Source organism: Streptomyces sp. I05A-00742, from assembly GCF_013055795.1.
GTDB lineage: Bacteria > Actinomycetota > Actinomycetes > Streptomycetales > Streptomycetaceae > Streptomyces.
Genome location: NZ_JABETO010000017.1, coordinates 55,983 through 137,559, shown reverse-complemented (window position 1 = coordinate 137,559; position 81,577 = coordinate 55,983). Strand labels below are relative to the sequence as shown.

General features: G+C 72.6%; 63 protein-coding genes and 3 pseudogenes (1 of these 66 running past the window's edge). 33 read left to right on the top strand and 33 right to left on the bottom strand.

Features of this window, described 5'->3' with window-relative positions; translation table 11 throughout:
- The 5 genes and pseudogenes from HN013_RS18270 to HN013_RS18250 all read right to left on the bottom strand — a co-directional run.
- Window positions 1-1,620: pseudogene (locus HN013_RS18270) on the bottom strand (hypothetical protein); the annotation flags it as partial.
- A gap of 83 nt (window positions 1,621-1,703) precedes the next feature.
- Window positions 1,704-2,597, bottom strand: a complete 894-nt coding sequence (locus HN013_RS18265; protein ID WP_398980142.1) for a hypothetical protein — start codon at window positions 2,595-2,597, stop codon at window positions 1,704-1,706.
- A gap of 255 nt (window positions 2,598-2,852) precedes the next feature.
- Window positions 2,853-4,385, bottom strand: coding sequence for a hypothetical protein (locus HN013_RS18260; RefSeq protein ID WP_171167444.1), 1,533 nt, complete (start codon window positions 4,383-4,385; stop codon window positions 2,853-2,855).
- 96 nt (window positions 4,386-4,481) lie between these two features.
- On the bottom strand, window positions 4,482-5,459 hold the full coding sequence (locus tag HN013_RS18255; protein WP_171167442.1) for a DUF979 domain-containing protein: 978 nt from the start codon (window positions 5,457-5,459) through the stop codon (window positions 4,482-4,484).
- A complete protein-coding gene (locus HN013_RS18250) occupies window positions 5,456-6,247 on the bottom strand; it encodes a DUF969 domain-containing protein (RefSeq protein WP_249375113.1) in 792 nt (263 codons plus the stop codon). The genes HN013_RS18255 and HN013_RS18250 overlap by 4 nt, the downstream gene beginning before the upstream one ends.
- A 197-nt stretch (window positions 6,248-6,444) precedes the next feature.
- Between HN013_RS18250 and HN013_RS18245 the strand changes: the two genes are divergently transcribed.
- Genes HN013_RS18245 through HN013_RS18230 form a run of 4 tightly spaced genes read left to right on the top strand, consistent with a single transcriptional unit; the run spans window position 6,445 to window position 9,360 of the window.
- Complete coding sequence (locus HN013_RS18245; protein ID WP_171167440.1) at window positions 6,445-7,089, top strand: GntR family transcriptional regulator; 645 nt, start codon at window positions 6,445-6,447, stop codon at window positions 7,087-7,089.
- Window positions 7,086-7,862, top strand: coding sequence for a LamB/YcsF family protein (locus tag HN013_RS18240; RefSeq protein ID WP_171167438.1), 777 nt, complete (start codon window positions 7,086-7,088; stop codon window positions 7,860-7,862). The genes HN013_RS18245 and HN013_RS18240 overlap by 4 nt, the downstream gene beginning before the upstream one ends.
- Entirely contained in the window at window positions 7,859-8,482 is a 624-nt protein-coding gene (locus HN013_RS18235; protein WP_171167436.1) for an allophanate hydrolase subunit 1, read from the top strand. Before HN013_RS18240 ends, HN013_RS18235 begins: the two co-directional genes overlap by 4 nt.
- The gene (locus HN013_RS18230) at window positions 8,479-9,360 is read left to right on the top strand and encodes a biotin-dependent carboxyltransferase family protein (RefSeq protein ID WP_171167433.1); all 882 of its coding nucleotides are present in this window, start codon (window positions 8,479-8,481) and stop codon (window positions 9,358-9,360) included. Before HN013_RS18235 ends, HN013_RS18230 begins: the two co-directional genes overlap by 4 nt.
- A gap of 169 nt (window positions 9,361-9,529) precedes the next feature.
- On the opposite strand, the gene HN013_RS18225 is transcribed toward HN013_RS18230, so the two are convergent.
- Window positions 9,530-10,669: a glycosyltransferase gene (locus HN013_RS18225; RefSeq protein WP_171167431.1), complete on the bottom strand. Its 1,140-nt coding sequence runs from the start codon at window positions 10,667-10,669 to the stop codon at window positions 9,530-9,532.
- A 130-nt stretch (window positions 10,670-10,799) separates the two neighbouring features.
- On the bottom strand, window positions 10,800-10,979 hold the full coding sequence (locus HN013_RS18220; RefSeq protein ID WP_171167429.1) for a hypothetical protein: 180 nt from the start codon (window positions 10,977-10,979) through the stop codon (window positions 10,800-10,802).
- A 209-nt stretch (window positions 10,980-11,188) separates the two neighbouring features.
- Here HN013_RS18220 and HN013_RS18215 point away from each other — a divergent pair, with 209 nt between their 5' ends.
- Complete coding sequence (locus tag HN013_RS18215; protein WP_312018638.1) at window positions 11,189-11,626, top strand: SPW repeat protein; 438 nt, start codon at window positions 11,189-11,191, stop codon at window positions 11,624-11,626.
- A 119-nt stretch (window positions 11,627-11,745) separates the two neighbouring features.
- On the opposite strand, the gene HN013_RS18210 is transcribed toward HN013_RS18215, so the two are convergent.
- Window positions 11,746-11,967, bottom strand: a complete 222-nt coding sequence (locus HN013_RS18210) for a hypothetical protein (RefSeq protein ID WP_171167427.1) — start codon at window positions 11,965-11,967, stop codon at window positions 11,746-11,748.
- Window positions 11,968-12,130: 163 nt separating this feature from the next.
- On the bottom strand, window positions 12,131-12,484 hold the full coding sequence (locus HN013_RS18205) for a hypothetical protein (protein ID WP_171167425.1): 354 nt from the start codon (window positions 12,482-12,484) through the stop codon (window positions 12,131-12,133).
- Window positions 12,485-12,785: 301 nt separating this feature from the next.
- Between HN013_RS18205 and HN013_RS18200 the strand changes: the two genes are divergently transcribed.
- The 4 genes from HN013_RS18200 to HN013_RS18185 all read left to right on the top strand — a co-directional run bounded on the left by HN013_RS18200 (window position 12,786) and on the right by HN013_RS18185 (window position 18,904).
- Window positions 12,786-14,198 (top strand): FtsW/RodA/SpoVE family cell cycle protein, encoded by a 1,413-nt coding sequence (locus HN013_RS18200; RefSeq protein WP_398980131.1) that lies wholly within the window; start codon window positions 12,786-12,788, stop codon window positions 14,196-14,198.
- Between the two features lie 310 nt (window positions 14,199-14,508).
- On the top strand, window positions 14,509-16,122 hold the full coding sequence (locus tag HN013_RS18195) for a carboxylesterase/lipase family protein (RefSeq protein WP_171167423.1): 1,614 nt from the start codon (window positions 14,509-14,511) through the stop codon (window positions 16,120-16,122).
- 42 nt (window positions 16,123-16,164) lie between these two features.
- On the top strand, window positions 16,165-17,721 hold the full coding sequence (locus tag HN013_RS18190; protein WP_171167421.1) for an ATP-dependent DNA ligase: 1,557 nt from the start codon (window positions 16,165-16,167) through the stop codon (window positions 17,719-17,721).
- A 316-nt stretch (window positions 17,722-18,037) separates the two neighbouring features.
- Window positions 18,038-18,904 carry an alpha/beta fold hydrolase gene (locus HN013_RS18185; RefSeq protein ID WP_171167420.1) on the top strand — a complete coding sequence of 289 codons (867 nt, stop codon included), beginning with the start codon at window positions 18,038-18,040 and terminating at the stop codon, window positions 18,902-18,904.
- Between the two features lie 40 nt (window positions 18,905-18,944).
- Here HN013_RS18185 and HN013_RS18180 read toward each other — a convergent pair whose 3' ends face one another.
- From HN013_RS18180 to HN013_RS18160, 5 genes are all read right to left on the bottom strand, one after another.
- Window positions 18,945-20,963 (bottom strand): glycoside hydrolase, encoded by a 2,019-nt coding sequence (locus HN013_RS18180; protein WP_171167418.1) that lies wholly within the window; start codon window positions 20,961-20,963, stop codon window positions 18,945-18,947.
- Between the two features lie 91 nt (window positions 20,964-21,054).
- Entirely contained in the window at window positions 21,055-21,267 is a 213-nt protein-coding gene (locus HN013_RS18175; protein WP_171167416.1) for a hypothetical protein, read from the bottom strand.
- Window positions 21,268-21,324: 57 nt separating this feature from the next.
- On the bottom strand, window positions 21,325-21,798 hold the full coding sequence (locus HN013_RS18170) for a hypothetical protein (protein WP_171167413.1): 474 nt from the start codon (window positions 21,796-21,798) through the stop codon (window positions 21,325-21,327).
- Window positions 21,799-21,967: 169 nt separating this feature from the next.
- Entirely contained in the window at window positions 21,968-23,593 is a 1,626-nt protein-coding gene (gene proP, locus HN013_RS18165; protein ID WP_171167467.1) for a glycine betaine/L-proline transporter ProP, read from the bottom strand.
- 166 nt (window positions 23,594-23,759) lie between these two features.
- Window positions 23,760-24,173 carry an ankyrin repeat domain-containing protein gene (locus HN013_RS18160; RefSeq protein WP_171167411.1) on the bottom strand — a complete coding sequence of 138 codons (414 nt, stop codon included), beginning with the start codon at window positions 24,171-24,173 and terminating at the stop codon, window positions 23,760-23,762.
- Window positions 24,174-24,427: 254 nt separating this feature from the next.
- Here HN013_RS18160 and HN013_RS18155 point away from each other — a divergent pair, with 254 nt between their 5' ends.
- Both HN013_RS18155 and HN013_RS18150 read left to right on the top strand, forming a co-directional pair.
- Window positions 24,428-24,622 (top strand): hypothetical protein, encoded by a 195-nt coding sequence (locus HN013_RS18155; RefSeq protein ID WP_004948848.1) that lies wholly within the window; start codon window positions 24,428-24,430, stop codon window positions 24,620-24,622.
- 55 nt (window positions 24,623-24,677) lie between these two features.
- Window positions 24,678-26,258: pseudogene (locus HN013_RS18150) on the top strand (hypothetical protein); the annotation flags it as partial.
- A 3-nt stretch (window positions 26,259-26,261) separates the two neighbouring features.
- Here HN013_RS18150 and HN013_RS18145 read toward each other — a convergent pair.
- Window positions 26,262-27,776, bottom strand: coding sequence for a PLP-dependent aminotransferase family protein (locus HN013_RS18145; protein ID WP_171167465.1), 1,515 nt, complete (start codon window positions 27,774-27,776; stop codon window positions 26,262-26,264).
- 129 nt (window positions 27,777-27,905) lie between these two features.
- Here HN013_RS18145 and HN013_RS18140 point away from each other — a divergent pair, with 129 nt between their 5' ends.
- Entirely contained in the window at window positions 27,906-28,586 is a 681-nt protein-coding gene (locus HN013_RS18140; protein WP_171167409.1) for a YitT family protein, read from the top strand.
- 250 nt (window positions 28,587-28,836) lie between these two features.
- A complete protein-coding gene (locus tag HN013_RS18135) occupies window positions 28,837-29,211 on the top strand; it encodes an RNA polymerase-binding protein RbpA (protein WP_004948858.1) in 375 nt (124 codons plus the stop codon).
- 72 nt (window positions 29,212-29,283) lie between these two features.
- Here the strand turns inward: HN013_RS18135 and fxsA are convergent, their stop codons facing one another.
- The 5 genes from fxsA to HN013_RS18110 all read right to left on the bottom strand — a co-directional run bounded on the left by fxsA (window position 29,284) and on the right by HN013_RS18110 (window position 35,192).
- Window positions 29,284-29,847, bottom strand: coding sequence for an FxsA family membrane protein (gene fxsA, locus HN013_RS18130; RefSeq protein ID WP_171167408.1), 564 nt, complete (start codon window positions 29,845-29,847; stop codon window positions 29,284-29,286).
- 218 nt (window positions 29,848-30,065) lie between these two features.
- A complete protein-coding gene (locus HN013_RS18125) occupies window positions 30,066-30,827 on the bottom strand; it encodes a polyprenol monophosphomannose synthase (RefSeq protein WP_171167406.1) in 762 nt (253 codons plus the stop codon).
- Window positions 30,824-32,497 (bottom strand): apolipoprotein N-acyltransferase, encoded by a 1,674-nt coding sequence (gene lnt, locus HN013_RS18120; protein ID WP_171167403.1) that lies wholly within the window; start codon window positions 32,495-32,497, stop codon window positions 30,824-30,826. The genes HN013_RS18125 and lnt overlap by 4 nt, the downstream gene beginning before the upstream one ends.
- 533 nt (window positions 32,498-33,030) lie before the next feature.
- On the bottom strand, window positions 33,031-34,674 hold the full coding sequence (locus HN013_RS18115) for an amidohydrolase (protein WP_171167401.1): 1,644 nt from the start codon (window positions 34,672-34,674) through the stop codon (window positions 33,031-33,033).
- A 74-nt stretch (window positions 34,675-34,748) separates the two neighbouring features.
- The gene (locus HN013_RS18110; protein WP_171167399.1) at window positions 34,749-35,192 is read right to left on the bottom strand and encodes an Lrp/AsnC family transcriptional regulator; all 444 of its coding nucleotides are present in this window, start codon (window positions 35,190-35,192) and stop codon (window positions 34,749-34,751) included.
- Window positions 35,193-35,390: 198 nt separating this feature from the next.
- Between HN013_RS18110 and HN013_RS18105 the strand changes: the two genes are divergently transcribed.
- Window positions 35,391-35,774, top strand: coding sequence for a hypothetical protein (locus HN013_RS18105; protein WP_171167397.1), 384 nt, complete (start codon window positions 35,391-35,393; stop codon window positions 35,772-35,774).
- Between the two features lie 58 nt (window positions 35,775-35,832).
- On the opposite strand, the gene HN013_RS18100 is transcribed toward HN013_RS18105, so the two are convergent.
- The 3 genes from HN013_RS18100 to HN013_RS18090 all read right to left on the bottom strand — a co-directional run bounded on the left by HN013_RS18100 (window position 35,833) and on the right by HN013_RS18090 (window position 38,740).
- Window positions 35,833-37,005, bottom strand: a complete 1,173-nt coding sequence (locus HN013_RS18100) for an acyl-CoA dehydrogenase family protein (protein WP_171167395.1) — start codon at window positions 37,003-37,005, stop codon at window positions 35,833-35,835.
- Between the two features lie 338 nt (window positions 37,006-37,343).
- Window positions 37,344-38,006 carry a flavin reductase family protein gene (locus tag HN013_RS18095; protein ID WP_171167393.1) on the bottom strand — a complete coding sequence of 221 codons (663 nt, stop codon included), beginning with the start codon at window positions 38,004-38,006 and terminating at the stop codon, window positions 37,344-37,346.
- Window positions 38,007-38,080: 74 nt separating this feature from the next.
- Window positions 38,081-38,740: a TetR/AcrR family transcriptional regulator gene (locus HN013_RS18090; protein ID WP_249375111.1), complete on the bottom strand. Its 660-nt coding sequence runs from the start codon at window positions 38,738-38,740 to the stop codon at window positions 38,081-38,083.
- An 89-nt stretch (window positions 38,741-38,829) separates the two neighbouring features.
- Between HN013_RS18090 and HN013_RS18085 the strand changes: the two genes are divergently transcribed.
- The 4 genes and pseudogenes from HN013_RS18085 (at window position 38,830) to HN013_RS33090 (ending at window position 42,362) form a co-directional block, all read left to right on the top strand.
- Window positions 38,830-39,444 (top strand): DUF6230 family protein, encoded by a 615-nt coding sequence (locus tag HN013_RS18085; RefSeq protein ID WP_171167388.1) that lies wholly within the window; start codon window positions 38,830-38,832, stop codon window positions 39,442-39,444.
- A complete protein-coding gene (locus HN013_RS18080; protein ID WP_171167387.1) occupies window positions 39,435-40,358 on the top strand; it encodes a DUF6114 domain-containing protein in 924 nt (307 codons plus the stop codon). Before HN013_RS18085 ends, HN013_RS18080 begins: the two co-directional genes overlap by 10 nt.
- Before the next feature lie 840 nt (window positions 40,359-41,198).
- Window positions 41,199-41,825 (top strand): annotated as a pseudogene (dhaL, locus tag HN013_RS33095) (dihydroxyacetone kinase subunit DhaL); the annotation flags it as partial.
- On the top strand, window positions 41,808-42,362 hold the full coding sequence (locus HN013_RS33090; protein ID WP_312018639.1) for a PTS fructose transporter subunit IIA: 555 nt from the start codon (window positions 41,808-41,810) through the stop codon (window positions 42,360-42,362). The pseudogene dhaL and the gene HN013_RS33090, both read left to right, overlap by 18 nt.
- Before the next feature lie 13 nt (window positions 42,363-42,375).
- On the opposite strand, the gene HN013_RS18065 is transcribed toward HN013_RS33090, so the two are convergent.
- Window positions 42,376-43,110, bottom strand: a complete 735-nt coding sequence (locus HN013_RS18065; RefSeq protein ID WP_171167385.1) for a PIG-L deacetylase family protein — start codon at window positions 43,108-43,110, stop codon at window positions 42,376-42,378.
- Between the two features lie 197 nt (window positions 43,111-43,307).
- Here HN013_RS18065 and HN013_RS18060 point away from each other — a divergent pair, with 197 nt between their 5' ends.
- From HN013_RS18060 to HN013_RS18050, 3 genes are read left to right on the top strand one after another with little or no spacing between them, the layout of a single operon-like run.
- Window positions 43,308-44,369 carry an ABC transporter substrate-binding protein gene (locus HN013_RS18060; RefSeq protein WP_171167383.1) on the top strand — a complete coding sequence of 354 codons (1,062 nt, stop codon included), beginning with the start codon at window positions 43,308-43,310 and terminating at the stop codon, window positions 44,367-44,369.
- A complete protein-coding gene (locus tag HN013_RS18055) occupies window positions 44,370-45,425 on the top strand; it encodes an iron ABC transporter permease (RefSeq protein ID WP_171167381.1) in 1,056 nt (351 codons plus the stop codon).
- A gap of 5 nt (window positions 45,426-45,430) precedes the next feature.
- Window positions 45,431-46,279, top strand: a complete 849-nt coding sequence (locus HN013_RS18050; RefSeq protein ID WP_171167379.1) for an ABC transporter ATP-binding protein — start codon at window positions 45,431-45,433, stop codon at window positions 46,277-46,279.
- A gap of 271 nt (window positions 46,280-46,550) precedes the next feature.
- Here HN013_RS18050 and HN013_RS18045 read toward each other — a convergent pair whose 3' ends face one another.
- Window positions 46,551-47,486: an L-tyrosine/L-tryptophan isonitrile synthase family protein gene (locus HN013_RS18045; RefSeq protein WP_171167377.1), complete on the bottom strand. Its 936-nt coding sequence runs from the start codon at window positions 47,484-47,486 to the stop codon at window positions 46,551-46,553.
- A 5-nt stretch (window positions 47,487-47,491) separates the two neighbouring features.
- The gene (locus tag HN013_RS18040; RefSeq protein ID WP_171167375.1) at window positions 47,492-48,754 is read right to left on the bottom strand and encodes a cytochrome P450; all 1,263 of its coding nucleotides are present in this window, start codon (window positions 48,752-48,754) and stop codon (window positions 47,492-47,494) included.
- A 217-nt stretch (window positions 48,755-48,971) separates the two neighbouring features.
- On the opposite strand from HN013_RS18040, the gene HN013_RS18035 reads away from it, so the two are divergent.
- Genes HN013_RS18035 through HN013_RS18025 form a run of 3 tightly spaced genes read left to right on the top strand, consistent with a single transcriptional unit; the run spans window position 48,972 to window position 51,963 of the window.
- A complete protein-coding gene (locus HN013_RS18035; protein ID WP_171167373.1) occupies window positions 48,972-49,181 on the top strand; it encodes a hypothetical protein in 210 nt (69 codons plus the stop codon).
- Window positions 49,181-51,472, top strand: a complete 2,292-nt coding sequence (locus tag HN013_RS18030; protein WP_171167371.1) for a cation-translocating P-type ATPase — start codon at window positions 49,181-49,183, stop codon at window positions 51,470-51,472. Before HN013_RS18035 ends, HN013_RS18030 begins: the two co-directional genes overlap by 1 nt.
- Entirely contained in the window at window positions 51,469-51,963 is a 495-nt protein-coding gene (locus HN013_RS18025; RefSeq protein WP_171167369.1) for a copper chaperone PCu(A)C, read from the top strand. Before HN013_RS18030 ends, HN013_RS18025 begins: the two co-directional genes overlap by 4 nt.
- A 13-nt stretch (window positions 51,964-51,976) precedes the next feature.
- Here HN013_RS18025 and HN013_RS18020 read toward each other — a convergent pair whose 3' ends face one another.
- Together HN013_RS18020 and HN013_RS18015 are read right to left on the bottom strand one after the other, a co-directional pair.
- The gene (locus tag HN013_RS18020) at window positions 51,977-52,708 is read right to left on the bottom strand and encodes an MBL fold metallo-hydrolase (protein ID WP_171167367.1); all 732 of its coding nucleotides are present in this window, start codon (window positions 52,706-52,708) and stop codon (window positions 51,977-51,979) included.
- Window positions 52,709-52,911: 203 nt separating this feature from the next.
- Complete coding sequence (locus HN013_RS18015) at window positions 52,912-53,508, bottom strand: sigma-70 family RNA polymerase sigma factor (protein ID WP_171167365.1); 597 nt, start codon at window positions 53,506-53,508, stop codon at window positions 52,912-52,914.
- Window positions 53,509-53,569: 61 nt separating this feature from the next.
- Between HN013_RS18015 and HN013_RS33085 the strand changes: the two genes are divergently transcribed.
- Entirely contained in the window at window positions 53,570-53,746 is a 177-nt protein-coding gene (locus tag HN013_RS33085; protein ID WP_171167363.1) for a zf-HC2 domain-containing protein, read from the top strand.
- Window positions 53,747-54,056: 310 nt separating this feature from the next.
- Here the strand turns inward: HN013_RS33085 and HN013_RS18005 are convergent, their stop codons facing one another.
- Window positions 54,057-54,869: a PE-PGRS family protein gene (locus tag HN013_RS18005; protein ID WP_249375110.1), complete on the bottom strand. Its 813-nt coding sequence runs from the start codon at window positions 54,867-54,869 to the stop codon at window positions 54,057-54,059.
- Between the two features lie 463 nt (window positions 54,870-55,332).
- On the opposite strand from HN013_RS18005, the gene aceE reads away from it, so the two are divergent.
- Entirely contained in the window at window positions 55,333-57,993 is a 2,661-nt protein-coding gene (gene aceE, locus HN013_RS18000) for a pyruvate dehydrogenase (acetyl-transferring), homodimeric type (protein WP_171167361.1), read from the top strand.
- 4 nt (window positions 57,994-57,997) lie between these two features.
- On the opposite strand, the gene HN013_RS17995 is transcribed toward aceE, so the two are convergent.
- Complete coding sequence (locus HN013_RS17995; RefSeq protein ID WP_171167359.1) at window positions 57,998-58,273, bottom strand: holin; 276 nt, start codon at window positions 58,271-58,273, stop codon at window positions 57,998-58,000.
- 183 nt (window positions 58,274-58,456) lie between these two features.
- On the opposite strand from HN013_RS17995, the gene HN013_RS17990 reads away from it, so the two are divergent.
- Window positions 58,457-59,980, top strand: coding sequence for an aldehyde dehydrogenase family protein (locus HN013_RS17990; RefSeq protein WP_171167357.1), 1,524 nt, complete (start codon window positions 58,457-58,459; stop codon window positions 59,978-59,980).
- A gap of 868 nt (window positions 59,981-60,848) precedes the next feature.
- Here the strand turns inward: HN013_RS17990 and HN013_RS17985 are convergent.
- Together HN013_RS17985 and HN013_RS32395 are read right to left on the bottom strand one after the other, a co-directional pair.
- Window positions 60,849-61,202 carry a hypothetical protein gene (locus HN013_RS17985; RefSeq protein ID WP_171167356.1) on the bottom strand — a complete coding sequence of 118 codons (354 nt, stop codon included), beginning with the start codon at window positions 61,200-61,202 and terminating at the stop codon, window positions 60,849-60,851.
- Window positions 61,192-65,220 carry a polymorphic toxin-type HINT domain-containing protein gene (locus tag HN013_RS32395; RefSeq protein ID WP_212764487.1) on the bottom strand — a complete coding sequence of 1,343 codons (4,029 nt, stop codon included), beginning with the start codon at window positions 65,218-65,220 and terminating at the stop codon, window positions 61,192-61,194. Before HN013_RS32395 ends, HN013_RS17985 begins: the two co-directional genes overlap by 11 nt.
- A gap of 384 nt (window positions 65,221-65,604) precedes the next feature.
- Between HN013_RS32395 and HN013_RS17945 the strand changes: the two genes are divergently transcribed.
- The 5 genes from HN013_RS17945 (at window position 65,605) to HN013_RS17925 (ending at window position 80,112) form a co-directional block, all read left to right on the top strand.
- Window positions 65,605-66,120 (top strand): hypothetical protein, encoded by a 516-nt coding sequence (locus tag HN013_RS17945; protein ID WP_312018637.1) that lies wholly within the window; start codon window positions 65,605-65,607, stop codon window positions 66,118-66,120.
- A gap of 140 nt (window positions 66,121-66,260) precedes the next feature.
- Window positions 66,261-68,216, top strand: a complete 1,956-nt coding sequence (locus HN013_RS17940; protein ID WP_312018636.1) for a trypsin-like serine protease — start codon at window positions 66,261-66,263, stop codon at window positions 68,214-68,216.
- 1,442 nt (window positions 68,217-69,658) lie between these two features.
- Complete coding sequence (locus HN013_RS17935; RefSeq protein ID WP_171167355.1) at window positions 69,659-70,063, top strand: hypothetical protein; 405 nt, start codon at window positions 69,659-69,661, stop codon at window positions 70,061-70,063.
- A 151-nt stretch (window positions 70,064-70,214) separates the two neighbouring features.
- Entirely contained in the window at window positions 70,215-77,639 is a 7,425-nt protein-coding gene (locus tag HN013_RS33950) for a polyketide synthase (RefSeq protein ID WP_312018635.1), read from the top strand.
- A gap of 1,288 nt (window positions 77,640-78,927) precedes the next feature.
- Window positions 78,928-80,112, top strand: a complete 1,185-nt coding sequence (locus HN013_RS17925) for a winged helix DNA-binding domain-containing protein (protein WP_171167353.1) — start codon at window positions 78,928-78,930, stop codon at window positions 80,110-80,112.
- 239 nt (window positions 80,113-80,351) lie between these two features.
- On the opposite strand, the gene HN013_RS17920 is transcribed toward HN013_RS17925, so the two are convergent.
- Window positions 80,352-81,296, bottom strand: coding sequence for a LysR family transcriptional regulator (locus HN013_RS17920; RefSeq protein ID WP_171167352.1), 945 nt, complete (start codon window positions 81,294-81,296; stop codon window positions 80,352-80,354).
- Window positions 81,297-81,429: 133 nt separating this feature from the next.
- On the opposite strand from HN013_RS17920, the gene HN013_RS17915 reads away from it, so the two are divergent.
- Window positions 81,430-81,577, top strand: the 5' portion of a protein-coding gene (locus HN013_RS17915) for an MFS transporter (protein WP_171167351.1). 1,373 nt of this gene lie beyond the right edge of the window; only the first 148 of its 1,521 coding nucleotides appear in the window; it begins with the start codon at window positions 81,430-81,432; its stop codon lies off the right edge, out of view.

Sequence of the window (81,577 nt, the reverse complement as noted above, 5' to 3'; positions counted from 1 at the left end):
GTCGCTGGCGGCGAGCGCCGCGCGGGCCGGGTCGGCGTCGGGCGCGGTGTCGTCGAGCCAGCCCGCGCGGACGGCGTCGGCGGTCTCCTGCTCGACCTCGGCCAGCCGCTGCCGCAGATGGCCGGCCTCGCTGCGGGCGCGCTGGGCCTCGGTGGCGGCGGCGGTCGCGTCGCGGTGGGCGGCCTCGCCGGTCTCCTGGAGGGCCGCCGAACGCTCCTCCTGCTCGTCGGCGAGCCGTTCGCCCTCCTCGGCCGCGGCGTTGAGGGCCCGGACCAGGGCGGCGGCGGCCCGCGTCCGGGCGGCGAGGGCGGGCGCGGCGTCGCGTTCGGCCTCGTGGATGGCGGCGGCGACGCGCGCGGAGCGGTCGGCGGCGGCCCGGTGCCGCAGCACGGTCTCGGCGGCCTGCCACGCGGAGTGCAGGGTCCTGGCGTCGTTGAGCTCGCGCCGCTGGGCGGCGGCGGCCTTCTCGGCGGCGGCGAGCGCCAGCGAGGCGTGCCGGTAGGCGAGTTCGGCGGAGATCCGGGAGCTGTGCTCGCGCCCGGTCTCGGCGTCGGTGACGCGGTGGGCGGCACCGGCCACCTGCTCGGCGAGCTCGGCGGCGCGGCCCCGCTCCTCGGCGGCGCGGCCGGAGAGCCGGCGGGCGAGGGCGCGGGTGCGGCGCTCGGCGCCGGCGTGCACGCCACGCGCCTGGTCCCGGCGGGCACCGGCCTCGACGATGCGGGAGAGCAGGTCGAGGGAGCCGGCGGTGAAGTCGCGTTCGGCCGTGAGCTCGGCGCGGCGGCCGAGCTTGTGCGCGAAGCCGTGGACGAGGTCGGCCAGGCCGTCGGTGTCGCGGGTGTCGGTGACCGCGCGCAGCAGCAGATCGGTGAAGTCGGAGTCGTTCTTCACCGCGAAGAGGCCGGCGGCCTCGCCCTCGTCGGCGTTCATCTCCCGCTGGTAGCGGAAGAGTTCGGGGTCGAGGCCGAGCTCGCCGAGGTGTTCGTTCCAGCGCTCGTGGATCTCCTCCCACACCACGTCCAGGTGCGGGTACGCCTTGCCGGCCTCGGTGAGGGCGTCGCGGAACCCCTTCATGGTGCGGCGGCGGCCGCGCGCGGTGGACGCGCCGTCGGCCCTCGGGCGCATGGCGGTGGACTCGGCGACCGGCAGCGCGTCCAGGCTCATCCCGGGGCCGGGCCGGAACGAGTACCACGCCTCGGCGAACTTCCGCGGGTCGTTGGAGACCTGACGGCCGCGCCACTCGCTGACCTTGCCGACGACGACCGTCTCGCCGGTGAGGACGTGCTGCCACTCCAGGGCGACATGGCCGCAGTCGTCGGCGAGCAGGAACTTGCGCAGCACGCCGGAGCTGGCGCCGCCGAGGGTGTTGCGGTGGCCCGGCAGCATCACCGAGAAGATCAGCTTGAGCAGGACGGACTTGCCGCCGCCGTTCTCCAGGAACAGCACGCCCGCGGGCGCGGGGCGGCGCGGCGGCCCGACGGGCTCCTCCTCGAAGAACTCCGCCTGCGCGGGCGCGGGCGACGGCACGGGCGCGCCCACCCCCCGCAGATCCAGCACGGTGTCGGCGTAGCGCGCACCGGCGGGCCCGATGGAGTAGAGGCGGACCCGGGACAGCTCGTACATGGCGGCGGACTCTCGTTTGTCGCGGTGTGGCGGTCGAAAGGTGTGGCGGTCGGAAACGGTCAGAAGCGGTCGTCGGGAAGCGGTCAGGCGTGGAACGGCAGGCCGGCGTCGGCGACCAGGTCGAGGTCGTCGGCGTCGTCGGGCGGCAGCAGGGTGGCGACGCCGTCGCCGACCGGGACGACGCCCAGCTCCAGCAGCTCGGCCATGGCGGCGCTGCCGGCCATGTCGCGGACCTGGAGCTGGTAGCGGGGCGTCGTGCGGTAGGCGCCGCCGGCGTCGTCCCCGGTGCGCTGGAGGAAGCCGGAGTCGACGAGGAAGGCCACGGCCTTGGCGATGATGCCGGTGGTGGAACCGGCCAGGCGGCGGGCGTCCTTGGTCGCCCCGGTGGCGCTGCGGCGCGCGTAGACCCGCCAGGCCGCCTCCAGGCCGGGGGCGTCCGTCACAGGGTCGGTGTTCTCGCCGCCCTCCGCGGCCCGCTCCTCCAGCCGGCGGCACGCCTGCCGGACGAAGGCGTCGACGCCGTTGACGGTGATCCGGCCGATGTACCCGTCGTCGGCCAGGTCCTCGGGGCGCGGGAAGGCCATCGCCGCGACCGCCAGGTGGGCGAGGCCGTGCAGGAAGCGGTCACCGGAGTCGACGGTGGCCCGGCGGGCGTAGTCGCCCATCCGGACCGCGAAGACGGAGTCCTCGGCGGCGGTGACGGCCATGCCGGCCCGGGTGGAGACCTCCAGCACGACGAGGCCGAGGCCGGCGGCGATGGCGTCGGCGAGCCGGGCGAAGGGGGGGTCGTCGCGGTGGCGGCGCAGGAGTTCGGCGTAGTCGGGGTCGCGGGCGGGCTGGAGTCTGGGCTGGAGGCCGAAGGATACGAGCCTGGCGGCGTCGGCTGCGTCGGCGGGGGTGAGCGGTGCGTTGCCGCTCGGGGCGGGGGTGGCGGCGTCCGGGTGTGCCGTCTCGTCGACGTCGTGGTCGTCAATCACCGTTGGTGCTCCTGTGCGTTGTGGCTGCTCTGGGGGGTGGGGTGCCCCGGTCCCGCCCTTTCACCGTTTCCTGCGGGGGCGAGCCCCCGCACCCCCGAAACCGCGCTCCGCGCGGTTGTCCTCAAACGCCGGACGGGCTGATTCAGCCCGTTGGGGGTGCCCCCTCTGGGGGAGTTTGAGGACAAGCACCGAAGGTGCTTTCACGGGGTCCGGGCCAGAGCCCCGGGAAACGGTGAAAGGGCGGGACCGGGGCACTCACGACGCCTCCGACCGATCCGCGGCCATCCCGGCCGCATCGAGCAGCGCCGTGCCCACAACAAGGTCGGCGCCGCCGAACTCCGGATCGTCCAGCACCGTGCCGTCGTCCACGGCGAACAACAGAGAGCGCTCACCCTGCCGATAGGCCGTGCCGACAGCGGGGCTGGCCGCGTGGACGGCCAGCAGGGCGACGAGATACGGCAGTTCGGGATCACGACGACGCGCCTCGGCCAGCAGGCCGGAGAGCCGGCGGGGCGCGTCCGGCGGCAGGGAGAGCAGCTCCATGGCGCTCGCGAGCTGCTCCTCGCTGAAGCGGCTGTCGTCGGGGGTCGCGATGAGGTCGGGCTCGGGCATCTCGGCGCCGAGGTGCTCGCGTTCGGCGGGCGGGGTCAGCAGGAGGTCGACGAGGTCGGTGACGCGGACGGAGGCGGGGGTGCGCGGGCCGGTGCCGCGGGCGAAGAAGGCGTCGGTGACGCGCCCGGCCTGTTCCAGGGGGAGCGGCAGGACGGGGGCGAGGAGCTGACCGTAGAGGTCGAGGCCGGCGCGGGCGGAGGTGGTGGTGAACGCCTGGCGGTCCTGCTCGGCGCGGAAGAGCGGGCCGGCCTCCAGCAGCCGGGACTGGAGCTGGGTGTGCCGGCGGATGCAGTCCTTGACGATGTCGACGAGCTCGGCGGCGCGGCGCTTGTGCTCGGGGTCGATGCCGGAGGCGGCCTCGTCGCGGACCTTGCGGATGTTGGTGAGAATCGCGTTCTCGTGCCGGTAGCGGTCGGCGACGTGCTCCAGCGCCTCGTCGATCATGTCGGGGACGGTCCGCAGCCAGTCGACCGCGCGGACGTTGCGCCGGGTGGCGTCGAGGGTCTTGCGGAGGGTCTCGGCGTACTGGACGGTGCGGTAGCGGGCCTGCTCGGCGGCGAGCTGGGCGTCGGCGAGGCGGCCCCGGCTGACCAGGACCTCCAGCTTGACCTCGGCGGCGATCTGCGCGCTGGTGACGTCCGTGTCGAGGGCGCCGACCAGGACGTTGACGGCCTCGTCGGTGGTGCGCAGGAAGACCGTGCCGCCGGGGCCCGGGACCTCCTCGATCAGCTTGAAGTCGTAGTCGCGGCGCACGTAGGCGCCGTCCGTGCCGAACGTGCCGTAGACGGCCCGGAAGCCTCGGTCGACGCTGCCGACGTTGATGAGGTTCTCCAGGACCCAGCGGGCGACGCGCTCGTGTTCGCCCGCGGGGCGCGCGGGGGCCTGGGCGGCGACGCGCGGCAGGAGCCTGGCCACTATCTGCTCGTGGTCGGCGCCGGTGTCGAAGTCCATGTTGAGCGTGACGAGGTCGATGGCGGCCAGGGCCACCTCCGCCATGGCGTAGACGCCGTACTCGCCCGCGAGGTTGGCCTTGCGGGTGTCGAGGTCGTGCAGCGGCGCCGTGCACGCGAGCGCGCGCAGCCGGCGGGCCAGGCCCTCGTCGGCGGCCGGGCCCGGGGCCGGGCGCGCGGGCCCGTTGAGCTGGGGCGGAACTGCCGCCGGGGCTGGAGAAGTCACGTCGCACAGCGTAGGCGGTCGGTCCGACATCGGACGAAACGGCACGGTCGGAACGGTCCGCCGCCGGGAACGCCCGCGACGGCGCCCCGGCACCCGTCACACGGCAAACACGTACATGATGACCATATTGCACCCTAGCAGGATGAAAGCCGTGGGCAGTTGGGCCTTGATGGGGCCGTACTGGTCCGTGAGTTCGAGCAGCGCGGCGGGCACGAGGTTGTAGTTGGCGGCCATCGGCGTCACGAGGGTGCCGCAGAAGCCGGCGAGCATGCCGACGGCGAGCACGGCCGGGGCGTTCCCGTGCGCCTGCTCGACGAGGACCGGCCAGCCGACGGCGGCGGTCATCACCGGGAAGGCGGCGAAGCCGTTGCCCATGACGACGGTGAACAGGAACATCCCGGCGCAGTAGACGACGACCCCGAGGAGGACCGACCCCTCGGGGAGCGCGGCGGTGGTGATCCTGCGGACCTGCTCGCCGACCCCGGCGATGGAGAAGATCGCGCCGAGCGTGGCGAGCAACTGGGGCAGCAGCAGCGCGAAGCCCATCGATTCGAGCATCGAACGCCCGGCGTGCACCGCCTCGGCGGGCCGCTTCTCGCGGAGCAGCACCATGCCGACGACGAGGGCGGTGACGGCGCCGATGCCGAGCCCGAGGACGGTCTCGCTGCCCTTCTGTAACAGTGGCTCGCCGTTCCAGTGCACTTTCTTGAGGCCGACGGCGCAGACGAGCGCGACGGCCGGAACGGTCAGGGCGGGGACGAACAGCCGCCCGCCGAACCGCTCGGCGCCCGCCTCGCGCCGGCGCGCCGCGGCCTCGGGGTCGCCGGCTCCCGTGCCGCGGCCGGTGAGGCCGAACCCCGCCAGACAGACCATGACGAGGACGGCGGCGCCGAGGGGTTCGGCGGGGGCGCTGCCGTCCGCCACCCAGGTGCCGTAGACGAAGCCCAGGCCGAGCAGGCCCCAGAAGGCGGCGCTGCCGCGGCGCCGCGGGTTGCCGCGGTCGGTGAGCATCTGGGCGGCCATCATCAGGAAGAGGGCGCCGACCAGCCAGTAGAACCACTCCGCCTTGATCATCGGGCCGTCTCCAGCCCGTCCCGGCCGGTGGTGTCCGGTCCGTCATCGGTCCGGGAGGCGGCCGTCCCGGCGGACGGGGTACCCGGGGGCGGGGTGCTCGCGGGCGGGGCATCTGCGGACGGGACGCCGGCGAGCAGCGTCCGGTCCAGCCGCAGCAGCCGCCAGCCGTGCACGGCCAGCGCGCAGAGGGCGGTGGGGATCGCCCAGAGCGCGAGCTCCAACGGCTCCAGCCGGGTGTGGTACGTCGTGTTGACGAACCCGGTGATGAGCAGGATGGAGCCGACGGCCAGGAAGACGTCCTCGCCGAAGAAGAATCCGACGTTGTCGGCGCTGGCGGCGAAGGACCGTATTCGTTCCCGCACCCTCGTCGGCAGCGGCCCGCCGTGGCGGCGCTCGGCCGCCCCCTCGGCCATCGGCGCGGCCAGCGGAAGCACGGTCTGCGCGTGGCCGAAGGCGCCGCCCAGCCCGACGGCGGCGGTCACCTGGCGGAGTAACAGGTAGAGCGCGAGGAAGCGGCCGGTGGTGAGCCGGCCGAAGCGGCCGACGAGACGGCGGGCCTGGACCTGGAGGCCGTGGCGCTCCAAGAGGCCGATGACCGGCAGGGTCACCGCGAAGATCGTCACGGCCCGACTGGAGGCGAAGCCGGTGCCGAAGGCCGCCAGCACCTCGCGCGGCGACAGTCCGCCCAGCAGGCCGGTGGCGATGCCGGCCACGCCGACCACCAGGAGGGGGTTGCGCCGGGTGGCGAACCCGGCCACGACCACGAGGACACCCAGGAGAACGAGCATGCGGCCCGCCTTTCGTGTGCCCGGGATCCCCGGAGTCCCCGGCAGTCCCGGAATTCCCGGTCCTCACTCGATGAGGTGAGGCTCCTTGCCGAGGAGGCTAAGATGTTGTTCAACAATCCTCAAGGGTCCGGGCTCGATCCCAACGGGCCCCGCCCTCCCATGAATCAGCGCAGGTCACCCTCTCCCCAGGAGAAGTCATGGCCCGTTCCACCGCGCAGCGCGTCACCGCCGTGCTCCGCGACCGCATCGAGGGCGGCGTGCTGCCGCCCGGCACCCAGCTCTCGGAAGAAGCGCTCGGCCAGGACCTCGGCGTCTCGCGCAACACGCTGCGCGAGGCGTTCCGCCTGCTGGTCCACGACAACCTGGTCGAACACCAGCTCAACCGCGGGGTCTTCGTCCGGACGCCAGGCCCCGCCGACGTCGGCGACATCTACTGCCTGCGCGCCGCCCTGGAGATCGCGGGGGTACGGGCGGCGGCCGGGGCACCGCAGCCCCTGCGCGAGGCGGTCACGGCCGCCGTCGCGGAGGCCGAATGGGCTGCCGACGACGGCGACTGGCCCCAGGTCGCCACCGCCGACCTGCGCTTCCACCGCGCGCTGGCCGCGCTCAGCGACAGCCCGCGCATCGACGCCGCCATGGACCGGCTGCTCGCCGAACTGCGCCTGGCCTTCCACGCGATGCCCTCGCCGCGCGGCTTCCACCAGCCCTTCCTGATCCGCAACCGCACCATCGAACGGTTCCTCGCGAACGGCGAACTCGGCCGTGCCGAGACCGAACTGACCGCCTATCTGGACGACGCCCGGCAACTGATCGTCGACACGATGCTGGAGAACCGCCCGTGACGCACCCGGAACCCGCTCCCGCCCTCGACCTCAACGCCGACCTCGGAGAGGGCTTCGGACGCTGGCACCTGACCGACGACGAGGCCCTGCTGGCGGTCGTCACCAGCGCCAACGTGGCCTGCGGCTTCCACGCCGGCGACCCCTCGACCATGCGCCGCGTCTGCGAACTCGCCGCCGCCCGCGGCGTCCGCATCGGCGCCCAGGTCTCCTACCGGGACCTGGCCGGCTTCGGGCGGCGCGCCATGGACGTGCCGCCGGACGAACTGGCGGACGAGATCACCTATCAGATCGGCGCGTTGCGGGTGTTCGCGCGGGCGGCCGGCTCCGATGTGGCGTACGTCAAACCCCACGGCGCGCTCTACAACCGCGCGGTCACCGACGCCGGCCAGGCGGCCGCCGTGGTGGACGGCGTGCTGCGCGCGGGAGGCCGGCTGCCCGTGCTGGGCCTGCCCGGCTCGCGGCTGCTCGCCGCTGCCGCGGAGGCCGGACTCCCGGTGGTCACCGAGGCGTTCGCCGACCGCGCGTACACCGCCGGCGCCACACTCGTCCCCCGCCGCCACGAAGGCGCGGTCATCACCGACGAGGAGGCCGTCGTGGCCCGGTCGGTCCGCCTGGCGCGGCACGCCGCCGTCACCGCCCTCACCGGCGAGGAGGTCACCGTCCGGGCCCGCTCGCTGTGCCTGCACGGCGACACCCCCGGCGCCGCCGCGCTGGCCCGGCGGGTGCGGGAGGCCCTGGAGGCGGCGGGCGTCCGGCTGGAGGCGTTCGTATGAGCGCCCCGCGCCCGCTGCGCGTCGGACGGCACGCGCTGCTCGTCGAGGTCGAGGACACCGCCGCGGCCCAGGCCCTGCACGCCGAACTCCTTTGCCGCCGGGAGGCGGGCACCCTGCCGCCCATGACCGAGATCGTCCCCGCCGCCCGCACCGTCCTCCTCGACGGCCTGGCCGACCCGCCCGCCCTCGCGGCCGAGATCCCCCGCTGGACCGTGCCGCCCCTGCCCCCGTCCGAGGGCGAGCCCGTCGTGATCCGGGTGCGGTACGACGGCGCCGACCTGCCCGAGGTCGCCGCGCTGTGGGGGGTCCCCGAGGCGGAGGTGGCGCGCGTCCACTCCGCGCTCGACTTCCGCGTCGCCTTCTGCGGCTTCGCCCCCGGCTTCGGCTATCTCACGGGCCTGCCACCGGAGTTGCACGTACCGCGCCGGGCCACCCCCCGCACCGCCGTCCCCGCCGGCTCGGTCGGCCTGGCCGGCCCGTACACCGGCGTCTACCCGCGCTCCTCCCCCGGCGGCTGGCTGCTCGTCGGCCGGACGGACGCGGTCATGTGGGACCCCGCGCGCGAACCGGCCGCACTGCTCGCGCCCGGCACCCGGGTGCGGTTCGAGGCGTGCGGATGAGCGCGCTGACGGTGATCCGGGCCGGAGCCCTGACCACCGTGCAGGACCTCGGCCGGCCCGGCCACGCCCACCTCGGCGTACCCCGCTCCGGTGCCCTGGACGGACCCGCGCACCGGCTGGCCAACCGGCTCGTCGGCAACCCCGTGACCCGCGCGACCCTGGAGACCACCCTCAACGGCTGTGCCGTGCGCGTCGACACGCCCGTCACCGTGGCCGTGACGGGCGCGCCCTGCGCGGTCCGCGCCGACGGCCGGCCGGTCGCCTGGGGCGCTCCGGTCCGGGTCCCGGCCGGGGCCGTCCTCGACGTGGGGCCCGCGGTGGCGGGCCTGCGCGGCTACATCGCGTTCGCCGGCGGCGTCGACGTCCCGCCCGTCCTCGGCAGCCGCTCCCGCGACCTGCTCTCCGGCCTCGGCCCCGAACCGCTGTCCGACGGCGCGATCCTGCCCCTCGGCCCCCCGTGCGGGCCCCCCGCCTCCGTGGACACGGCACCCTGCCCCGCCCCGCCCGCCGACGCGCTCGTCCTGCCCCTGCTGCCCGGCCCGCGCGCCGACTGGTTCACCCCGAAGGCCCTGACCGTCCTGGCCCGCGGCGACTTCCGGGTGTCCTCCGCGAGCAACCGCATCGGCCTCCGCACCGAGGGCCCCACCCTGGAGCGCTCCGTCCCCGGCGAACTGCCCTCCGAGGGCATGGTGTCGGGCGCGGTACAGGTCCCCCCGGACGGCCGCCCCGTCGTCTTCCTCGCCGACCACCCGACGACGGGCGGCTACCCGGTCGTCGGCGTCGTCCCCGAACCGGCCCTCGCGGCGGCGGCGCAGGCGGTGCCGGGGACGCGGGTGCGCTTCACGTGGTGCGTACAACTCAGCCCGTCCGGCGTTTGAGGACAACCGCGCGGAGCGCGGTCTCGGGGGGTGCGGGGGCGCGGCCCCCGCAGAAACGGTGAAATGGGGGTGCCCCCTCTGGGGGAGGGGCCGGGGCACCCCTCCCCGTGTGGGCACCTGCCGGAATGCCGCACGCCGCCACAACCGGAGCCATCCGACCGTCGCACCCTCACTCCCACCCCATCCCCACCCGCGCGGCCCGCCCGACCACCTCCCGGTAGTGGCCGACCAGTTCGCCCACCGCCACCTGCCACGTACGCCCGAGCACGGACGACCGCGCGGCCAGCCCGTACTCCACCCGCTGCCGGCGCCGCGCCTCCATCGTCTGCACCGCCTCGACGAGCGCGCTCGCGTCGTCGGGGCGGACGAGCAGGCCGGTACGGCCGTGGCCGACGAGGTCGAGCGGACCGCCGGCCGCCGGTGCGACGACGGGCACGCCGCTGGCCAGGGCCTCCTGGACGGTGTGGCAGAAGCCCTCCCGGCGGCCGGGGTGGACGAAGACGTCCAGGGAGGCGAGGATCCGGGCGAGGTCGTCGCCCCTGCGGCAGCCGAGGAAGCGGGCGCCGGGCAGCGCCGCCCGCAGGGCGGGGGCGGACGGGCCGTCACCCGCCAGCACCACCCGCACCCCGGGCAGGACGCACAGGGGAGCCAGGAGGTCCAGCCGCTTCGCGGGCACGAGCCGGCCGGCGTACCCGACGATCAACTCGCCGCCGGGCGCCAGCGCGCGCCGCAGTTCGAGGTCGCGGCGGCCGGGGTGGAAGCGCCCGGTGTCCACCCCGGGCGGCCACAGGAGGGCCCCCGGCACCCCGTGGTCCGCCAGCGCGCGGACGGCCTCCGTGGACGGCGCGAGGGTGCGGTCGACGGCGTGGTGCAGGGCGCGGGCCCGCCGCCAGGCGGCCTCCGCGGCACCGCGCCGGACCGTGCCGCGGCCGGGCGCGGGACCCAGGTGGACGGCCACCGCGGGGACGCCGAGCCGGGCGGCCGCAGCCAGGGCGCGCGCGCCGAGCACCGCCGGGGCCGTCAGGTGGACGATGTGGGGGCGGTGGGCGGCCAGCGCCCTCGTCAGCCGCCCACCCGGCAGCGGGTAACGGAGGGCGGGACGTCCCGGCAGCGGCAGTGTGGGGACGTGGACGACCGGGCGGCGCCCTTCGTCCGGCGTGCCGCCGTCGCACCGGACGGGCGGGGCGGAGGGCGCGACGACCAGTGGCTCGTGGCCGCCGAGCTCCAGGTGCCGGGCGGTCTGCCAGGCGTGGTGGGAGATGCCGTTGACGTCCGGGGGAAACGATTCGGTGACGATGGCGACACGCATACCGGTGTTGTGCGCGATCCGGGCGTGCCACGGGCCACGGGGATCTTTCCGGCCGGGAAACGTCCCGTGAGCGTTGCCTTCCCGGGGTCCGAGGGTGACGGGCCCCGGGCGGGCGGGACCGCCGGGCCGGTCAGTCCGTGCCGCGGATGATGTGCGGCTCCGGATCGTCCTCGTCGCCGAGTGCGTCGGGTTCGCCGCGCGGCGCGGCGCGCCGGGTGGGCGGGCCGGTGGACACGGGGCCCGTCGAGGTGTCTCCGAGGACCGGTATGCGGGGCTGAACCCGCTCTTCCTGCCCTGTGGGGTTCTCCATGGGTGGAACCTCCCCCTGAGGTGCCGTCTGTGGGCTCGCGGGGCGCGGGCCCCGGAAGGCATGCCTTCCCCGTACATCAGTCCGGTACGCCCCCGCCGCAGCAGATGTCATCAGAACGGACTATTCACCCTCTTTCAGGTGAACATGCGACCAATGTGGTTAAACTACTAGAAGGTCCGAATCCTCGTTTGGGAAGGAAGGTGGCTGACGTGACCGCCCCTACGTCACCCCGGATCGACCAGCACCCGGACATCATGGCGCTCCGCGCCCACTCCGAGGAGACGACGGCGATGCCCGCCGCCCAGGCTGTCGAGGCCCTCGCCCTGCTGTGCGGCGTCTACCTGGCCGCCTCACCCTGGATCGTCGGCTTCAACGGCTTCTCCACCCTGACCGCCAACAACCTGATCACTGGTGTCGCCTTCGCCGCCCTGGTCGGCGGCTTCGGATCGGCATACGAACGCACGCACGCCATGAGCTGGGCAGCCCTTGCCATCGGCGTCTGGACGATCATCTCGCCCTGGGTCGTGTCCGGTCAGCCCTTCACCACCGGCGCCAACGTCAGCAATGTCATCGTGGGTGCCGTCTGCTGCGTGGTCGCCCTCGCCCTCGCGGGCATGGGCATGAGCCGGGCCCGCGCCCGGCGCTGACGGTGCGGCACCTGCCCCGCGGATCCCGCGGGGCAGGGCCCGTACGGCCGCCCCGCGAGGCGGCCGTACGGATGTACCGGACACCGCACCGGACACCACGGGCACCGCACGCCCCGCGGTCACCGCGCGAGAGCCCCCGCGGAGCTCGACCCCTCACCGGCCGGAACCGGCGCCGCGTCCCCGGCCGCCGGGGGCGCTCCGGCGCCCGGCGAGGTCGCACCAGGCCCGGCGGCCCAGCCGCCCCGGTCCACCCCGTCGCCGAGCGCCCGGCGGGCTCGTTTGCGCAGTTGTGAGTCCATGTCACGGCGGATCCGTCCGATGATCTCATCCATGTCGGGCATGCGGGCGACAGTAGATCATCGGATCTCAACACCGCATGAGATCACGGGTATTCACCCGCCCGGATGAACGAAGCGGCTGAACGAGGCGGGGAACGACGCGGGAGAACGGGCCCCCCGACCCGCGCCCTGCCCCCGCACGGAGCCGGCCGCCCGGACCCGGGCGTCAGCCGCCCTGCGCGACGGCCAGCGCCCCGTCACCGGCCCGCGCGTACCAGCGGTCGCCGCGCAGCTCCGCCAGGCCCTGCCCGGCCAGCCCATTGACGTGTTTGAGGATGGTGCGGGGCTGGTAGCCCACCGCCGCGCACAGCTCGTCGACGGACGCGCCGCCCGCCCCGTAGGAGCGCAGCCGGTCCCAGGTCCTGGCCTCGTGCCGGCCCAGGCCGGGGACGGCGTCCGGGGCATCCGGAACACCTCCCGGGACGGCCACCGGCCGGGCGTGCGGGCGGCGCGGTCCGCCGACCGGCCGCGGTGTGCGGTTGACGCTGCGGTGTCTGCGGCCCTTCTGGCGCTTGCTCATGAACCACTCTCCGTCCTGCTGCGAGGGGCCCGTCGCACGGGCCCTGACTGGCGGCCGCGGGATAGCGCACCGCCGGGTGGTCGACCGGCACCGTCCCCGGCCCGCTTACGGCGCCGGGGACGACCATGGGCGACCCGATCATGACGCAGGGCTACCACGGAGCGCCGGAGACCAGTCCTCCTTGTCGGATATGTGACGCTGGTGGCGTGCACATAGCGAATGTCGAGGATGGGACGGGAGTCACCGGATTGCGAAGAATTCTTCGGGCCTCCCGGGTTTTCCCCGGCGGGGGCCGATCATCATGACGGGTGTGACTGTGGAACCCGTACGCGTCGAGGACGACGGCAGCGGGGCACCCGCCGAGCCACCGGCCGTGCGGGAACCGCGCCGCCTGTACGAGGCGGTGCTGCAATGCCTCGCCGTCGTGATCAGTGTCTTCGGCTACCTGTACGCCGGCCTGGCGACCACCGGCGAGATCCCCGAGGGCCTGCCGGGCTTCGCCGGCTCCATGGTCTGCCTGGCCCTGGTGCCGCACCTCGTGCTGCGCCGCTGGGCCCCCCACGCCGACCCGCTGATCCTGCCGCTCGCCACCCTGCTCTCGGGGCTCGGCCTGGTGCTGCTGTTCCGGCTGGACCACGCCTACGCGGCACGCTACAACTCCCCCGGCACCGCCTCCGGCCAGCTGCTGTGGACGGTCATCGGCGTCGGGGTGTGCGTCGGCGTCCTCGTGGTGCTGCGGGACCACCGGTGGCTCCAGCGGTACATCTACCTGACCATGGCCGTGGCCCTGATCCTGCTGATGGCCCCCGCGGCCTTCCCCGGCGACACCTACGGCGCCAAGCGGTGGATCTTCCTGGGGCCGCTGTCCTTCCAGCCCGGCGAGTTCGTCAAGACCATGATCGCGATCTTCTTCGCGGGCTACCTGGTCGCCCACCGCGACGCCCTCGCCCTCACCGGCCGCAAGGTCCTCGGCTTCCGCCTCCCGCCCGGCCGGCAGCTCGCCCCCATCCTCGCGGTGTGGGTACTGAGCCTGCTCGTCCTGGTGCTGGAACGGGACCTCGGCACCTCCCTGATCTTCTTCGGGCTGTTCGTGGTGATGCTCTACGCGGCCACCGAGCGCACCAGCTGGGTGCTCTGCGGGCTGCTGATGGCCGTGGTGGGAGCCGCTGCCGTCGGCTCGACGGAACAGCACGTCAAGGGCCGTATCGTCGCCTGGCTGCACCCCTTCGACATCTACCTGCCCAAGGACCAGCGGCCCCCCGGCCTGATCTCCGACCAGGCCGCGCAGGCCCTCTTCGGATTCGGCAGCGGAGGGCTCTCCGGCACCGGCCTGGGCCTGGGCCACCCGGAGCTGATCGGCTTCGCCGGCCGCAGCGACTTCATCCTCACCACGGTCGGCGAGGAGCTGGGGCTCGCCGGGGTGATGGCGGTGCTGCTGGTCTACGCGCTGCTGGTGCAGCGCGGGCTGAGCACGGCCCTGCGCTCGCGCGACCCGTTCGGCAAGCTGCTGGCCGTGGGGCTGGCGGCGGCGCTCGCGCTCCAGGTGTTCGTGGTGGCCGGGGGCGTCCTCGGGCTCATCCCGCTGACCGGCAAGGCCCTGCCCTTCCTCGCCAAGGGCGGCTCCTCGCTGGTCGCCAACTGGCTGATGATCGCGCTGTTGCTGAGGATCAGCGACGCGGCGGGGCGGGAACGGGTGACGGCCGCTCCGGGTTAGCGCCCTTCCGGGCCAGGGGCTCTCCGGGTCAGGGGCTCTCCGGGTCAGGGGCTCTCCGGGTCAGGGGCTCTCCGGGTCAGGGGCTCTCCGGGGGACGTCCGTTCCGGGCGGGTTCCTCCGGGAATCGCGATGCCGGGCCGTCACCCGCGGCCCATTGGCGCTCCCGTGAAGTGAGGGACGCGGTGTGCGGGGCATCCATGTCAGAGAAAACTGATCGGATGCCGATCGGACGATGTTCCGCCCGCGGCCGCTGAGGCACCGACAGAGACCGGACGAGCACGGTGCCCACTACCGCCCGAGGAGCGTCAGCATGCCGCATTCCCGACCCTTCGGCCGCCGGGGCGGAGCGCTGCGCGCTCCCGTCCTGGTGGCCCTGCTCGCCACTCTGCTCGCCCTCGTCCCGGCCCCGGCGGACGCCGCCCCCCGCCACTCGTCGCCGGTCGTCCACACCGACCGGGGCGCGGTCCGGGGGCGCGCGCACGGGGCGTACGAGACGTTCGAAGGCATCCCCTACGCCCAGCCGCCGACCGGTGCCCTGCGCTGGCACGCCCCCGTGCCGATGCGCCCGTGGCGCGGCGTTCGGGACGCCGGCGCGCCCGGGCCGCGCTGCGCGCAGGCGGATCTGGCGACCGGCGCGGCCGTCGGATCCGAGGACTGCCTCCACCTGAACGTCACCCGGCCCGCCGGGAGGGCGCCGGGCGGTGGCCGGCCCGTGATGGTCTGGCTGCACGGCGGCGCCTTCGTCGCCGGCACGGCCGGTGACTACAAAGCCGGGCGGCTGGCGACGCGCGGCGGCGCGGTGGTCGTGACCGTCAACTACCGGCTGGGGGTCTTCGGTCTCTTCGGCCACGCGGAGCTGGGCGGCGCCCCGGACTTCACCCTCGCCGACCAGCAGGCGGCCCTGCGCTGGGTGCGGGCCAACGCGCGGCGCTTCGGCGGCGACCCGCACCGGGTCACCCTCTTCGGGGAGTCGGCGGGCGCGCTGAGCACCTGTGCGCAGCTGGTCTCGCCCAAGGGCGCCGGACTCTTCCAGCGGGCCGTGCTGCAGAGCGGTTCGTGCATGACGAGCATGCCGAAGGGTGCCGTGGACCCGGCGGAGAAGGCCTGGTCCCCGTGGGCGAGGGAGCGCGACGTCCTGGCCGCCGGGGGCGAGGCCGCGCGCCGGCTGGGCTGCGGGCGCCGGGTCGAGGCGCTGCGCTGTCTGCGGGCCCTGCCGCTGCGGAAGCTGGCGACGCCGGAGCTGATGCGGGCGTTCTCGTTCGTCGCGTACGGCAACGGGCAGCTGCGCGAGGAGCCCGGTCGGGCCCTGGAGAAGGGCCGCTTCCACCGGATGCCGATGGTCCAGGGCACCAACCACGACGAGATGCGCTATTTCGTCGCCCAGGCGTTCGCCCGGTTCCCCGTCCGCGATGTGACGGACTACCGCGCGCGGCTGCGCGCCTCCTTCGGGGACGCGGCCGCCGCCGTCGAACGCCGCTACCCGGCCCGCGCGTACCGGACGCCCGCCGCCGCCTGGGCCGCGGTCCTCACCGACCGCTCGTGGACCTGCACCTCGCTGCGGGCGGACCGGGCGCTGGCCGCCCGGGTGCCGGTGTACGGGTACGAGTTCGCCGACCCGAAGGCGCCGAACGTCTTCGGCCTGCCCACCGTCCCCGAGCTGCCGTACGGGGCGGCGCACGCCTTCGAGCTGCCGTACCTCTTCGACGTCCCGGCGCCGTTCACGGCGGGCCAGCGGGCACTGTCGGAGCGGATGACGGACGCGTGGACGCGGTTCGCGCGCACCGACGTCCCGGGCCCGGAGTGGCCGCGGTTCGGCGGCCGGGCGCCCCGGGTGCTCTCCCTGGCCCCCGGCGCCGGAGGGACGCGGCCGCTGGACCTGGGCGCGGCGCACCACTGCGGCTTCTGGGCGCGGCACGGCGCCTGAGCCCGGACTGCGCGCCGGTCCGTCCCGGTGCACGATGGGGGCATGCTGCTGGCCGGACTCGCCCGGGTGTCCTCGGAGGTGGCGGCGGTGCGCTCGCGGTCGGCGAAGGTGGCGCTGCTGGCCGGGCTGTTCCGGGACGCGGAGCCGGACGAGGCGCCGGTCGTCGTCCCCTACCTGGCGGGGCGGCTGCCGCAGCGCCGGACCGGCATCGGCTGGAGCACGCTGCGGAACCCGCCCGCCCCGGCGGCCGTCCCGTCCCTGACGGTCGCCGAGGTGGACGCCGCGCTCACCGCGATCGCGGCGGTGTCCGGCAAGGGCGCGCAGGGCGAGCGCAAGCGGCGGGTGGACGAGCTGCTGGCCCGGGCCACCGCCGAGGAGCAGCACTTCCTGCTCCGGCTGATCGGCGGCGAGCTGCGGCAGGGCGCCCTGGACGCGCTGGCCGCCGAGGGCTTGGCGGCGGCGACCGGCGCGCCGCCCGACGCGGTACGGCGCGCGGTGATGCTCGGCGGCTCGCTGGGCGCGGTCGCCCGGGCCGTGCTGGCGGACGGCCCGGCGGCCCTGGCGGAGTTCCGGCTGCGGGTGGGGCGCCCGGTGCTGCCGATGCTCGCGCAGACGGCCAAGGACGTCGACGAGGCGCTGGACCGGCTCGGGCCGTGCGCGGTGGAGGAGAAGCTGGACGGCATCCGCGTCCAGGTGCACCGGGACGGCTCCGAGGTCCGGGTCTTCACCCGCACCCTGGACGAGATCACCGGACGACTGCCCGAACTGGCCTCCGCCGCCCTGGAGTTGCCAGTGGACTCGGCCGTGCTGGACGGCGAGGTGATCGCCCTGGACGCCGACGGCCGGCCGCACCCCTTCCAGGACGTCGCCGGCCGGGTGGGCACCCGGTCCGGTGCCGCGGGCCTGCCCCTGTCGCCGGTCTTCTTCGACGTCCTCTCCGTGGACGGCCGCGACCTGCTGGACCTCACCACGGCCGGGCGCCACGCGGAGCTGGCCCGGGTGGTTCCCGAACTCCTGCGCGTCCGGCGGCTGGTGGCCGGGGACCCGGCCGACGCGGCGGTCCGCGCGGCGGCCCGGGAGTTCGCCGCGGAGGTGCTGCGGCGCGGCCACGAGGGCGTGGTCGTCAAGGCCCTGGACGCGCCGTACAGCGCGGGCCGGCGGGGCGCCTCCTGGCTGAAGGTGAAGCCCGTCCACACCCTCGACCTGGTGGTCCTGGCCGTCGAACGGGGGCACGGCCGGCGCACCGGCAGGCTCTCCAACCTGCACCTCGGCGCGCGCCGGCCGGACGGCTCGTTCGCCATGCTGGGCAAGACGTTCAAGGGTCTGACGGACGCGATGCTGGAGTGGCAGACGGAGCGTCTGGGCGCGCTGGCCGTGCACGACGACGGATGGGTGGTGACGGTCCGTCCGGAGCTGGTCGTCGAGATCGCCTACGACGGGCTCCAGCGCTCCACCCGCTACCCGGCGGGGGTGGCGCTCCGCTTCGCGCGGGTGGTCCGGTACCGCGAGGACAAGCGGCCGGAGGAGGCGGACACGGTGGAGACGGTGCTGGCGTCCGGCGGGTCCGCCGGGGGCCGGGCAGGGTCCGATGGCTCTTGAGGGCGCCCTCTCCATGAGTGCGGGTGCTCCCTGCGAGACAGCCGGCGCCTCATGAGTGCTGCGCAGCGAGAGTAGTCCGCTCGGCGGCGGACCAGCGGACCAAGAGCCGTCGGACACGGCCCAGGCGTGCCCGACGGGCCGGCACGGGCCCCGGCCCCGCACGGCCTGGCACGGCACCTCGCCCGCGTTGCCGCGTCGCCCGAGTACGCCCACCTGACGGTCCGCGCCGGACTCGGCGGAAGTACCGTCTCCCCGTCCGCCGTTGGCGGAGAGGACCGCCCTTCCGGCGTCCCCGGCCCCGTGCATAATGGCGATCATGAAGACGATCGTGATGCCCCCGGCCCGCACCGGCGCGGAGCGGCTGCCGGACGGCAGACTTCTGGGCTGGGCGGAGTGGGGTCCTCCGGACGGTACGCCGGTGCTGTTCTCCCCCGGCGCGGCCACCAGCCGTCGGCTCGGCTTCGGCGCCGGAGCGGTGGCCGGCCTCGGGGTCCGGCTGATCGCCCTGGACCGGCCGGGCCTGGGCGCCTCCACCCCGGCGCCCGGACGGACGTTCGCGGACTTCGCCGCGGACGTCCGCGCTTTCGCCGACAGCGGGGGCCTCGGCCGGCCCGCGATGGTCGGCAACTCGCAAGGGGCGCCCTTCGCGCTCGCCTGCGCCGCCGCGGGAGTGACCGGCGCGCTGGCCGTGGTCGCGGGGGCGGACGAGGTCGCGGACCCCCGCTTCGCCGATGTGCTGCCGGCGGAGCTGCTCCGCCTGGTGAGCCTCTCCGGGGACGACCCCGAGGCGGCCGCGGGCGTCTTCGCCCGGCTGGGCCCCGAGGCCATGTGGGACATGGTCATGGCCGGCAGCCCGGACTGCGACCTGGCCGTGTACCAGCAGGAGGAGTTCGCGGCCGCCTACCGCGAGGCGCTGCGGGAGGGCTTCGCCCAGGGACCCGAGGGGTACGCCCGGGACACCGTCCTCGCCATGGGGCGGTGGGGGATCGACCTGGCGTCGATCACGGTCCCCGTGGACTTCTGGTACGGGGCGGAGGACACGAGCCACTCCCCCGACCTCGGGCAGGGACTGGCCGCGCGCGTCCCCGGCGCCGCACGGCACATCGTGCCCGGCATCGGCGGCGCCGTCCTGTGGACCGAGGCGGAGCCGGTCCTCCGGACCCTCCTGGAGCGTTCGTCCTGACCGATGTGCCGGGCGGTGGCCGCCCGGCACACACGCCCCGCTACCGGTTGACGTCGGCGGGGCACAGCCTGCGCGGTTTGCCGTCCCCCTTCAGCTCGGCGTCCACGCAGCCGCCCGGCAGGCCGTCGTGGGCGCGGGTGCCGAAGTTGGCGGTGACGGTGAGGAGTCCGTCGCCGAAGACCGTCCGCTGGACGGTGCGGTCGGTCGTGAGGGTGCGGAAGTCGGTCATCGGCTCCATGCCGGCCGCCTTGTGCAGGGGTGAGAAGTACTTCTGGAGCGCGGCCAGTTCGGCGCCCCGCTCCTTGAGCGACGGGCCGTCCAGGACGAAGTTCAGGGGCGTGTTGTAGAGCATGGCGAGCAGCGCCCGCGTCGTCTTCTGCCGCGGCAGCTTGTCGTAGGCCAGCTCCCAGCGCTCGGTGTTGACGAGCGAGTCGTGGAGGGCGGTCTCGTAGAGGGGGACGCGGTAGGCCGGGTCGTACATCGCCTTGGCGACGTCGGCCGGCAGTTCGGCCTGCTGGAAGAAGATGGCGGGTGCCTCGGCGGGGGCGTAGCCGCCCCACTTCTCCTTGTCGCGCTGGGCCTTCCACAGACCGTCGGCCACCGGGGTGCCGGAGCCGTGGTCGAAGGCGAGGACTCCATTGGCCCAGGCGCCGGCGGACTCGGAGCCGAGGACGAGCCGGTCGCGGCCGGCCAGGCGCCCCATCCGGGCGAGGCGGTTGGCGCGGTCCTTCGCCTTGGTCATGGGGTGGGCCGTGCTGTGGTCGCGGAACAGTTCGCCGGCCGCGTCCACGTCGAGGAAGTAACTGTCGGCGCCGTTGGCGGTCATGGCGCGGGTGCGCTCGGCGAGATACCGCTTGCTCCCCTCGGCGCGCTCGAACGCCTCGGAGCTGAGGTAGCAGCCGCGGTCGTGGAAGCCCGGTTCGGCGCTGCCGTCGGCGCGGCGTACGCAGAAGTCGGGGTGGACGGTGCCGGGCCAGACGGAGGTGGAGGCGTCGGATTTCGCGGGGTCCTGGCCGTTGGCGAACGAGTCGTACGGGCCGACGAGGTAGCCGGCCTTCCTGGCGGCGGTGACGGCGGCGGCGTCCATGGGCCCGCCGTCCGCGTCGTAGCCGAGCCACATGCGGTCCACGCCGAGGGCGCGCAGTTCGCGGACGCCCTCGGCGGTGCGGGCCCTGCCCCAGGTGTAGGCGTGGAAGGCACCGAGCAGCTTGCGGGTGGCGGGTACGGCGTCGGCCTTGCGCCGCAGGCTGCCGAGCTGCCCGTGCTCGGTGAGCCAGGCGCGGTAGTCGCGGGCGGGGGCGACGGGGGAGCCGTCCGTCAGGGCGAAGGCGACGGTGTAGTCGGTGGTGGCGTCGCCGCGCGAGAAGCGGTGGGCGGCGGTGGCGCGCAGCCGGCCCCCTTCGGAGGTGACGTGCAGGGTGGTGCCGATGTCGGTGGGCACGACGTAGCTCACGCCCAGGCCGCGGCCCAGGCCGTATCCCCACAGGGGCAGGGAGAGCTGGGATTCCATGGCCGTCCCGCTGCCGGCCAGGCCGGCACGCGAGGAGTTCCAGAAGGGGTCGGCGACGGGCAGCGACAGCCCCTCGCCGCGCGGGAACTGGAGGGTGGAGGCGGCCCGGTCGTGGCCGGTGACCGGCCAGGAGAGGGTGCTGTCCGCCTTTCCGCCGGCCCGCGCGGTGACGAGCAGCCGGCCGTGCTCGGCGCGGGCGGTGAAGGTCGGCCCGGTGCCGGAGTGGGTCCAGCGCGCCCCGTCGCGGGTCACGTCGATCCGGCCCGGGGTGCCGGGGGTGCCGGCCGCGGGGGCGGACAGTTCGGCCGTTCCGCCGGCCGCGGTGCGGGCGGTCACGCGGAGAGTGGCGGTGTCGACGGTGGCGGTGCCGCCGCGGACGGGGATGTCGACGAGGCCGCCGTGCACGCGGACTCCGGCCGGGGCCGTCCGGGCCGACGGGCCGGCGGACGGGGCCGCGGCGGCGGACGGGAGGAGCGTGACGCACGGGAGGGTGGCCGCGAGGGCCACCGCCGCGGCGCGGAGGGCGCGGCGTGAGGTGCTCTGAGTCATGGGGAGTTGATAACGAAGCGGTCTAAGAACAATGTGAAAAGCCGTGCGGCAGCGGGCCCGCACGGCTCTCATCGCACTCCCGGGTCACTCCTCAGTCACCGGGATCGTACGTCTCGATGTAGTTGCGGACGGCGGCCCGCAGTTCGTCGGGGCTCATCGGGGAACCGTCCGACGTCGCGCTGGAGAAGCCCTGTCCGGCCGGGCCGTTGGTCCAGTCGAAGTCGTAGACCCCGGGCTCGTCCGGGCGCGCCCGGACCGTGAACTCCTGGCCGTCCACGCTCAGCCGGACCGCTTCCCCACTCATCGGACCACCGTCCTCGTCCTCGTCCCACGCGCCGGACGGCTCCGTCCGGCCGCCGGGCTAGATTCCGCAGTACAGCGTCTGCGTCTTGGTCACCAGCTTCGACGCGCCGTCCGGGTAGCCGACGATGTCCACGTCGACCACCGACCGGAAGTCGTTCTTCGCCACGAAGTTGGTGCATCCCCAGTTCGCGACCGCCCGCTTGTTGCTTCCTCCCCCCGGCGGGACGGTCTTGACGCCCTTGTCGAGCGTCCTCCACCCGGAACCGCCCTGCAACCAGATGGTGACCTTGGCGCTCGTCGCCGGGCCGCTGTTCTTGGTCCACCAGCCGTGGGCGTTGATTCTGCCCTGAACGGTGCCCGAGAAGTGGACGTAGTCGCCCCTGGTCATGAACGTGTCGGCGGCGGCCGATCCGGTCCCCGTCCGCCGGTCGTCCCCCGCGTCGCCGTGCCCGTCGGCCTGCGCGGGCACGGCCGCGGCGGCGGCCAGCAGCGCGGCCAGCGCGGCCGATGCCGCACCGACTCGTATGCGCATGAGGAGCTCCCCTCGTTGGCGGCGTATGACTGCCGCCAGCAACCAAGCACACGCATGGGGACCCCTCAAGCGTTCTCTCCGTGATGGCCGGAACCGGCCTGGCAGGGGGTGCGGTGGCCGTGGCCCCTGTGACGCGCCGGATGTCCGCCCGGGCCGTGATGACGCCGGCTCAGGTGTCGTCGTCCCCCGGCCCCTCGCGGCCGGATTCCCCGTGCCGCTGCCCGGGGTGGCGCAGGTGCAGCCACACGTCGCGGGCGCGGCGCCCCGCCTCGGTCCTGCTGCGGGCGACCAGGCGCCGGGCCTGTTCGGGGCTCTCCACCATCGGGCCCGAACCGCGCAGCGGCTTGCCCGCCGTCTCGTGCAGGAAGAAGGCGGAGACGAAGCCGATCACTCCGGCCGCCATCAGGTAGTACGCGGGGATCATCTGGTTGTGCGTCTGCTCCAGCAGCGCCGAGACGACGAGCGGGGTGGTGCCGCCGAAGAGCGAGACGGAGATGTTGAACGAGACGGAGAGCGCTCCGTAGCGCATCCGGGTCGGGAAGAGCGCGGGCAGCGTGGAGGCGGCGGTGCCGGCGAAGACGACGAGCAGCAGCCCCAGCATGAGACAGCCGAGGGCCGGCAGGACCGCGCCGTCGGCCCGGACCAGGAGGATGGCCGGGATCGCCAGGGCGACCAGCGCGGCGCTGCCCGCCATGAACATCGGCCGGCGTCCCCACTGGTCGGAGGAGCGGCCCACGGTGGTGATGGTGAGCGCCACCACGATCATGGTGCCGAGGATCAGCAGCTGGGCCGTGGTGGGGTCCTTGCCCAGGGTCTCGGTCATATACGTCGGCAGGTAGGACGTGACCAGGTAGTTGGTGACGTTGTAGACGATCACCAGGCCCATGCAGATCAGCACCGCGTGCCAGTGCCGGGTGAAGATCTCCCGGAGCCGGCCGTGACCGGACTGGCGGGCCTCCTCGGTCCCTTCGGCCACTTGTTCCTCGTTGGGCCCGGCGGGTGCGACACCGGCCTCGGCCGCCGCACGGAACGCGGGTGTCTCCTCCAGCCGCAGCCGCATGTACAGGCCGATGAGACCGAGCGGACCGGCCAGCAGGAAGGGCAGCCGCCAGCCCCAGTCCGTCATGCCGTCGTCGCCCAGGACGGCGGTGAGCACGGTGACCAGGCCCGAGCCGAGCGCGTACCCGATGAAGGTGCCGAAGTCGAGCCAGCTGCCGAGGAAGCCGCGGCGTTTGTCGGGGGCGTACTCGGCGATGTAGGTGGTGGCGCCGGCGTACTCGCCGCCGGTCGAGAAGCCCTGCACCAGACGGCACAGGAGCAGCAGGACGGGCGCGGCGAACCCGATCGTCGCGTAGGTGGGCAACAGGCCGACGGCGAAGGTGCTGACGGCCATCAGGATCATCGTGGCGGCCAGGACGCGCTGCCGCCCGACGCGGTCGCCGAGCGGCCCGAAGACCAGCCCGCCGAGCGGGCGGACGAGGAAGGCGGCGGCGAAGGTGGCGAAGGCGGAGATGACCTGGGCGCCGGGCGAGCTGGAGGGGAAGAAGACCTTGCCCAGGGTGGCCGCGACATAGGCGTACACGCCGAAGTCGAACCACTCCATCATGTTGCCGAGCGCCGCGGCGGACACGGCACGGCGGACCTCCGGGCGGTCCGCGACCGTGACCTCCTCGATGCTCAGGGGGGTCTTGCTCCGGCGCAGGAGCGTACGGAGCAGCCGGTCCGTCGCCGAGGTGCCGCCCCGTGCGGGGGCACCCCGGACGGTCTTCGGGGTTCGTCTGCGGTCGGCGCCCATGATCACCTGTCGGAGAGTCTGCCGGGACCGGGAGTCCCGTGGATCCCTTCCGATACGGGTATGCACTTTGGCGCTGTTTATTCGCTTATGGCTCACGCGAAAGCGTCTTGCCCGGACATCACCCGCAAAACCTGGAGCACAGCGGCCACGCCGGGCCGCGGCGGCCTCACTCGCCCCGGAACAGCTCCAGCAGATCCTGACGGCCGAACATACCGGCCGTCTCGACGGCCGAGGGCGTACCCGCCGAGGGGTCAGCGCCGTGGGCCAGCAGCAGGCGGATCACCTCGTCCTCGGACTTGAACACGGCGCCGGCGAGCGGTGTCTGGCCGCGGTCGTTGGGCCGGTTGGGGTCGGCGTCCCGCTCCAGCAGGACGGCGACGGCCGCGGGGTGGCCGTGGTAGGCGGCGAGCATCACGAGGGTGTCGCCCCGGTCGTTGGTGAGATTCACCGGGACCCCGGCGTCCACATAGGCGGCGAGGGTGTCGGTGTCACCGTGGCGGGCCAGGTCGAAGACCTTGGCCGCGAGCTGGAGCACCTCGGGGTCGTGGGCGGGCTCGGTCTCGGGCATCGGCTCGGACATGATCGGCGGTCCTTGGGGTCGGGGCCCGCGGCGGGGCCTGCTGTCTCCGGGCCGGTCACGGGCGCGTTCCGGCCCGTTCCCGGCCCCCACCCTACGTACGGCCGGGCGGCGCGGAACCCCGGGCGCCCGTACGGCCGCCGAGCGGGTGAAACGGCGGCGCGTCACTCGTGTGCCTCTTCCCGGATGTCCGGATCGCCGCTTGCTGTGACGCTGGGAGGACTCGTGGTGACCGCCCCCACCCACAGGAGACCTCCATGATCCTCTCCATCTCCGGCGTCGTGCTGCTGGGCATCGTCGTGTTCCTGTTCTTCCGCAAGGACGGTCTCAAGGCCTCCCACGCCCTGGTCTGCGCCCTGTTCGGCTTCTACCTCGCCGGCACCGCCATCGCCCCCAGCATCAAGGCGGGCGGCGCCAGCCTCGCCGGACTGCTGGGCGGCCTCAGATTCTGACCGCGGTCCCCCGGTCCGTCCCCAAGTCCCCCCACACCGACGTCAGGAGGCCGCCATGGGCCGGCGAGGAGTCTCGCGCACCCTGACCGACAGAGCTCCGCTCTCCTCGGGGCGGGAGCTCGCGCACACCGTCACGGACAGCGCGCGGGACGTGCTGCACCCCGTGATCACCATCGGCCGGGGCCTGCGCTCGCTGGCGTCGGCAGGCCGGCGCGGCTGGGCCAGGACCCCCCGGGACCGCCGGGGCGCCGCCCTGCTGCTGGCCGCGTCCTGCATGCTCATCGTCGCCCTGATCCCCTACGGGCCGCCGCTGGCCGCGGCCCTGCTGCTGGCCGCCGGGGCGTGGCGCGGCCGGGACCGCGCGGCGGCGCCGACGACCCGTCAGGACCCGCTGGCCGGACGGCTCCAGGCGCTGTACGAGGCCCTGGTGCCGTACTTCTCGTCGCCGATGGACCCGACACCGCTCTACTCCCACGGCGGCAGCTGGCGGCAGGCGTTCGACGACCACGCCTTCGACGACGAGGGCCGGCTGGTCGCCCTGCGGCTGCGCTACCCGGCGTACTTCACCGACGGGGAGAGCGAGGCCCGGGCCCGGATCGAGCACCTGCTCCAGACCAAGGCGGGCCGCGGCCGGGAGTACCGGTTCGTCTGGGACGAGGAGGAGAGCGCCCTCGAACTGGCCGTGCTGCCCGCCCTCCCCACCGGCATCCGGGCGCAGCGCTTCGTGACCGCCCCGGGCGAGGTCCTGCTGGGCTTCACCGACCCGGAGGCCGTCCAGCGGACCCTGCCGGTGACCGACGGGCTGCTGACGCGCGATGTGCCGCCGGTCATCTGGCGCACCGGCCAGCGGTCGTCGGAACCCCACCTGCTGGCCCTCGGCCGGCCCGCCTGCGGCGTCACCACGCTGCTCCGCTCGGTGATCCTCCAGGCCCTGCACCACGGGGACGTGGTGATCGTGGACGGGGGCGGCGCCGGCGAGTACGCGTGCCTGGCCGGCCGGGAGGGCGTCCTGGCCGTCGAGTCCTCGCTCCCCGGCGCCGCGGCCGCCCTGGAGTGGGCCGCGCAGGAGACCCAGCGGCGGCTGGTGGCCACCAACTCCGCCCGGCAGCAGGGCCGCCCGACCCCGGAGGACGTGCGCCGCCCGCTGTGGATCGTCGTCGACCGGCCGGCCGCGCTGAGCGCGCCCGCCGCCGCCGAGGCCCTTCCCGACCCGCAGGAGCTGCTCCAGGTGCCGCTGCGCCACGGCCGGGCCGCCAATGTGACGGTCGTCCTCGGCGAACAGCTGGAGAGCGAGCGGCTGCTCACGGAGGCGGTGCTGACCCACACCCGGGCCCGGGTGGTGCTGGGCCCGGTCCCCGCCGGGCAGGTGCGCGGCACGCTCGGCGAGCTGCCGCAGACCACGCCCGTCAACGAGGTGCCGCCGGGCCGGGGTTACGCCCGGCTGGGCACCGGGCCGGTGCACCGCCTCCAGGTGCCGGCCACCCCCGACCCGTACGACGAGGGCGCCCCCGAGGACCGGCGCCGCGCCGTGGCGGAGCTGCTGCCGCCGTGGCCGCCGACGGAACCCCTCGACATGGCGGCGTACGCGGCCCCCCGGGAACCGGAGCCGGGCCCCGCCGCGGCCTTCCCCGCGGACGGCTCAGGCCACGAAGGTACGGGGAGCGTCGGCCGCCACGGGCGCCCCGCTGGCCACCAGCCGGGCGGCCTCGGCGAGCCGCGCCACCGCCTCGTCGGCGACCGGCCCGGTGACGGTGAAGGGCAGCCGTACGTACCCCTCGAACGCCCCGTCCACGCCGAAACGCGGACCGGACGGCACGCGTACCCCCAGCCGCTCGCCGACCTGGGCGATCCGCGAGCCGGAGAGCCCACCGGTGCGTACCCACAGGGTGAGCCCGCCCTTAGGGACGGTGAACTCCCAGTCGGGCAGCCGCGCTTCGAGGGCCGCGACGACGGAGTCCCGGCTGTCGAGCACCTCGGCGCGGCGTACGGCGACGGCTTCGTCCCAGCCGCCGGTGTCCAGCAGCCGGCTGACGGCCAGCTGTTCCAGTACGGGCGTGCCGAGGTCGGCATAGGCGCGGGCCGCGACGAGGCTGCGGATCACTTCGGGGGCGGCGCGTACCCAGCCGATGCGGAGCCCGGCCCAGAACGACTTGCTGGCGGAGCCCACCGTGACGACCGTGCTGCCTGCGGGGTCGAAGGCGCATACGGGACGGGGCATCTCGAGCCCGGGCTCCAGCGGGAGGTCGGTCATGGTCTCGTCGGCGACGAGTACGGTGCCGGCGGCTCGCGCGGCCTCGACGAGTTCGCGGCGCTGGGCCTCGGGGGCGAGAGTGCCGGTGGGGTTGTGAAAATCGGCGACGACGTAGGCCAGCCGGGGAGCGGCGTCCCGCAGGACCTGGCGCCAGGCGGACAGGTCCCAGCCGCCGAGCCGGTCGGCCATCCCGACGGGCACGAGCCGGGCGCCGGCCTCACGCATGAGCTGAAGGACATTGGCGTACGACGGTGACTCGACGGCCACCCGCTCGCCGCGCCCGGCCAGCAGCCGGCAGATGGCGGCGACGGCGCCCATGGCCCCGGTGGTGACCATGATCTGCTCGGGCATGGTCGGGATGCCGCGCGCGGTGTAGCGGTCGGCGAGGGCCTGGCGCAGGGCGGGCAGGCCGGCCGGGTAGTCGCCGTGGGTGTGCGCGTAGGGCGGCAGTTCCTCCAGCGCCCCCTGGAAGGCGCGGGTCAGCCAGGGCTCGGGGGCGGTGAGGGCGGCACAGCCGAGGTCGATCATCGAGCCGGCGCTCTCCGGCGGCAGCGGGTCCAGGGCCCGGGTGGGGAGCGGACTCCCGGCCGGCACGGCGGTCCAGCTTCCGGCGCCACGCCGCGATTCCAGGAAGCCCTCGCCCCGCAGCGCCTCGTAGGCGGCGGCGACGGTGGTCCGGCTGACGGACAGCGCGGTGGCGAGCTCCCGCTCGGCGGGCAGCCTGGCCGCCACCGGAATGCGGCCCTCCAGGACCAGCAGCCGGATGCGGTCGGCGAGCGAGCGGTAGGCGGGCGTCCGGCGGCCGTTGATCGGCGTCACCCCGCCGGACAGCTCCGTTCCGCCCTGGGCGTCCAGGAGACGCGCGAGCTGCTGCGCTCCCACTGAGGCGGTCCACTGACTCATGGTTGCAGTCCACCTTTCCGGAATTGGCCATGGATCATTATCGCTTACAGTCCACAGACTGCCATGCAACAGGCCACCCGCACCACCGTCGGGCCAGGCCACGACTTTTGGGGAGAGGTTGTGCCCACTGTGCCCACACCGACACGGTCCACGGCGGCGGCGGTCGTCGGCCGCCTCGTCCGGCTCTACATCGGCCTGGCGCTGTACGGAGCGAGCGCGGCGCTCCAGCTGCGGTCCGGACTGGGACTGTCACCCTGGGACGTGCTCAACCAGGGCGTCGCACGCCACGCCGGGCTGTCGATCGGCACGACGTCGATTCTGATCGGCGCGCTGGTGCTGCTGCTGTGGATCCCGCTGCGCCAGCGCCCGGGGCTGGGCACGGTGTCCAATGTGCTGGTGATCGGCCTGGCGATGGACGCGACGCTGGCCCTGGTGCCCGCACAGGACTCGCTATGGGTGCGGATCCCGCTGCTGGCCTTCGCCGTGGCACTGTGCGGGATGGCGACCGGCCTGTACATATCGGCCCGCTTCGGCCCCGGCCCGCGCGACGGGCTGATGACCGGCCTGCACCGCAGGACCGGACGGTCGGTGCGGCTGGTACGCACCTGCATCGAGCTCGCGGTCCTGGCGACTGGCTTCGCGCTCGGCGGCTCGGCGGGCGCCGGAACGGTAGTCTTCGCCGTGGCGATCGGCCCGCTCTCACAGTTCTTCCTGCGCTTCTTCGACCGGCCCGGCACCGCGCCGGCGGCGTCGGCGGAGCCCGCCACGACCGTCCCGGCCGGCCTCGCGCCGGACCCGGTGCGCCAGTGAAAGCTGCGAGCCGGTAGTGTACGCCTTTGACCCACCGGATGAACCGTTACTGCGCGCACAAGTGCCGGGAACACTGGGTGACATCTGTTGTCAGATGTGACAAACCGGGCGCTGGTGGGTACAACAAGGGGCGGCACGACGGGCGACGCATGTCCCTCAACGGGAATCTTCACCGCCGACCGGACGTTGACCGGATGACGACGACAGCGACACCTGTCCTGTGGGCGACAAGCCCGGGAGGCACGAATTCATGAGTGAGCGAGCTCTCCGCGGCACGCGACTTGTGGTGACCAGCTACGAGACCGACCGCGGCATCGATCTGGCCCCGCGCCAGGCGGTGGAGTACGCATGCCCGAACGGCCATCGATTCGAGATGCCGTTCTCTGTAGAGGCGGAGATTCCGCCGGAGTGGGAGTGCAAGGCGTGCGGCGCCGTGGCACTCCTGGTGGACGGCGACGGACCCGAGGAGAAGAAGGGCAAGCCCGCGCGCACGCACTGGGACATGCTCATGGAGCGGCGCACCCGCGAGGAGCTGGAGGAGGTGCTGGCCGAGAGGCTGGCCGTCCTGCGCTCCGGCGCCATGAACATCGCCGTGCATCCGCGGGACACCCGCAAGTCGGCCTGACCCGCCGCACACCGCACATCACAAGGGCCCGGCCACCGCTTCCCGCGGTGGCCGGGCCCTTGTGCGCTCCGCTCAGCGCGGCAGTTGGGGGTCGTCCGTGCGGGGGGCCGGGCCCTCGTCGTCCCGTATGACCTCGCCCTGGACGACCTTGCCGTCCGGGCCGCCGGCGCCGGGCCGGTGCATCCGCGCCTGCCGCACCGCGTCCCCCAGCGGGCCCGCCTCCGCCGCGCGCTCGATCCGGCGGACGGCCGTCTTCCGGATCAGCGCCCGGGTCGGCGGGAAGAGGCACAGCAGCCCCGCCACGTCCGAGACCAGCCCCGGCACCATCAGCAGCAGGCCGCCCAGCATCGTCAGACCGTTGCCGCCGCCCTCCACGTCCGGCGCGGCCCCCGCCGCGCCCCCGGCCTGCATCGACCGCGTCAGCCGCTGCCAGGCGCGCCGCCCGGCCCTCTTGATCACGTACGCGCCGAGGACCACTCCCCCGGCCAGCAGGCCGAACACGGCGAGGCCGCCGGCGGCGTCCGCGACCAGGATCAGGAGGTAGATCTCCAGGACGGCCCAGGCGGCGACGGCGAGGGGGAGGAGTTTGCGGGTGCGGCGCTGCTTGGGCTGCTGCTGCTGCGTTCCGAACGTCATGCATCCAGTGTGCCTGGGTGGTGGGGTGCCCCGGACCCCCGGTGAGCGCGCCTGCGGCGCGCGTCCTCAAACGCCGGACGGGCTGTCCAGCCCGTTGGGGGTGCCCCCTCTGGGGGAGTTTGAGGACAACCGCGCGGAGCGCGGTTTCAGGGGGTCTGGGGGCTCGCCCCCAGGAATCGGCGAAGGGGCGGGACCGGGGCACAGCCCGCCGCAGGCGCTCAGCCCCGCCCGAGCGCCTTCCCGACCCGCGCCCCGACGCCCCACGACGTCACCCGCCACAGCGCCTCAGCGACGATGTCACGACTCATCTTGCTGTCCCCGAGCTCCCGCTCAACGAACGTGATCGGCACCTCCACCACATGGAAGCCCGCCTTCACCGCCCGCCACGCCAGGTCGACCTGGAAGCAGTAGCCCTGGGAGGCCACCTCCTCCATGCCCAGCCCCTCCAGCGTCTCGCGCCGGAAGGCGCGGTAGCCGCCGGTGACGTCCCGGAGGGGGACGTCGAGGAGGAGCCGGGAGTAGGTGGAGCCGCCACGGGAGAGGATCTCGCGGGACTTGGGCCAGTTGACGACGCGGCCGCCGGGGACCCAGCGGGAGCCGAGGGCCAGGTCGGCGCCCTTGAGGGCGGTGAGCAGCCGGGGCAGCTCCTCGGGCTGGTGGGAGCCGTCGGCGTCCATCTCCACGAGGACGCCGTAGCCCTGGTCGAGGCCCCAGCGGAAGCCGGCGAGGTAGGCCGCGCCGAGCCCTTCCTTGCCCTTGCGGTGCAGTACGTGGACGTGGTCGTCGGCCTCGGCCAGCTCGTCGGCGAGCTTCCCGGTGCCGTCCGGGCTGTTGTCGTCGGCGACGAGCACTTGCGCCTCCGGCACGGCGGCCCGCACCCGGCCGACGATGGGCTTGATGTTCTCCGCCTCGTTGTAGGTCGGAATGATCACCAAGGTCGTGCCGAGCGGACCGAATCTCCGCTGACCGCCGTCGTTCACTGCTGGCCCTTCTTGTCCATGGACTCCACCGCTCGTTCCCGACGGCCGATCAGCACGGCGGCCGCACAGGAGAGAAGGCCCACGATAGCGAGCACCCATTCCGGCGCCGCACCGGCTCGGTCCGCGACGGTGGTGCCGTCCCGGAGCGGGATGGCGGTGTTGATGACCTCGCGCGTGAACTCGGGCGCGCGTTCCTCGACCGTGCCGTCGGGTCCGACGACGGCGCTGATGCCGCTGGTGGCCGCGGTCACCACGGCCCGGCCGTGCTCGACGGCGCGCAGCCGGCTCATGGCGAGCTGCTGCTCGGGCTGGTCGGAGCGGCCGAAGGTGGCGTTGTTGGTCTGTACGACCAGTGCCCGGGCGCCGGCGTTCACGGTCTCCCGGACGATCTCGTCGTAGGCGACCTCGAAGCAGATGACGTCGCCCAGGCGGGCGGGACCGACCTGCATGACCCCGGTGTGGTCGCCCGGGTAGAAGTCGCGGGGCACCCGCTGGAGGCGGGTGATGACCTTGCTGAGCTGCTCGCGGAACGGGACGTACTCGCCGAACGGGACGGGGTGCTGCTTGGTGTACGAGGCGCCGGGCCCGGTCTTCGGGTACCAGACGATGCCCTCGTTGTAGACGTAGCCCGCCTTGGTGGGGTGGTCGACGAGCGCGCCGACGAGCACCGGCACCCCGATGGCCTTGACGGCCTCGTCGATGCGGTCGTAGGCCTGCTTGACCCGGAACGGGTCGAGGTCGGAGGAGTTCTCCGGCCAGATGACCAGGTCGGGCTTCTTCGCCCGGCCCTCCTTGACGTCCTTCGCCAGCTGCAGGGTGGCGTTGACGTGGTTGTTGAGGATCATCATCGGGCGGCCGAGGAAGTCCATGCCGGGCTTCTGCACATCGCCCTGGACGACGGCGATGTTCACCGTGTCGTCGGCCTTCGTGGGCACCGGCACCGCGTACCCGGCCAGGACCACGGCCCCCGCGAGGGCCACCGCCTCGACCGGGGGCAGCAGGGCCTTCACCCCGAGCGGCCCGCCGCGCAGCCGCCGCAGGGCGAGCACCGCGAAGGCCACGAGGCCACCGGCGAACGCCACGGCGAAGCTGACCAGCGGGGCGCCGCCGAGCGCGGCGAGGGGTGTGAAGGGCGAGTGGGTGTTGGCGAAGGCCAGCCGGCCCCAGGGGAAGCCGCCGAACGGCATCCGGTCGCGGGCCCACTCCTCGGCGACCCACAGACAGGCGGCCCACAACGGCCATGCGGGCAGCCGGGAGGTCCGGGCGAGGCCGGCGCCGAGCGCGGCGACGAACAGGGACTCGGCGACGGACAGGCCGAGGACGACGTCGTAGCCGACGACGTTCAGCCAGCGCAGCAGCAGGAAGAAGAACGGCAGGGCGACGACGAAGCCGGTCCAGGCGCCCTGGCGGCCCGTGCGGCCGTGGGTCAGCAGGGCCAGCGCGGCCACCGCGAGCACCGACAGCGGCCACACGTCGTACGGCGGGAAGGCGAAGGCCAGCGCCACTCCGGTCGCGGCGGCGAGGCCGGTGCGGGCTGCCTCGCGGCGGGCCGGCGCGGCCAGCCGCGCGGCCCGGCCGGGGCGGGGCGCGGGAGGCGCAGGCGAGGCGTCCGTGCGGCCCGCCGCGGGGTCGCCGGAGGTCTCGGCGGTGGTGTCGGAACCCGAGGGCACGGTCGCGCCTTCCTGCAGCTCGTTTCAGGGATCACGTGACCGTACCCCGAGTGGGGTACGGCCCGTGTCCAGGGTGCGGGAAAGCGGCGCCGATGCCGAGAGGCGAAGGGCCCGGCCGGAAGCGGCGGGGCCGGGGACGGCGGGTGGGGCACGGTGTCCTTCGGGCCGGCCGGGGAACCGCTGGCTGCGGGTCGCCCTGGAACCGTTGTCTACTGAACGTCCGGGCCCCACCCGGGTCACACCTGCCGACCCGGCGGAACGTCCCCCGCCCCCGTGCGCTGGACCTGGCTCCCAGTGGCGGCGCGCCCGTACGGCGCACCACCCCATGGCCCAGCGGCGTTCGACGACTGCGTGGAGTTCTCCGGTCGGACGTCCTGTGGTGGACCCGGCCGAACCTACCCGCCCCGGACCGCACCCTGTCAACAGCCGCTTGACCTGCGTCGTTGTGCCAAATCAGCAGGTCAGTACGGAGGGCGTGACACAGCGCGACAGGCCGAGGGGCACGTCGTTCGGCGGTACGTGCCGCCCGGGCGTCACCCGTTCGGCCGCCCGTCGGCGTCGTGCACGGTCCGGCCGTCCACCACCGTGCGGACACAGCGGGGCAGTTGACCGCCGGGCGTCAGCTCCGGCAGGCCCGGGGTGCCGGAGCGGGGGTCGGTGGACCAGTTGGCGACCCGGAGGTCCGGCACCTGCACCACCAGGTCGCCGGCCTCCCAGACCGCGTAGTCCGCGGGCGCCCCCGGCACCAGCACGCCCGCGTCGTCGCGGCCGATCGCCCGCCAGCCGCCGCGGGTGTGCGCGGTGAAGGCCGCGCGCACCGAGACACGGTGCTCGGGGGTGCGGTGGAAGGCCGCGGCGCGGACGGTGCCCCAGGGGTCGAGCGGGGTGACGGGGCTGTCGGAGCCGAGCGCCAGCGGGACGCCCGCGCGCAGCAGCGCCGCGTACGGGTTGAGGGACCTGGCCCGCTCGCGTCCCAGCCGCGCGGCGTACATGCCCTCGTCGCCGCCCCAGGCGGCGTCGAAGGCGGGCTGGACGGAGGCGGTGAGGGCATACTCGGCGAAGGCGGCGATGTGCTCGGGGGTCAGCATCTCGGCGTGCTCGATCCGGTGCCGGGCGGCCCGTACGCGGTCGAGCCCGACCTTCTCGGCCGCCGCCCGGACGCCCGTGACGACAGCGGTGAGCGCGGCGTCGCCGATGGCGTGGAAGCCCGCCTGGACGCCCGCCTCGGTGCAGGCGGCGACATGCGCGGCGACGGCGTCCGCGTCCAGGTGGGCGGTGCCGGTGCCGCCGGGCGCGGCCGGGAGGTCGGCGTACGGCTCGTGCAGGCAGGCCGTGTGGGAGCCGAGCGAGCCGTCGACGAAGAGGTCCCCGGCCGCGCCGGCGGCACCCAGCTCCCTGACCTTCGCCACGTCGTTCGCGGTGGTGAACGCCTCGGCCCAGTAGCCGACGACCCGGGGGCCCGGCTCCTCCGCGGCGAGGCGCAGCAGCCCGGTGAGGTCGTCCTCGCCGGAGATCTGCGGTCCGGCGCACTCGTGGACCGAGCCGATGCCGAGCGAGGCCGCGCGGGCCAGCGCGGCGCGCTGCGCCTCGGTGCGCTGGGCGGGGGTGACGGCGGCGTGGGCGGTGGCGCGCACCGCGTGGTGGGCGGCGTCCGTCAGGGGCCCGTCGGGGGTGAATCCGCGCAGGTCGCGGGCGGTGGGGACCAGGTCGAGCAGGGCGGTGGTGACCACGGCGGAGTGGACGTCGGCCCGGGTGAGGTAGAGCGGACGGCCGCCGGTGGCGGCGTCGAGTTCGGCCCGGGACGGGGGCCGTTCCTCGGGCCAGCGGGCCGCGTCCCAGCCGTGCCCGAGCAGGATCCGGTCGCCGGGCCGGGCGGCGGCGTGGGACCGTACCCGGTCCAGGGCCTCGGCGAGCGTCCCCGCCCCGGTGAGGTCGAGGCCGGTGAGGGCGAGCCCGGTGGCGGTGGTGTGCACATGTGCGTCGGTGAACGCCGGGGTGACGAGGGCGCCTTGGAGGTCGACGACCTCGTCGACGCCGTCGGCGAAGGAGTCGGCCGCTCCTTCGGAGCCGACCCAGGCGATATGACCGCCCTCCACGACCATGGCGGTGGCGAAGGGGTCGGCGGGGCTGTGCACGGTGCCGTTGCGCAGCAGGGTGGTTCGAGGACGCTCGCTCATGGGTCCAGTCTGGCGGGTGTGGGGCGCGTTCCGGGACGGGACCCCCATTCCGCTCCCCGGGGGGCGGGGCGTCCTCAGCCCACCCGGGGCGGGCGCGCCTCGTAGGGCGTCGAGAGGACGATCGTCGTCCGGGTGGAGACCCCCGCCAACGACCGGATCCGCGCCAGCAGGTGCTCCATGTCGAGCGGCGTGGCCACCCGCACCTTGAGGATGTAGTTCTCGTCGCCCGCCACGCTGTGGCACGCCTCGATCTCGGGGATCTCCGCCAGCCGGTCGGCGATGTCGTCGGGGGCGCTCGGATCGAAGGGCTTCACCGAGATGAACGCGGTCAGCGGCAGGCCCACCGCCTCCGGGTCGACCACCGCGGCGTAGCCGCGGATGACCCCCCGCTGTTCGAGGCGGCGCACCCGCTGGTGCACCGCCGAGGTGGACAGGCCGGTCGCCTTGCCCAGGTCGGTGTAGCTCATCCGCCCGTCCTTGACGAGCAGTTCCACGATCTCTTTGTCCAGCTCCTCCACACCGCCAACCTACTGGGTCGCGCGGGCCCGGGCACAGTCGGCGCCCCCCGCGGGCGCACGGGACGCGTGACGAACGCCACAGGCCCGCCCCCGTGTCCCCCCGGCCGGTGCGATTACCCCGCGCCGCCCGCGGGAAGTGCTTGCTGTGGCCGGGGCCGAGCCGCCCCGGCCGTGACCGGCCGAGGGGGAGCAAAGATCATGCCCAGCCTGGAACGCCTCGATAACGACGTCGACAGCAGCCCGTACGGCATCGACGAGCCGACGGACCTCACCACGATGTTCCGGGTGACGTGCCCGGACTGCGCGCGGCCGATCGCGCTGCTCGCGGACGAGGACGAGCTTCCGGAGCACGCCCTGTGCCCGTCCCCGTGGAACCCGTTCGGCCTCACCGTCTGCCCGGGATCCGGGCGCGCGGTGGAGGACGCGGAGCTCTCCGGGGAGGACGAGGGCGCCCTGGAACTGGACACGGCCCTGCTGCTCACGCTGCCCGAGAGCCTCGACTGGCGGACGCAGCCGTTCTCGCACATCGGCGGGCCCGGCGCCCGGCCGGTGCGGGTGCCGGAGATGCGTCACACGCCCTGAGCCCCGCGGTACCGCGCCGGAGGCCGGGCGGTCCGGACGCCGGCCCGCCCACCGGGGTCTACCGCGACTCGGGCCCCGCCAGGTGACGGGCGATCACCATCCGCTGGATCTGGTTGGTGCCCTCCACGATCTGGAGCACCTTCGCCTCGCGCATGTACCGCTCCGCCGGGAAGTCCGCCGTGTAGCCGTATCCGCCCATGAGCTGCACGGCGTCGGTGGTCACCCGCATGGTCGCGTCGGTGCAGAAGAGCTTCGCCATGGCCGCCTGCCGGGAGAACGGCAGCCCCTGGTCGCGCAGCCGGGCCGCCGCCAGGTAGAGGGCACGGCCCGCCTCGATCTGCGTGGCCATGTCGGCCAGCATGAAACGCAGCCCCTGGAAGTCCACGAGCGGGTGGCCGAACTGCCGCCGCCCGGCGACGAAGGCCAGCGCCTCGTCCAGCGCCGCCTGGGCCACCCCGACGGCGCAGGCGGCGATGCCGAGCCGGCCGGAGTCGAGGGCCGACAGGGCGATGGTGAAGCCCTGGCCCTCGTCGCCGATGCGGCGCGCGTCCGGCACCCGTACCCCGTCGAAGTGCAGCTGCGCGGTGGGCGAGCCCTTCATGCCCATCTTGCGCTCGGGTGCGGCGGGGGTCAGCCCCGGGGCGTCGCCGGGCACGAGGAACGCGGTGATCCCGTGCGCGCCCTCGCCGCCCGTGCGGGCCAGCACGGTGTAGAAATCGGCGATCCCGCCGTGTGTGATCCACGCCTTGGTGCCCTCCAGGATCCAGCTGTCGCCGTCCCGGGTGGCCCTGGTGCGCAGGGAGGCGGCGTCGGAGCCGGACTGCGGCTCGGAGAGGCAGTACGCGCCCAGCAGACCGCCGCCGAGCATCGCCGGCAGGTGCTCGGCCCGCTGCTCCTTGCTCCCGTAGCCCGCGAGCCCGTGGCAGGCGAGGGAGTGGACGCTGACCCCGAGCCCCACCGTCAGCCGCGCGGCGGCCAGTTCCTCCAGGACCTGGAGGTAGACCTCGTACGGCTGGCCGCCGCCCCCGAACTCCTCCGGGTAGGGCAGTCCGAGCAGGCCGGAGGAGGACAGCAGCCGGAACAGCTCGCGCGGGAAGTGGCCGGCCTCCTCCTCCGCCACCGCGTGCGGGGCGATCTCCCGCTGGACCAGCTCGCGTACGAGCGCGAGCAGGTCTCTGGCTTCCTCGGTGGGCAGCTGGCGCTCCACCGGCTGCGGGCCGTGGTCGGTCATGCGGCGGCTCTCCTCCCTGTCGGGCGCTGAGGCGGCAGGGGCCTGGGGTGTCGGCCCACCACCGATGATGCCCAGTCGATGGTCCCGTGCCGGGTCGCGGAATGGGGGTGACCTGCGGCTGTGGCGCTTGGAGTATGCCTGATCGTGGTCTCTTCGTCACGGGTTGACAGAAGGTGAGCGGGCTGCTTGGGCGGCCGCCCCGCACGGCGCGCGGTCCTGGCAACTGACGTGTGCGGCGGGGGCATTCACGGCGATGCTCCCCATATACCCCCTCCTGCCGGAAACTTCACCTTGGTGTCACCCGCCCGGGTCGGGGCCCCTGCCCCGGCGCGGCGGGCTCAGTGCTCCGGGACGGGTACCGGGGAGGCATCAGGCGTCCGGGCGCGGTAGGAGCGGCCGAGCTCGGGGCCGAGCCCGAAGTAGTGGCGGAAGTTGTACACGAGCGGACTCCAGGCGGCGGGGTCCACGTGATCGGTGCCGGGTACGACGATCCCGGGGTCCGCGTGCACCTTCCGCACGACGGTCTCGACGACGGCGAACCGCCCGGAGAGGTCGGGGCGTATCCGCTCCGCGCGCGCCTCCAGCTGGAGGGGGCACTCGGCCACGCGCGGCGGCCGGACGGTGTGGGAGGCCACGGGGCTCAGACCGGCCGCGGCGAACTTGTCCGGCTCGAACCGGCAGCCGTCCGGCTTGCTCGCGGGGACGGGGTCCCGGCCGGTCAGCGGCGCCAGCCGCTCCACCGCCGGCCACAGGCCCGGGCCGGGCAGGCTCAGCACCAGGTCCGGCCGGCTGCCGAGATTGCGCGCGGTCTGCCCGTCGCGCCCCAGCCCGAGCACGATCGTCCGGCCGAGCGCCCAGGCGGAGGAGATGGGGGCGAGATTGAAGGAGCCGTCCTCGTTCTCGGTGGAGAGGAGGACGACGGGGGTTCCGAAGTAGAGGATGTTCGGCTCGATGGCCAGGTGGGGGAGGGTGGTCGCGGGGAGGGGACTCGTGTCGTTCATGCCCGGGAGCGTAGGAACCGGACGCTTCGGGGCGCGCCGAAACGTCCGGCGGGTACGCCGGCGGGGCGCCTCGCTCACGGCAGAGCTCTCCCGCGTGCAGTTGGCTGGTCCGCTTGGATCGGCGCCGGGCACGTCGGCTCGTACTCCTCGATCGTCCGCAACGTGTCCCCCAGCCCCCGCACCAGCAGCTCGCACACCACCTCGCGGGCTGGTTCGCGGCTGGTGAGCCAGTCCAGGGTGACGCCCTCGACCGACGAGAGCCAGCCGATCAGCGCGGTGCGCGCGACGGGCGGGAGGCGGTCCGGACGGCCCCAGGCGGCCTTGGCCATGGCGGCGAGCAGCTGCTCGCGCACGCGCTCGCGGATGGCGAGGACGTCGGCGTCGAAACCGACGCCGCCGGTGGCGATCGCGCGGTACGCGGCCTGGTGGTGCTCGGCGTAGCGCAGGTAGCCGTCGACGGTGTGGTGGACGCGCTCGACGGGCGGGAGGTCGTGGGTGGCGCCGGCGCGCTGGACGAGTTCGGCCACCGCGTCCTCGATGATGGCGAGGTAGTAGCCGCGCTTGCTGCGGAAGTAGTAGTAGATCAGTCCCTTGGCCACCCCCGCGTGCCGGGCGATGTCATCCATGGACAGGGCGTCGTAGGAGGTGTTGGCGAACAACCTCCTTCCGACGGCGATGAGTTCGGCCCGTCGGGTCTGCGCCCGCTCGCTTCCGCGCTGTTGACTATTGTTCAAATCCGGCCCTAGTCTCCAACTCCACGGGAACATCCGCAGTATGGCAGCACCTGCACACCACGCACTTCCCTGAGTCGCGGGAGGAAGCAGTGAGCGGATCAGACCGAACCCTGCCGGAGGGCCGCACCGCCTGGCGGCGGACCGCCCTGATCGCCCTGCCCGCGGTGCTGGCCGTGGGCGCGATGGCCGCGGGGATGGCACAGGGAGCGCTCGCGGCCTCGTTCGCCGTCTCCGGTACGCACTTCCAGGTGTCGTCCGGCAGGCTGAGCAGCGACGGACTGGCCTCGTACGTACACACCGACCGGTCCGTCGACGGCAAGGGGCACCCGGTGGCGCTGCTGGGCATCGGGAACGCCCGGCTGAGCGACATCTGCCAGGCCGCGACCGTCCCCACGCCCCTGGGAAAGGTCACCTTCAAGCTCACGGCCGGCGGCAGGGCGGGCGAGGTGACGGCCAGTGACCTGGTCATCGACGGCGAGGACCTGGTGGGCGACGCCGAATTCGGGACGGTGCAGATCGGCCGCGACGCGTCCACCCTCGACCGGGTGCCGGGCGTCAAGGGCGAGGCCGGCGCGTTCGGCCTCCAGGCGGGGAAGGTCACGGTCGCCGGGGTCCGGTCGCACGCCTGGTCCGCCACCGGCGGCAACTTCCGGCTGAAGGGGCTGAAACTCCAGGTGAGCCTGGACGGCGACCAGTGCTTCTGAGGCTCCCGGAGCTCCCGGACGGGCCCGCCCGCCGCCGCTTCCGTTACTGGCGGCGGACCCGGCCCTTCTGGGCGGGCACTCTTCTGGTGCTGGGCGGTACGGAGTTGCTGGTGATACCGCTCTCCCCGGTGACCGTCCTCGTGAGTCTGGGACTGGGCGGGCTGGCGGCGCTCGGTATCGGGCTGGCCCTGATCGTGGCGGGGCTGTTCCTGTGGTTCCTGCCCTCGGCACGCCACTACGTCAGCGTCAACGCGCTCATCCTGTCGGTGCTCTCGTTCGCGGCCACCAACCTGGGCGGCTTCCTCGTCGGCATGGCACTCGGCATCGCGGGCAGCGCCATGGGCTTCGGCTGGACACCCCGCGGCAACCGCACGCTCGCCGTCGCCCTGCCGGTTGTGCTGCTGGTGACCGCGTCCATCGCCCCGACGGCGGGGCGGGCGGAGGCGGCGGCTCGGCCTCCTGCTCGTGCTTCTGCTTCTGCTTCTGCTTCTGCCGCGGCTGTCCCGCCGTCCGTCGCCGCCTCGCGGTTCGCGCCGCACGGGTTCGCCTTCGCCGGTGTCGCGGACATCCCCACGGCCGAGGGCCCGCTGAAGGTGATCGTGCTGAGGATGCGGGCCGCTTCGCTGAGCGACTACCGGCTGACGACGCGCGACGGGAAGGGCGGTGAGGCCCATCAACTAGCGCTCTCTGCCGGGTCGTTGGAGTTACGAGGTGACGTGACGCTCTACCTCACCCGCTTCCGCGGCTGCCTGGAGGGGCTCGTCTGCCTGACCTTCTCCCCCGACGCCTTGCCCCCACCCCCGGTGATCCCACCCTTCGTCTTCATGACGGGCGTCACCGCGGAGCAGGCCCTCGTCACCGCGGACACGATCACTGCCGACGGTCTGGTGTTGAGGGCGCTGCCGGGGGTGTGAGGTGGCGTGCGGGTGAGGCGCGCTGTCGGGGTGGGGCGGCATGGTGCTTTGCCGGGTGACGGTCTCGTCTCGGGCCCTGCGGGCCCAGGGCGGCCGGATACGCGGAGCGGGGGCGGGGGCCGGTTGTGTGGTTGCGGGTGGGTTGTGGTGGCGGTGGGGCGGGGGCGGTGGGCGGTTTACATGGCGGGTGCTTGGCCGTCCGCCCCCGTTTCGTCGTTGCGCGCACGCCAAAGGCAGCCGGCTGCGCCGAGGGGGGCGGGCGCTGCGGTCCGGCGCCGTCGCACGGCCGGTGCCGGGGGGCGCCTCCGCTGCTCTCATGCCAGTGGTGGATCGGGGCGGCCTTCCGCCGGATCGGACCAAAACCCGCCCCAATCCACCAGTTGACCCGCATCCTCGCCCCACCGACCTCCCACGCAACAACAGCCCGGCCCCTTACACAGTCAGGCGGCTTTTGGGCGCGCGCAACGACGAAAGAGGTCGACGGCCGGGCACCCGCCACGTAAACCGCCCACCGACCCCGCCACCCAAAGCCTCCCGCACCCGCAAACCGGGCCCTGGCCCCCGCCCCGCGTAGCCAGCTGCTTTGGGCCCGCAGGGCCCGACACGAAGCCGTCACACGGCAAAGCACCATGCCGCCCCACCGACCCCAATCCCTCACCCCAGCCACCCGACCCCCCACCCCGCGCAGCCGGCCGCCCTGGGCCCGCAGGGCCCGACACGAAACCGTCACCCGACAAAGCACCATGCCGCCCCACCGACCCCACCCCCCAAACCACGGACCACACCTCCCAACACACCTACCCTGGGCCACACCGAAGTCGTCCCTGAAGGAGCTGCGCCATGACCGCCGTCCGCCTCGATCTCGCCTTCTTCCGCCGGTTCCTCGACCGGGCCACCGCCGTGGTGGTCGCCGAGGCCGATCGGCTCACCGACCTCGACGCGGCGATCGGGGACGCCGACCATGGTACGAACCTCAAGCGGGGATTCACGTCCGTGGGCGGGGCGGTCGCGGAGGCGGCGCCGGGGACGCCGGGGGCGCTGCTCAGCGCTGTGGGGGCGCATCTGACCAACACGGTGGGCGGGGCGTCGGGGCCGCTGTTCGGGACGGTGTTCCGGCGGATGGGGAAGGTGCTCGGCGAGGACGCCGAGGTGACGCCGGAGGTGCTGGCGCAGGGGCTGGCCGCTGCCGTGCGGAGTGTGCGCAGGCTGGGTGACTCGGCGCCCGGGGACAAGACGATGGTGGACGCCCTCCAGCCCGCCGCCGACGCCTGTGCCGAGGCCGTCGCGGGCGGGGCCGACGTGACGGCCGCGCTGCGGGCCGCCGCGCGGGCCGCGTGCGACGGCGCGGAGGCGACCGTCCCGCTGCGGGCGCGGCGGGGCAGGGCCAGTTACCTGGGCGACCGCAGCATCGGCCACAAGGACCCGGGGGCGGCGTCGTCCGCCCTGCTGGTGACGGCGCTGTACGAGGCCACCGACCCGGAGAGGACCGGCGGCGCACCGCAGGAGGCTCCGCAGGCGCCCCCGGAGGACACACCGACGAAGGCACCGGCCCAGGCACCGGTGGAGACTCCGGCGCAGGCAGCCCTCGAGGCGCAACCCCCCACCGCACCCGGCCGCGTCGGCGTCGTCCTCGTCTCGCACAGCCGTGACCTGGCCGCCGCCACCGCAGGGCTGGCCACGGCGCTGGTGGGCGGCGGCGACCCGGCGCCGGTCGCCGTGGCCGGCGGGCTGCCGGACGGCGGGATCGGGACCAGCGCCGAGCTGGTCCGTGCGGCGGTCGCGGAGGCCGGGCAGGGTGCCGGCGTGGTGGTGCTGTGCGACATGGGCAGCGCGGTCCTCACCGTGAAGTCCCTGCTGGGCGGCGGCGAGCTGACGGAGGCCCAACTGGTGGACGCGCCCTTCGTCGAGGGCGCGGTCGCCGCCGTGGTGACGGCCTCGGCGGGCGGCGACCTGGCCGCCGTCCTGGCGGCGACCGAGGACGCCCGCACTTACCGCAAGGTGTAAGCCGACAGCGGCCTCACCTGGGGAAGAGCTCGAACGCGACCGCCGGGCGCCCGCCGAAGCGCTCGCCGGCCGCCGCCATGTTGCCCTCCAGGAAGGTCCGGCAGTACTGCTCCGGGTCCTCGTCGGTCAGCGCCTCGATGTACGTGCGGTGGCACAGCAGCGACGCCACCGCGCGGTCGAGGCCGGCGCCCGCGTCCACCGCGTGGGTGGGCTGCGGGGAGCCGGCGACGGCCACGTAGCGCACCCCGTCCCACGGGGGCAGGCCCTCGTCGACGAGTTCGGGGAAGATCCAGCGGTTGCCGGCGTCGGCGACGGCGTCGAGGGTGGCGCGGCCGACGGCCCGGTGGTCGGGGGTGTTCCAGGCGACCCCGCCCCAGGTGTCGCGGTGGTTGAGGGTGATGACGAGTTCGGGGCGGTGGCGGCGGACGGCGGCGGCGATGTCGCGGCGCAGCGCGGTGCCGTACTCGATGACGCCGTCGGCGTGGTCGAGGAATTCGACGGTGTCCACCCCCACGGCGGCGGCGCTGGCCCGCTGCTCGCGCTCGCGCAGCGGTCCGGCCTCGGCGGGGCTGAGGGTGTCGATGCCCGCCTCGCCTCGGGTGGCCAGCAGGTAGGCGCAGGTGCGTCCGTCGTCGAGCCAGGTGGCGATGGCGGCGGACCCGCCGTATTCGAGGTCGTCGGGGTGGGCGACGACCGCGAGGGCGCGTCGCCAGTCGGTGGGCATCTCCTGGAGCTGTCGGTCGGGCATCGGTGGTCCTCCGGTGGTGCGCGGTCGGCAGGGGCGAGGGGGAAGGGGGAGAACGGACGGGACGGCGCTGGATGATCATCACCAGCCTATGCGTGAGATCTCGGTGCCGGACGGGAACCCGACCGGGTCACGGGCCGACTACTGGTCAGGGTCCGCACCAGCGGTCCCGAGTGGAACGACCTCCTGGAGTGTTTCTCATGCGCCCTCGTGCATGGTGCGGTGTCCTGGCCGCGGTGGCCCTGACGGCTACGGCTTGCGGCGGTGGCGGCGGTAACGGCGGGGAGGCCGGGAAGGACGGCGCCTCGGGGGGCAAGGGCTTCCCCGTGAGCGTCACGGACTGCGCGGGTGCGAAGACCACGTTCGACGCGGCACCGAAGAAGATCGTCACCAGTAACGCCGCGGCCCTCGAACTGCTGCTGTGGCTGGGCGCGGGCGACCGGATCACCGGTACGGGCTTCCCGCCCGGCAAGGGCGCGGTGCCGCCGCAGTTCGCGGACCGGGCGGCGGAGGTGCCGGTGCTCGGCCGGACGGTGATCCCGAAGGAGAAGCTGCTGGCCTCGGGGGCCGACGTCTACATCGACTCGTTCTCGTCCATGAAGAACATGGGCGGAATGGCCGACGCGCCGAAGCCCGAGGAGTTCAGGGCCGCCGGCATCAAGCACATCTTCCTCAAGTCCACGGCGTGCGCGGCCATGAACAAGTCGCCGCGCACCGACCTGTCGGGCGTCGAGGCGGACATCGAGGAGCTGGGCAGGGTCACCGGGACCTCGGCCCGGGCGGCCGAGCTGGTCGCGGACATGAAGAAGAAGACGGACGGTGTGCGCGACGCCCTCAAGGACGTCCCCGAGGACAAGCGGCCCACCTACTTCCTCTTCGACTACGACGCCGGCACCAAGCAGCCCATGGCGGTGTGCAACCGGCAGGTCGCCAACGCCGTCATCACCCAGGGCGGGGGGCGCAACGTCTTCGCGGACTGCGACGGCGACTTCAAGCCCGTCGGCTGGGAGGACGTCGTGGCGAAGAACCCGGACTTCATCCAGCTCGCCATCCGCAACCGGGGCGGCGAGGAGGCCAACCGCAAGGCGTTCGACGAGGCGGAGAAGTTCCTGAAGTCCTTCTCCGCGACGAAGGACCTGAAGGCCGTCAAGGAGGGCCGCTTCCTGCGCATCGGCTCCGAGCGCACCACGATCGCCGGGGTGCGCAGTGCGGACACCGTGCGGGAGATCGCGCACGTCCTGCACCCGGACCGGGTCAAGTAGATGGCGGCGCTCACCGTGACGGCGGAGCGGGAGCGCGAGCCGCGCACGCTCCTGGTGACCGGCGCCCTGACCGTCGTCCTGGTCGCGGCGCTGGTCGCCTCGGTGTGTCTGGGGTCGACCCGGGTGCCGCCGGCCGACGTGTGGTCGGCCGTGGTGCGGGGGGTGACGGGTGACGATCCGGTCCCCGGTACCCACGATCTGATCGTGTGGCGGCTGCGGATGCCGCGCGCCCTGCTCGCGGGGATCGTCGGCGCGGGTCTCGGCCTGGTCGGCACGGCCACCCAGGCCCTGGTCCGCAATCCGCTCGCCGACCCGTACCTGCTGGGCATCTCCAGCGGCGCCTCCCTGGGCGCGGTCGCGGCGATCGTCCTCGGGGCGGGGGCGGGCGGGCTGTTCGGTCTGGGCCTGTCGGCGGCCGCGTTCATCGGTGCCCTCGCCTCGTTCGCCCTGGTGTGGGCGATGGCCCGGCGCGGCGGCGGCTTCTCCCCGCTGCGGCTGGTGCTGGCGGGGGTGGGCATCGGGCAGTTCCTCTCCGGGTTCACCCACTACCTGGTGCTCCAGGCCGGGGACGACCAGCAGACGCACGGCGTCCTGTTCTGGCTGATGGGCTCCCTCGGCGGCGCCCAGTGGTCCACCCTGACGGCGCCCCTGGTCGCCGTCGGCCTGGGGCTGGCCGCCCTGCTGGCCCGGGCCCGGGCGCTGGACGCGCTGCTGATGGGCGACGAGACGGCGGCCGGCCTGGGCGTCGATGTGGGCCGTCTGCGCCGCGAGTTGTTCGTGGTGACGAGTGTGCTGACCGGTGTGCTGGTTTCGGTGTCGGGGGCCATCGGCTTCGTGGGGCTGATGGTTCCGCACGTCTGCCGGATGGTGGTCGGGGGCGCCCACCGCCGGCTGCTCCCGGTGGCCGCCCTCTTCGGTGCGGTCCTGTTGGTGGTGGTCGACCTGGTGGCCCGTACGGCCCTGTCCGACCAGGAGCTCCCGGTGGGCGTGGTCACGGCCCTGATCGGTGCTCCGACCCTGCTCTACCTGCTGGACCGCCGCCTGGAGAGGGGATAGGCAGCATGCGCATCGCCATAGAGGAGCTGGAAGTCGTCCTTTCCGGCCGCGCGGTGGTCTCCGGCGTCCACCTGCTCGCCGAGGACGGGGAGATCGCGGGCCTCGTCGGCCCGAACGGCAGCGGCAAGTCCACCGTCCTGCGCACCGTCTACCGGTACCTGAAGCCGCACGTCGGGCGGGTGCTCGTCGGTGGTACGGACGTCCGCTCGCTGTCCGCCGCCGAGTCCGCCCGGCGGGTGGCCGCCCTCCCGCAGGAGCGCGGCAGCGACTTCGAGCTCTCCGTCCGGGCCGTGGTCGCCATGGGCCGCACCCCCTACAAACGGGCGTTCGCCGGCGAGGACCGTACGGACGCCGAGGCCGTCGCCGCCGCTCTGGAGCGGGTCGGGCTCGCCGGGGCCGGGGGGCGCCGCTTCTCCGCCCTCTCCGGCGGCGAGCGCCAGCGTGTGCTGCTGGCGCGGGCGCTCGCGCAGGACCCCAAGGTGCTCGTCCTCGACGAGCCGACGAACCACCTCGACGTCCGTCACCAGGTCGAACTCCTGGCCCTGCTGCGGGCTCAGCGCCGCACCACTCTGCTGTCGCTCCATGACCTCAACGCGGCCGCGTCGCTGTGTGATCGGCTCCATGTGCTGCATGAGGGGGCCGTGGTGGCTTCGGGGCCGCCGAGGGAGGTGTTGACGCCGGGGCTTCTGGCGGAGGTGTTCGGGGTGCGGGCGGTGGTGGTGGAGCATCCGCTGACGGGGGATCCGTTGATCGCGTTCGATCACCGGGAGGTGGCGGACGTCGCCGGAGGCGACGATGTGGACGGTGGGGTCGCGTCGGCGTGTGCGGCGCCGATTGCGCGGGGCGGGGGGTGAGGTTGCCCCTGGCCCGCCCTTTCACCGTTTCTTGCAGGGGCTGCGCCCCCGCACCCCCGCGAAGCGCGCTCCGCGCGCTGTCCTCAAACGCCGGACCGGCTGAATAGCCCGTCCGGCGTTTGAGGACAAGCGGCGAAGCCGCTTTCACGGGGTCCGGGGCGGAGCCCGGAACTCAGCCCGCTGGGGGAATTTGAGGACGCGCGCCGCAGGCGCGCTCACCGGGGGGCGCGGGGCACTCCCCGCAGAAACGGTGAAAGGGCGGGGCCGGGGCTCACTCCACGAAGTGGCTCGGCCGCCCGTCCCTCAACACGAGCCGCCCCACCCGCTCAGCCTCTTCCCTCCGCACCAGCCGGGCGCCTCCGGCCCCGCACAACACCGCCGTATGCCACGGAGTGGCCCACGCATCGGCCGCCTCCAGCAGCCGGATGCCGAACTTCTCCGCCCCCGGCGGCTGCGGATGAATGGACAGCCGCACCTGCAACGGGAAGTGCTCCGCGATGAGCTCACCCCAGGCCCGGCTGCGGGCGATCACCTCGTACGCCCGGGCTCTGCACTCCCGTTGCAGCGCAGAGCGGCTGCCGGTGAAGTCGGCGGTGTCCTCGAAGAGGAAGCGGGTGATGCCGCGGTAGAGGCGGGCGGTCTCCTCGTCGGTGCGGACGAGGGCGCGCAGCGAGTCCACGGAGGGGGCGTACGCCTCGGTGACGAGGCGCCGCTTGGTGTCGTGGTCGGCGTCGCCGTGGACCGCGCGCAGGTCGAAGGTATCGAGGTGGTGCAGACCCTCCTGCTGGATCATGGCGTGCAGGGCGTCGCCGTAGGCGTCGATGTGCTCGTCGGGGACGCGTATGAGGTCGCCGAAGATGTGCCCGTCGGAGCAGATGACGAGGCGCGCCCCGGGCGCGTACGCCTCGCCGATGCGGGCGCAGAGCCGGTCGAGGAAGGTGAGCGAGAGCCGTTCCCCCTCGTCGGGGAGGTGGCTCAGGACCTTCGCCGGGTTGGGCGACTTGCAGGGGAAGCCGGGGAGCGTGAGGACGAGGGTCTCGCCCGCGTCGGTGAACCGGCGTATCTGGCGCAGTGTTTCGGGGTGGTCCGCGGGGTCCGGAGAGCCGGGACCGGTCGTGCGGTGGTACGGGAGGAGTAAACGCAGCACGTCGGCGGCGACGTCCGTGGTGGGGGATACGGGACCGTGGGCGAGGGCGTTGTCGTACACGCGCGTCACCGGTGCCCGAGCGGGCACACGGCCCCGTCGTAGGTCACCGGGAGTTCCGCGGTGCCCCGGCCGAGGACGGCGGGGATCCAGCGCAGCTCCTCGTCGGGGACGGCGAGCCGCAGTCCTGGCAGGCGGGTGAGCAAGGTGCTCAGGGCGACCTGGAGTTCGATCCGGGCGAGGGTGGCGCCGGGGCAGAAGTGGACGCCGTGTCCGAAGGCGAGGTGGGAGCCCTGGTCCCGGTCGAGGTCGAGGGTGTCGGGATCGGGGAAGCGCTCGGGGTCGCGGTTGGCCGCGCACAGCGAGACGATCACGGAGTCGCCCGCGGGCACCCGGGTGCCGTGCAGTTCGGCGTCCTCGGCGAGGAACCGCCAGGTGGTGAGCTCGAAGGCGCTTTCCAGGCGGAGCAGTTCATCGACCGCGGCGGGCATCAGGCCGGGTTCGGCGCGCAGCCGCTCCAGGGCCTCCGGGTGGCGGAAGAGGGAGACGAGGGCGGTGGTGATCTGGTTGGTCACGGGCTCCTGCCCGGCCACCAGCAGCTGGAAGATCATGGAGTCCAGCTCCTCGGCCGTCAGCTCCCCGGCGTCGCGGGCGGCGACCAGCCGGCTGAGCAGCCCGTCGCCGGGCGCCGCGCGCCGGTCGGCGACCACCTCGGCGATGTAGGTCTCCAGGCCGTGCAGCAGCGCCTCGTAGGCGGGGCGGCCGGGGTCGGTGGGGCCGACGGGGGCCACGACACCGCCCCACTCGCGCCGGAACCGGACGGCGAGGTGCGGGGGCAGACCGATGACCTCGGCGAGCACCTGGAAGGGGAAACGGGCGGCGAAGCAGTCGACGAGGTCGGCGGGCTCGACGTCGCCGTCGGCGATGGCGTCCGGCATTCCGTCCACGAGCGCGTCCGCCAGCTCCTGGAAGCGCGGCCGCATGGCCTCGACGCGGCGCGGGGCGAAGGCGTCGATGATCATCCGCCGCATGGCGGTGTGCTTCGGCGGGTCCTGGTGGAGCAGGTGCACCTGGAGCCGTGAGTGCTGCGGCTCCGGCATGATCGCGGCGCGGGCGCGCCAGGCCTCGTTGCCGAGGTCATGGTTCTTGCCCAGCCGCGGGTCGGCGAGGGTGCTCTGGGCGGCGGCGTGTCCGGTGACCAGCCAGGCGGTCACCCCGCTGGGGAACAGCACCCGGTGGATCGGGCCGGCTTCGCGCATCTGCGCGTAGAGCGGATGGGGGTCCCGTTTGTAGGCAGGGCCGGAGAGAGGTATGGGGTCGGGCAGTGACACGGCAGGGATCTCCTCGCGAATCTGGACGACCAGGAAGTCGTACCCCGCCTCCGGGGAGTTCCCACACGTTTGTGCGAACAGTTTGTTGCTGCCTTTCAACTTTAGGTAGTCGGCCGGCCGGACCCTCCGGTTCCCCGAAGCGGAAGGGACAATCCTCACGCGCCGGACCCGGCTGTCCGGCTGCGGCGGGCGGCCCCCGCCGTGTCACGATGCGGCGATGACCCCACGTCATTCCCTCAGCCCGTACACCCTCCTGACCGGCTTCGTCCTGCTGCTCGCCGCCCTGTTCGGCGTCGCGTACGCCGCCGGGTCGGTGGCCGGTCCCGTCTCCCCCGGCATGCATCGTGACGGGGGCGGCCCGGCGTCCGACCCGGGGTCCGGCGGCGGGGGCGGCGGCATGGACGGCATGCCCGGGATGGGGCACTGATGAGCACCACGACCACGAAGAGCGCGCCGCACTCCTCGCCGGCGCCCGCCGAGACCGAGATCCTCGTCGGCGGTATGACCTGCGCGGCCTGCGTCGCCCGCGTCGAGAAGAAGCTGGGGCGGCTGGACGGGGTGACCGCCAGCGTCAACCTCGCCACGGGACGCGCCCGGGTCAGCCACCCGGCGGCCGTGACCGCCGAGGAGCTCATGGCGGTGGTGGAGGGCGCCGGCTTCACGGCCGCCCTGCCCCGGCCCGAGCCCGGGGAGGCCGAAGGGGAGGCCGCCGACGGGCCCTCACCTCTCCCCCGGCTGCTGATCACGGCCCTGCTCTCGGTACCGGTCCTGGTCATCTCCATGGCGCCCGCCCTCCAGTTCCGCAACTGGCAGTGGCTGTGCTTCGCCCTGGCCACGCCCGTCGCGGCGTGGGGCGCCTGGCCGTTCCACGCCAAGGCGCTGCGCGGGCTGCGGGGCGCGGCGGCGACGATGGACACGCTCGTCTCGCTCGGCGTCCTGGCCTCCTACGCCTGGTCGGTCTACGCCCTCTTCTTCGGCGGCGCCGGGGATCCGGACATGCGGATGCCGTTCACGCTGTGGCCCGAGACCGTGCCGGGCACGGCGGACGTCTACCTCGAAGCGGTCGTCGCCGTACCGCTGTTCGTGCTGACCGGCCGCCTGCTGGAGTCCCGGGCCCGGGCCGGCACCGGCTCGGCCCTGCGGGCGCTCGCCTCCCTCGCCGCCAAGGACGTCGTCGTCCGGGCGGCGGACGGCGCGGAGCGCCGGATCCCCGTCGCCGAACTGCGGGTCGGCGACCGCTTCCTGGTCCGCCCCGGCGAGCGCGTCGCCACCGACGGCACGGTGGTGTCCGGCGGTTCGGCCCTGGACCTGTCGCTGGTGACGGGCGAGAGCGCGCCCGTCGACGTCACCCCCGGCACGGCCGTGATCGGCGGGGCCGTCAACTCCGGCGGGCTGCTGGAGGTCCGGGCGGAGGCGGTCGGCGCGGACACCCAACTCGCGCGCATCACCCGGCTGGTGGAGGACGCGCAGGCGGGCAAGGCCCGTGTGCAGCGCCTCGCCGACGCGATCGCCGGCGTCTTCGTGCCCGCGGTCATGTCGGTCGCCGTCACGGTCCTCGGCTTCTGGCTGGGCGCGGGGGCGTCCCCGCAGGCCGCGATCACCTCGGCCGTCGCCGTCCTCGTCGTCGCCTGCCCCTGTGCCCTGGGCCTGGCCACCCCGACGGCCCTGCTCGCCGCGACCGGCCGGGGCGCCGGGCTGGGCATCCTGGTCAGCGGCCCGCAGGCGCTGGAGGGGCTGCGCCGGGTCGACACGGTCGTCCTCGACAAGACGGGCACGCTCACCACCGGCTCGATGACGGTCACGGAGGTGACCGCCCGCGAGGGCGGCTGCGGCCCGGACGCCGCCCTGCGGTACGCGGCGGCGGCCGAGGCCGGTTCGGAACACCCGGTGGGCCGCGCCGTCCACGCCCACGGTCTGGCGGAGGAGGACGGGCCCCTGCCCGTCGCCGAGGACTTCGCGGCCACCGCGGGCGTGGGCGTCCGGGCCGTGGTGGACGGCAAGCGCGTCGAGGTCGCGCGGGCCGAGGCGGACGGCCTCCCCGACGCCCTCGCCGACGCGGCGCGGCGCGCCGAACGGGACGGGCGGACGGTCGTCGTCGTCCGGGTCGAGGGCACCCCCGAGGCCGTTCTCGCCCTCGGCGACACGGTCCGCGCGGGCAGCTACCGCGCCGTCGACCACCTCAAGCGGCTCGGCCTGCGGCCCGTGCTCGCCACCGGTGACGGCGAGGCCGCCGCCCGGGCCGTCGCCGCCGAACTGGGCATCGCCGAGGTGCACTCCAAGGTCACGCCGGAGGGCAAGGCGGACCTCGTCCGGGCCCTGCGGGAGAAGGGCCACCGGGTCGCGGTCATCGGCGACGGCGTCAACGACACCGCCGCCCTGGCCGGCGCCGACCTCGGCATCGCCATGGGCAGCGGCACCGACGCGGCCATCGGCGCGGCCGATGTGACCCTGGTCCGCGAGGACATGGGCGCCCTGGCCGACGCGGTGCGGCTGGCCCGCCGCACCTCACTGACCGTGCGGTCCAACCTCGCCTGGGCCTTCGGCTACAACCTGGTGACCGTGCCGCTGGCCGCCGTGGGGCTGCTCAGCCCCATGGTCGCGGCCGCGGCGATGTCCGTCAGCTCCCTCCTCGTGGTCGGCAACAGCCTGCGGCTCCGCGGCTGGCAGCCGGCGCCCGCCCCCACCCGCAAGAGCGCTCCCCGGAAGGCCGTGGCATGACAAACCCCGTGGCACAGGCGGCCAAGGCCGCGCTCGTCCCCTTCGCCGCCTGCGTGGTCACCCTCGGCGGCCTCGGCGCCTGGACGGCCTCCGGCGCGGCCGGCCGGCCCGCCGACGTGACCGCCGAGGACGCCCGCGTCCTCGTCCCCTTCGGCGCGGACGACACCGCCGCCTTCGTCCGGCTCCGCAACCGCGGCGACGTGGACGACGAACTGCTCTCCGTCACCGCCCCGTCGGCGCGTGGCGCCATGCTCGCCCGCACGGTCGTCAAGGACGGGGCCGGCAACATGGAGATGATCCGTTCGGTGCCCGTGCCCGCCCGCGACGTGCTCGCCATGTCCCCGCACGGCACCGACATCATGATCACCTCCCCGCCCCGTCTGAAGGTCGGCGACCGGCTGCCCCTCACCCTGCGCTTCCGCGAGAGCGGCACCGTACGGGTCGAGGCGGAGGTCGTCCGGGCGGGAAGCGGGGCGGTGCCGCGGAGGTGACGGGCTTACCGGCTCACGGCCCGCCCGCCCGTTCCCGGGACCGTTCGAACCGCTCCTCGTACGCCGTCGCGAGGTCGAGCAGTGCCCGGCCGCAGTCGCCGGTGTACGAGGGGCCGTGCATCAGGCCCAGCGCGGACGGCCGGAGACCGGCGAGCCGGCGGATGGTCGGGGCGGTGGCGGCCGTCAGACAGGTGGCCCCGAAGGCGTCCTCGGCGGCCAGGGCCGGGGAGACGATGTCCCGCTCCGTCAGGGCGGGAGCGTCGCCCAGGCCGGTGAAGAGGTCACCGCAGAGCAGGGTCCCGGTGGTCTCCTCGTACAGCAGCCCGGCGTCCCAGCCGTGCGGGACGTGCGGGGTCTCCAGCCGGCGGACCCGTCTGCCGCCCAGGTCGAGCACCTCGCCGTCGCGCAGGGGCCGCGGCGTGCGGTCCGCCATGTCGTTGACCGACACCAGGCACCCCATGGTGCCGTGGGCGACCTCCGCCCGGGGCGCGGCGGCAAGCCAGGAGTTCAGGGATCCGCATTCGTCGGCCTCGACGTGCCCGAAGGTGATCCAGCGGAGGCGGTCCACCGGGACAACGCGGGCGACGGCCTCCGACACCGGGGGGAACAGCGCGCGCAGCCCGCAGTGGAAGAGCAGCGGGTCCTCGGCGTCGACCAGGAACTGGTTGAACAGGAGTCCGGCCTCGTCCACGTAGGTGGAGAGCCGGTAGATGTCCGGCGCGATCTCCGTGACCCGGGTTTCCACCGGCCACCGCCTCCCTGCCGTCCGCGGACCGGTTGTCGCGCCCAGTCTGCGACCGGTGGACGGCGGAGGCGCGGCGGCCCACCGGGGCGCGGCGCGAAGTCGGCCCGTCCGGCGGCCTTCCCGTCCAAGCTCACGCCGACGGGCCGGACGGGGAACCGCCGCCCCGGAACAGTCCGGGGCGGCGGTCCACGGGACCGGACCGGTCAGCAGCCGGCCCCCGCACCGGCCAGTACGGGCACCCCCGCCACTCCCTCCCGCTCCGCCGTCTCCAGCTGCCCGATCAGCGCCTCCCGCGCCCGCGCCACGCGCGAGCGCACGGTGCCGATCGGGCAGCCGGCGACGAGCGCGGCTTCCGCGTACGGCAGGCCGAGCATCTGGGTCAGGACGAAGGCCTCGCGGCGCTCGTAGGGCAGCCGGTCGAGCAGTTGTGACAGGGCGACGCCCTCGTCGAAGCCGGGCAGCACGGCGGACTGGGTGCGTTCCGCCGCCGACTGCCAGTCGTCCGTGTCCGACAGCCGGGGCCGCGCCGCGAGGAAGCGGAGCCGGTCGACGACCGTGCGGCGGGCGATCGACAGCAGCCAGGTGCGGGCGGAGGACCGCCCTTCGAAGCGCGGCAGGGAGCGCAGGGCGCGCAGGTACGTCTCCTGCACCAGGTCGTCGGCGCCCTGCGGGTCGTTGCTCAGCCGGGCCACGTACCGGCGGACGTCCAGCTGCGTGGCGCGGATGAAGCGTTCCACCGCGTCGGCGTCACCGCCGCGGGCGGCGAGCGCCCAGGCGGTCACCGTCTCGTCGTCACGCACGGCGGCCTCCCGCGCGGGGGCCGGTGGCTCCGGGCGTACCGGTGCCGGGGACGATGGCGGGGTGCACTGCAGCGACGTACGTACCGCCCTGTCCGCCCGCATCGACGGCGAGGCACCGCCGCCCGGGGTCTCCGGCCCGGCGCTGGAGACGCATGTGCGGGGCTGCGCCGACTGTCACCGGTGGGACCAGCGGGCCCGCCGGCTGAAGGTGCTGGCGGCACGGCTCGGCGTCGGCTGAACGGAGTGCGGTCGGCGTGGCGTCGGCTGAACGGGGGGAGGTCGGCTCGGCCTCGGCTGAACGGGGAGAGGTCGGCTCGGCCTCGGCTGAACGGGGAGTCGGCGCGGCGGCCGAGGGCGGGACGTGCCGGCGCGGCACGTCCTGATGGCGGGCAGGGGTCATTGCCCGGGGTCCTTCCTGGAATCCGGGCCTCCGGCCGCGGGGCGGCGGACGGCCCGGGAACGTTGTCACGGCCTGTCCGGTGGCCGCCGGCGGAAGCACCCCGACGGGTCCGCGCGGTGCGACCGGGCGGACGGGGGTGGTCAGGGGTTCAGCAGCCGACGGCGTGGACGGCCGGTGGACCCCTGGTGATCAGGGCGTACGCGTACAGCATCCGGCGCAGCCGCTGCGCGGCGCGGGCCAGTCCCGCGCGGATCCGCGGGGGCCTGGGGCCGGGGGCCGGGTCGTGGAAGAGGAGGAGCAGCGGGGCGAAGAGCCGGGCGCCGACGGCTCGTCCGAGCCGGAAGGCGGCCTGTTCGCCGCCGGACAGCCAGAGGCCGCAGACGAGGGCGACGAGGAGGTGGGCGGACCACATGCCGACGGGGCCGTGGACACCGTGCATGCCCATCATGTCCATGTGCGCGCCGCCCATGGACATCCCGTCCATGGACATCCCGCCCATCGACGTCCCGTCCGGGGAGGCTCCGCCCATGGGCATGTCGCCCGGGGACATCCCGCCCATCGGCATGCCGTCCGACGGGCCGCCCGTGCCGTGGCCGGCGGTCGTCGCCGGGACGGCTCCGCACGTCAGCCGCGTCAGCAGGCCGGTCCCCGGTGACGCGCCGGTGCCGTGGGCCGCGGCGTCCCCTGCCAGGGAGACGTTCTGCGACAGCGTGAAGAAGAAGTGCAGGGCCGTCTGCGCGCCCACGGTGGCGAGCGTGATCAGCAGCGGCCCGCGCTCGCGCCCCGCGAGGAACCAGGCGCAGCCGCCCGTGCCGGACAGCGCGGCGAGTATCGCCCACCACGGGACGTCGGTCCCGGACATGAGCGCGTGCCCCAGCGCGGCGAGCAGCACACAGACCGCCGCGAACATCGCGGCCCGCAGTGCGCGCGGTGCCTGCCCCGCCTGCTGTGCTGCACTCATGACGTGCACATCGTTGCACCCGCGCCGCGTGGCGCGACGGCGGGGTGCGCATGTTCGCGCGTACGGCCCCCTCCCCTTTCGGGGCACGGCTCCGCCCCGTACCGTCCGCCCGGCGGTACGGGGCGGCGGGCCGCCGGCTCGGGGGGAAGACCGGCAGTCCGGTCCCGTCGCGCCAATGGGACTCGCACGCTCAGTGTGGGGCGGCGGGCCGGCGGGCGGGAGCGTGTGCGGGGGCCGGGTTGGGGTGCGCCGGTCGCACCCCGTGTGAAAGGGGCGCTTCCGCTTTTCTGTCCCTCCTGCCCTCCTCGTCCTCAAAAAATGATCGATCATCGATCATTACTCGCGAGTAACCATTGACCTCGTCGACATCGGCCACCTAGCGTCGATGTCGGAATTTCCATTCCACTCATCGGAACACCCACCCGGCAACAACGCACCGGGGAATGTGAAGGGGGGATCACCCATGTCCCAACTCGACCAGCTGCCCGACCAGGACCCCACCGAGGTCGCCGAGTGGCTGGAGTCCCTGGACTCCGCCGGCCGGACCGGAGGGCCGCACCGGACCGCGCACCTGCTGCGCCGGATGACCGAGCACGCCGGCCGGACGGGAGTGGACCTCCCCCCGCTCCTGGAGACCCCGTACGTCAACACCGTCCCCACCGCCGAGGAGCCCGCCCACCCCGGCGACGAGGACATGGAGCGCCGCATCACCGCCTGGAACCGGTGGAACGCGGCGGCCATGGTGACCCGCGGCAACCAGCGCGCCGGGCTCGGCGGCCACATGGCGACCTACGCCTCGGCCGCCTGGCTCTACGAGACGGGCTTCCAGCACTTCTTCCGGGGCAAGGAGGCCGACGGCAGCGGTGACCAGCTCTACTTCCAGGGCCACGCCTCCCCCGGCGTCTACGCCCGGGCCTTCCTGGAGGGCCGGATCAGCGAGGACCGGCTCGACCGCTTCCGCCAGGAGGCGGGCGGCGACGGCCTGCCGTCCTACCCGCACCCGCGCCGGCTGCCCTGGTTCTGGGAGTTCCCCACGGTGTCGATGGGGCTGGGCCCGCTCTCCGCGATCTACCAGGCGCGCTTCAACCGCTACCTGGAGCACCGCGGCATCAAGGACACCTCGCGTTCCCGGGTGTGGGCCTTCCTCGGCGACGGCGAGATGGACGAGCCGGAGTCGACAGCCGCCCTCGCCCTCGCCGCCCGCGAGCGCCTGGACAACCTCACCTTCGTCATCAACTGCAACCTCCAGCGCCTCGACGGGCCCGTCCGCCCCAACTTCAAGATCGTGCAGGAGCTGGAGGCACAGTTCCGGGCGGCGGGCTGGAACGTGGTCAAGTCCCTGTGGGGCACCGCGTGGGACGGCATCCTCGCCCGGGACACGACGGGCGCCCTCGTCCGCAGGCTGCGTGAGGTCCCGGACGCCCAGTTCCAGACCTACGCCGCCCGGGACGCCGGCTACGTCCGCGACCACTTCTTCGGCGCCGTCCCGGAGCTGCGCGCGCTCGGCGCCGGGCTCGGTGACGCGGAGGTGCTGGAGCTGTTCCGCTCGTCCCGCGCGGGGCACGAGCCGCGCAAGGTCTACGCCGCCTACCGGGCCGCCGTCGAGCACCGGGGGGCGCCGACCGTCGTCCTCGTCCAGACGGTCAAGGGGCACACGCTCGGCCCCGGCTTCGAGTCCAGGAACGCCAACCACCAGATGAAGAAGCTGTCGGGCAAGGAGTTCCGCGCCCTGCGGGACCTGCTCGACCTGCCCATCCCCGACCGGGCGCTCGACGACGAGCTGGTGCCGTACGCCCACCCCGGCGAGGACTCCCCCGAGGTCCGGTACCTGCGCGAGCGCCGCGCGGCCCTCGGCGGCCCGGTCCCGGCCCGCAGGACGGCCCCCGCGCCGCTGCCGGAGCCGGGCCCCAAGCCCTTCGCGGCCCTGGCCAAGGGTTCGGGCAACCAGGAGATCGCCACCACCATGGCGTTCATCCGCCTGGTGAAGGACCTGATGAAGGAGGAGACGGGCAGGCGCTGGGTCCCGGTCGTCCCGGACGAGGCCCGCACCTTCGGCATGGAGTCCCTGTTCCCCTCGGCGGGCCTCTACTCGCCGTCCGGGCAGACCTACGACCCCGTGGACCGCGACCAGCTCCTCTACTACAAGGAGGCGAGGGACGGCCAGATCCTCAACGAGGGCATCACCGAGGCCGGTTCACTGGCCTCCTTCACCGCTGCCGCGACCTCGTACGCGACGCACGGCGAGCCCATGATCCCGTTCTACATCTTCTACTCGATGTTCGGCTGGCAGCGCACGGCCGATCAGTTCTGGGCGCTGGCCGATCAGTTGGGGCGCGGTTTCATCATCGGAGCGACCGCCGGACGCACCACGATGACCGGCGAAGGCCTCCAGCACGCCGACGGCCACTCCCACCTGATCGCCTCCACCAACCCCGCGGCGATCAGCTACGACCCCGCGTTCGCGTACGAGGTGGCGGTGATCGTCCGCGACGGCCTGCGGCGGATGTTCGGCCCGGCGGCCGAGGACGTCTTCTACTACCTCACCGTCTACAACGAGCCCAAGGTCCAGCCGCCGATGCCGCCCGGGGTGGAGGAAGGGATCCTCAAGGGCCTCTACCGCTACCGCGAGGCCACCGGCCTCCCCGCCGACGCCCCCCGGCTGCAGCTCCTCTCCTCCGGCACGGCCGTCCACTGGGCCCTGGAGGCCCAGCGGCTGCTCGCCGACGACTGGGGCGTCGCCGCCGACGTCTGGTCCGCGCCGTCCTGGACCGAGCTCCGCCGCGACGCCCTGGACTGCGACGCGGCCCGGCTCCGGGGCGAGGAGCGGGTCCCGTACGTCACCCGCGCCCTGCACGGCGCCCCGGGACCGGTGCTGGCGGTCAGCGACTGGATGCGAGCGGTTCCCGACCAGATCGCCCCCTGGGTCGAGCAGGACTGGACGTCGCTCGGTACGGACGGCTTCGGCCTCTCCGACACCCGGGAGGCGGCCCGCCGGCACTTCGGCGTCGACCCGCGGTCGATCGCGGTGGCGGCGCTCGGCGCGCTGGCGCGCCGGGGTGACGTCAAGCCGGAGACGGTCCGCGAGGCCGCCGCACGCTACGGTCGGGACGGCTCCGCCGGCTGATCCGTCACGACTTGGCCGGCCGCTCCGTCTTCGCCTTCGGGGTCGTCCCCTTGCGCCGGTTCCGGCTGGGCAGCCACGCCGCGCTGTCCTTGTCCCCGACGTAGCGGCCGAGGGCGCCCTTGATCACCGAGAGGCCGGCGGGGATCGCCGCGATGGCGGCGGCCCTGAGGGCGGAGATGTCGGTCAGGTCGAACCCGTCGGTGATGAGGAGGCCGAGGAAGGTGGTGAGGTAGGCGGCGATGGTGCGCTCGGCTATGTCGGCGAGCACCTTCTTGTTCATGGGCTGGGTCCGTCCGTTCCGTTCGGTTCCATGCGTTGCGCGTCAGGGCGGCGCGCGTACCGCGCACCACCCTGCTGATGTGTACACCACACGAACGGGGCCTACCGCAAGCGGCACGTGGGTAGCGATCCGGCGTCGCCGCCCGCGACAGTGCGGGCGGCCGTGCTCAAGGAGGTTGGCCGCATGCCCCGTTACGCGTCCCCCGGCTCCCCCGACGCGATCGTCTCGTACCGCCCGCGCTACGACCACTGGATCGGCGGCGCCTACGAGGCCCCCGTCAGAGGCGGCTACTTCGAGAACCCGACCCCGGTGAACGGACAGCCCTTCACCGAGATCGCCCGCGGCACCGCGGAGGACGTCGAGCGTGCCCTGGACGCCGCCCACGCCGCGGCCCCCGCCTGGGGCCGCACCGCCCCGGCCGACCGCGCGGCGGTCCTGCTCCGGATCGCCGACCGCATGGAGGAGCACCTCGAAGCGCTCGCCGTCGCCGAGTCCTGGGAGAACGGCAAGCCCGTCCGCGAGACCCTGGCCGCCGACATACCGCTGGCCATCGACCACTTCCGCTACTTCGCGGGCGCGTTACGCGCCCAGGAGGGCAGCCTGTCCGAGCTCGACGAGGACACCGTCGCCTACCACTTCCACGAGCCGCTCGGCGTCGTCGCCCAGATCATCCCGTGGAACTTCCCCCTCCTGATGGCCGCCTGGAAACTCGCCCCGGCACTCGCCGCCGGCAACGCGGTCGTCCTCAAACCGGCCGAGCAGACCCCCGCCTCGATCCACGTCTGGCTGGACCTCGTCGCCGACCTCCTCCCCCCGGGCGTGCTGAACATCGTCAACGGCTTCGGCGTGGAAGCCGGCAAGCCCCTCGCCTCCAGCCCCCGCGTTGCCAAGATCGCCTTCACCGGCGAGACCACCACCGGCCGCCTGATCATGCAGTACGCCTCCGAGAACCTCCGCCCGGTGGCCCTCGAACTCGGCGGCAAGAGCCCCAACATCTTCTTCGACGACGTCTCCGCCGCCGACGACGACTTCCTCGACAAGGCCCTCGAAGGCTTCACCATGTTCGCCCTCAACCAGGGCGAGGTCTGCACCTGCCCCTCCCGCGCCCTCATCCAGCGCGGCCACTACGCCGACTTCCTCGCCGCCGGCATCGCCCGCACCGAGGCGATCCTCCCGGGCCACCCCCTCGACACCGACACCATGATCGGCGCCCAGGCGTCCAACGACCAACTGGAGAAGATCCTCTCCTACTTCGACATCGGCAAGCAGGAAGGCGCCCGCCTCCTCACCGGCGGCCACCGCACCGACCCCGGCGGCGACCTCAAGGGCGGCTACTACGTCGAGCCCACCATCTTCGAGGGCACCAACCGCATGCGCATCTTTCAGGAGGAGATCTTCGGCCCCGTCGTCGCCGTCACCCCCTTCACCGACTTCGACGACGCCATCGCCCTCGCCAACGACACCCTCTACGGCCTCGGCGCCGGCGTCTGGACCCGCGACGGCTCCACCGCCTACCGCACCGGCCGCGCCCTCCAGGCCGGCCGCGTCTGGACCAACTGCTACCACCAGTACCCGGCCCACGCCGCTTTCGGCGGCTACAAGCAGTCGGGCATCGGGCGGGAGGGCCACAGGATGATGCTGGACCACTACCAGCAGACGAAGAATCTTCTTTGTTCCTACAGCCCGAAGAAGCTTGGGTTCTTCTAGAGCTCCAAGTCGGTTGCCTGGAGGCTTCGTTGAGCTCCAGGCAACCCGACACCGGAGTCACCTTCCGTGGCAAATTCGACACCTTACGCCATTGTGCGAAGTCGCGACTTTCGTTCGATATCGGCGTCCGCTACCGACTCCGAGTTCGGCATCGACTGCTCTACCGGCGACGCGTCCTGCGCATCGCGGTTCTCCGAAGCACCGGATTCGCCCGCTGACCCACTCGTCTGCCAATGAACCCGATCGATCGAGGCCAGCCGGCGTTTCCACTGCACGTCGAAGCGATGCGCAAGAGTACCCCGGGACGCTCTGAGCTGGCTTATGAGGACTTGACGCCTGCGGCGCCTCAAACAATGCTCGCTGAGCGGACACCGAAGGGGCACGGGAATGGAAGTGAAAGCCTCACGCATCCCCGGCCAGCTAAGGATGTGGCCGCGGTGTGCTCGTTGAGACGGTCGATGCCACCGTGCTCGCTACTCGCACGAGAGCATCGCGCCGACGTTGACCGTAGCCGCACAACTCAATGGTCACCATGCGCCAGCCTGACGCGACCACTATCAGCCCTCTACTCAAGTGCCGTTTCACTGGCCGACACTGCGTCCGCCGGACTTCGGAAGATCTGAGCGCCATGCCCGAGCCGCTTCATCCCGACCGCCAGCGCCTCACGCATTCCGCCGCTTCCAGGCGACGAAGTTCGCATACCGGCCCGCAGGGCCCGACCTCGACCGACTGGGCACCCGGACCTCTGTGGCCGAAGTCCGCTGACGAGCCGTCAGTGTTACCGTCAAACGACCGGAAGCTCCACCGAACTGCGTCGGTGGAGCTTCCAGAATCGATGCAACGACCCTACAAGAGGGCCAGAATCGTGCTACTCCAGATCACCGAGAGTCCCCTGCGGTCCCTCCGCCACGATTGCGCGGAAAGCGTCGACCATGGCCGCCACTCCGCCCTTGGGCACGATCACGAGATCAGAACACTGGAAGAAAGCTCCACCGCCATACTCGCCGGTTTCCCTCCATCGATTCATCACCGTTTCGATCGCACCGAGAGTCATGAAACTTGCACTCCACCGGCTGCCGTCAGGGAGCCGCAACTCGGCATCAACGTCCTCTACCGTTTCCGCCTGGTCATCAGCACCGAGCATGAAGAGCGCAGTGAACTCAGGTTCCCTGACGACATGATAGATGTCGTCTTCTACGGGTTCGACGTGATCACTTTCCATAAATCTGCTTCAATCTCGCTATCACCTTGGGCTCGTTGCCTTTGTCCGCCTTGCCGACGATTTGTACGCCGCCGTCAATATTCCGGAAGAATAGCCGCCCACCGTTTCGGCCTCGCGCGTACGTCACATCTGTGCCAGTCAGCGCTTTACCCCCTCTCCCCGGATTCATGTTTCCGCGGGAAAGCTGCTCAAACAGGTGGTCCAAGTCTCTTTGTACATCCTGATTCTTCCCTGCCTGCTCCGCTGCTTTCGTCAGGAGCGAATCCTGGCCGATAGCAGATGACATCACAATGCATGCGCTGGAGTTATGCACCAGGACAGGCGTTTCATCTGCCAGCACATAGTACGTGTGGATGGTGTCGACGGTGAGGTTGTAGGTGCGTGCGTGGCGGTCGTAGGCGTGGTTGGCCTTGACTTGGGCGGTGGTNACATAGTACGTGTGGATGGTGTCGACGGTGAGGTTGTAGGTGCGTGCGTGGCGGTCGTAGGCGTGGTTGGCCTTGACTTGGGCGGTGGTGCCGTCGCTGGTGCGGAGTGTGGTGCCGGGGGTGAGTTCGCGGGCGGGGAGCCAGCGGTGTTTGTCCGGTACCCAGAAGGGGTGTTCGTGTGTGGCGGTGAGCTTTGCCGGACCGTTGGGGGTTGCGATCGTCAGCTCGTTGAAATGTCTGTCGCTGTCGGTGACGATCGTGCGGGTGACCTGGCGGGGCGCGGTTCGGCCGGTGAGTGGGTCGGTTGCGAAGACCTGGTCACCTGTCTTGATGTCTTCGATGTTGCGGGTGGTGCGGTTGCCCATGAGGACTTTGGTGCCGGCCAGGAAGCACTTGCAGTCGGCCCCGGGGAGGTGTCGTGACCTGCCTGCAGATTTTTCGAGCTCCTTTTCGACCTCCTTCCTACCCCACTTGCCGTAGACCCACTTTCCGCCCTTGGCGGCCCACTTTGCGCCTTTTCCGCCCGGGCCCGGGATGAGTTCCAAGCAGCTGAGAGACATTCCGTCGGCGTGGAAGCACTCCGACCCGCCCTTCAGTGGCGTGATCGAGGCAATCGCGCCGGGGATGCCCGTCCAGCACCTGGGGTCCCACGAGGGGCTGCACTTCTTCTTCTGACCGCTGGCCTGTTCCTCGACGTTTTTGTATTGGAGGAGTTTGTTGGCCAGCTCTGAGGAGGCGCCGGCGATCTTGTCCTGGGCTTCCCTCATGGCCTTTTCCGCGGCCTTCAGGTCGCGGACACGGACCTTGATCTTGGTGACGGCGTCCTTGGCCGCGGCGGCGTCCTGCCCGGCCTGTGCGGCGGACTGGCGGGCGTCCGCGGCGGCGGCGTAGGCCGTGTCGGCCGAGTCGTGAGCCCACCGGGCCGATACGTCTGCCCTTGCGGCGTAGATCTCCGCGGCTTCGGCGTCGGCTGCCGCCGCTTGTGCTGCTTGGCTGGCGGCTCGTGCGGATTTTGCGGCCTCGGCGGCCGAGGCTTCGGCGGCCTTGGCGTACTGGCGTGCCTGGCCCGCGAAGGTGTTGGCCTGGCCGGCGTATTCCTTGGCCTGCTTGGCGGCGGCGTCCGCTTCCGTGCTGGCCTTTGCGGCCGTGGCCGCGACGACTGCGGCGTGGGCCGCGTTCTCCTGGGCGAGGGCCGCGGTCTGTGCGGCGCCCGCGATGAGCTGCTGCACGGTGGCGACGTGGGTGGCCGTGAGGTGGTCCAGGCGGGCGGCGGAGTACTGGCCGGTCTCGATGAACTGGTGCAGCAGTTCCGGCGGACTCTCGAGAGCGGCCTTGGCGGCTGCCTTGACCTCGGGTCCGCCGGTGTGGATGAGCTGGGCCGCGCTGGTGCGTTCGTCGGCTTCGCGGGCGATGTGCTGGGTGCGGTTGAGGAATTCGCGGAGCTTGTCGGCGGAGCTGTCCAGCAGCGCGTCCTGGCCGGCCTTCTTCAGCTCCGGGCCCGCGGTGTGCACGATCTGCGCCACGCGCAGGCGGTAGTCACCCAGAGCGGCCTCGTGCTGACCGCTGCGCAGGAACTCGGCTATCTGCTTCGCGTCGCCCTTGAGTGCTTCCTTGGCCGCCTTGCGAACGGATTCCAGCCCGCTGTCCTCGGCGAGGTGCTGGACATCGGCGCGCTCGTCCTCCTGCCGCGCCTCCTGCCGCCCGGTCCGCAGGTACTCCACCACGTCCTCGTCGGAACCGGCGAGGGCGAGCTTGGCAGCGGCCTGGCTCCAGGGGCCCGAGGTCTTCAGCGAACGCAAGGCGACCTTGCGGCCCCTGGCCGCGGCGTCCTTGACGTCGACGCCGGGCTTGGCCGCTTCGACGGCGAGGCGGTCGGCCTCCTCGTCAAGCTCCTTGCGCTCCTTGTCGGCGCGCTCCACTTCGGCCTGGCGTCGCTCTCCCTCAATCCTGAGGATCCGGGCCTGCTCGACCCTGGCCGCGGTGCGGGACTTGAGCTCCTCGGCCTCGACCTTACGGGCGACCTCCTGCACCTTGCGCGCGGTCTTCACCGCGTCAAGCGCGGCGTTGGCCGCCTTCTTGGCCTCCGCCGCATGGAGGGCCGATTGTTTGGCGGCGGTGGATGCCTGCCCGGCGTGCTTGGCGGCTTCCTCCGCCGCTTTGCCGGCGTTGCGGGCGTGCGTGGCCGCCGAGTCCGCAGCCTTCGCCGCCTCGTCCGCTGCCGCTGCCGACTCACGGGCCAGCGCCTGCGACTGCTGGGCCGCACGGGCGGATTCGTCCGCGCGGTTTCGGGCGGTCGCCGCCCACTGCCGAGCCTGGGCCGCCTCTGCGTCGGCCGTTCCGGCAAGACCGCCGGCCCGGTCCGCCTCACCTGCCGCCACCTGCGCGTTGGCGCTGGCACTCGCGGCCGCGCCCGCGGCCTTCTCGGCGGCCTTCGAAGCAACACCCACCTGCTTGGCCGCGTCCCTGGCCAGGTCGGCCGCTTCCGCGGCCGCGTACGCGTTTTCGGCTGCCTTGCGCGCGTCGCCCGCCCGGCCCGCGTCCTTCGCCGCGTTGGCGGCGGCGTTACGCGCACGCGCCGCGGCCTCGGCGGCACCGGCAGCAGCAGCGGCAGCGTTCGCCGCAGCCGTTGACGCCATCCGCGCCGCATAGTTGGCCGCCTGCGCCGCACCAATGGCCTCCTGGGCAGCCGTGGCGGCGCCCTGCGCAGCGGTCGCGGCCTGCCGGGCCGAACGTGCCGCCCGGGCCGTATCCTTACCCGCAGCCTCGGTCTCCTCGGCGGCCTTCTTAGCCTGCTGCTTGGCCAGATCGGATGCCTTCACGGCCCGTTCGGAAGCCCGCTCCGCGGCCTCGGTCTGGCTCTTGGCCACCTGACCGGCTTCCTTCGCCCGCTGCGCGAGCTGGGCCACACTGGCCCGCTCCTGATCACGCATGGCGGCGACGTGCTGGCCCACGGCGAGGAACTCACGGACGTCCTCGGGCGATCCCTTCAGCGCGACCTGTGCGGCCTCCTTCGTAGCAGGGCCACCGGTTCCCAGGATCTGGACCAAGCGGAGCCGTTCATCGGCCTCACGCGCGATGAACTGCTTGTCCTCCAAGAACACGGCCATGTCATCGGCCGTCCCCAGAAGCGCCTTCTGACCAGCCTCCTTGAGCGAAGGACCACCCTCATTGACCGCCTGCGCGACCAGGATGCGCTGATCGGCCTCGAAGGGGGTCTGCCACCCCTCCGTGAGAAACTTCGTTACCTCCTCGTCCGATCCTTCGACCAGCACCTTCTGAGCGGCCTCACGCAACGTCGGCCCGCCCATGTTGTAAACCTGGGCCGTCGCGACGCGGTCATCCCCCAGCTGGGCGAGTTTCTTCTCGTGGTTGAGGAAGTGGCGCACATCCTCATCGGAACCGAGCAGCGCCGCCTCAGCCGCTGCCTTGACCCCCGGCCCTCCCGTCAACCACCGCTCGACCACGATGCCGCGGTCGGTATCCCACAGCGCGTCAGAGAGGTCGTAACCATTCGGATTCCCTTCCTCCGCACCCCTGGCCGGATTGGTGCCGAGCAACCCGGTAAGGAGTGCCAACGGTAACAAGGCCATGCACAGCAGGCGTATGACGAACGCCGGAGCGCCCCTCATCCCCTTCAAACAAGGTCTGTATCTCACGAAATACCTTCATGAATTAGTTGAGGTGGCTGACATCCAGTCAGCGGGCCTCGGAATCCTAGCCGGGGGACCACTCGGCACCGTATCTGGCGGTGAAATCAAGCCAACTTCCTACCAGAGGTGCGGCCGAAAGGCGCTTGGGTGACGAGAGTCGCCTCAAAGTCAAGTCGCTTTAGGTAAACGTTATATGCACGATTCCGATGGGGCGTCAGCAACAGCTACGGACGTCTAGTCGAGGGTGGTAGGTTCGACCGGCGCCGCTCCTGCGTTGGCGTTGCGGCCTCACTTGTTAGCCAACTCCACCGAAAGGAAAGCCTGGTGAAGCTTCTCCTGCGCGGAACGCTCGTTGCCGCTGTCGCCGGAGCCGCGTCCATCGCCCTGGCCGTGGGCTCTGCCATCAGCACGGCAGCCCCTTCGGCTCGCCCCTCTGGCGATCCGGCCCTGTCTTATGCGGTCGAGGGTTTCGAGTACCCCAATGCGGCGAAGATCCTCAAGGAACGTGGAATCGCGCTCCGCAAGGGTGACGGCCATATTCTGCTGTCCGACTGCGCCGTGACGCAGGACATCGTGGTCAACACCAACAACCTGGACAACGTCGACCGCGGAAAGTACTGCTTCAAGGTCAAGGGAACCGGGAAGTCCGGCCAACTCACGCTGGAAATACCGAAGGTCATTTCCATCACCGCCGGGAATTACCTCGTCCAGGCCAGCCTCACCACCGAGGGCCGCACCACCGAGGTCGGAGTGTCGAAGTACGACACCGCTGTGGTCGGCCAGGGCGCCAACCCAACCGGAAACCCCGCCGTTCTCGTCAAGCTCCGCGTCAAGGGCTGACACATCCGCCACCCCACACGTTCGACCGCTTGGCCTGGCCACCGCGGGACCCACCACATCACTATTTCGTTGAGGAAGAAAACAAAATGCCTGGTATACGTCCACGCGCCGCGTGGATGACCGGACTTGCCCTATCCGCTGTGGCGGCAGGCCTGCTGACCGCCGCTCCCACGCACGCGGTGGTCGGCGAGCCGGCCAAGGACGATACGTTCACGTTCACAGCCAAGCTCGACATCGGAGAAGAGCGCAGCTGCTCAGCCACGCTGGTGGGAGAACAGTGGCTGGTCACCGCCGCCAGCTGCTTCGCCGACGACCCCACGAAGAGTCTGAAGGTGCAGGCAGGCACCCCAAAGATGCGCACGATCGCTACCATCGGCCGCACCGACCTCACCCGTGGCGGCGGCAGCGTAGTGGAGGTCGTCGAACTCGTCCCGCGCACCGACCGCGACCTGGTCATGGCCCGACTGGCCACGCCGGTCGACGGCCTCAGCCCCATCGGCCTCAGTGCCAACACCGTACTGCCGGGTGAGGACCTGTGGGTCGCCGGTTACGGACGGACCCGCGACGAATGGGTCCCCGACCGGCTGCACCACGCGCGATTCACCGTGGACACGGTCAAGAGCACCTCGATCGACCTGACCGGCAAAACCCCCAACGCAGCCGTCTGCCAAGGAGACACCGGCGGCCCGGCCTTCCGGGAGATCGGCGGCCGCTACGAACTGGCAGGCATCAACAGCATGTCAGCGCAAGGCGGTTGCTTCGGCACCGAAGAAACCGTCACCAGCAGGGCCGCCGCGAACACCCGGGTCGATGACATCACCGGATGGATCCATTCCGTCGCCTACCGGGACGTTCTCAAGCAGGCCGACTGGAAAAACGTCGCTCACCTGGCCTCCGGCCGCTTCACCAACGCCTCCGGCGCGGCGGCCAAGCGCCGCATGGACCTGTTCGTGATCTGGAAGGACGGCTCGGCCAGCATCTTCCCCGGGACGGACAGCACCGACCCCAAGANCACGGTCAAGAGCACCTCGATCGACCTGACCGGCAAAACCCCCAACGCAGCCGTCTGCCAAGGGGACACCGGCGGCCCGGCCTTCCGGGAGATCGGCGGCCGCTACGAACTGGCAGGCATCAACAGCATGTCAGCGCAAGGCGGTTGCTTCGGCACCGACGAGACCGTGACCAGCAGGGCCGCCGCGAACACCCGGGTCGATGACATCACCGGATGGATCCATTCCGTCGCCTACCGGGACGTTCTCAAGCAGGCCGACTGGAAAAACGTCGCTCACCTGGCCTCCGGCCGCTTCACCAACGCCTCCGGCGCGGCGGCCAAGCGCCGCATGGACCTGTTCGTGATCTGGAAGGACGGCTCGGCCAGCATCTTCCCCGGGACGGACAGCACCGACCCCAAGACACCGTTCTCGGGCGAGCACAAAGTGGCCAAGGCCGGCAGCGACTGGAAATACGCCCGCGCCATCGCGGCAGGAAACTTCGCCGGCAGCGGCACCGACGGACTCTTCGTACGGTGGGCGGACGCCGAGGTGACCGAGTACGGACACCTCGACCTGAAGGGCGCCCACGACGAGAGAACGCTGAAGAAGAAGCTGAAACTGGATCCCAAGAACTTCTGGAACAACGCCCGGCTGATCACCGTCGGCAAGTACAGCGGCAACGGCCTGCGCGACGACGTCCTGGTCCTGTGGGAAGACGGCTCCACCTCGCTGTACACCGACATCCACAGCAAGGAGCTCAGCGGCTACAGCCAACTGTCCGCGGCGGCCAAATCCTGGGAGAACGCCATCCAGATCAGCGCAGGCGAGTTCACCGGCAAGGCGACCTCCGACCTCCTCATCCAGTGGAAGGACGGCGAGACCAGCGTCTTCCCGGGCGTCGACGCCAAGGGCTACCACGGCCGCACCAAGATCCGCGAAGCAGGCACCGCCTGGAAGAACGCCCACATCCTGACCACCGGCGCCTTCACCCACAATGACGACCGCGTCAACGACATCCTGATCAGCTGGAACAACGGCAACCTCGGCCTGTACCCCGACATCGACGCAAACGGAGACCACGGCGGCATCGAACTCCTCAAGTGACCTTGAGTAACTGAGTACCGCAGCATAGAGACGACAACCACCAGCATGGTGTGAACCGAAAGGGCCAGGAGCGGTCGGGCCCGCACTGCTCATACGAGCGGTGCGGGCTCGACCGCTGTGGACAGACGTCGCCTAACGGGGCCGAAGGGGCGCCGTTGCTCGGCTCGATGATGCCCATCCGAGTGCGTCACCGACGACCATACGCTCCGAGCCCCGGAGTTGCCCCTGCCTACGTTGGCGAAGCCGGAATCGCGGCCAGCCAAGCACGAGTCCCGAGTGCTGTGGTCTCACTCGCCCGGCGTATGCGCGGCACCGCCGTGTGTGCGGCGACGGAGCGACCGTCTCCCATCCGAAGTGGTAAGGCACCGAAGAAACGGTGCGGTAGCGGGTCAGGTCGATAGTCGGCCGTCCACCATCGACACGCAGCAGCTGCACGAGAGCCGTGGCGAAGAGACCAAGATCCGGACCATTCCCGGACCAGTCCCCTCCCAGAGCCGCACGAACCAACGGTCACCCCTGGTCCAGCGCGGTGCGGCTGCTGTACACCCAGCAGACGAAGAACATTCTTTGTTCCTACAGCCCGAAGAAGCTTGGGTTCTTCTAGAGCTCCAAGCCGGTTGCCTGGAGGCTTCATTGAGCTCCAGGCAACCCGACACCGGAGTCACCTTCCCTGTTCGACACGGCACCTTACGTCATTGTTCGAAGTCCAAGTGAATCCGCCCCGGACCAGGGGCTACCGGTTCAAGTCGGCGATGAACCGTCACCCAGTATCTGGGAAGAGGTGGTTGCATCTCGCACGGCACCGAGACCTCGTCAAGGCGCCATATCAGAAAGTTGCAGCTGCCCTTCACATCGGCCTCCGCTACCGAAACCGTGTACCGCCCTCATCTGCTGACGTTGCCGTCAACTACTGCCGGCAGACACGGCACAGGCCCCACCGGAAGGTTCTGATGGGGATATCACCCGATTCTTCGGCACAGCTCAGCCGCCGCACCCGCTCTCTGCTGCTGAGACCCATAGGGCCGCAACTCTCACGCCCGCCCCACGCCACTCCAGTTGACCCGTCCGCTCGCCACGGACCTGCGGTAACCCCTTGCGGAGGCCGGCCGAGCGGACTCCGTCATGCGCAGATCAATGAATGACCGCACCACACGAAGCAACGTCTCCCTCCTCCACTTCCGGCCCCTTGTACGCTGTTTCCATGCGGTCGATTTTATCGCGCCACACCATTTTCCAGGATTTGGGAGACGCCGAGAAATAACCATGCAGGCTAGGTGACTCCAGCCCCCCCCCCCTGTAACTGCCGGCAGTTGACTCCGTGAACGAAGAGGGAGCTTGGTGGCGCTGGGGCCGCTCACAGATTGGCTTTATTCGCGCTTCCTTACTCCCGCCCGCTTCGTCTATGTTTCAAGTGCTGGTGCTGTAGACACAAGGAGGGGATCATGCCCGGCGGACAAGTAGCACGCATCCGAAACAAGATTAATAGCACGCGTGTTGTCGATGTGGACAACGACGTCGTCCTGCTCGAATACTCGGGGACGGGCGGTGGTCAGCTTCTGGGGAATTCTGTCACTGATGTGGCGACCCATGTCTCGAAGCGGTACGCCGACGGCACCGAGACCGCCACGGCGCGTTTCGTGGTGACCTCCGAATCCGGGCGGGACCAGGTCGTCCTCCTTGGAAGTGCCGCAGGCGTCGTGGGAGCGGATGGTGCCGTGTCCTTCAAGGGCGTGCTGACGGCACGGGCCTCGGCGGGGGAATTCGCGGAGCTCAACGGCGTAGCCCTCTTGGCCGAGGCGACGATGGACGCCGACGGCATGGTGACGCACAGCTGGCGGAGGTTCTGACGCACGGTCCGGCGTCCGCCTTCCGGGCGATGCCCGCGCGACCACGGAAGGTGCTGCTTGCGCTGAGCTGCATTTCCTCGGCGCAGTGCCCGTATGCCAGTGGCTGCCTCGGCATCGATGAATCGTTGCCTGCTACGGGGGAGGAGGGACTGTGACTGTCTTTTCCACGGCCGGGGACCAGGTGGCAGAACCGGTTGCTGTGATCGGTGCAGGATGCCGCTTGCCGGGTGGCGTTGACTCCCTCGCCGCGTTGTGGCGTCTTTTGGAGGAAAAGCGGGAAACGGTCGGGCCGGTACCGGAAGACCGGTGGGACGCGCGGGCACTGGGCCGAGTGTTGCCGGAGCGAGTGGCAGCCTCGATGCGGTTCGGCAGCTGGCTGGACGGAGATATCGGTGCGTTCGATCCGCAGGCGTTCGGAATGTCGGGGCGGGAGGCGGATTGGCTGGACCCGCAGCACCGCCTGCTGCTGATGGTGTCCTGGGAAGCGCTGGAGAACGCCGGGATTCCGCTGGAAGCGCTGCGGGGGTCGCAGGCGGGTGTGTTCGCGGGTGTGTATGCGGTGGACAACATGCTGAGGGGGCACCGCCGCCCGCAGGACGCGGAGCCGTACTGGTTTTCCGGCGGTGTGCACGGGGTGGGAGTGGGCCGGCTGTCGTACCTGCTGGACCTGCGTGGCCCGAGCCTCGCGGTGGACACGGCCTGCTCATCGTCGCTGGTCGCTGTGCACCTGGCCTGCCAGGCCCTGAGAGCGGGCGAGTGCCCGGTCGCGGTGGCGGCCGGCGTCTCGGCCGCCTTGGGGCCGGAGGTCGGTGCCTCGTCGGCCCGCTGGGAGATGTACTCGCCCACAGGCCGCTCCAGGGCCTTCGACCAGGACGCCGACGGCTACCTGCGAGCCGAGGGCTGCGGAGTGGTGGTGCTCAGGCTGCTGGCCGACGCGGAGCGCGACGGTGACCGGGTGCTGGCAGTACTCCGGGGCTCGGCGGTCAACCAGGACGGCCACTCCGAGCAGTTGACCGTGCCGTCCTCGCGGGCGCAGGCGGCGGTGTTCGCGACCGCGCTGCGGCGTGCGGGGGTGGAAGCGTCGCGGGTGGGGATGGTGGAGGCCCACGGAACGGGTACGCCGGTGGGCGACCCGCGGGAGTTCGCCGCCCTCAAGCGGGTCTACGGCGCGGGGCCCGGACGGTGCGCGATCGGTTCGATCAAGACGAACATCGGTCATACCGAGCCCGCCTCGGGTGTCGTCGGGCTGCTGAAGGCCATCGCCTGCCTCCAACAGGGCCGGGTGCCGGCCAGCTTGCACTTCACCCGGTGGAGCCCGCGGATCGACGCCGACGGTTGCCGGTTGTTCGTACCGACCGAGACGGTGGACTGGCCCCTCCCCGGCCGTCCCCGCACCGCGGCGGTTTCCTCCTACGGTGTGGGCGGCACGAACACCCACGTGATCGTCGAAGAAGCACCGGCCGGGCGTCGCGTACCCACAACCGCTTCCACGGGCGGTCCGGCCGCGGCCGCAGGGGAGACCTTCCTTCTGAGCGCCGGTTCGCCGGCCGCGTTGCGGCAGACCGCCGTGCGTCTGGCCGGATGGGTCGAAGGCGACGGGGCCGGGGTGTCGCTGCCCGATGTTGCCTACACGCTGGCGGTACGGCGCTCGCACGGCCCCTACCGGGTCGGCGTAGTGGCCTCCGGCCGGGGAGAACTGGCCGCCCGGCTGCGGCGGTTCGCGGCCGGTGAGAGGACCGAGGGCGTCGCCGAGGGCCGGGCCGGCCCGCAGGTGGGCCCGGTGGTGTTCGTCTACTCGGGCCACGGCTCACAGTGGGCCCGGATGGGGCGGCGGCTGATCGACCGGGACGGGCCCTTCACCATGGCCCTGGACGCGATGGAGTCGCTGATCCGGGCGGAGAGCGGTTTCAGTGTGCGCGAGGCCCTGACCGCCCGGACGGTGGTGTCGGGTGTCGAGCGGGTGCAGCCGACGCTGTTCGCCCTCCAGGTCGCCCTGACGGCGATGTGGAGGGCGCGCGGAGTGGAGCCCGCGGCGGTCATCGGGCACTCGATGGGCGAAGTCGCCGCGGCCGTCGCCGCCGGAGCGCTGGACGTCGAGGACGGGGTGAAGGTCATCTGCCGCCGCTCACGGCTGCTCACCGGTGTCAGCGGCGGGGCGATGGCCATGGTCCACCTGCCGGCCGACCACGTCGCCCGCGTCCTGGAGTCCGGCGGGTACGACCGGGTGGAGGTCGCGGTCATCGCCTCCCCGGGCAGCACCGTCATCTCCGGCGACGCCGCCCAGATCGATGCCGCGCTGCACCGGTGGGAGGAAGACGGTTCCGTCGGGACGGCCCGGGTCGCGGTGGACGTCGCCTCCCACTCGGCCCAGATGGATCCCGTCCTCCCCAGGCTGCGCGAACGGCTCGCCGGCCTCCGGCCGCGGGATCCGGCCCGCGCCTTCTACAGCACCGTCACCCCGGACCCGCGCGCCCACGGGCCGCTCGACGGCGGCTACTGGGCGGACAACCAGCGCACGGTGGTGCGCTTCGCCTCCGCCATGGCAGCCGCGGCCGCCGACGGCCACCGGATCTTCGTCGAGGTGAACGCCCATCCGCTGCTGTCCGCGGCCATGACCGAGACCCTGGTGGCGAACGGCGTCCAGGACGCGGTCGTCGTTCCCACGCTGCGCCGGGACGGCGACGAAGCACTGGACTTCGCCACCCACCTGGCCGCCCTGCACTGTGCCGGCGTGCCTGTGCCATGGGAGCGCGCCTACGACCGGGGCAGGCCGGTAGACGTCCCGGGCACCGCATGGGACCTGCGGCATCACTGGATCGAACCCTCGGAACTGACCCAGGGCCGCCGGATCGCCGACGGCGGGACGGCGGAGCATCCGCTCCTGGGCACCCATATCGTCGATCCGGCCGACCCACGCCGTCACCTGTGGCACACCTTCCTCGACGCGGAGCTGAGGGACTGGCTCAGGGATCATCAAGCCTCCGGGGTGGCTGTGATGCCCGGCGCGGCCTGGTGCGAGATGGCGCTGGCCGCCGCCGCGCAGGCCCTTGGCACACCGATCGACGAGGTACAGGTACGCGACGTGTCCTTCGACGCCTTCCTCGCCCTCGACCGGACGGATCTCCGGCTGACCTCGTCCGCCACGCTCCAGGCCGGGGAGAACGGCACATGGCGGGTACAGGCGGACCTCGACGGTCTGTTCGAAAAGCACGCCGGGGCCAAGCTCGCTCGTGCGGGCAGCCTGCCGGCGCCCCTGCCGATACCGCTGGACGAACTGCGGCGCTGCTGCCCTGGGGAGGCGGACGTCACGTCCCTTCGTGACCGGTGGACCGCCAGCTGCGGCATCGGGTACGGTCCGGCCTTCCACACCGTCCAGTCTCTGCGCCTCTCCGCGGAGACCGGCCGTCGCGCCGCTCTGGCGCGCCTGGCCATCCCCGAACCGGCCCGTGCTCACACCGGTGCCCTCCATTGGCATCCGGCGCTGCTGGACGGCTGCTTGCAGACCCTCCTCGCGGTGTGGACGACCAACGTCGAGCTGCCCGAAGGGAACGCCTACCCGACGCGCATCGGCGAGCTGCGCGTGTACGGCGACACCGCCACCGGCACCTACTGCCACGCGTACGCCGACCATCTCGACGAGCACACGATCACCGGCAGTGTGCGACTTCTGGACGCCAACGGCATGCCGGTCGCCTACGCCGAGAACATCTGTTTCGTCCATACCCCCCACTCCGCACACGCCGACCGTCTCCGGCACTACCTCATCCAGCACCGCTGGGAAGCCCGGCCACCGATCGCCCCGCCCCGCCCGTCCCGCGGCAGGTGGCTGGTCCTCACCGAGACCGCGTCCCCGCACCCGTGGCACCGCGCGCTCCTGGCCACTCTCGGCCGGCCTCATGTCGCGGTGGAAACCCTGGTGTTGCCCCTGAACAGCCGGACGCTTGCCGGCCGGCGCCTCACCGCGGCTCTCCGGGGCGGCCCGGAACCCGTCACCGACGTCCTGCTGCTCTTGGAACCCGACACCGGCAGGCAGCCGGACACCAGGGCGGTGGAGCGGGCCGAGCAGCGCATCGCCCGGCTGATAGGTACCGTCCAGGCCCTGACCGCCGACAACGTCACAGCCCGTCTGCACCTCCTCAGCCACCACGGTCAGAGCGTTCCCGGCGAAGACCGCACGGTCGCCCTGAGCCACTCCGGGCTGCGCGGCGCCCTGCGCACCCTCACCTACGAACTTCCCCATCTGCGGCCCGCGTTGTGCGACACCGACCTCTCGACGGCCGCCGCCGACATCGCCGCCCAAATGCTGGCCGACGACCCGGAGGACGAGGTGGCCTGGCGCAAGGGACGGCGGTACGTCGCCCGCCTGGCCCCGGCACCCCTGACCGCCCGCGAGCGGCATACCGTCAGCCGCACCCTGGGCAAGGACCCGGTCCGGATCACCGACGACGGCTCGACCGTCACGTACACCGTCGCCGAACCCCCGGACGCACCACAGCGGCGCCAAGTGGTCCTCGCCGTCCACACCACCTGCCGACCCGAACCCCGGACCTCCGCGTCACCGGTCCACGCCTGCGCCGGCACCGTGACCACCTCACGTACCCGTGCTCTGACCGCCGGGCAGCACGTCGCCGCGCTGGTAAGGGGCCAAGCTCTGGCCAACCCCGTCACCGTCGACGCGGACTGGTGCGTACCTGTCCCTGACCACCTGGACGCCGCCGCGGTGGCGTGCTCGCTCCTGCCCTATCTGACCACCCACTACGCCCTGCACCACCTCGCCCGTGTCCGCCCCGGCGACCACGTCCTCATTGTCGGCATCCAGCGGCTCGGCAAGGCATTCCGGCACACGGCGTCGGCCGCCCGGGCCCGCGTGCACACAGCCGCCTCGGCCACCTCGGCCGGCCGGCGCAGCGGACGCTGGGCCATCGTGGTCGACACCACCGCGGAACCCGGCCCCGGCCTCGACCGGCTCCTCGCTCCCGCCGGACGCCTCATCACCACCGCGGCTCGCCCCATCCCCGCAAAGGATGTGACGGGGAATACGGGGACCTACACCGTGGACACCGCCACGCTGCTGACGACCGCCCCCGAGACGGTCGCGGACCTGCTGACCCGCATCGCCCACGGGCTGGCCGACGGCACGTTGCCCCCGCTCCCCGTCACCCGGCTGCCGCTGGCCGATCTCGGCCGCCGTCCGGCCACCGAACGACCAGTCGCCTACCAATGGCCCACCGGCACGGTCACCGCCTGCCTCCCGCCCGACCAAGTCCCCATCGTCCGCCCCGAGGGCGCCTATGTGATCAGCGGCGGGCTCGGCGGGCTCGGCATGGTCCTGTGCCGTTGGCTGGCCGGCAAGAGCGCGGGCACCATCGTCCTCAACAGCCGGTCCCGACCCGGCCCGCAGGCACGGGCAGCCATCGACGCAATGCGCCAGAGCGGTACGCGCATCGAAATCGTCTCCGCCGACCTCGCCGAAGCCGGCATCGCAGAGCACCTGCTGCGCACCGCCGAACACCACGGCCACGCCCTGCGCGGTGTCATCCACGCCGCAGCCGTCGTCGAGGACGCCACCATCGACCGCATCACCCCCGGCCTGCTGGAGCGCGTCTGGCGGCCCAAAGCCCGCGGTGCCTGGCTGCTGCACCAGGCCAGCACCGGCTACGACCTCGATTGGTGGGTGGCCTTCTCCTCCTTCGTCCCCCTCCTCGGCTCACCCGGTCAGACCGCCTACGCCGCCGCCTCCGCCTGGCTCGACGCCCTCGTCGCCCACCGCGCGGCCGTCGGACTGCCTGCCACCGGCATCAACTGGGGAGCATGGGCCGGCACCGGCATCGGCGCCCGCACCCTCGGCAACCAAGGCTTTGCCACCATTCCCCTCGACGACGCCCTGGCCGGCCTCGAACTGCTCCTCACCCACGCCCGCACCAACGCGGGTTTCGTCACCATCGACGTCGCCCGATGGCTGGAGCCCTACCCGGACGCCGCCACCGCGCCCTTCCTCTCCCCCTTGCTGCCCACCGCAACTTCTGCCCGCGCGGCCGGTGACAGCGATCAGGGAATGCCGCTGGAAACCCTGCGGCAGGCACCACCCGAACGGCGGGGCCGGCTGATGAGGGAACTCCTCACCGAGCAAGCCGCCGCGCTTCTGGACTGCCCATCCGACCGCATCGACGCCGACACCCCGCTGTCCGGTCTGGGCATCGACTCCCTCATCACCGTCCGGCTCCGCACCCGCCTCCAGCAGACCCTGGGCGTCCCCCTGCCCCGCACGATCCTGCAAGCTCGGACGACCATCACCACACTGGCCGCCTACCTCACCGACCACTTCCCACGCACCACAACCGGCTCCCTCGGCCTCCGATGCGTACCGGAAGCGCCTCCGCCCGTCGGCGCCGAGCCCACGCCGGCCGGCACACCAGTCCCCCAACAGCCGGACGAACCCGCGCGGCTCCACGCGCCGACACCGCCCTCGGCGGAAAGCGCCGGCTCCACAACGCCTCACGCCGTCCGAGCACATGGTGAGCCAGGGGCCAACCTGCCGACTCACACCAGCGCCTGGATCCTCGACCACCGCCCCATGAACCTGGCCGGCGGCGAGCACGTCCGTCTGGAGCAGCGCCCGCTACCGGCCCTCGGCAGCGGACAGGTGCTGATCGGAAACACCCATATGTCGGTGCACAGTTGCATGCTCGGCCAGATGCTGCCCACACCCGTCGCCCAGTACTGCGACATACGCGGTCCCCTCAACCCCAAGGCCGCCTGGGCCCCGTATGCCATCGGCGAGGCCATGACGGGGCCCGCCATCGGTGAAGTCCTCGCCTCCCGCGCCGACGGCATCGCCCCCGGCGACCTGGTCCGCCACCACCTGGGCTGGCGTACCCACGCCGTCGCCGACGCCACTGCCGTGCAGAAGCTCCCGGAAACCGGTCTGGACCCGACCGTCCACCTCGGCCCGCTCGGCCTCAACGGCCTTACCGCCTACGGTGCGCTCATGGACGGCGGTCACATCGCCGAGGGCGACATCGTCTTCGTCTCCGCCGCGGCCGGCGCGGTCGGCTGCATCGCCGGACAGGTAGCCCGTCTGAAGGGCGCCACCCGCGTCATCGGCAGCACCGGCAGCACCGACAAGGCGCGCATCCTCACCGACACCCTCGGCTTCGACACGGCCATCGACTACAAGCAGGGCAATATCGCCGACCAACTACGCGCCGCGGCCCCGGACGGCATCGACGTCTATTTCGACAACGTCGGCGGCGACCACCTCGCCGCCGCCCTCGACGCCCTGCGCCCCCGCGGACGCATCCTGCTGTGCGGTCTGCACTCCCAATACGCCCGAGAACACATCCGCTGGCCCGACAACCTTCCCCTGGTCATCGGCAAAGCGCTCCGCATCACCGGCGCAAAAGTCTTCGACTACGCCGACCGCTTCTCCGAGTTCCCCGCCACCATGACCGAGTGGCTCGCCACCGGGGCGCTGACCTGCCCTGTCACCGTCACCCGCCACATCGAGAACGCCTATCGAGCGCTACAGAGCCTGAGCACGGGAAAGAACACCGGCCAAGCCATCGTCGAGCTATGAGCGCGCGCGAAGGTCCGCAACGTACGTGTGGCCAACCCCAGCGTGACTGCGGCAGTCAGCCGGACCGAAGGCCGCCGCTGGTGCCCCCCGAAGGCACCGCGGTCATCAAGGACGACCCCGAAGCCGACACAGAACGACGCTACACCCAGCGTTACAAGCCCCCGCGCGTCAATCTTCACCGCCAATCCAATGGCTGCCGCGTGGAGAGGCCGTAACGAGACCGAACCGACAAGACTCCATACGCTGCCGGTCCTCACCGCCCTGGCACAGGCCGAGCACCTGCTGGCGTCCACGCTGCGGTGCAGCTGAGCCGGAACAGATCCTGGGCGCGCTCCAGGTCGCGCTCCGTGCGCACCTGGCCTTCCAGCTCGCCGGTCCCGTGGAGGCCCAGCTCCTTCACATCCCGGGTGAACCGCCTCACGATGTTCGCCGCTCTCCGGCGAACACACGAGAGGCGGGACGCATGGACCAAGACCCGGACCAGTCCCGGACCGTCCCACCCTTCTCCCTCGCCCAGTCAACTGTTTTCGCAGGTCAAAGGCTAGGGGCCCCGCGTACCACCAGCAGACGAAGAACTTGCTGGTGAGCTACTCGCCGAAGAAGCTGGGCTTCTTCCAGAGGCCCAAGGAAGGCGCCTGATGATCCGTCAGGCGCCTTCCACCCGTGCCCGCTCAGAGCAGGGCCTGGTTGCGGCGCAACTCCCATTTCCTCCCACCGCTGTCCCGCTTCTGACCAGCTCTTCCGGACCAGTCAGGTCGAATGGCTGTGGGAACACCATTCCCGTGGCCGTATACCCTGTCGGAGCGACTCCGCATCCCTCGAAGCGATCCGGCCGGGCGGTTTTCCGGAAGGAAAGGCGAGCGCAACAAACCGGAACTGCTTCCCCGTTCCCCTGCCTTGACAGTCAGGTATGGCCTGAATCGGCTGATGACTGCCGCATCAGCGGTGCGGCGAGGGGAAGTTCATGTCACCTGGGCGGAATTGTCGTGCGTCGATGCGCATGTCGGCTGGTGCGGTGAACCCCGACGCCCCGAGAAGACCGCGCCGTCGGCACGTCTTCACCCTGGTCCGCTTTCCCGTGTGCCTTGCCGGTGACCGGCGTCGCGCGACGTCGGGACCGGCGATGCGGGACAACCGTTATGAACGACGGAGCCGCCGCCGCACGTCATCTGACCACCTCTACGCCAAGCTCGGTGCCGTATCGCGTGTCGATGCCGTGCGCCGTGCGGACGCGCTCGGCCTTCTCGATATCTCATGACGCTCCGAACCGCCTTCTACAATGCCGGGCATGCCTCGCACCCCCCGCTCCCGGTCACTTCGGTGGGCCGATGTCGCCGCGTGGCGTCTGCGCCGCCACCACCTGCGCGATCCGCTCACCGCGCCGGAACCCTGGCAGGCGGTGAAGGACGTGTCGGTGGCGCTGTGCGGCCTGCACGCCCAGGTCATGTCCTCCGCCGAACAGGCCGTGGCCGCGCGCACACGGCTGCCGGACACCGAGGCCGCGGTGCGCGAAGCCCTCTGGGAGCGGCGGGCCCTGGTGAAGACGTGGGCGATGCGCGGCACACTGCACTTGTTGCCCGCCCATGAACTTCCCCTGTACGTGGCGGCTTTGCGCGACGACCGGCGTCAGATGGGGGACCGGCTCCTGGCACAGCAGGGCCTCACACCCGGTGACGTGGCGGTCGTCCTGGAGGCCCTGCCCGCCGCTCTGGGCGAGGACCGGCTCACCCGCGAGGCCCTGGCGGAACGGCTCACAGCCGTCACGCACGACAAGGCGATCGGTGACAAGGTGCGTTCCGGGTGGGGGGTGCTGCTCAAACCGGCCGCGCGCCGCGGACTGCTGTGCTTCGGCCCGAACGACGGCCGCAATGTGACCTTCTGCGCTCCCCGGTACTGGCTGGGCACCGATGACGAACAGGCCGAACGTTCCGCGCCCACCGACCCCGCCCAGGCCCTGGGAGCCGTGCTGCGGCGCTACCTTCACGCGTACGGTCCCGCCTCGCCGGACGACTTCGCGCGCTGGTGGGGCACCGGGACCCCGGAGGTGCGGGCCGCCCTGAGCGCGCTCGGCGATGCCGTCACGGCCACGGACATCGAAGGCCACCGGTCCTGGGCGCTCCGCGACGACGTCGCGGACATGGCGCTGACGCCGGCCGGCGACGGTCCGCTGGTACGGCTGCTGCCCGCCTTCGACCCCTACATCGTGGGGCTGTCCCGGCAGTTGGCGTCACTGCTGCCCCATCCTGCACTGCGCTCCAAGGTGTCGCGCACCGCCGGTTGGATCTCCCCCGTACTGATCCTCGACGGGATGATCGGCGGAGTGTGGAAGGCACAGCGACACGTCCGGCACACAGAGGTCGAGATCGAGGCCTTCGTGCCACTGAGCTCCGGTGTGCGCCGCCGGATCGCCGAGGAGGCCGAGGTGCTGCTCGCGCCCGGTGAAGGTCGCGGGATCACGGTCCGTTTCGCATAACCGGTCGCTAACCTCCCCCTGACGTCCCGGCCTGCTGTCGCGGCGGCCGAGCCGCACGGGCGACGGGCCTCGGGAGGACGGACCGGACCGGCTCAATCTCTCCTCCTGCCTCGTCCCGAGCCGAGGGTTCCTCGGACTGTTCCGGCCGTCGATGAGCGACGAACGGCTCGGCGAGGAGCCAGGACCCAGGCGACGGGCAGCACGGTTCGCCGACGGTCACGTGGTGCGTTGGGCGGTCGTCACAGCCCGAGGCCGGCCCGGTCCGCGGCGGGCAGCCAGACCGGGCCCGCGGCCGCGGCGAGATCCCGGGCGCGGCCGGGGCCCCCGGCGACGTCGAGCAGCCGCCCGAGGAGGGGGTGGGGCCGGTCGCGGCGCCACACCGCCGACCACGGGTAGACGGGGGTGGGGTCCACCAGCGGCACCGTACGGGTCCGGCCGCTCGTGGGCACACTCATGCCCGCGCCGAGGAGCGTCGCGGCCCCCGTCCGGGCGGCGACGGCGTCCACCAGGTAGTCGAGGCTCAACGCCGGGCCGCTGGGGTCGAGTTCGAGCGACCACGCGGCGGCGAAGTCGCGCAGGAACGCCGTCCACTCCCCGATGCCGCCCCCCATGGGCGTCCACAGCGGGACGCCGGCCAGGTCGGCGAGGGTGACCGAGGCCTCCCGCGCCAGCGGATGGCCGGCTCCCACCAGCAGGACCAGCGGTTCCAGCCGTACCGGCCGGCAGGCGAACTCGTCGTGCCAGGGGACGTCGAGGGCGTGCACGCGGCCGAAGGCCACGTCGATCTCCCCGCGGCGCAGGGCGGGCAGCGCGTTCGCCAGGCCGTGCCGCATGCTGACCTCCAGCGGCACATCCTCGTCGAGGTCGACCCACCGATGGACGAACTGTATGGGGGTGAGCCGCTCGTCGAGTACGTCGATGCGCAGCGGGCGGCAGGTCGCGGAGACCGTCGCGGCGGCGGCATCGGCGGCGTCCAGGGCGGCTTGGGCAGGGGCCAGGAAGCGGGCTCCCGCCTCGGTCAGTCCGACGCTCTGGCTGGAGCGGTCCAGCAGCCGCGCGCCGAGCAGCTCCTCCAGTCTGCGGATGCGTTTGGACAGGGCTTGCTGGCTCAGATGAAGGCGGGCCGCGGCCTTGCCGAAGTGCCGCTCATCCGCCGCCGTGATGAACGCCCGCACGTGTGCCATGTCCAAATCCACGCTCTCATCTTGGAAGACTTCCGATGGTTGTCAAACCCGGAGTGATCGTTGTTGGACGCCCCGTGCGCACCTGGCTTGACTCGGCACGACACCGCTCTGGACCGCTTGCTGGGAGAACAACATGTCCGCTGTGGAGAACAGGCCGGCGCACAAAGCCGACCCGGCCCCATCGGCCGGGGCAGCCGACGCCTTCCCACGCCGCTGGAAAGCGCTGGCGGTGCTCTCGCTGGTGCAGTTCGTCATCGTCATCGACAACACGGTGGTGAACG

Bases quoted from the DNA above. Each gene is read 5' to 3' on its own strand.
- HN013_RS18255 (WP_171167442.1), bottom strand. From the start codon at position 5,459: ATGATCAAGGCGGAGTGGTTCTACTGGCTGGTCGGCGCCCTCTTCCTG.
- HN013_RS18250 (WP_249375113.1), bottom strand. From the start codon at position 6,247: ATGCTCGTTCTCCTGGGTGTCCTCGTGGTCGTGGCCGGGTTCGCCACC.
- HN013_RS18245 (WP_171167440.1), top strand. From the start codon at position 6,445: ATGGCCCGTTCCACCGCGCAGCGCGTCACCGCCGTGCTCCGCGACCGC.
- HN013_RS18235 (WP_171167436.1), top strand. From the start codon at position 7,859: ATGAGCGCCCCGCGCCCGCTGCGCGTCGGACGGCACGCGCTGCTCGTC.
- HN013_RS18230 (WP_171167433.1), top strand. From the start codon at position 8,479: ATGAGCGCGCTGACGGTGATCCGGGCCGGAGCCCTGACCACCGTGCAG.
- HN013_RS18225 (WP_171167431.1), bottom strand. From the start codon at position 10,669: ATGCGTGTCGCCATCGTCACCGAATCGTTTCCCCCGGACGTCAACGGC.
- HN013_RS18220 (WP_171167429.1), bottom strand. From the start codon at position 10,979: ATGGAGAACCCCACAGGGCAGGAAGAGCGGGTTCAGCCCCGCATACCG.
- HN013_RS18210 (WP_171167427.1), bottom strand. From the start codon at position 11,967: ATGCCCGACATGGATGAGATCATCGGACGGATCCGCCGTGACATGGAC.
- HN013_RS18205 (WP_171167425.1), bottom strand. From the start codon at position 12,484: ATGAGCAAGCGCCAGAAGGGCCGCAGACACCGCAGCGTCAACCGCACA.
- HN013_RS18200 (WP_398980131.1), top strand. From the start codon at position 12,786: ATGACGGGTGTGACTGTGGAACCCGTACGCGTCGAGGACGACGGCAGC.
- HN013_RS18195 (WP_171167423.1), top strand. From the start codon at position 14,509: ATGCCGCATTCCCGACCCTTCGGCCGCCGGGGCGGAGCGCTGCGCGCT.
- HN013_RS18190 (WP_171167421.1), top strand. From the start codon at position 16,165: ATGCTGCTGGCCGGACTCGCCCGGGTGTCCTCGGAGGTGGCGGCGGTG.
- HN013_RS18185 (WP_171167420.1), top strand. From the start codon at position 18,038: ATGAAGACGATCGTGATGCCCCCGGCCCGCACCGGCGCGGAGCGGCTG.
- HN013_RS18180 (WP_171167418.1), bottom strand. From the start codon at position 20,963: ATGACTCAGAGCACCTCACGCCGCGCCCTCCGCGCCGCGGCGGTGGCC.
- HN013_RS18175 (WP_171167416.1), bottom strand. From the start codon at position 21,267: ATGAGTGGGGAAGCGGTCCGGCTGAGCGTGGACGGCCAGGAGTTCACG.
- HN013_RS18170 (WP_171167413.1), bottom strand. From the start codon at position 21,798: ATGCGCATACGAGTCGGTGCGGCATCGGCCGCGCTGGCCGCGCTGCTG.
- proP (WP_171167467.1), bottom strand. From the start codon at position 23,593: ATGGGCGCCGACCGCAGACGAACCCCGAAGACCGTCCGGGGTGCCCCC.
- HN013_RS18160 (WP_171167411.1), bottom strand. From the start codon at position 24,173: ATGTCCGAGCCGATGCCCGAGACCGAGCCCGCCCACGACCCCGAGGTG.
- HN013_RS18155 (WP_004948848.1), top strand. From the start codon at position 24,428: ATGATCCTCTCCATCTCCGGCGTCGTGCTGCTGGGCATCGTCGTGTTC.
- HN013_RS18145 (WP_171167465.1), bottom strand. From the start codon at position 27,776: ATGAGTCAGTGGACCGCCTCAGTGGGAGCGCAGCAGCTCGCGCGTCTC.
- HN013_RS18135 (WP_004948858.1), top strand. From the start codon at position 28,837: ATGAGTGAGCGAGCTCTCCGCGGCACGCGACTTGTGGTGACCAGCTAC.
- fxsA (WP_171167408.1), bottom strand. From the start codon at position 29,847: ATGACGTTCGGAACGCAGCAGCAGCAGCCCAAGCAGCGCCGCACCCGC.
- HN013_RS18115 (WP_171167401.1), bottom strand. From the start codon at position 34,674: ATGAGCGAGCGTCCTCGAACCACCCTGCTGCGCAACGGCACCGTGCAC.
- HN013_RS18105 (WP_171167397.1), top strand. From the start codon at position 35,391: ATGCCCAGCCTGGAACGCCTCGATAACGACGTCGACAGCAGCCCGTAC.
- HN013_RS18100 (WP_171167395.1), bottom strand. From the start codon at position 37,005: ATGACCGACCACGGCCCGCAGCCGGTGGAGCGCCAGCTGCCCACCGAG.
- HN013_RS18095 (WP_171167393.1), bottom strand. From the start codon at position 38,006: ATGAACGACACGAGTCCCCTCCCCGCGACCACCCTCCCCCACCTGGCC.
- HN013_RS18065 (WP_171167385.1), bottom strand. From the start codon at position 43,110: ATGCCCGACCGACAGCTCCAGGAGATGCCCACCGACTGGCGACGCGCC.
- HN013_RS18060 (WP_171167383.1), top strand. From the start codon at position 43,308: ATGCGCCCTCGTGCATGGTGCGGTGTCCTGGCCGCGGTGGCCCTGACG.
- HN013_RS18055 (WP_171167381.1), top strand. From the start codon at position 44,370: ATGGCGGCGCTCACCGTGACGGCGGAGCGGGAGCGCGAGCCGCGCACG.
- HN013_RS18050 (WP_171167379.1), top strand. From the start codon at position 45,431: ATGCGCATCGCCATAGAGGAGCTGGAAGTCGTCCTTTCCGGCCGCGCG.
- HN013_RS18035 (WP_171167373.1), top strand. From the start codon at position 48,972: ATGACCCCACGTCATTCCCTCAGCCCGTACACCCTCCTGACCGGCTTC.
- HN013_RS18030 (WP_171167371.1), top strand. From the start codon at position 49,181: ATGAGCACCACGACCACGAAGAGCGCGCCGCACTCCTCGCCGGCGCCC.
- HN013_RS18025 (WP_171167369.1), top strand. From the start codon at position 51,469: ATGACAAACCCCGTGGCACAGGCGGCCAAGGCCGCGCTCGTCCCCTTC.
- HN013_RS18005 (WP_249375110.1), bottom strand. From the start codon at position 54,869: ATGAGTGCAGCACAGCAGGCGGGGCAGGCACCGCGCGCACTGCGGGCC.
- aceE (WP_171167361.1), top strand. From the start codon at position 55,333: ATGTCCCAACTCGACCAGCTGCCCGACCAGGACCCCACCGAGGTCGCC.
- HN013_RS17995 (WP_171167359.1), bottom strand. From the start codon at position 58,273: ATGAACAAGAAGGTGCTCGCCGACATAGCCGAGCGCACCATCGCCGCC.
- HN013_RS17990 (WP_171167357.1), top strand. From the start codon at position 58,457: ATGCCCCGTTACGCGTCCCCCGGCTCCCCCGACGCGATCGTCTCGTAC.
- HN013_RS17985 (WP_171167356.1), bottom strand. From the start codon at position 61,202: ATGGAAAGTGATCACGTCGAACCCGTAGAAGACGACATCTATCATGTC.
- HN013_RS17935 (WP_171167355.1), top strand. From the start codon at position 69,659: ATGCCCGGCGGACAAGTAGCACGCATCCGAAACAAGATTAATAGCACG.
- HN013_RS17925 (WP_171167353.1), top strand. From the start codon at position 78,928: ATGCCTCGCACCCCCCGCTCCCGGTCACTTCGGTGGGCCGATGTCGCC.
- HN013_RS17920 (WP_171167352.1), bottom strand. From the start codon at position 81,296: ATGGCACACGTGCGGGCGTTCATCACGGCGGCGGATGAGCGGCACTTC.